The following is a 115,343-nucleotide window of genomic DNA, read 5'->3' as shown; positions in this document are numbered from 1 at the left end:
TTGCGGAAGCGGAAGGGCAGAGCATCCTAGGCAAACTTCACGCGCTGGGCCTCGCGACCGAGCCTACCTCGCCAGCGGCCCGCCTTCGCGCTTGTTCCGGCTCCAAAGGCTGCGCTTCTGCGCTCGCAGATACACAGGCAGACGGTGAAGCGCTTGCACGCCAATTAAAAAGCGATACCGCGCAGATTCACATCACCGGCTGTGCCAAATCCTGTGCCGCGCTTTCACCCTTGCCTCACACACTTCTTGCGCTCTCCCCAACTCATTACGACCTATTTTTGCAAGACAAGGCTGGACCAGCACGCTTCGGGCGGCTATTGGCGTCAAACATCACCATTGATGAAGCAGCAAAGCTGCTGAACAAATAAAAAAAGCGGGCGCCATGACAGATTATATCCGCGACGGGCAAGCCATTTATGACCGCTCCTTCGCCATCATCCGCGCTGAAGCCGATTTGAGCCGCATAACTGCGGATCTCGAAAAGCTTGCCGTGCGCGTGGCACACGCATCTGGCATGGTCGATATCGTTGAAGACATCGTCTTCTCAGAAGGTGCAGGACAGGCCGGACGCGAAGCTCTAGCGAAAGGTGCGCCGATCCTCTGCGATGCGCGCATGGTTGCAGAAGGGATCACCCGTTCACGTCTGCCAGCCAATAATGAAGTGATCTGCACGCTGAACGATCCATCCGTTCCGGAACTCGCAAAGAAGATCGGCAACACACGCTCCGCCGCAGCCCTTGATCTCTGGCTCCCGCACCTTGAGGGCAGCGTTGTTGCTATCGGCAACGCGCCAACCGCCCTCTTCCGCCTGTTTGAAATGCTGGACAGTGGTGCGCCCAAGCCCGCTCTTATCATCGGCATGCCGGTTGGCTTTGTCGGTGCAGCTGAATCCAAAGACGAACTGGCTGAAAACAGCCGTGGTGTCCCTTTCGTGATCGTACGCGGACGGCGCGGCGGCAGCGCCATGACCGCAGCCGCCGTTAATGCACTTGCTTCGGAGCACGAATAATGGCCCCAAAAGGCAAGCTCTATGGTCTGGGCGTCGGCCCCGGCGATCCTGAACTCATCACGCTCAAAGCGCTGCGACTGCTCAAATCCGCTCCTGTCGTCGCCTATCACGCAGCCAAGGGCAAAAAGGGCAATGCACTGACGATTGTCGAAACCTATCTGTCATCCGAGCAGACTTTGGTTCCGCTCATCTATCCGGTGACGACCGAAAAACTGCCGGCGCACATGGATTATGAGCAGATCGTGAGCGATTTCTATGTCGAGATCACAACGACGATTGCAAGCCATCTTGATGCAGGCCGTGACGTGGCCGTGATCGCGGAAGGCGATCCGTTCTTCTATGGATCGTTCATGTATATCCATGACCGACTGGCCGAAAAATACGAAACGGAAGTCGTGCCTGGCGTTTGCTCTGTTTTGGGCGCTGCTGCCGTGCTCGGCGCGCCTTTGGTCTATCGCAACCAGACCTTGTCGATCCTTTCGGGCGTTATGAGTGCGGAAGAGCTGAAAAACCGCCTCGCAGCTACAGAGGCCGCAGCCATCATGAAACTCGGCAAAAATCTCGACAAGGTACGCGCTGTACTGACCGAACTTGGGTTGATGGATCGTGCGCTTTATATCGAGCGCGCAACCATGCAGAACCAGCGGATTGCCCCCTTAACCGAGGTCAGCGGCAGCGATTGCCCATATTTTTCGATCATTCTCGTTCCGGGCAGCAAATGGAACGGTGCATGAAGCCTGCAATTTTGATCTTGAGCGAAGCAGCAATCGCCACAGCACGCAACGTGCAGTCAGCACTTGAAAATGCGGAAGTCCTGGGACTTGAAAACCGCGTTACGAGCGCAGACAAGCATTTCACGCATTTTGGCGATACAGTCCGCGCACTTTATGAAGCAGGCCGCCCCGTTATCGCTTTGTGCGCTTCCGGCATCATCATTCGCGCGCTTGCATCCCTTCTGCAAAACAAGCGCATAGAGCCTCCGGTTCTGGCCGTTGCAGAAGATGGCAGCGCGGTCGTGCCATTGCTTGGCGGGCTGTCAGGCGTCAACGATCTGGCACGCACTATCGCTGATGCGCTGAAGGTCGCCCCCGCCATAACAACGACGGGCGAGTTGCGCTTCGGCATCAACCTGCTTCATCCTCCGGCAGAACTAACACTCGCCAATCCTGACAATGCCAAGACGTTCATGTCCGACCTGCTGGCAGGTCAAAAGCTACAAATCAATGTCAAATCCCGCTGGCTTGCGGCATCAAAGCTGCCGCTTGCTGGCGATGGGCAACTGATAATCAGCATCACGCCTGAAATCCGCACGCCACAGGCCAATGAGCTGATCTATCATCCACGAACGGTTGCGATCGCTATCGAAAAGCCGACCGAAGACCTGACGAGCCTCATCAAGCAAGCCTTCGACAATTCTGACTTGTCTATAGACTCACTGGCTTTGCTTCTCGCTCACGAGAAAGATTGCGCATCGTTACATATTCATCAGGCAGCAAAAACACTGAAAGCGCCATTGCGCTTTGTTGCAAGCGATGCCGATCTCGTGACGGCCTCTATCGAAAACCCTGTTCACCACACAGTGACTGAAACCCTGACGCTGGCCGTTGCATCTACTCCTGCCGATGTTCTGTTTATCGGGCGTAAGCGCGGCAAGCTTACTGTTATTGGTCTTGGACCCGGCTCCCGTGATCTGATGACACCAGCGGTCCAGCGTGATCTGGAACAAGCCGAAGACGTGCTCGGTTATGAAACCTATGTCCGCATGGCGGGCCCTTTCCGCGACGATCAACTCATCCATATGACCGACAATCGCGAAGAAATGCAGCGTGCACGCCATGCATTTGAGCTCGCAGTTTCTGGTCGCAATGTGGTTATGGTATCTTCCGGCGATCCGGGCGTATTTGCCATGGCAGCAGCGGTTGTCGAGGCATTGCATGAATCAAACGATTCAGCATGGCATGGTGTTGAATTGGTCATTCAGCCGGGTATTTCCGCAGCAATGGCCGCAGCGTCCCGCATTGGTGCACCGCTCGGACACGATTTCTGCATCATTTCGCTTTCGGACAATCTCAAGCCTTGGGATGTGATTGAGAAGCGTCTGGAGCTAGCAGCGCAAGCCGATCTTGCCATGGCGTTCTACAATCCGATTTCCAAAGCTCGCCCGCATCAGCTGGGCCGCGCACTGGAGATTCTGCGCCAATATCGCGATGCAGAAACGCCGGTCGTGCTTGGTCGTGATATCGGCAGACCCGCAGAAACAACCCGTGTGGTCACTTTGGGAGAACTCACACCCGATGATGTTGACATGCGCACAGTGTTGATTATCGGTTCATCGCACACGGTGCGTTTTCCCCGCGCGGAAGGCGGAGAGTGGGTTTACACGCCACGCTGGTACGGCGAAAAACCGGACAAATGAAAAACAAAAAGGCAGGGAAATCCCCGCCTTTTTCGCAACTTACAATGATTTATTGAATCAATTCTTCTTCGATTTTTTCGGTGCTGGCGCAACCGATGCGGCCTTAGCAGCAGCAGCTTCCGCAGCCACCTGATCAGCGCTCTTTGGCGACGTATCAACAACAGAGCGAACGGAACCATTCGCAGAGACCTGGCAAACCGCCGTGCGCAGATCAACCTTAAGGTCAACGATTGTACCACCACCAGCAGCCGGACGTGAGTTAACAGCGCTGATAACGCGCTCAGGCAGGAAATACTTGTTCGCCGCAGCGGTAATGCAAGGCTGTGCCAGCGAAGAATCAACTGTCGATGTCGGAATAAAACGCGGCAGGGAAATGCTGGAAGCTGTTACCGGCGCTTCAGACTTGCCGGGAACCGTTGCGTTCTGCGTCGTTGTTGTACAAGCGGCAGCCAATGGAGCCAGCATCGCAATAAAAAACAAACGGGCTCCGTTGCGGGTGCATCCGTACATGATCAACCTCTTATGGTCTGCTGATTGGTTAAAAATTTAATTTTGATAACTATTCGCTTTTAGCCAATTGTCGAGTGGCAGGAAGGCCACAATGCCGGTTTTTCGTTGAGCATCCCCAACGACCTCATCATTGTTTCGTGAATATCCAGTTCAGCATCTCGCGCCAGTCGCTCATGCGGATGGGCGTGCCATGATTGCCGCTCTCAAAGCGACGGAACTGTACCGGATAACCCGGTGAGCGTTTGCCGATATCCCGGTAAAATGCTTCCTGCTTATCGATGGCGAAAACCGGATCGCGACTGCCATGGCCGAAAAACACCGGCACCCGCTTTTTGAAAGCTGGCGACTTGAAAAAGCCATCGTCCCACAGCGATCCCAACAGGATAAGGCCTGAGAGCTGATTACCGGCTTTTTCGTTAGACGCTATGCGCCAGCAAAGCGCCCCGCCCTGCGATCCGCAAGCCAAAACAAGTGGCGCAGATGGCGAAGTCGCTTTCGCGGCTTCGATAAGCCCAGCAATCTGTGCCTCCCCCATTGCCCCAAAGTCCTTGAAGTCTGGCGTCAGATAAAGCCCACCATTCAGAGCTGCCAGATTTTTAATGCGGTTGAAATTGCCGCCAAAGGTAAAATCATTCACGCCCTGCAAACGATTTCCGCCACGCCCGTGCAGGTAGATGACGATAAAGGATGCGCCTTCGCGCTTGCCCACAGCCATGGCCTTAACCGGACCTATGGCCGTTTGAAATGTGACGTCCTTTTGATAGGCACGCGCCTTTAGCGAAACATAGGCATCTTTCACGCGTTTTTCAGGCACGGCATCACGACCGTTGATGTCGCGCATTTCATTGTAATCAATGACTTTGTAATTGCCATTATCCGCACTGCTAAGCACAGAAGGGTAGGCAAAATAATTATCTTTAAACGGCGGAAGCGGCCCTTGCGCGAAGGCAGACGTGTTGAAGGCCAGCAGAAGCCCTGCACATAATCCAACGCGTTTGCGCATTATACCTCCCAAAGAACCGTTCAAAGTTCCAGCCTGTGATAACGGCGATTGAGATAGATCAGCGCTTCTTCATCACCATTGGAGCGCAATCCCACCACTTCGCCGAACAGCACATGGTGGGTCGAATGATCCTGCACGCTCAAAACCCGGCAATCGAAAATCGCCAATGCGCCTTTCAGCGTCGGCGCGCCTGTTGCAATGACGTCCCACTCGGCAAGCTGAAAGCGTTCATCCTGCGTAAGACCGATACGGCCTGAAAATGCGTCAGCAAGCTGCTGGTGTGTTCCAGCCAGCGTATTGACCGCAAAAACACCATTTTCCATGAAAATCTGGTTTTCTGGATGGGATTTTTGCAAGCAAACCAGAACCGTGGGTGGATTATCCGAAACCGAGCAGGCAGCGGTCAGTGTAAGCCCACGACGGCCAGCCGAGCCAGCAGTCGTAACAAGCTGAACAGCTCCAGCATAATGGCTCATCGCATCGCGATAAGTCTTTGGTTCGACCGATACAATAGTTGAGGTAGTGTCTTTATCCGTTTGCACGTCAGCAAGCATCCGTATTATCTGTCAGGCTTCCTGAAATTATTGTCTCTTTGCCTGTATACCTATACGGGCATTGCACAAAGGCGAGGAAACCGCTACCCACTTTTCGTTGAATTATCCATGAAATATTTAAAGAAGATAAAGCGCGTGATGAAGTTAAAGCCATTGCCGGAAAAAATAACAGCGGTTTTCCGCCTGCAATTGCGTATGCTCAGCCGGAAAAAAATCGTCACTCTGTCTCTATTGGCTTTTACACTGTTTTGCTTGCCAGTCTCAGCGCAGGAAAATGCAACTGACATGCGCATTGGCATTGCAGCCCCTTTGAGCGGTAGCTTTGCCCCGCTCGGAAACCAACTCGTGGAGGGCGCGCGCGTGGCAGCAGCTGCAAAACACGCCGAGCTTGTTGTTGCAGATGACCGGTGCGATGCAGAAGGTGGCAAAGCAGCAGCAGAAACTTTTCTCAAGGAAAAGGTGACGATTGCGACGGGCTTTCTTTGTTCTGAGGCGCTGGAGGCAGCCCTTCCCATTTTGCAAGAGCGAGATATTCCCGTTATCACCTCTGGTATAAGCGACCCAACGCTGACTGAAAAACGTGCCTCAATCCCGTTTGCTGTTTTCCGGCTTACAACGGGGCTGGATAAGGAAACGCGTGCAACCGGCAGTTTTCTGGGAAGCCTCTGGCGCGCACAACCCTTTGCCGTGATCGACGATGGCACGATTGAAGGTCGTGAACGTGCCGGACAGGTTCTGGCACATCTGAAAGACCAGCAACTCCAGCCTGTTTTCACGGATACCTACCGACCCGGCCTCGAAAATCAGAACGCGCTTGTTGCGCGGCTGCGTCGCGCAGGCGCAACACATGTCTATGTTGGGGGCGAGCGCGATGACATTGCAGCCATCGGCAAAAGCGCTGCAGCGCTCAAATATCCACTGGTCATCGCAGGCGGCAGCGTGCTCAATGCGGCGCCCGGCGCTCAACCACTGAGCACTGAAACGCTGATGATTGCACCTTTAAAGCCGCAGGATCTCGCGACAGCAAAATCGGCCGTCGATGCAATCACTCAGGCAGGCAAGCTGGCAGAAGCTTATTCCGTCACGGGCTTTGCCACCATTGAACTTGCAGCTTCCGCGCTCAACAAAGCCGCAGAACAAAAGCAACCGCTCATGGATATCTTGCGCGACAGTTCATTTGAAACCGCACTTGGCACAATCAAATTCGATGGCAACGGTATGCGCAGCGATAATCCCAATCGCCTGCAGCGATACAATGGTCAGCATTTTATACTATCCGACCAATAAGCCCTATCAGACTGGCGGCGATAATAAGCCCGGTCATGATGCTCATCATGGACCAATACAGCGAAATTGCTGCGTCTATATCGGCTGCATCAGCGTCGCGCTTACCCTCACCGTAAAACAGCGGCGCTTCAACCTTTTCCGATCCATATTGGCGCGGTCCGGCAAGTGCCAGTTGAAGCGCACCGGCAAAAGCCGATTCCGGCCATCCTGCATTGGGTGAACGATGCAGTCGCGCATCGCGCCACATAATGGCAAGTGTTCTTTTTCCGGCTTGTTTATCGACAATAAATGCAGCAGCCACTGCGGCCAGCAATCCCGTCAAACGTGCCGGAATATAGTTTGCGACATCATCCAAACGGGCAGCGAAGCGCCCGAAATGACGATAACTGTCACTGCGATGACCAATCATCGAATCGGCTGTATTGATGAGTTTATAGGCAAACAGCCCCGGTAGTCCGCCCACCAGAAACCAGAAAGCAGGGGCAACAATGCCATCCGACGCATTTTCCGAAAGGCTTTCAATCGCCGCGCGACTGACGCCCCCTTCATCCAGCTGCTCCGGGTTGCGCCCAACAATCATCGAAACAGCTTTGCGACCACCCTCGATGCCATCTTCACGCAAGCCAGCGGCCACCGCTTTCACGTGATCAGCAAGGCTTTTCTGAGCCAGAAACACCGCGACGATGACGATCTCGACCAGCGCGCCTGCGGTGCCGAGAAAAGGCAGCAGGTAGCCCAGCGCCAGCCCCACAAGGATACAGGAAATCACCAGACCAATGATCAGCCACATACCATTGCTGCGCAGTGCATTAACGGAAAGACTGTGATCATTGAGGCGTTTTTCGCCCCAACTGATTGCCTTGCCGAACAGAACCACCGGATGCGGAATTCTCTGCCAGAGTTGCGGGGGATCGCCCACAACCCGATCCAGAACAAGCGCTAAAGCAAGAATAATCAGCTTTATTTCCATGGACTTGATGCGCTTTCCTGAATCATTTTCTTATGCGGAGAATATCCCGCAATGCCTGTTCCAATCGCATAAGACCAGCTTGATCAGGCGCCAGTCCGATGCGCAACCAGTCAGGTGCATAGGCAAACTTTCGGACAAGAATATGCCGCTCACAAAGCGCATCGTAAATTCCATGTGCTTTTTCATGGGCAACGAGCGCAAAAAGCGCCGTGCCACCGACTTCTGTGAGCTGACAATGAGCGAGCGTCGCAGCCAACTCAGCTCGTCTTTTATCAACGCGTTGGTGAAATGCTTCAAGCTCAACACCACCCTCAAAAGCGTTGAGCGCAATGGCAAGCGTCGGACCCGCCACGGCCCATGGACCGAGCCTGTCTGCAACGCGCTTCACAAACTCATCATTGGCCAGCAGAAACCCAAGTCGAACGCCTGCAAGGCCAAAGAACTTGCCAAAGGATTTGAGCACGACCAGCGGCGCATGCGCCGCATGTCGCGCAATACTCACCTCCGGATGTGGATCGGCAAAAGCTTCATCCACGACCAGAAAACCACCGCGCTCGCCCAGCTTTCGCGCAAGCCCCAGCAAATCAGGCCGCGCAACAATGCGCCCATCCGGGTTATTCGGGTTGACGATTGTGACCACCCGAGCATCTTCTGGAATGTCGTCAAGGGTCGCACATTCGACCACATTCCAGTCAGCCGCTGAAAAAGCTGCTGCATGTTCCTGATAGGTCGGTCCCAAAATAGCGACCGTTGAAGGCGCGCACAATGTTGGAATAAGCTGAATGAGCGCCTGCGTTCCGGGGCTGGCAACGATTGGCGCATTCTGATCTGCTTCGTAATAGACACGCGCCGCATTAAGAACCCGCTCTAAAAGCCCCTCATCCGGCAAGCGGTTCCACAAGGGGGCTGTCAATTCCGGCAACGGAAAATGTTCGGGATTGATGCCCGTTGAAAGATCAAGCCAGTCTTTCGCCGCGCCGCCAAAACGCGCAATAGCCCTATCTAGCGCTCCACCATGCTCAATAGTCATCTTCAGGCATTGTCTCCAGAAAAATCAATCACATGCATGAAGGACCCCGCAACTGACCCTACGCGCAACCCCGCCTCTCCCAGCTCTTCCCCCAACGCATCGCGCACGCGGAACAGCCGTTCAGCCTCACCTTCTCGCACGATGCTTGCATAGTGAAACTCATGCGCCGAAAGTGGCACCTGCCATGGCGAACCCGCCAGAGGCTCCAGCTTGCGATAACCGAGGTGCATTTTGCGTTTGGCAAAGCTTGTTTCAAGCGGCAGCAGTCCAAGCATCGGATGCCTCACGCGAGAGGAATCTTCCAGCGTCTCACCCAGCACCATATAGCCACCACATTCGCCATAAATGCGCACGCGACGATCCGCAGCATCTCTCATGCACTGCTGAAAACGCTTCGCCTGGCTCAGTTTTCCGGCATAAAGCTCAGGATAGCCACCGGGCAGATAGATAGCGTCAGCGCTCTCATCGGGCGCTTCATCGCCAAGTGGTGAAAAGAAAGAAAGCTCTGCACCGCGCCTGCGCCAACCTTCAAAAAGATGCGCATAGGCAAAGGCAAAAGCATCGTCGCGTGCCACTGCAATGCGGCTTCCAAGCGGCGTGAGGCGCAGAACATTGGCCATTGCGGCATGCTGCATCGGCCCAGACCAGATATGCTCTAACGCCGAAAAATCAATACGCGCATCAACCACATCCGCTGCATGCTCAAGGAAACGTTCCAGATCACCATGCTCACCCGCCTGAACAAGACCAAGATGACGCGATGGCAGAACCAGCGCTTCATCGCGCGGGATTGCACCAAGAGCGCTAATACCAAGCGGCTTGATGGCTTCGCGCAGCATAGCCTCATGCCTGCCGCTGCCAACCCGGTTAAGGATTACACCCGCAATCAGCACATCTTTGCGAAACTGACTGAAACCCGAAATGAGTGCCGCAATCGAATGAGATTGGCGCGCGCAATCGACCACCAGCACCACCGCCAAATCAAGCGTTCGCGCCAGATCGGCCGATGAACCCTTCCCGTCAAGCGCCCCGTCGAAAAGCCCCATCATACCTTCGACAACAAGCAGCTTGTTGCCCTCGGTCATGCGCGACGAGAGCGCACTGATCAGCTCTGGCCGCATGGCCCATGGGTCAAGATTAAAGCAATCCACACCGCTCGCAGCCTTATGGTAGGCAGGATCAATGTAATCAGGACCGGCTTTTGCCGGTGCCAACGCCTCACCGCGCCGCTTGAGCGCACGCAACAATCCAAGCGTCAAAGTGGTTTTGCCTGATCCAGAAGCAGGGGCTGCAATCAGAAAACCTTTCATGCGCTCTCCTCCTCGTTAAGATGAAGCGGATCATTGGTCAGCTTTCGTCCCTGAGACGCACCAAGCCAGTCAAGTCCGGAACGAAGTTTAACAACCTCGCCCACAACCACGATTGCCGGAGGCTTGAGACCTGACTTTTCCACATCTGCAACCGCACGCGACAATGTTGTCTCCAGAACAACCTGCTCAGGCAAGCTGGCATTACAGACGAAGGCCATCGGCTCATCCGGTGAGCGCCCTGCTGCCATCAATCGGCCGGTGATAAGGTCGATATGCTTCATCGCCATATACATTACGATAACCGGAGAAGACTGCGCGACACCTTCCCAATTGATACGATCCGGCATCAGTCCCGTTGCATCATGGCCGGTGAGAAACGTCACCGACTGGTTGATGTCGCGATGCGTGGCCGCAATTCCCGCATAGGCAAGACCACCAATACCCGCAGTAATGCCCGGCACGATGCGAAATGGCACGCCGTGTTCAACAAGTGTCAGCGCTTCCTCGGCACCGCGCCCAAAAACAAACGGATCACCACCTTTCAAGCGCAGAACCTTCTTGCCTTGTTTAGCCAACTCAACCAATCGCAACGAAATATCGCGCTGTTTTGGCGAAGGCTTGCCGCCGCGTTTGCCTGCATATTCAACACATGCCTCATCCCGCTTCAAGGAAAGGCAGGCTTCATCGACCAGCGCATCATAGACGATCACATCCGCCTCCCGCAGCGCATTGACTGCGTGCAGTGTCAGCAAACCCGGATCACCCGGCCCGGCACCAACAAGCCAGACATGCCCCGGCTGCATCGAAGGCAAGCGCACTTTGCTCTTCGCAACAATACATTCCGGCGTATGTTCGGGCTTATTCATCGTCATCAACCATAATTCTATCTGGCGGCACAGCTATCAGATACATTATAAGGCGTCCATGAACGATGAAACCGCCCCTTCGAATAAAAGCCCGGAAAAAACAGAGCTGCGTCGCGGCTGGACGACGGGCGCCTGCGCCACAGCCGCAACAAAGGCCGCACTGACTGCGCTGATTACCGGCGAATTCCCCGATCCTGTCGGCATCATACTGCCAAAAGGCGAGGTCCCCTATTTCCAGCTTGAATATGAAGGGCTGGGCGAAGGCTATGCCATGGCAGGTATCGTCAAGGATGCAGGCGACGACCCGGACGTCACACACGGCGCGACAATCATCTCAACGGTTTTCCCTGCCCCTCCCGGCACTGGCATTGTGTTTCAGGCAGGCGAAGGCGTCGGCACAGTCACGCGTCCCGGTCTGCAAATCCCGCCCGGTGAAGCAGCGATCAATCCAGTTCCGCGCCGTATGATGACCGAAATTTGTGAACAGATTTGCGCTGAATATGGTCTGCCTGCCGATCTGGTGATTACGATCTCTGTTCCGGGCGGCGAGGAAATCGCGCAAAAAACGTGGAACCCGCGCCTTGGTATCGTTGGCGGCATTTCGATCCTGGGCACAACAGGTGTTGTGCATCCCTTTTCCTGCTCGGCTTGGATTCATTCGATCCATCGCGGCATCGATGTGGCGCGTGCTGAAAAGCAAAAGCATGTGCTCGCTGCGACAGGCTCAACGTCCGAAGACGCAGCACAAGCCATCTATGATTTGCCGGATTTTGCCATTCTCGATATGGGCGACTTTGCGGGTGGTGTGCTCAAGTATTTGCGCGAACACCCCATCGACAAGCTCACCATTGCAGGCGGCTTTGCGAAGCTGACAAAGCTTGCTCAGGGCGAACTTGATCTTCACTCCTCGCGCTCACAAGTCGATAAAAATTTTCTCTGGACCATTGCCGAAAAGGCCGGTGCGCCAAACGACATGAAGGACCGGATTCTTTTTGCCAACACTGCACTGGAAGTGCTTGAAATGACTCAAGGCATTGGCATCGACATGGCGACGCCGATCGCCGAAAAAGCGAAGCAAGTCGCGCTTGAAACCCTGCGCGGCGCGCCTGTTGAAGTCGAAATCATCGTGACGGATCGCAAAGGCAATATCCTTGCCCGCCTCTAAAATACTCATTCTTGGCGGCACAGCGGAAGCAGCAAAGCTTGCTTCCGCACTCAATGTCCTGCCCGTCGAAGCCATCACGTCCCTTGCAGGCCGAACAGCCAATCCAGCTGCAATCAACGGCAAAGTGCGCACAGGCGGCTTTGGCGGCGCAGACGGTCTGGCCACTTATCTGGCAACAGAGAAAATCAATCTTCTGATCGACGCAACCCATCCCTATGCAACGCGCATTTCACACAATGCTGTTGTGGCGTCCAGTATGGCAAAAATTCCGCTATTGCGGCTCGAACGCCCGGCATGGGAAAGGGAAAACGGCGATAACTGGATTGACGTCGCAAATGAAGCGCAGGCCGCAACGATAATCCCCACTGGCGAACGTGTTCTGCTCGCACTGGGCCGACAACATATTGCGCCCTTTGCAGAGCGAAGCGATGTTCACTTCATCATGCGGATGATCGACCCGCCGGAAGTAACATTGCCTCGCGATTGTGAAATCGTTCTGGCAAAGCCAGAAAACTATGAATCCGAGAAACAACTCCTGAGCGACCGAAAGATCGGCCTGATTGTCAGCCGCAATTCCGGCGGCAGCATTTCTTACGCAAAAATCAAAGCAGCGCGTGATCTTGCCATACCCGTCATGATGATCGCTCGCCCCCCCGTGGAAGCCAAAACCGTTGTCGCTACCGTAGAAGAAGCAATTGAATTTACACGTTCCGTTTTAAGGTTTTGAGCGCGCAATATGGCTGTGGGCTTCATGATAAAGCGCTGAATCACGGAAGTTTTGGGGATCAAGTCCGCGCCCGACAAACACCATTGCCGTTCTTTTCACGCCTGAAACTGCAACTTTCTCAACAATATCCGACAGTGTTCCGCGCAAGATCTGCTCATCTGGCCAACCCACGCGATAAGCAACGACCACCGGGCAATCTGCCCCATAAAGTGGCGCCAGCTCCGCCTCAATCTTCGCAAGATTGCGGATCGACAGATGAATCACCAAAGTCGCACCGGATTTACCCAATGTGGCGAGATCTTCACCTTCCGGCATGGCGGATGATTTTACCGAAGTGCGCGTGAGGATAATGCTCTGATTGACTTCGGGAATCGTCAGTTCCTGCTTCATGGCAGCCGCAGCCGCAACAAAAGCCGGGACGCCCGGCGTCACATCATAAGGAATGCCTAACGCATCAAGCCTGCGCATCTGTTCAGCCATCGCACCGTAAATCGATGGATCGCCTGAATGGACGCGTGCAACATCATGCCCTTTGGCATGAGCGGCCTCAATTGCTGCAATGATTTCATCCAGCGTCAGCGAGGAACTATCAATCAGCAACGCGTCTTCTGGTGCAGATGCAACAACCTCTTTGGGCACCAGCGAGCCTGCATAGATGCAGACCGGACAGTTTTCTATCAGTCGCAGACCACGCACGGTGATGAGATCTGCGGCACCGGGACCGGCTCCAATGAAATGAACTGTCACGTTTTCTTCCTCTGTTCAGGCATTCCGAATGCCTGGCAGGCAGCAGAAAAGTCAATCTTTTTCAGGCAAAAGCCCTTGAATATCATTAAAGATCGACTGCCACTCTTCCGGCGTCAACTCGAAGAAGTTGAAGCTTCTGAGCAGAAATGCACCCTCATTGGCAATAAACGCCAGTCGCGCGCGCCTGCCTTCTGGCGTTGAAACATCAAGACCATCCCACTGTTTGCGATACCATGTCCGGGTTTCATCAAGATACTGGGAGTTGGGAATAAGGCTCGCGATCATAGCGGCAAACCGAGAATCGTCCTCAGCATCGCTTTCGCGTGTCACCGCGATATGGGCTGCGATGTGCGAAATCGCGTCTTGCTTATGCTGCTTGCGCGCTGTCACCAGATCGTCGAACCGGCCGCCCCACCGCTCGATCATGGCTTTCATCAACCCGTCTTTGTTACCAAAGCAATATTGCACGCCGCCTTTTGTGACGCCGGAAGCTTGCGCCACCGCATCCATGGTCAGAGCAACGATGCCACCTTCGGCAACCAGCTTCTCGGCCATATCAAGCACATGATCACGGTCGATTGAGCGCGGACGGCCAGTTTTTTGCAATTCCTTACTTTCCATACAGGTGGATTTATATTATGTCAGCCACCCTGACAAGTTTGAATACGTTCGTATTGAAAAGGTATAATCCAATGTTGCCGCAAAATCGCTGGCTCGTTCTCGCAATAGTTTCCAGCGCACTTTTCCTCATCGTTGTGGATATGACAGTGCTTTACACAGCATTGCCACGCCTCACCCATGATCTCGCGGCAAGTGCTTCCGAAAAGCTCTGGATCATGAATATCTACCCGCTGGTGGTGGCAGGACTGTTGCCGGGCCTTGGCACACTGGGCGACAAGCTCGGCCATAAGCGCATGTTCATGAATGGTCTGGCCGTGTTTGGCCTTGCATCGCTTTGCGCGGCTTATTCTCCAAACCCGGAAGTGCTGATTGCAGCCCGTGCATTCCTTGCTTGTGGTGCGGCGATGATGATGCCTGCCACACTGTCGATTATCCGGCTGACCTTCACCGATGAAAAAGAACGCTCGCTTGCCATTGGTATCTGGGCGGCAATTGCTTCGGGTGGCGCTGCCATCGGTCCTGTCGCAGGCGGTATCCTGCTCGAATATTTCTGGTGGGGTTCCGTATTTCTAATCAACGTGCCCGTTGTTCTGGTGGCGCTTGCTCTTTCGGCCTTCAACCTCGAAAATCGCCCACTTGGCTCCCAGCGCAAATGGGATCTCATCGGCTCGATCCAGATCATGATCGGCCTGATCGCGCTGACCTACTCCATCAAGGAGCTCGCCAAGCGCGATGCATCAATGGCTGTCTTTGCGAGCGCTTTGATCATCGGTCTCATCGCTACGACCATTTTTGTGCGCCGTCAGTTTTCAAGCAGCGAACCGTTGATTGACTTCTCGCTGTTCAAAAACCGGCTTTTCGCTACAGGTGTGTTTGCAGCGCTTGTTGCATCGGGTTCGATGACCGGCATGGAGCTGGTTTTTAGCCAGCGTATGCAGTTGATCGAAGGCATGACGCCGTTGCAGGCTGGCCTGATGATCCTGCCAATTCCGCTTGCAGCTTTCGTCGCAGGGCCGCTGGCTGGCATGATGTTGCCACGTCTTGGTGCAGGCAAAGTGCTCTGGGCGTCGCTCGGCATCACCGCTCTTGGCGTAGTGATCTATATCCTCACCTACAAGCTCTCAGCGCATTTCTATCTGGCAGGGCTTGCAGTCTTAGGTTTTGGCGTTGGCTGTGCAATGACAGGCGCATCGTCATCAATCATGAGCAACGCTCCAGCCGAGAAGGCTGGTATGGCGGCCTCTGTCGAGGAAGTGTCGTTTGAACTTGGCAATGCGCTGGGCGTGACAATTTTCGGTAGCATTCTGTCGGCCTTCTATACCGCCAGCCTTATTTTGCCGGTCGGCGCGGATATTCCGTCTGTTGCACGCGATAGCCTTGATGAAGCGCTTATCGTCGCACAATCAATGCCTGCTACCGATGCAGATAGCTTGATTGCGCTTGCATCGCAGGCATTCGAAAATGCCTATGTGGCCGTCATTATGACGACCGCTGCTTTGCTGATCGTTGCAACCGTTGCGACTTACATCGCGCAACGCCGCAAATTGCTCTGATTAGGAATGTGCCATCGCCAGCGCGGCGGTGGCACGACCTTCCACCGTCTTCTCGATAATAAGAGCGGCATTCGTCCCTGCGGCAGCAAGTGCTGCAGATTCCGCAACGCCATGGCACCCCACCGACGCAAACACCACGTCCGACGGATTTTTCAACCTTGGTGTTTCTTGCTCAAGTTGCCCGGCATCAAAAAATCGCAGCTCACAGCCATAATGCGCAGCAAGCTCCAGCCAGACCGGATCACCCTGCTTGGTGGCAAGCGTTGCAATGACTGTCGGTCGATTCAAACCTGCTTTGCTCAGAACCCTGTCTGCCAACGAAACGAGTTCTTCCAAGCGCACGCCTGACGAACAGCCCATCCCAAGAGCGGCGCGTTTTTCCTTAGACCGCACGGGGGGCCGGATTATGCGCTTCTCTGATATCTTCAGCTGTAATGCCGAGAATATCAGCAATGCGCTTGATCATTGCTGTTTCCGACTGATCAACATGATCATCCGCACGCGCAATCCGCACCAGGTCACGAAGCAGTGACGAACGGCGCTCAGGCGCCATTTCAGCCAACATCGAAGCCGCCTGCTTTGTAGTCGTCTCATAGCCAAAGTCTTTGAGATATTCTGTCACTTCCGGCAGTTCTTCTGCTGAAATGCCAAAGTTCTCGGAGACAATCTGCCTGAAAGCCGCAATTTCTGCCGGGTGACGATCACCATCGGCAAAAACCACATGAAGCAGAAGAAGCAGTTCCGAAGCGAGTGCCGGATCTTCGGCAACACGCTGCACAGCACTTTTTTTGCTGAGAAACGCAGTAATACGTTCGAAAATGCTTTCGCTCATGGATGATCGTCTCCTGATATTAAATAGACTTGCATTGATAATGCTGCGCGAACCGAAAAACAACGCTGGCCTTCATTGGTTCCCTAAAATAGCTGTCTGGCGCAATGAGACCGTCTGCACTATGTTGCATCAACTTTTGCCGGATCCTCTCCATGCTTGAATTTTTCGATACCTTGACGCTCCTTTTGACCATGGCCGCTTTCATTGCGGGCATCATCGATTCTATTGCTGGCGGAGGCGGCATGATCACGATACCCGCGCTGCTGCTCGCTGGCATCCCACCTGTCGAAGCACTCGGCACAAACAAGCTGCAAGGCCTGTTCGGCTCTTCCTCGGCAACCATCGCCTACGCGCGCAAAGGGCATGTGAACATCAAGGAACAATGGCCGGAAGCCATTGCATCGCTAATCGGTTCTGTTCTGGGCGCGCTTTTAGCAACCGTCCTGCCCGTCGATATCATGCGGGCAGCATTGCCAATTCTGCTGATAGCGATTGCCATTTATTTTGCAGTGAAACCAAGCCTTGGCGACGTGGATCGCGCACGCCGTATGGGACCATTCCTGTTTGGCGTTACGCTGGTGCCACTGATCGGCTTCTACGACGGACTGTTCGGACCCGGCACCGGCTCATTCTTCATGTTAGCGTTCGTAGCCCTTGCGGGTTATGGCGTGCTGAAAGCCACCGCTCATACCAAGCTGCTTAACTGCGCATCCAATATCGGCGGCTTTGCCACCTTCGCGCTTGTTGGCACAATCAACTGGAAAATTGGCATCTGCATGGGCATTGCGCAGTTCATTGGCGCACAGATTGGCGCGAGCCTCGCTATGAAGATCGGCTCGCGCATTATCAAGCCACTGCTCATCGTGGTGAGCCTAGCACTCGCCGTGCGGCTTCTGATGGAACCAAGCAATCCACTCCGGCAATGGCTGGGCTTCTGAATGCGCGAAGCGATAATGTCAGAATTCAATTCCCTTCTGTGCCTTCACACCTGAACGGAAAGGATGCTTGATCAATTCCATCTCGGTAACGAGATCGGCAGCGTCAATCAGCTCGTCCTTGGCATTACGGCCCGTAATGATGACATGCTTCATCTCAGGTTTAGCGGCAAGCACTTCGATTACCTCTTCAACAGGCAGGTAATCATAGCGCAGCACGATGTTGAGTTCGTCGCAGAGCACCATATCGTAGCTTTCATCAAGGATCATGGCTTTGGCTTGCTCCCAAGCGTCACGGGCCATGGCAATATCGCGGGCGCGATCCTGTGTTTCCCACGTAAAGCCCTCGCCAAGTGCGGAAATCGTCACCTGTTCAGGGAATTTCTCCAGCACCCACCGCTCGCCAGTATCCCATGAGCCTTTAACGAACTGCACGACGCCAACCTTCATGCCGTGACCAAGGGCGCGGAAAACCATGCCGAAACCAGCCGTTGATTTGCCTTTTCCCTTGCCTGTATGAACAATCACAAGGCCTTTTTCGTCGGTCTTGGTGGCTTGAATCTTGTCGCGCGCCGCTTTCTTCTTGCGCATCTTATCTGCATGGCGGGCATTCAATTCCTCTTCCGTCATTGAAAGAAGTTTTGCAGATTTCTCAGCCATTTAATGCCCTTTCCGGAATCATTTTCATAAGATTTTCGAGCTCAAACCGCGCTGAATTGGAACGCGGCACCCAGAAGCCGCGTTCAATCGCATCGTTGAGTTTGGATGCTGTTTCGGCGAGTGCCGCCGGATTTTTATCAAGCATGAAATCATGCACTGCTCTATCGGCAATATAGGCCTGATAGACTGCTTCGAAGTGATGGTTACCGACTTTGCCGGTGGTCGCCGCGAAAGCGAAAAGATAATCAACCGTGGCTGCAATTTCCGCAGCGCCCTTGTAGCCGTGGCGCATAACGCCAGCGATCCACTTGGGATTGGCCGCACGACCGCGCACAACGCGCGCAAGCTCTTCTTCAAGTGTGCGGATCACCGGCTTTTCAGGCTTCGAATGATCGTTGTGATAGACGGTCGGCATCGCGCCCGTCAGTTTTTCAACCGTTGCAGCCATGCCACCTTCAAACTGATAATAATCATCGCTGTCGAGCAGATCGTGCTCGCGGTTATCCTGATTTTGCACCACCGCCTGCACAGAGCGAAGCCGTTCTTCAAGAAGCCCGCGCTCCGCTTGGCCCTCTTCGCCTGCACCATAGGCATAGCCGCCCCAGACAAGCCAGGCTTCCGCCAGATCATTGCGCCCAGCCCAACCATTCTCATCCATCAGTGCCTGCAAGCCAGCGCCATAAGCACCCGGTTTTGAACCGAAGACGCGATAGCCCGCGCGACGTTCGGCGGTCTTTTCATCCGCACCCGTTGCGATAAGACGCGCCTGTTCGGTCTTTATGCGGCTAGCAATCGGATTATCTTCCGTCTCTTCATCAAGCGCACCCACAGCTCGCACGGCCTTGTCAAACAGTGCAATCTGTTCCGGGAAAGCATCACGGAAAAAGCCGGAAATGCGCAGCGTCACATCCACGCGCGGACGACCAAGCTTGGCAATCGGCACGATCTCGTACCCGGTGACTCGACGCGAAGCCATATCCCATAAGGGTTTTACACCGATCAGCGCCAACGCCTGCGCAATATCATCACCGCCAGTGCGCATGTTGGATGTGCCCCATGCGGTCAGACCAAATGAGGTCGGCCACTCGCCATGATCCTGCGTGTAACGGGTGATCAGCAGTTCCGCTGATTTGCGGCCCAGCTCCCACGCCGCTGGTGTTGGCACGGCACGGCTATCGGTCGAAAAGAAATTGCGCCCGGTCGGCAAGACATCTGGACGCCCACGCGTTGGCGCACCCGACGGACCCGGCGGCACAAACTGTCCTGAAATAGCGGATAGAAAACCTTCAATCTCCGAAGGTCCACACGCGCTCACCATGGGGCGCAAATGATCATTAATCGACTGCAGCACGGCATTGGTCTGTGTCCAATCTGCCGGACACTCGACTTCGCCCTCAACAAACTGCGCAGCCAGCAATTCGATACGCTCGACCGTATCACCAGCAATACGCCAACTTGCAGGACTTGCACCTACCAGCAATTCAGGCTTCGCCCCAGTCCAGGGTTCGGCCATTGCACAATCGAGCGGATCAAACTCTTCGCCAAGGCCTGCGTCTCTGGCGATAGCGCGCTGCAGGCTCTGCTCGCCCGGCAAGCCACCCAGCGCAACGGGAATACCGCGTGGAACACGCGCCAGTGCCACCAGCAAATCGGTGAGCAAGCGCCCTTGAGGGGCCAGACCAAAAATATGCAACCCATCGCGGATCTGCATTTCCTTGAGATCACAAAGATAGGCATCAAGCTTTTGCAACGCCATATCTTCATCATCATGGTCATGAATACCCGCATCGCGGTCGAGACCAATATCGCGTACCAGATCAAGGATCTGCACTTTCAACCGCAACAGGCGACGCGGATCAACGCCCGAAGCCTCGTAATATTCATCGACCAATGCTTCGAGATCCTTGAGCGGACCGTAGCTTTCAGCGCGCGTTAACGGCGGTGTCAGGTGATCGATGATCACAGCACCCGCACGGCGCTTTGCCTGCGTGCCTTCACCCGGGTCATTGACGATGAACGGATAGACATGCGGCGTTGGACCGAAAACAGCTTCAGGATAACAGTTTTCCGACAGCGCTAAGGCTTTACCCGGCAGCCATTCCAGATTGCCATGCTTGCCCATATGCACGATAGCATCGATCTTCGCCACATCGCGCAGATAAGCATAGAACGCGATATACCCATGCGGCGGCACCAAATCAGGCGAGTGATAGGTCTCTTTCGGATCTATGTTATAACCACGTGCAGGCTGAATACCGGCTATTGTTTCGCCAAAGCGCATCAGCGGCAGCGCAAAACCTTCAAGCCTCTTATCAAAGAACGGATCATTTTCCGGCCCACCCCAACGGGTTTCAATTTCCTCCTGAATCATATTCGGAAGCTTTGCAAAGAAAGCCTTGTATTGATTCAAAGAAATGACTTCACGGATGACACGCCCATCACGCGCCGCATTGGTTGGGCCAGCCATCAAAAGCCGAATGAAAGCATCGCCATCGGCAGGAACGTCACCAACCGGATACCCCTCGCCCGCCATGGCGCGCAGCACTTCCACTGTTCCGGCAGGCGTATCAAGCCCGACGCCATTGCCCAGCCTGCCATCACGGTTCGGATAATTGGCAAGGATCAGCGCCACACGGCGCTCTTCTGGCTTTTTACGCTTAAGGCGCACCCAGTTTGCCGCCAATTCAGCGACAAAAGCCACGCGACCCAAATCCGGCTCGTGGGTAACGATATTGGCTTCAACAGTGCTATCGAATTGCTTTGCCGATTTGAAAGACACTGCACGCGACAGCACGCGGCCATCAATTTCAGGCAGCGCGACATTCATCGCAAGATCGCGCGCCAGCAAACCCTGCTGCGATGCTTCCCATGTGGCTTTTGGCGTACCGGAAAAAATCACCTGCAAAACCATATTGCCGCGCTTATCCAGCACGGTCGGTTTACGCTCCGCACCCGGTGACGAAATCGCAAAGCCGGTTGCATTGAGCACAATGTCCGGCTGGCAATCGTCAAACAGGCCATCAACCACTGCTGCTGAAAGCCTGTCCTTGAGGCTGGAAACAAAGATCGGAACCGGATTTAGTCCCTTTGCCTGCAATGCACTGATCAGTGCTTCAACCGGCTGCGTCTGTCCGCTTTGCACAAGCGCCCGATAAAAAATGATTGCCGCAGCAGGTGCATCAGCGTCCTGCCATTGCTTACGGATGAGATCGAGCGATGGCGTTGCCATATTTGGCCACCACAGCCCGGCTTTGAGAAGCGGTGCCGCCTCTTCCGGTTTCTCGCTCTCATCAATCAATGCTGTGCAATAATTGAGAAAGCGCGATGTATTGGCAGCCCCGCCCTCAATTAAATATTGCCAGAGCGCATCGCGCTCCGGTGCGGAAATGGTGGAGAACCGTTCAAGCCCATAATCAGGCTTATCATCACCTGGCAACACCGCAATTTTAATGCCGAGCGAAACAGCACAGGCATGAAGCGCCTCAAGCCCATAAGGCCAATAGGTCTCGCCACCAATAATCCGTACAACAATAAGCTTCGCATGTTGTGCCGTGCGCTCAATATAAGCATCGACCGACATGGGATGTGTCAGGCTCAGGAAATTGGCGAGCCGCAGACTTGGCCCTTCTTTCACAAGCTTGTAGGCGTGAGAAAGACTGGCCAATTCCGTATCGGCGGCGGAAAGGAACAAGATATCGCCCGGCGTCTGACCGAGGTCGACGGCCTCATTGCCGTCGCTGATCGTTCCCTTCTGGGCAAGTAAGAGATGCATTACGAGGTCGCATCTTTCACGGCTTTGGTGATCGCCTGTTCATCGATCTCATGCAGACCAATGACGACAAGACGCGTATTGCGCACTTCATCCTTACCCCATGGGCGGTCGAAATAATGCTCAATACGCGGGCCAACGGCCTGCACAACCAGACGCATCGGCTTGCCCGGCACATCGACAAAGCCTTTGAGACGCAGAACATCGTGTGCAGCAATCACCGCCTTGAGCTTCTCGGTAAATGCCTTCGGATCGGTAACCGAGCCTGCTTCAACGACAAAGCTTTCAAACTCATCGTGATCATGCTCATGGCCATCGGCATGATGGATTTCATGATGCGACTTGCGGTTGGCAATATCGTCTTCCGTCCCCACTCCAAGGCCGAGCAATACGTCTGCACCAAGCTTGCCAAAGCTTGCGGGCACCATGTTGACGCGACGCGTTGAGCGTTCAGCCACATCGGCCTTCACGCTATCGAGTTTCGACGGATCAACGAGATCGGCCTTATTGAGAACAATCAGGTCAGCTGCATGAATCTGATCCTCAAAAAGTTCCTCTAAAGGGCTTTCATGATCAAGAGATTCGTCCGCTGCGCGCTGTGCATCAACCTTATCGTGGTCATCCGCAAAACGACCTTCGGCAACGGCAGCGGCATCGATAACCGTCACCACGCCATCGACTGTTACCTGCGTCTTGATTTCAGGCCAGTTGAAAGCTGCGACCAGCGGCTGCGGCAGTGCCAAACCGGATGTCTCAATCACAATATGATCGGGGCGGTCCGCACGGTCCAAAAGCTTGGTCATGGTCGGAATGAAATCATCAGCAACGGTGCAGCAGATGCAGCCATTGTTGAGTTCGATCACGTCTTCCTCACGGCAGCTTTCAATGCCGCAGCCTTTGAGAATTCCACCATCGACGCCCAGATCGCCAAACTCATTGATGATAAGCGCAATACGCTTGCCATTGGCATTTTCCAGCAGATTACGGATCAGTGTCGTCTTGCCGGAACCTAAGAATCCGGTGATCACCGTTGCTGGAATTTTCTGTCCCTGCATCAAATTAACCCTTCATTTTGAGCGACAGACCTGCCGCCATGAAATAAACTTCATCTGCCACTGATGCCACAGCCTGATGCAAAAACCCGGCTGAATCGCGAAACGCGCGCGCCATCCGATTTTCCGGCACAATGCCTAAACCAACTTCGTTGGAAACGAAAACAACCGGCCCTGAAAGCTCAGGCAATGCCGCTATCAGCGTCTCAGTTTCAGAAGCAATATTCTGCTCTGCCATCATCAGATTGGTGACCCAGAGCGTCAAGCAATCGACCAGCACAAAGCGGTCATGCCGCACGCATTTTTCAAGCGCGCCCACAAGGTCGAGCGGCTCCTCCACCGTCTGCCATTCACGCCCGCGACGATCGCGGTGAATGGAGATGCGGCTTTCCATTTCTTTGTCGAATGCGCGCCCTGTCGCAAGATAGACGGGTTGAAGACCTGAGCCTTCAACCAGTTTCTCCGCATAAGACGACTTACCGGATCGGGCTCCGCCAAGAACGAACGTGATTTTTGCATTTTCATTTCGTGGCAGAGCCATGCCTATCAGCCTTCAATATCCGACTTTGCATAGGCCTGAATAAACCAGCCCAGCGCAAGACCAATCACTGCCCACATGAACAGGTTTGTTGCGAGCGATGCGACGGCATATTGCGAAGCAAGCAGCGCTGGAATTGGTGAGGCAATATCGTGCGGATGCGGTGCACCATAAAGATGTGGGGCGATAATCAGCACCAGTCCAAGGATTTTAGAAACAATCTCAGCACGCAAAACCAGCAGATAGATGCCGACACCACTCAACACCACGGTCAAGATCCACCAGAGCTGACGCTGCGCCAGGTCGGCGGCAGGCATCGCAGGCAATTCCGGCGAAAGCCCTAAAGCTGGCAGGAAAGCGACCGCAAAAAAGCCGGCTATCCCCCAGAGGATACCATTCTGCGGTGTAATACGGCGACCGAGAAGAAGCGCAACCCCACCCAGAAGCAGGGCAAAACCTGCACCGGCCACGAGATTGGCAAGCAATGTGTTGCCAAGACGACCAAACGGCAGTTCAGCGCCCTCTTCTTCTTCGCCATCACTGGCAGCCACCGCAGCATGGTCGTGTGGCGCAGCCGCTTCGGCGTCACCATGGCTATGACCGCCACCGGCGTCTTCATAAGTTTCCGCCTGAATGATCAACGGAACGGTTTTCAAATACATGGCAGGCGTCACGAGAAGCCCTGCCAGAAGGCCAGCAGCAAGCGTGGCCAGAAGATAACGGATCAACATTTCATTCCCTCAACAGCAATCCCGCTTCGATGATTGTCCCCCATCGAGCGCTGCTTATTTCCTGTTTTAAAAGCTAAAGGCTTAGTGGCAGGGAAAACCGTATGAATGACGCGTGTCATGCGCCGAATCATGCAGCATATCAGAATGGGCTATCCCAACGCCGTAAATCAGAAATGCGCCGAGCATGAGCGACACCACTGCCGTTCCAAGACGAGCAGCAAGGGAGAGAGGGAGTGTATTGGAAAGTGAATTTTCGTTACGCGCAGCCATGACAACCTCCGTGCAGGCAGCAGGGAAAACCTCCCAGGGGGTGCGGACATAATGTCCTTCACGCAACAGGCAGGTCTCCTGGCTCACGGGTCGTGGGGAGTGATGCACCTTCCCAGAAACGCTGATGTTTCCAGTGGTTGCCGGTTGCCCGGCTTGCCTCATCCCTCTCCGCTCTACAGTCGCGGGGTCGGCTGCGATAAAGACGCCCGGATTGGGTCCGTCGGTCGCATTCCCTTTTTGGTATCGCCGGGATTCGTTCCGGCAAAGACCTATTGCATAAAGTGACATTAGGCGTTCACTGTTGCGGCGTCAATCGAGTGCAAACAACCCGTCAATATCAAGGCAGGACTCAAGGCCATCAGCCAGTTCATCAAGCGCGGTTTCAATGCTTTCGCGATAGTTCCCACCTGAACCGCACACACCGAGCCCCGCCAGAAATCTATGCCGGAACGCATCTGCACTGAAAGCACCATGCAGATAAGTCCCCATGATACGTCCGCTCGCAGAAACGGCACCATCATCATGATCACCGATCCGCGAAAATGGCCGGATCACATCAGGGCCAGTGGTACGCCCGATATGAATCTCATAGCCATCAAGCTTAGCATCATAAAGCTGTGAGTGCGCCACAACATTGCGCACGACTTTCTCAGGCTCCATCACGGTTTCGACGTCCAGCAGTCCCAACCCGTCTATGTTGCGCACCTGTCCCTCGATACCGTCCGGGTCGCTGATCCGTTTGCCGAGCATCTGAAACCCGCCGCAAATGCCAAGCACATGCCCGCCGCGCCGCACATGAAGCTGCAAATCGCGCTCCCAGCCGTTTTCACGAAAGGCAATCAGATCGGCAATCGTCGATTTCGTCCCCGGCAAAACCACAAGCCCTGCATCATGCGGCAGTGGCTGGCCGGGCGGAACCATGACAACTTCAACCTCACACTCCGCTTTCAGCGGATCAAGATCATCGAAATTCGCAATGCGCGGCAACATGGGAACTGCCACTTTCAACGCCTTGGCATCACCCCGCGTTGCGCGTTCCAGCACCACCGAATCCTCCGCAGGCAAACGCGACACGGCTTTAAGCCACGGCACGACACCAAACGATCGCCAGCCCGTAAAACGGGTAATTGCCTCAAGACCATCATCAAACAGCGAAACATCGCCACGAAACTTGTTGATCAGAAAGCCACGCACCATGGCACGGTCTTCTTCGGCCAGAATTGTATGCGTTCCGACCAGCGATGCAATCACTCCGCCCCGATCAATATCTCCCACCAGCACCACCGGCACATTTGCACGTGTGGCAAAGCCCATATTGGCAATATCACCGGCGCGCAGATTAATTTCGGCAGGCGACCCCGCCCCTTCAATCAACACCAGATCAGCACCTTCACTGATAAGATCAAAGGATTCCATCACCGCGGCCATCAGCTGCGGCTTCAATTGTTGATAATAACGCCCGCGCGCCTCGCCACGCACTTTTCCCTGCACAACGACCTGACTGCCCATATCGGTCTGTGGTTTCAGCAGAACCGGGTTCATATGCACCGATGACGGCACACCGCACGCCAGAGCCTGAAGCCATTGCGCGCGACCAATCTCACCGCCATCCTCGCTAACGGCTGCATTGTTTGACATATTTTGCGGCTTGAATGGCCGGACTTTCAGCCCCCGATTGCGTGCCACACGGCAAAGACCGGCAACAAGCACGCTTTTGCCGACATCCGAACCCGTTCCCTGAAACATGATTGCGCGTGTCATGCGAGCTTGCCTATCCCAAGTTTATGCCACTGGCAATCACCAGCGATTGCGGCAAGCTTATATGCAAAAATGCGCATCAGTTTATTACAAAAGTGAGCAACATTATTCCAAAGCAGCGTTGGCAGCCGCGCGCCATTGTGATCTAGTCGCTTCAGGAGGATGCGGTGCTCATAGGGAGGAAACCATGGATACTGCCGACCAGAACCAGTTTGAACTCAACGAGGATCAGCGCGCCATTCAGGATATGGCCCGCGGCTTTGCATCCGATTGCGTTGCGCCTTATGCACTGCAATGGGATCGCGAGAGACATTTCCCGATTGACGTCATAAAAGAAACCGGCCCACTCGGCATGGGCGGCATCTACGTTCGCGAAGACGTAGGCGGATCAGCACTCAAGCGCTCAGACGCGGTCCTTATTTTCGAGGCAATCGCCGAGGCCTGCCCCGCTTTTTCAGCCTTTATCTCCATCCACAACATGGCTGCATGGATGATCGATACGTTTGGCGATGAAAGCCAGCGCCAGACATTCCTGCCCAAGCTCACATCAATGGACTGGCTTGCGAGCTATTGCCTGACAGAACCCGGATCCGGTTCCGACGCAGCCGCACTTTCCACCCGCGCGCAGCGCGATGGCGATCATTATGTGCTTAATGGCACCAAGCAGTTTATTTCCGGTGCAGGCGCCACTGACCTGTATGTCACAATGGTGCGTACCGGCGAGGACGGCCCGAAGGGCATTTCTGCCATTGTTGTGCCGAAAGATGCGCCCGGCCTGTCATTTGGTGCCAATGAGCACAAGATGGGCTGGAACATGCAACCCACCCGAACGGTGATTTTCGACAATTGCCGCGTGCCAGTTGCAAATCGTCTGGGTGACGAGGGCACCGGTTTTAAGATCGCTATGGCAGGCCTTGATGGCGGACGCTTGAACATCGCCGCATGCTCGCTGGGCGGCGCACAATCGGCACTGAACAAGGCACTGGAATACTCAAGCCAGCGCAAGGCTTTCGGCCAGACAATTGATCGCTTTCAGGCATTGCAGTTCCGCCTGGCGGATATGGAGACCGAGCTCTCGGCAGCACGACAGCTTCTTTACTCGGCTGCAAGCAAGCTTGATCGCAAAACCCATGATGCCGGCAGATGGTCAGCCATGGCCAAACGCTTTGTTACTGACACTGGTTTTGATGTGGCCAATGACGCGCTGCAAATTCTGGGCGGCTATGGCTACCTTCATGATTACGGCATCGAAAAACTTGTCCGCGATCTGCGCGTTCACCAGATTCTTGAAGGCACAAACGAGATCATGCGCGTCATTGTTGCACGCCATATGATTGGACGCTGATACATATCTATATGGGAGAAAATCATGGCCACTATCGCTTTTATCGGCCTTGGCAACATGGGCGGACCGATGGCCGCCAATCTGGTGAAAGCCGGGCATAAGGTCATTGGTTTTGATCTGCTGCCTGCTCATCTTGAAGAAGCGAAAGCCAATGGCCTTGAGATCGCAACCAGTGCTGCGGGCGCCGTTCAAACCGCAGATGCAGTGATCACCATGCTGCCCGCAGGCAGACATGTTCTTTCGGTTTATGAAGACATCATGCCTTATGCCCGAAAAGATTCAGTTTTTATCGACTGCTCGACAATTGATGTCGATTCTGCACGCAAGGCCCACCAGATTGCAGCAAGAAACGGCCAGCTTTCTGTTGATGCGCCTGTATCAGGCGGCACAGGCGGCGCTTCTGCCGGCACGCTGACTTTCATGGCAGGCGGCAGCGACGATGCCTTTGGCAAGGCCGAACCGCTGCTTCAGCCTATGGCCGGTAAAATCGTTCATTGCGGCGGTGATGGTGCAGGACAGGCTGCAAAGATCTGCAACAATATGATCCTGGGCATTTCGATGATCGGCGTCAGTGAAGCCTTCGTACTCGCTGAAAAGCTGGGGCTCTCGCATCAGGCGCTGTTTGATGTGGCTTCAACCTCATCAGGCCAGTGCTGGTCACTGACAACTTACTGTCCTGTACCGGGACCGGTCCCGGCATCGCCCGCCAATCGCGAATATAAGCCCGGATTTGCAGCAGCCCTGATGCTCAAGGACCTCAAGCTTTCACAGGAAGCGGCAAAAAGTTCGGGTGCTGCAACACCATTGGGCGCACATGCAGAAGCGCTTTACAGCCGTTTCGACAATGAAGGCCATGGAGGGGAAGATTTTTCAAGCATCATCAACTTCCTTCGCGCAACAAAGACGGTTGATGAAAACAAAGCCTGATGCATTTTCTCTGAAGAAAGTTGAAAAAACTTCACTTGTTTAGATTTGCTTAAGTGTCTGATAACGGTCCGGTAACAATGTTGCGCTAGAAAGGAGCAAGAGACGGTTTACACCTTCTCGACGCTCCGGATCTGGTACTGCGTACCGGAGCTTCAGTCTCTTCCGCCTGTGTATTGTTTGGTGGAAGCGCCATGCGTATTTGGCAAGACCGTGCACCTGACGAGGCAGCGCGGTTTTCTGCCGTTGCTGATAATTCATAAATTATACGTGATGATATTGTAAGTTTTTACTTCCGTGATTGAAATCAGGCCATAATCCTGTGAGAGGTATTTCAATTGGAGTACCGTTCGGTCTATTTTGCCAGCTAGACTCCAAGATCTATCGAATTTAAGCATCGTATTTCTTGAAATGCGATTCAGATTTTGGGCAACAGCATTTTGACCACCCTCAAAGCAACCACAGCGCACACTGCAAATAAGTCACTCTTTGGCCTGCCTTTGGCAGTGGTCTTTGTGCTTTGCTATTTTGCTTTTCAGGCAATTCTTGTAACTCTTGTTTCCAATGGCGCTGGCCTTGATGATGCCGAACAGCTGGCCAATATCGGCTATCTGGACTGGGGATATGGCGGATCGCAGCCGCCTCTCTACACATGGATAACCAATATTGCAGCCTCCGTGCTTGGCACATCGATGCTCACGCTGCAAATCGTCAAATTCAGCATGCTTGCCAGCCTGTTTCTGAGCGTCTTTGGCGGAATGCGACTTTTGGGCTTCTCCCGTATGGTCGCTTCAGCATCCATGCTGGGACTGTTCCTCATTCCGCAAATCGGCTGGGAATCACAGCGCGCGCTGACCCATTCCATTGCAGGCACTGCGGGTTGCGGCTGGGCATTTCTGGCTTTTGCATGGCATATGCGTGACCGACATGCCGTTTCCGCAGCAGCACTCGGCATTGCAATGGCAGCGGCCATTCTCGGCAAGTTCAACGCATCGCTGTTTGTGATTATGCTGATCGTCACCGGATTATCGGTTGCAGACTATCGCAAGGTCCTGCTTTCAAGGCTCTCTTTTATAACGATCACTGCATTTGCAATTTGCTTCACGCCAACAGCGAACTGGATGCTTGCACACAAGTCGAGTGTGATTGCGCGTTCCGAAAAGCTTCAGATCGGTGCATCCGGCAGTCTGATCTTCGATCGCCTGAATGGTGTGGGAAGCTTCATCGAAGCAGCTTTTCTCTTCGCTGTCGTGGTACTTGCAATCGCGGGCATCATATCTCTTGTTCATCGCTCCAAACGCACCGCGCCAAGCAGACCATTCACCAATGGTGAAGCGTTCATGCGGCGTCTTCTCGTAGTGGGAATGCTGATCGTTTTGGTGGGCGTGGTCGTTGCTGGCGTCAGCAACATAAAGGATCGCTGGCTGCAACCGGTGCTCTTCCTTACGCCAGCGGTCATGGCATGTCTTTTTGAACAATATCGCCGGAACACGCGCGCGCTTACCGAATTCGCGGCCATTAGCATTGCGCTATCGCTCGTTGTACCGCCTGTTCTTGGCTATTATCTGACCTATGGCTCTAGCACTCCGCCCTATGGTCAACTGGATTATCAAAGCCTTTATCAAGAGATACGCAAAGATGGTGATTTTAAAACAATCCTGACAGACAACGCGCAGATTGGCGGGAATTTCAGGCTCTTCGATCCATCAATCGAAGTGATCCACCCCGAAACACCTTATGGTGCATCACGCGCCTCAAAACCTGTACTGGTGATGTGGTTTGGTGATACTGCCCCAAATGCACGTGTATCCACGCTTATGCGTGAAGCAAATATCATGGCACCCGATACTGGCATCAAGACTGCAAACATCATCTACCTAACGCGTCCCGATCAGCATATGACGGTGAGCTACTTCTTGCAGAAGTAAAAAGGTTCGGGAGAACCCGAACCTTTTTTATCACTCAACGGTTTCCTGAACAGCGTGAGCCGTGCTCTTAACATCGCGCCCCACGCCGCGAACCGTATTGGCGCAGGATGCAAGTGTGAAAGCACAAAGAACGATAGCAACTGGAACAATACGAGATAGCTTCATAGGTGTCTCTCCATTTAGATGCAGTTCTAACAAGATGCCCCCAAACAATAGTCCCGCCTTGGCCAACGTCCTGATGGCGAGGCCATATTTTGGCTCTCACATTGGTCATTTAGCGTAGCTTTTCCTCCCGGCAAGAGCAGCGATTTAGCCGCACGCAACAACACTGCCCCACCCCGAACGTAACGTCTCAAACCGGCCGCTACGGCGATACGATTCAAAGACGTTACGCAGATGATCAGCAACCACCTGAATATGTTGCCTTGCATCGGGTTTAATGATCATGCCAAGCTGATAACGGCCAAGCTGCGGCAAATTATGTTCAGGGCCAAGAGGCACGATGCCTTCCCCCAATAAGGTTTTGCCAAAAGGAGCGATCGCAAGATCCGCCTGTATCGCGGCGCGCTGGCCCGTAGAATGCGAACTCATATAGGCAATGCGGTAGGCCCGCCCCGATTTCTCAAGCGCCTCAAGTGCATTTCCGCGCCAAGCGCAGCCCTCTTCCCATATGGAAAGCGGCAAGGGATCACGGCGATAAGCAGTGCCGCATCTGGCACCCGCCCAAACCAGCTCCTCATCGAGCAATATCTCAACATCACCTTTGCTTGGGACTGTGTGTGAGAGATTGACCAGCGTAACATCAAGCCGTCTTTCATCAAGACGCTTGCGCAGATTAGCGCTCTGATCGATCACGACATCGACCGTAACACCCGGATGCGTTTCTGCAAAACGCTTCAAAACGAGCGGCAACACACATTCACCAATGTCATCAGGCGATCCGAGCCGAACAACCCCAGTCACTGTCGGCGCGACAAATTTCGCCACAGCCTCACGATTGAGCGCCAGCAGTCGCCGCGCATAACCAAGCAGCACTTCGCCATCGCTGGTCAGCTTCACAGAACGCGCATCCCGTTCAAAGACCGCAGCGCCCAGTTGCTCTTCAAGCTTCTTGATCTGCATGGAAACAGCCGAAGGTGTGCGAAACACCACATTGGCAGCCGCCGAAAAACTACCCGTATCGGCAATGGCTGCAAATGTCCGCAGCACATCTATATCAAGCATTGGCAGAGGATGCTGTACGGGCGCTGTCATCGTGGGCTCCACATGAAGTTAGTTCAATTTTTCTGACTTTATACCTTTCTATATTTCGTTTGATTGAACGTCAAGATCGCGGCAAGCTTCAAACATAGAGGTCAAGACACGTCAGAAAACACTTGATCTCAATTCTGCCTGGAGAACAAAAATGAGCATTCAGTGTGAACCCCTGCAAAGAGAATGTATCGCGCGCCCGTTCATCATCACGCACTGGCTACAAGCGAGCATGGCATCGGTCAGCGCATTTTACACCAACTGGACATATCAGCGGCGCATAAAGAAGAGCCGCAGAATTCTCGAAAGCCTGCCCGAGCACATTCGGCACGACATCGGCTGGCCTTGCGTGGATGACCGCCTTCCCGCCCCCGCGAGGAGAGGCCAAATGCAGTAAGGCATATTCGAATTGCGAGTTGGAATTTTCCGCCTTCAATTTAGCGACATATAGGGACCAATATACGGCAGGCATTTAGCCGCACTATTCAACCCGAAAGTTCTATGTCTCAATACGCCTATCCTGTTTGCGCCATGACCTATCCCCTGTAAAATAGGGCAGGAGCAATGGGACTACCGGTCAAAAAGCGACCGGATGACTGGGCCTTCTATAGTCCCGGTGTCATGACGGAGGCACAAAGCCGGAAACTGCGTCGGGAACCGCAGTTCGGGCTTTTGAGAATGGGAACGATCAGGCTATGAATCCAGCTTCATCGATTAAGCGGTCTATTGTTTTTTTTCTTGTCCCTGACTTCTCGATGATCGCATTTGCGACAGCGATAGAGCCACTGCGCATTGCCAATCGAATGCTGGGTTATGAAGCCTATCACTGGCGTTTGACGTCCACCGATGGCAAGCCGGTCAAGGCTTCAAATGGCGTGGAATGCGCGGTCAATGCGTCACTGGAGGATGAACGCCGCTATCTTCAAAGCGAACAACGCCCATCCATGGTCTTTGTCTGCTCAGGCGTCTATGTCGAGGATTTCCGCAACAAATCTGTCTTTGCCTGGCTGCGTGAAGAATATAACCGCGGCGTCGCGGTTGGCGGGCTCTGCACCGGTGCGCATATTCTGGCGGCTGCGGGCCTTCTCTCGGGCAAACGCTGCGCCATTCATTGGGAAAACCTGCCAGGCTTTTCGGAAGCTTTTCCGAAAGCTGAAGTCTATGCCGATCTTTTTGAAGTGGATAGCAATATCTTTACATGCGCAGGCGGGACCGCTTCGCTCGACATGATGCTGAAGCTCATCGGCGATGACTTCGATGATAATCTGGTCAACCGCATTTGCGAACAAGCCCTCACCGACCGGGTACGCAACCCGCACGACCGCCAACGCCTGCCACTTCGCGCCCGCCTTGGCATCCAGAATTCAAAGATTCTGACCATCATCGAAATGATGGAAGCCAACCTTTCCGAACCGGAAGCACTCATTAACGTAGCCCATAATATCGGGCTTTCGCGCCGTCAGGTCGAACGCCTGTTCCGTCAGGAAATGGGCCGTTCTCCGGCACGATATTATCTGGAAATACGCCTCGACCGGGCCCGGCATTTGCTGTTGCAATCCTCCTTGCCGGTGGTTGAAGTTGCCGTCGCCTGCGGGTTCGTTTCCGCGTCGCATTTTTCCAAGTGTTATCGCGAGCTTTATGGTCGCTCACCCCAGCAGGAACGGGCTGACCGGAAAATGCTGATTGCGGCATAATCCCGAGGATCATAACAAAACCCGCGCACTCAGAACGCGGGTTTTTCTTTTAAATCATAGTGATAGCCCTGCGTGATGAATCAAATCATCAACATGGAGCCACGATCTGCCCTTCACGCACCAGCGCCATTTTGCAACGAAGATGTTTCGGTCGTCTCGTGCCGTGATTATGTCGTAGAATGACAATTGTGGGCCGGGCGCAGCCACTATGATTCCATCAAATACAAAATGGGATCGCATGAAATGGCAGAGTTTCCTAAAAAGGCAAAAGTGGTCATTGTCGGGCTTGGTGGAATTGTCGGAGCATCCGTCGTCCACCACCTGATCGAACGAGGATGGGACGACATTGTCGGCATCGACAAATCCGGCATCCCCACGGACATTGGTTCCACCGCACACGCATCTGATTTCTGCTATGCGACAAGCCATGATTTCCTGTCATGCTGGACGACGCTCTATTCCATCGATTTCTATGAGAAAATGGGCCATTACGCCCGCGTCGGCGGTATTGAAGTTGCCCGCGTCGGCGACGATGCCCGAATGGAAGAGCTCAAGCGCAAGGTCGCATCCGGCAAAGCCTTTGGTACGCGGGCTCGCCTGATGGAGCCATCCGAAGTCAAAGAAAAATTTCCACTGATCGAAGAGAGCCTTGTTCAGGGCGGTTTGTGGGACCCGGATGCAGGCCTTGTTATTCCACGCTCGCAAACAGTTGCAGGCAGATTGATTGATCAGGCGGAAAATGCGGGAAAGCTTAAAAGCTTTGCAAACACACCCGCTCAGTCGCTCATCGTTGAAAATGGACGCATCAAGGGCGTTGTCACCCATCGTGGTACAATCGAAGCCGACTATGTGGTGGTTTGCGCCGGTCTCTGGGGCCGGCTGATTGCCGAAATGGTTGGCGAAGACCTGCCCGTCATGCCCATTGATCATCCGTTGACCTTCTTCGGCCCCTATAATGCGTTTGCCGGAACCGGCAAGGAAATTGGCTGGCCACTTTTGCGCGACCAGGGCAATTCGGCCTATATGCGTGACACCGGCGACCCAAAGACTGCCGAAGGTGGTCAAATTGAGTGGGGCTACTACGAGGAAACCAATCCGCGCCTCTGCCACCCGCGTGACCTTCTTGAAAAACATGAAGCCCGTTTGTCGCCATCACAGCGTGATCTCGACATGGAGCAGGTTCTTGAACCACTCGAACGCGCCATCGAACTAACCCCCATTCTCGGCGAGCTGGGCTATAATGAAAGCCATTCCTTCAATGGTTTCCTACAGGTAACAACCGATGGCGGACCTTCAATCGGCGAAAGCCAGAAAGTCCGTGGCCTCTGGTATGCGGTTGCAATCTGGGTCAAGGACGGCCCCGGCATGGGTAAACTCATTGCCGACTGGATGACCGATGGTCGTACAAAAATCGATCATCACGCCATCGACTATTCGCGCTTCTATCCGCACCAGATGACCGAGCAATTCATCTGGGATCGCTGCACCGAAACCGCAATGAAGGTTTACAATCCGGCGGTGCATCCGCGTGAGCCCTTTTCCAAAGGCCGCAATATTCGCCGTTCACCGTTCTATGAACGGGAAAAGGAACTGGGTGGCCACTTCATGGAGCTGGGTGGCTGGGAGCGTGCGCACGGCTATGCAGCCAATGAGCATCTGCTGGAAAAATATGGCGACCGTATTCCGGTGCGGGAAAATGAGTGGGACAACCGCCATTTCTGGCGCGTTTCCAATGCCGAGCACCTGGCATTGAGTGAAGATTGCGGCATCATCAATCTCTCGCATTTTGCGATGTACGACATAGAAGGCCCGGATCATGTCGCGCTGATGGAGTGGCTGTGTGCTGCAAAAATCGGCGGTGACGCCAATATCGGAAAGGGCATTTACACCCACTTTCTCGATGATGAAGGCATGGTGCGCGCCGATTTCACCGTAATGCGCATGGCTGACAGTATGCGTATGATCAACGGCGCCGATGCCGGCCCCCGCGACTTCCATTACATGCGCCGCGTTGCTGAAGATAAGGGTTTTGATGTCACCATCACCGATGTTACAGAAAAATACGCCACCATCGGCATCTGGGGACCAAACGCCCGCGATAATCTCAAGAAGGTTGTCGAAAATCCGGAAGGTCTTGATCTTGAGAACTTTGCCTTCGCCGCCATCAAGCCGATCCGTATTGCGGGCAAGGATGTAACCGCCTTCCGCATTTCCTATGTCGGTGAACAGGGTTGGGAATTGCACATGCGCTATGAAGACGGCCTCGCCATATGGGATGCGCTGCGTTCAACCGGCGCAATTGCGGTTGGTGTTGAAACCTATGCCAATAGCCGCCGGATGGAAAAAAGCCTGCGTCTCCAAAATGCGGATCTGCTCACCGAATATAATCTTCTTGAAGCGGATCTCGCTCGCCCAAAGGTCAAGGAGGCAGACTTCCGCGGCAAGGCAAAGCATCTGGAGTATAAGGCCCGCGATCATCAACCAGCCATGCTCTGCACGCTGGTTATAACAGAAAATGTCGATTCCAAAGGCGTCAAACGCTATCCGGTCGGCATTCTACCGGTCCTTGATCCTGAAACGGGAGAAACGCTGATCGATGAACTCGGTCGCCGGTCCTTCACCTCGTCCATCGCCTACGGCCCGAGCATCGGCAAGAACATCGCGCTTGCTTATCTGCCTTGGTCCTATTGTCAGCAAGGGCGAAAGCTGAATGTCGAATATTTCGGCGAAACGTATCCGGTGGAGGTTGTATCGATTGGCTATAAGCCACTCTACGATCCAGAAAATCTCAAGCCGCGAAGCTGATATAATCATTTAAAAGGTGCAAAAAGCCGGGGCAAACCCCGGCTTTTTATCAACGTAATCTGAACTTATTGAAACGATGCCTTGCCGCCAGAAATAACGATCTTTTCATCGCCCTTCAGCGCCTCACGGTCACCGTTCGGGAAGGTCACAAAGCAACCACCATCGCAAAAATCGACTGTTTCGGCTGGTGCTATCAGCATTTCACGCTTTGACGCGCCTTCAGTGACGACGATGGTCTGAGCGGCGCTATCATTGTTCGATACGGTTGCAGCATAAAGGCCTGGCATGGAAAACGAAAGTGCGAGCACCGCACCAAGCGCAACCTTGCCAGCATAATTGACCTGAGTTCTGTTCATATCGTTTCAGCGCTTCCGCTGCTCCCGCTATAAGCCGAAAATTCGGCCCCCTTGCTCTGAGACAGTTCAACTGCCTCTTTTCATGACCACTTATAAGACTTCAAAGCTGAACTGCAACTGAACGCACCTTCATACCTTGTCGTCATGCTGCGGCTTATCACCCTCGACCGGCTTGTCCTTGCGCAATTTTGCGCCGCGTGATCTGTCCTTCTCGACAATCTCGGAAACTCTTTCGATTTCAGAAACGCCAAGCACCAGATTGGTTGCAGACGACGAAAATGGAATTCCTTCAGCATGAAAACGTTCGACAATCTGGAATCGCAACTCGTTCTTGATGGAACCCGTAGACGTAATATCTGCGACATGCGCATAAACGTCGAAAATCATTAATGAATCCGTCACACTCTGAAAGGCCACAAACGGCTCCGGATTTTTCAAAATGGAGGGATGACCGCGAATAATTTCAGACAGAAGTGCGTGAACACGGCGAGGATCGTCAGTGTAAGCGGCCTGCACATTGATATCAATGCGACCAAGCTTGTTGCGTAGCGTCCAGTTTCCAACATTACCGTTGATGAGCGTAGAGTTTGGAACAACAATCGACTGCTTCTGGAAAGTTTCCACTTCCGTTGCGCGAACGCTGATTTTCTTGACAATACCGCTGACTGTACCCGCCTCGACCCAGTCACCAACCTTAAAAGGGCGCTCTGCAAGAAGAATAAGGCCGGAAACAAAATTCTGCACGATGTTCTGAAGGCCAAAACCGATACCAAGCGAGAGACCGCCGGCGATCAGGGCAAGGCTTGAAAGATTAAAACCCGCAGCCGACACTGCAATCAGCGCCGCCAACACCAACCCGACATATCCGACAACAGTACGGATCGAGTTACGGACACCCGAGTCAACACGTCCACGCGCGAGAACTTTGCTATCCAGCCAGTTCTGAAACCAGTGGGTCATCAGATAGACGATGAAGAACAAGGAAATCCCGGTCAAAATCCCCATAAGTGATATGGAAATGCTGCCAATCTGGAATCCCGTCATCCAATGATAGAACGTGTTCTTAAGCTCGGACCACTGAAATCCGAACTGCATCAACACCAGCGGAATGCCAATCAGCGCCACCGCGAGATTGATGAGGATACCAACAACAAGACCGAGTTGGTCAAGCTTTGCCTCATCAAAATGAAACCGTTCACGCAAAACCCGCCCAATGGGGCTGGATGCGAAAGCCTGCTCTTCGGAAATGGCGCGCCCCGTGAGAAAACCAAGATACATCGTCACAAGAAATGCGCCGGTAACCACAATCTGTTGCGCCATAAACCGGGCCAGGCCGATAAAGCCAAGTCCGGCCGCAACAATTGGTACAAGACCAAGAAGCAACAGAAATATCCTGAATGCTTTAGGCCAGGGACGAACAGCTTCTCCGGGGATCTTCTCAATCGGTTTGAGAAACGCAATAACCAGTATCAATACGCCAATAACAACAGTCGAAAGCAGGCTTTTCGCCATCGTCAGTGACAAGGGTGACGACAGCACCTGATTAACTTTGCTGAAAAATGAATCCAGCCCATTGATCAGTGCTATGCCGGTAATCAGCCAGACCAATGCCCGGCCCGGACGCGGAGCGATAGGCACCAAACGCCATGCAGGCGTATAAGGACTGATACACGCAAATGCCAACCGGCTGATAAAGAAGACAATGCCCAAGACGATAAACAGCGATTGCAGGAGTGCACCAATATCAGGTCTGAGCACATTAAAATAATCGAGACAAAAATAGGTCGTTGCAAGAAAAACAGCGACCGCCCCCGAAGGGATAGCGGTAGACCAGAAGGCAACCGATAAGCGGCTCAGATAAGAAGGGGCTTCATTGTTGACGTCACGTTCATAAAGCGAACCCAGAGCCCGCCGCGCGCCAAGCTGAATAATCAACGCCGCGATGAGCGCAAAGAACGCGGCAGCCAGAAATGAATTCAGCTTGAAGGTAAAAACGAAACGCCACCATGATTTCACGATGCTCCACAGCGAAATCATCTGATTCCCGGCAGCGGAAGACACTTCGGAGCCGAGTGTAAGATCAAGGTTGACACGCTGGGACAATGTTTGCGTGAAAAGATCACGCCGCATATTGCTGATTTTTGCCGACATCTGATTGACGGCCAGCGATGCATCTTCGGTTTCACCGATAACCGCGTTGATTTCGGCCTTTTCTGCAACCAGTCGCGCCCGCTCTTCAGCAACGATTGCAGGCTCTGCCGGTTGATCGCCGGAAGGTGCGGCACCCAGTTGCTCAAGACGTGTGTTGATTTCCGTCAGGCGAGGACGAAAAGCGACACCGGCATCAAGCAACTTCTTCGAAAGCGCATCGAGCTGAAGCTTAAAATTCGCAAGCGATTCATCGTTGGTTGCAGATTTCTGCAACTGATCACTGATCGTCTTCGTCTGCTGTTTCAGATCATTGATAACCGGCTTTTGCTGCTGAACGACACTGGATACAGGTGCGCCACTATCCACCGTAGGGGCGGATGCGGGTGCGGACGATGGTGCCGTTTCGGCCTGCTCCGCTTGCGGCTGTTGCACCTTGCTATCCTGAGCAAGAGCGTTATCGAACGCCCCAAGCAGAAAGGCAACACCAGTCACGGCAAAGGCAAAAGCACGGAACGTCGATAAATATGCCAATTTAGAACTCTGCTGTTTTACAAACACGGGGGAACAAAAAGCGTGCGATCGTTGAAGCGATACTAATGCATAATCCGACCGAAGTGAAACAAGGATCGATAAGATTATGCATCAAATAAAAGGGTTTAGAGCGCCGATTTGATTCAATCCGGCCAAAACGCGCTCTCAAGCATGCATGCCCAAAGTGAGAACCGTTTTGGAACAAAGATATGCAAAAAACAAAAGCCAAACCGTGTCATCTTATCACCATAAAATACGGCGCGGATTGGGCCTTATAAAGGGTATGGCATTGGGTAGAAACAGAAAAGGATTCCAATTTGTGAAACGATGCTGTAGTTGTCTGGGCGAAGTCCCCAAAAGTCGACAGACTTTTCAGGGGTGAGATTTACGGTAAAGCCGCTCCGGCACCAGGTCATTTTTGCGGAAAGACTTAAAGGGAAAGTCCAGGCATTTTGATAAAGGGCATGAAGAACAGGATTGAGCATATTGATCGTTACAAGCAGCATGGCTTCATGCTGTTTGTAACGTGTGTCCTGTCATTTACTGCCTTTATTTTTGCTGTGGACCTCTCAGCGCTCGCCGATGACGCGGGGCAGAATACGCCAAAAAGCATGGCAGCACAGCAGGTTGCAGACGCACCTGCCATACCCACGCGCCAGCAATCGACGCCGGCGCCGCAGCCGATGCGTGCTGTCCTTGCTCAAGCAGCCGCGGCAAAAATTAAAGCAGCCCATTCCAGCGGCAAAAGCGCAGCTCTGGCGGCTCAGCCAAACCAGCTGGCCTTTTTTGACGCAAAACCCGTCGAAGCTGCAAGCGCCTCCAAGTTTTTAAGACTTTCACGAAGCACATATTCCCAAGTGCGCGCGCCACCACAAAGCGCCTGAAAACCATCATGGCGATTGGCAATATCCAATCCTGAATCATTTACGAAGAAATGCGCGCTAGGCTTTTGTATTCTATACGAAATTTACACGTGCTCAATATCTGGAATTTCAACTCATGCGTACTTCTAAATGGGTCGCTGTGCTTTATGGCCTGATCGTTTTGATCGGCGTCATCATCGCCTTGCCCAATTTCTTCACAAAGCCACAACTTGAGGCGTTGCCGTCGTGGTTCCCAAAGCGGCAGGTGACGCTTGGTCTCGATCTGAGTGGTGGCTCCTATCTCGTCCTTGAAGTGGATGCGGCCAGCCTCAAAAAAGATCGTATGCGGGCGCTGCTCGACGATGCACGCAGCAAGCTGCGCGCTGAACGCATTCAACCACAATCGATCCGTGCCGTTGGTGATGCGGTTATTGTCACAATCCCTGATGCCGATCAGCGTGCAAAAGCCGATACAGCGCTTAAAACACTGATTTCACAGGTCAACACCACAGGCTTCGGAACTGCGATCAACGATATTGATGTTACCACCAGTGACAATCAAATCCGCCTGACGCTGACAGAGGCCGGCTTCACCTATCGTCTTGATGCGGCATTGCAGCAGAGCCTTGAAATCATTCGTCAGCGTGTGGATCAGGTCGGTGTTGCCGAACCTTCAATCCAGCGCGTTGGCTCTGACCGTATCGTTGTTCAGCTTCCGGGCCTGCAGGACCCGGCCCATCTTCGTCAGCTTCTTGGAAGCACTGCGAAGATGAGCTTCCATATGGTCGCGGACGTCAATCCGAATGATCCGCCACCACCCGGTGTCACCATTCTGCCGGATTCCAAAGACCCGAACATCAAATACCCGATCGAAGATCAGATCGCACTTTCTGGCGAACGTCTGACCGATGCGCGTGCAGGCTTTGATCCGCGCACCAATGAGCCAATCGTGTCGTTCCGCTTCGACAGCCTTGGCGCACGCCAGTTTGCGGACATCACGACCAAGAATGTGGGCCGTCCATTCGCCATCGTTCTTGACGACAAGGTCCTGACCGCACCGCGTATCAATGAGCCGATCACCGGCGGTTCAGGCCAGATTACCGGCAATTTCACGGTTCAGGACAGTGTCGTTCTGTCGGCGCTGCTGCGTGCAGGTGCTTTGCCTGCTCCGCTGACCGTGATTGAAGAACGCACCGTTGGTCCTGACCTTGGCGGCGACGCCATCAAGATGGGGCTTGTTACGGGCATCATCGGCTTCGTCCTCGTAGCCGTCTTCATTCAGCTCCTCTATGGCGTCTGGGGCACCATCGCCAACGTAGCACTGCTGCTCCATACCTTGTTGACGTTCTCGGCATTGAGCCTGATCGGAGCGACGCTGACACTGCCGGGTATCGCAGGTATCATTCTGGGTATCGGCATAGCGGTCGACGCGAACATTCTGATTAACGAACGCATACGAGAAGAAACACGCAGAGGTCTGGGCGCTATGGCGGCCCTCGACAAGGGCTTCCATGCGGCTTTCTCAACCATTGTGGACGCGAATGTCACCTCGCTGATCTCTACCGTGCTTCTCTTTACATTCGGCACAGGTCCGGTACGCGGTTTCGCGGTTACCATGATGCTGGGTATTGCGATTTCCATGTTCACCGATGTGACGCTCGTTCGCATGGCGATGGCCTGGTACGTTCGCAAACGTAAGCTCAAGACCCTTGTCATCGAACCATTCCTGAAATTCGTTCCTGAAAAGACGAATATCAGCTTCATGAATGCGCGTTTTATCGGTATCGCAGTCTCTATCGTGCTTTCGATTGCTTCCATTGGCCTGTTTTTCAAGCCGGGGCTCAATTACGGCATCGACTTCAAGGGCGGTATTCAGGCCGAAATCGTAACCTCTCAACCAGCCAATCTGGCACAGTTGCGTGAAAAGCTCAGCGCTCTCGGATTGGGCGAAGTTGCCCTTCAGTCTGCGGGAACTCCGAATGATGTCCTGATCCGCATCCAGCGTCAGGATGGTGGCGAAGAAGCGCAAACCGTTGCAGTCAACAAAATGCGCGATGCTGTGATGGAACTGGACCCTGGCACAAAGATCGAACGCAGTGAGGTTGTCGGACCGAAAGTTTCCGGTGAACTGGCACGTTCCGGCTTTATTGCCGTGATCTTGTCAGCGCTTGGAATGCTCGTCTATCTTTGGTGGCGCTTCGAGTGGTTTTTTGCGATGGGTGCGATCATCACGCTTATCCTCGACACCACAAAAATGGTCGGTTTCTTCGCGCTGTTCCAGCTCGATTTCAACCTGACGGCCATTGCAGCGCTTCTGACAGCGATCGGTTACTCGGTAAACGATAAGGTCGTGGTTTATGACCGCATGCGTGAAAACATGCGTCTTTATAAGTCAAAGCCTCTGCGCGAAATCGTTGACATGAGTATCAATCAGGTGCTGGTGCGCTGTGTTTATACCTCGATGACAACATTCCTGTGTATGCTCCCGATGGCAATCTGGGGCGGCAGCGCCGTGCATAATTTTGCCGTGCCTATGCTGTTCGGTATCTTTATTGCGACTTCATCGTCGATCTTCATCGCAGCACCAATCCTGCTGTTGCTCGGCAACTGGTGGCAGCATCGTCAGCACGCCCATCAGGCGATTGAAGACAGCGCCACAGCGCAGAAATAAACAACGTGCCGGGCATGGTCTCAATCATGCCCGGCATCTTGCAAAGCTTAATCACACTGAAACCGCAAAGACATTCCTATGCCCCATGACACGCCTTTGATTGCAGCAATTGTCATCGGGTTATGTCTGGCATTTCTTTTCGGCGCGATTGCCACGCGTCTTAAAATTTCTCCTCTCGTCGGTTATCTGCTGGCCGGTATTATTGCCGGACCCCATACGCCCGGCTTCGTCGTCGATCAGGATCTCATTCTTCAACTGGCCGAAATCGGCGTTATTCTGCTGATGTTCGGCGTGGGCCTGCATTTTTCCCTCAAAGATCTGCTTTCGATAAAGGCCATAGCGGTGCCCGGTGCGCTGGCACAAATCGCGACAGCCGCAGCCCTTGGGACCGCTCTTGGTTTAGCACTTGGCTGGGATGTAAAAGCCGGACTGGTTTTTGGCCTGGCCCTTTCCACTGCCAGCACTGTGGTGCTTTTACGCGCCATGCAGGACATGCGCCTTATCGATACAGACAGGGGCCGCATCGCAGTCGGCTGGCTGATTGTTGAAGACCTCGCCATGGTTCTGGCGCTGGTGCTGCTGCCAGCACTTGCCAGCTTAAGCAGTGAACAAGGTCACGCAGTCGCCAGCGATCCCATCGCCCAATGGCTGGGGCTCGGCATCACCGGCATCATTGTCTTCACCATTGCCAAGGTCGCGGTGTTTGTCGCTCTCATGCTGGTGGTTGGCCGCAAGGTCATTCCATGGCTGCTGAATGTCATTGTGCAGACCGGATCACGCGAATTATTTCGCCTTGGTGTTCTTGCAATAGCCCTCGGCGTTGCTTTTGGTGCGGCACATCTGTTCGGTGTGTCTTTTGCACTTGGCGCATTTTTCGCTGGCATGGTGATGAGCGAATCCGAACTCAGCCATCGCGCTGCCGAAGAATCCCTGCCTTTGCGCGATGCGTTCGCCGTTCTGTTCTTCATTTCAGTGGGTATGCTGTTTGATCCAATGAGCCTCATTCGCGATCCCCTGCCCCTGATCGCGACTCTTGCCATCATTCTGGTGGGTAAATCGGTTGCAGCTTTCTTTATCGTACGCGCGTTTCGCCGGCCAATCGGAACCGCCTTGACCATTTCTGCAAGCCTCGCCCAGATCGGTGAATTTTCTTTCATTCTGGCCGGATTGGGTGTCAGCCTCAATCTGCTGCCGCCCGATGCCCGTGACCTGATCCTTGCCGGTGCAATGCTTTCGATCTTTCTCAACCCATTGATGTTCATTGCTGCGGAGCGTATGCGGCCATGGCTTGAAAAGCGGCTGGGTGGAGAAATAGCTCATGACGAAAGCGTCCCATCCAGCGGCGATACGGATCGCTCCGAACCCCGGCCAATAAGCCCCCTCAAAGGGCATACGATCATCGTCGGCTATGGCCAGATCGGCAAACACATCGCTTCAAGTTTACAGGAAAGGCAGATACCTTTCCTCGTTGTCGAAAATTCGCCCAAGATTTATTACAAATTGAAAGAAATCGGCATTGAAGCTATTGCGGGAAATGCCTCGGATGCTGAAATATGGGAAACGACGAATCCGGAATTCGCTCAACATATTGTCATTGCAATAGCCAATGCCTTTGAGGCAGGACGCATAACAAGTCTTGCCCGATCCGCGAATCCCGGCATCCGTATCATTGTGCACGTCTGCTCACCAGCAGAAGCGAAATATCTGGAGGACCTGGGTGCAGATGAGGTTATTCTAGGGGCTGCAGAAATTGCCAGCGCCATGGAACGCGCGATAAGCAGCGAGGCCAGCGCCACGCAGAAGCAATCGGTTAGGACACAGTCCGACGCCACGACAGGTTTGAATGGGAATGCACCGGAACTGTCCTGAAAGGTACAACCGATGCGCCAAAAGGGGATGACATGCGAAATAAAGGTGCGGTGGCCAATTAATGAAGTTTAAGGATTATATCTGGCCAATAATAGGCATTTGTGCAGTCGCTATTTCAGCATGGCTTCTCTATCGTGAATTGCGCAGTATCTCGCTTGATGACGTTCTGGACAGCCTTTACGCGATCCGCGCTCACCATTGGCTTCTTGCAGCCGCCGCAGCACTCCTCGCCTATAGCTCGCTCGCTGGCTATGACCGCATCGCACTTCTTCATCTGCACAGAAAAATATCCTGGCTCTTCATCGCGCTGTGCTCGTTCACAACTTACGCCTTATCGCACAATATCGGAGCCTCCGTTGTGTCTGGCGCTGTCGTGCGCTACCGCGCCTATTCCTCGCAGGGCATGCCCGGCAGTGAAATCGCCGTCCTCATCGCTTTCTGCTCTTTCACATTCGTGCTGGGCGTCATCATCACATCAAGCATCGTGCTTCTGCTCGAACCGCATATTCTCATGCGTTTCAACGAAGACCTGACGCCGACCGTTTCCACCATCATTGCTTTGCTGATGCTGGCATTCGTGTTGCTCTATATTTTTGGTAGCTGGCTCCAGCTTCGCCCATTGCAGATCGGTAAATTCCGTCTGGAATATCCGCGCCTTCCCGTGGTCACACAGCAGCTTATAGTGGCGCCACTCGAACTCATCGGCGCTGCAGGCATCATCTATTTTGCACTCCCAGAAGCGGGCAATCCCGGCTTTCTGATCATCCTTGGCATCTTTCTGGTATCGTTCTCGGCGGCGCTTATTTCGCATGCACCCGGTGGGCTTGGTGTGCTGGAACTGGTGTTTCTCACCGGCTTGCCGGACATGAATCAGGCTGATGTTCTCGCCGCACTGATTGTTTTCCGTCTCCTCTATCTGCTGATCCCTTTTGCCATCTCGCTCTTTGTGGTTCTGATTTTCGAAAAATCACAATTCGTATTGCGGTGGAACGAAAAGCAGAAGAAGTGAGACAGCGAGGCGGGTATAATTTTTACATATCCGCCTCAAATTGAATTCATTTTTCTTAAAAATAGGCATAATCACCCCTATCTTGGAAATTGCTTCGCATAACCTCCCAATGCAAAAGCAGAAACAGCCTTATCCCAAGGCACTTCCAAGAGGAACTTACGCATGCCTGCGACATTGATCATCCCCGGTTACAAGGGATCGGAAGCAGGCCACTGGCAGCGCCAATGGTTGCATGACGATCCGTCAGCAGTGCTTGTCGAACAGGACGACTGGCACTATCCGGTGCTATCCGACTGGATGCACGCGCTCGAAGCCAAACTCGCCGAGAATCCCGGTGCGGTTCTGGTTGCCCATAGTTTAGGTTGCATTCTTGTTTCGCATCTCGCAAGCCGTCCGGCTGCATCTCACGTTGCTGGCGCACTTTTAGTCGCCCCGGCAGACGTTGAAACCATGTCCCGCCGCGACAGCCGCTTTGAAAGCTTTGCGCCGCTGCCGCGTCATGAACTGACTTTCCCGTCCATCGTCGTTGCCAGCCGCACTGACGACTATATGAGCTTTGCCAAGGCGGAAGCCATCGCCAATGTCTGGGGTGCAGGCTTTGTCGACATGGGTGACGCCGGACATATCAATGTGGAAAGCGGCTTCAGCCGCTGGCCGGAAGGCGCGATCCTCGCCTCGTCCCTGCATCGGGAACCCATAACACACACGCTCTCCCAAGCAGCGTGACCGCAAACCGCCCGCTTTTTTATAAGTCGGGCGGTTTCTTTTAACTATGCTGTCTGCGTTCCAGCCAGACTTTAAGAACGAGCGTCAACAACGCAATGCCCGCCAATGTCGAAGCCGCAGCAAAAGCCCCGGCAACATTATAATCGTTGAACAGAAGTTCAACCTGCAAAGGCAGCGTATTCGTCTTACCGCGAATGGCACCCGATACAACGGACACAGCGCCGAATTCACCCATCACGCGTGCATTGCAAAGGACTGCGCCATAAAGCAGCGCCCATTTGATATTGGGAAGCGTGACATAAAAAAATGTCTGCCACGCATTGGCTCCAAGCGTCAGAGCCGCTTCTTCCTCATCACTGCCCTGCACTTGCATCAATGGAATGAGTTCGCGCGCCACAAAGGGCGATGTCACAAACAGGCTTACCAGAAAGATGGCTGGAACGGTGAACATGATCTTGATGTCATACGTTTCAAGCAGCGGCCCGAGCAGCCCTTGCGAGCCATACAAAAACAGATAGGTCACACCCGCAACGATAGGCGACACGGAAAACGGGATCTCGACGAAGGTAATCAGCAGCCTGCGCCCGGGAAAGCGGAATTTCGTGACCAGCCATGCAACACAAATGCCGAATGCCATATTGATCGGCACAACGACAATTGCGGTCAAGACCGTCAACCACACTGCATGCAGCGTATCAGGCTTGAGGATTTCTCCAAAGAAGACATCCACGCCCTTGCTGAAAGCATAGGAGAAGATGACGGCCAGCGGCGCGCCAATGCAAATTGCCGACAGAATTGCAGCAAGCCCGATCAACAGGCTGCGCACAGGACCGGGCGCATTGCGCGCCTGTAAACTCGCACTACCGCTCTGCATAACGAAGCTGCCTTGCCTGAATGAGGTTGGTTATGAGCAGCATGAAAAACGCCATCACCAGCATAACAAAAGCAAGTGCGGCGGCTGCCGGATAGTCATATTCATCCAGCCTGATAAAAACGAGAAGCGACGTCACTTCCGTTTCAAAAGGCAGATTGCCGGAAATGAAGACGATAGAGCCAAATTCTCCAAGACTACGCGCAAAGGACAATGATGCGCCGGCCAGAAAAGCGGGAAAGATCGTCGGCCAGATAATAAGCGAAAAAATCTGCCAGGGTGTAGCGCCAAGACTGCGCGCGGCCTCCTCCACATCCGCACTCATCTCCTCAAGCACCGGCTGCACCGTACGAATGACAAACGGAATACTAGTAAAAAACATGGCAATCATGATACCAAGCGGCGCGTAAGCAACTTTAATACCGATGGGTTCGAGAAAACGTCCAAACCAGCCATTTGGGGCAAACAATGTCACCAGTGCCAGACCGGCAATCGCCGTTGGCAGCGCAAAAGGCAAATCAACTGCCGCATCAATCAACCGCTTACCCGGAAACTGATAACGCGACAAAACCCACGCCAGCAGCAAGCCGAAAAGACCATTCAACACGGTGGCCACCGCTGCGGCACTGATTGTGATGCGAAACGTCGCCAGCGCACGATCGGAGGTAACAATTCTCCAGAAATCGCTCCAGCCGAGGCTGGCAGTTTTCAGAATCATAGCCAGAAGCGGCAAAGCGACAATGACCGCCAGATACAGCAAAGCGCAGCCGAGGGTCAGCCCGAACCCCGGCAGCACCGAATTGCGTTTCATGCTCAGAAGCGACACTGGATTTTCCAAATGAAAGGCGAGAGCTGACTGCTCTCGCCGGATAATTGTTTTTACTTGGCAGTAAAGAGCTTATCGAGCACACCACCTTCGGCGAAATGATCTTTCTGAACCTTCTCCCAACCGCCAAAAGCATCTTCAACCGTTACAAGACGCACATCTGGATAAATATCCTTGTGCTTTGCAATCACGTCCTTGTCATGCACACGATTAAAGTTCTGCGCAAGAATTTCCTGCCCTTCCGGCGAGTAAAGGTAGTTCAGATACGCTTCGGCAATCTTGCGTGAACCGCGCTTATCGACGACCTTATCAATCACTGTCACCGGAAACTCAGCAAGCAGGCTGACTTCTGGCACAACCACATCATATTTATCTGCACCCAGAACCTTCTCAGTGCCGCGGGTTTCCGCTTCAAACGTCACCAGAACATCGCCAATGCCGCGTTCGGCAAAGGTCGTCGTTGCACCACGACCGCCCGTATCAAACACTGGAACATTCTTGAAGATTTTACCGATGAATGCGTGAACCTTTTCCTGATCACCCTTGAACGCTTCATTGGCATAGGCGGTGGCTGCGAGATAAGTGTAGCGCGCATTGCCGGAGGTCTTAGGGTTAGGGAAGACTACCTTCACATCGTCGCGAGCCAGATCATCCCAGTTCTTGATGCCCTTTGGATTGCCTTCACGCACCAGAAACGCCGGGAATGAATAATAAGGCGAGGAATTATTCGGCAAACGCTTCTGCCAGTCAGCGGGGATCAAACCACCCTTGTCATGGAGAACCTGCACATCGGTCACCTGATTAAAGGTCGCAACGTCCGCTTCAAGGCCTTCCAGAATGGAGCGTGCCTGCTTGGATGAACCGGCATGAGACTGATTAACGGTGAGATCTTCCCCCGTCTTGGTTTTCCAGTCAGCCACAAAGGCCTTGTTTACCTGCTCATAAAGCTCGCGCGCAATGTCATAAGAAACATTGAGAATATCATGAGGCTGCTCTTGTGCCTGAACCGGGGCAGCGCCCAAACCAAGCGCAACCGCCGCATATAGAATAATTTTCTTCATAATCCGCACCCTTCTCCCTTTGCGCACACAAAGGACCCATAACTCGGTCTTTATTGGGAAATAAATCTACATGGAGAAGAGCAATAAGCAACCTAAATCATTGATTTAAATATATAAACTACTTTTAAAACCATTCTTGGAAATCTTGCCTCTATGCAAAAAACGCATGAGAAAAATTTTCCATAAAAGCAACAAGAGGCGAAACAAAAATAGAGAAGCCGGAAGCTTTCGCCTCCGGCCTTCGAAATTTTTTCTTGGTTGAGAGTGCATCTGAGCCAAGGACTGTTTCACACTTTTCGGGATCTGCTCTCAATCTCACCAAAAACCGCGATGCTGCCAGCACCACAGAAAACTTTGCTCCCCGCGGTCAAGGCGATGGCGACGGCGTTCAGCAATTTCCTCAGCATTCAACTTCATCTTACCCCAGGGCTGTGCGAGACCCGCCGCCACGCCCAGCACAGCATTTTCTAAGCTTTGAGCCAGCAAGTTTAATTTGCGCTTCATAAAATCCTCCAGTTCGCGCCCATTTCGCGAGCAGCTATTCAAAGCAGCGACTTGGAGCTTACGTCCTATCCGAACGAAGCGAAGATCTGATTCAATCAGATCAAATCGCGCTCAAGCCGCAACAATGAACAATGTGTTAATTTTGAAGGCTTGTGCATTAAAGTCAATATCATACTGATTTTATCGGAGTTTACAGAACGAAATATTTTGCGAGCATCGCGAGGATGCCCGCAAAATTATTCCGGCTTACAGCGTATAATCGTCAACCGGCCTGATCCGTACTTTCTCGATGTGCCGCCCCGTCATGGCTTCAATAGAGAACTCATATCCATCTGCCACAAAATGTTCACCGCCAAGCGGCAAATGACCAAGGTGCCAGAGAATATAGCCGGCAAGCGTGGTGTAACGATCGCTGTCATCAACGAGATCACGCTGAAGTATGCTGCTAAGGCGGCGAATATCGGTAAAGCCATCAACAAGATAGCCGCCCATTCCGTCCGATTCCGCCACCGCGGCTTCCTCGTCCTCATCAGGGAATTCACCCGCAATGGCTTCTAGCACATCGGTTGGTGTCACCACGCCTTCGAACGAACCGTGCTCGTCGACCACCACGGCCAACTGGACCGGCGAAACACGAAGCTGCTCCATAACCCGAAGCACATTGGCATTTTCATGCACAACAAGCGGCTGCTTGACCACATTGTCCCAATTGATTGGCTTGCGATCACTCATGTCGAGCAGCAAATCTTTCACCAGCACCACACCAACAAATTCATCGACCTGTCGGCGCGCCACCACAACACGCGAATGCGAAAGTCCACGGATCGCCTGATGCAGTTCATTTTCGTCTTCATCCAGATCAAGCCATTCGACTTCATTGCGCGGCGACATGATCGAGCGCACAGGACGATCAGCAAGATCGAGAACACCACGGATCATTTCCTTCTCTTCGGGCAGGAAAACGTCACTGGCAGCCGTTTGCTGGGCGATGACATCGACCGTATCCGAGAGCGGATTGTCATCGCGCTGACCCCCGAGCAGACGAAGCACAGCACCAGCGGTTCTCTCGCGCAAATCGTTGGTTGTCACCAGCTTCTCGCGGTTCTTGCGTGCCATCTGGTTGGCGGCCTCAATCAGCACCGAGAAGCCAATAGCGGCATAGAGATAGCCCTTTGGAATATGGAAGCCAAAACCTTCGACAACGAGGCTGAAACCGATCATCATCAAAAAGCCGAGACAGAGGATGACAACGGTCGGATGCTTGTTAACGAAATCCATAAGCGGCCGCGAAGCCAGCATCATCACACCAATAGCGATAACAACGGCAATCATCATCACCGGCAAATGCTGCACCATACCAACAGCAGTGATCACGCTATCAAGCGAGAAGACGGCATCAAGCACGACGATCTGAACGATAACCTGCCAGAAGATCGCATGCGCAACACGCGTGTTCTTCGGACCATGCGCGCCCTCAAGCCGCTCATGCAGTTCCATTGTGCCCTTGGCGAGCAGGAAAAGACCACCAATAAGCATGATAATATCGCGACCGGAGAAAGAAAGCTCCATTACGGTAATCAATGGCTCGCGCAGCGTCACGATCCAGGAAATGGATGCAAGCAGCACAAGGCGCATCACAAGCGCCAGCGTGAGGCCGACGATACGCGCACGATTGCGCTGATGCGGCGGAAGTTTATCGGCCAGAATTGCGATAAAGACGAGATTGTCGATGCCAAGAACAATTTCAAGCACCACCAATGTCACCAGACCTATCCAGGCATTGGGGTCGGCAATCCAGTCCATGGACCAGTCCATGATGTGTCGGCTCCTATAAAATCAACGAAAAGAAAAAAGAGAAAAAACGCCGCATGCATTTCCCTTCCGAACCGCTGAAAAGCAGAACGGTATAAGGAGATTGCAAACGGCGTGAATAAGTTCAAAGCCTTTTAGGTCCGATGCTCCCGGAATGGGAGCGGGACTTCGTGAAGACGAATCGTCAGGACTGTCGCCGGGCATAAAGCGCGATGAACCTTTTAAAAAGACATGAACCGGACACGTTGCGTGCCCCTCAATGCCATGTTGTCATTTGAACGTATGAGCGCTGTATTATGCAGACACAAAGCGCGCACGCAAGACCATATCTATTCAGCAGGAGAAACCTGCACGCCACGCTTACGTTCACGGCGTGGACGCGCCTTGAAGAATCGCATCCCGATCACCGTCGCGACAATCGTAACGGCGGTGATGCCAATAACGAACCAGAACATATGGTCACGGTCCATTTTGGCAAAAATTCCCATTCCACGACCAGCCAGCCAGCCCGGCAGGAACATGAGCGGAGCCCAAACCATCGCAGAAAGCACATTCGCCGTCTGAAAACGTTTCTGATCCATCGACATCATGCCCGCCACCATCGGAACGGTACAACGCACGGGGCCAAAGAAGCGCCCAAGGAACACGGCAGAGAAACCATAGCGGCGGAACAGCAAACGCGCACGCGCAACACCGCTGCGGTGTTTATTCAATGGCCACTTATGAATAACACTGCGACCAAGCCACCAGCCAAGAAAATAGGAAACAATATCACCAATTACGGCACCGATGATTGCACCGATGATGATTGGCCAGGGTTCGACGATACCAGCGCCAACCAGACCGCCAATCGCGAGCATGATTGGCGTGGCCGGAATGAACATTCCAATAATAGCGAGAGACTCGCCGAAGGCTATCACGCCCACGATCGGACCCGCCCATACCCGATGATCGGAAATGAACTGTCCGAGATCGCTAATTATGCTTTCCATTCCGTCCTCAAAATGCCGCGAACCGGATTTTGAAGCACGCCCCGATCTTGGGGCCACTTCGAGTTTTCTGAAACGAGGATAACCCGGTGCATGAACCCCTCGCCTGCCTGCGCGTCACAAACGCTTTCGGCATTTTGCTCAATGATAAAAATCATATCAGTCAATCAAGTCTTTTATATCCTTAAGCATCCAGACAAGCATCAAAAATTGATGACATACGTGCGACATTTGCAGCGAAAATCATGCCTGTTCTGCTTTTGAATAGCCAGATTGAGCCTTGTGGATATGGAAACTCCGCAGCGACGTTACAACGCCCGATCAAAAAAATGTTTCAAAACAGAATCATAACCAAATTGATTCCGCATAAAAGTCCGCTTTCAGCAATCAAAGCGATTGTTTATCATCTATACGCGAAATACGTGTAAGCCTAACCGATCACAAAACCGCGCATTTCCGGGCTTTCTAAAACCAAACCAATTTTTTTTCGATTTTTTTCGATTGAAGGCTAGACACAGACAAAAGCGGCCTTTATAGAACCGCTCACCTCACCGGGGCCGCTGCCTCGGAGAAGCGAGTGGGTGATTAGCTCAGTTGGTAGAGCAGCTGACTCTTAATCAGCGGGTCGTAGGTTCGATCCCTACATCACCCACCATTTTCTCCTCTTCTTTCAAAGAGTTACCGCTGATTACTTAAGTCACGAAAGTGTCTGAAGGTCATACTGTCGGAGCGCTACTCCCCTTTATATTTCTCATTCTATATTCGTTATCCAGCGCCCCCTGAACCACGACCTCAGCCAGCCCTGCTTCCACAGCCATGGCAACAAGATCGCCAGAAATTCGAGTTGATGGTTGAAACACGTCATTACCCAAAGCTCGCATGGAACCAGATCTGCCCGCAATCTTTTGCTTCCAATGAACAATTATAGGGCATGCACCTTTCGGCGCGATGCTATCAAGGAATACAGACGCGCCGGACACGAGCAGTCGTATCGACACTTTTCAACGCCTCACGCAATCCGCCAGCGAACAGTCCGCTGTGGTCGAAAGGTGGATTACAACAATTAGCCAGCTCGCCACCAAACGTATAAATTGAGCATTTCAAATAATTCAAAAATAATAAAACGTACTTACTTAAAACATAAACTTATCGCCCCCCATTTCACTCTGGCAAGACTTATGTTTTAAAACTGCACGTCCACTGTTTTCATCCCAAAAATGCGCTTTAGCGCCACACAAGCAGAGTCCACATGGAGCAGCAAAACTCAGCCCCTTGCGATGATCGGCATCCGAACCAGCCGGCCAGTTTTCTGCGCGTTTTGGGGCCGGGACTGGTAACAGGGGCAGCAGATGATGACCCAAGCGGGATCGCAACCTATAGCCAGGTAGGGGCACAGTTTGGCTATTCACTCGGATGGACCATGTTGTTCAGCTATCCTTTAATGGTTGCAATGCAAGGTGTGAGTGCAGGTATTGGCGTTGTCACCGGACAAGGCGTTGCGCAAAACTTGCGCCGACATTATTCGCCCTGGCTATTACGTGGCGCAGTTATGTTATTGTTCGTCGCAAATTTCATCAACATTGGGGTGGACCTTGCAGCGATGGGAGCCGCTGTCCGGCTGTTTGCCGATGGCCCCGAGATCCTCTACACTTTGGCTTTCGCAATTCTATGTGTAACGCTCGAAGTATTTGTGAGTTACAGGCACTACGCGTCCGTTCTCAAGTGGCTGACGCTATCACTGTTTACATACGCCGCTGTCGTAATGACGGTGAATGTACCGTGGACCACTGCCCTTCAAGGTGTACTCATTCCCCGATTTGTTTTCGACAAGGAGCATGCGATGGCTCTTGTCGCGATATTTGGTACAACGATCAGCCCTTACCTGTTTTTCTGGCAGGCGGGGGAAGAAGTTGAGGAATTGCATCGCAGACATGTCCGGCGGTTGATTGTTTCTCCCGACACTGCTCGCACCGAACTTACCAGAATCAAAACCGACACTTTGATCGGAATGGCGATCTCCAATATCGTTGCGTTACTCATTATTGTAGCCACGGCATCCACACTCAATGCCAGCGGTATCACCAAGATAGAAACGTCTGCCCAAGCTGCGGAGGCCCTGCGACCCATCGCGGGAGAGCTCGCATTTGTCGCCTTCGCGATTGGTATTATCGGCACCGGATTGCTCGCAGTTCCCGTACTGGCTGGCTCCGCCGCCTATGCCGTTGCGGAGATGTTTCGATGGCCGGAGGGGCTGGATCGTCGGCCTCGCGAGGCAAAGGCATTTTACAGCACGATCGCGGTTGCAACGATCGGCGGTGTCGTTCTCAGTTTTAGTGCAATCGATCCGATACGCGCTTTATATTGGGCTGCATTTATCAACGGAGTACTGGCTACGCCACTGATGATAATTCTGCTGGCAATGGCTACCAACCGACGCATTATGGGACGGCTGACAGCCCCCTTATGGATGGTTAGTCTGGGATGGCTGGCGGTTGTGGTTATGTCATTGGCGACAATCGGATTTCTGCTGCTATGATCCGGCTTACCATTTCTGTCTTGAAGACGGCCGGTTTTTCATTGAGCAGGCACAAATTGCCACAACCGTGGGGCAGCCGCGAATAGGTGTTCATTCCGGCGTCGCCTGCCCCACCATGAAAAACTGCCAGTTCCAGAGTTAGCCGATACCAGTCCAGTTACGATATAGGATATATGCGGCGACGATGAAGATTACCGCGGCGAATATGCGATTCAAGATGTTCCTGTATGCACTCAATCGCGTGGCAAGCATCATCCCAAACACCCCTCCTATAACGCCACCTCCAATAAACTCGGCGGCAAGCCACCAGTCCACCAGACCGGAACTGGCATAGTTCAAAGCCGTGGCCAGTCCGAAAGCACCTACCGAGAGAAGCGATGTTCCGATTGCATTGATCATCGGCATACCCGTTGCCAGCATCAGACCGGGCACAATCAAAAAGCCGCCGCCGATACCAAAGAAGCCGGATGCCGCACCGGAAGCGAGCGCTATGGCTGCCGTGACGAGGCACATTCTTAAGTCTATCGGACGGCTTTCAACGTTTGCTTTCTTTTTGGGCTTCAGCATGAATAGCCCAACAACGATCATGAGGATGCCGAACAGAAAGATCAGACGATCGCCATCCAGCGCCTTGCCAAGGCTGGAACCTATCAGTGCACCGATGACGCCGAGCATGGAAAAGACGAGGCCGCAACGCCACCAGACATGCCCTTTTAACGCATGGCTCACAAAATTCGCGAATGCGTTGACGGAGACAGCAAGGGCACCGGTGCCAATGGCCACATGCGGCTGGCTTACACCAACAACATACAGGAGCAACGGCGTTGCAAGGATAGAGCCGCCGCCACCGAGCAACCCCAACATGAAGCCGACAACGCCACCGGAGCCTACTGCCGCAAAGATAGAATTACTCAACATATGCGCTCCCGATTCTGTCACGCATGATCAGGTCTGCTTTTTCTTGTCTGCGCAGAAGATTTCAAAAAGGGAGACGACCAATTGCGCTGCCTTTTCTTCTGTGAGCCGATAGCTTCCCGGATATTGCGGTGATCGACATTTTTTCTACAATATATCATTATATAAAATATAATAATTTATAATATTGGACTTTTCAACCCCACCCTAAAAGATTGTTCCATGCCCTTCCCCGAAACGTTATCGAGAAGAATGAGGCGCTAGGTCATGATAAAGAATTAACTATTTGATTCAAACAACGATAACAGCGAGTCTGTCACGCAGAAGCGTCTATATCATAACCCCTGCCTGCCAACACAGCATTGGCCTCAATACCGCCCGCCGATAAGCGCGTGAGCGAAGGCAACATCATTACACTGGCCGGAACCTGCGATCAGGCGGATGGGAAGGCCTGGCGCTTCGGTGGTGAGACGTAGGTTTTGGTGCTCAAGCCTCCGCGAGACCGCCCCAGACCCCGCGCATCCGTCCCCGACTTTTGATCTTGCATGAGCCGCCGCGTGCAGGTGAGTGCACACGATAGTGCTACTGATCATCGGCCATTCATTCCAGATCGGTTTCTTGGGCAAGGGCTGAGAGCATATTGTCCAGAACAACCATCTAAATCCAGCGATAATAGCGCCGCTTTGCCGAACGCTATCCTCACCCAAACACGCCATCCCATAAAGAGCGTCTAGAAACGTCCGATTGTCAGTGCGGGAGCCACGCCTACCTTTTGTTCTGCCCGGCACAAAACCTTTGATCCGGTCCCATTGGGCACCACGATGCACGCAATTCCATCTTTAAAATGTAAACCAAAATAGAAGCAGCCGCGCGTAAATAGACATGGCGAAAACTGCGCTGTGGTATTATGAGTGCCGCATGACATCCAAAAGCCTCGGCTACACATTCACGCTTCTCGCGGTCACCATCTTTGCGACGCAGGATGGTATCTCGAAATATCTTGGAACACACTACTCGCCCATTTTCATAACGATGGTGCGGTATTGGGTGTTTGCGGCTTTTGTGATTCTGATTGCTATGCGCTCCGGAGGCATCGCGCGCGCGACATCAACCAGACACCCATTCCTGCAAATCCTTCGTGGGGTTTTGCTCGCGGCCGAAATTGTTATCCTTGTCTATGGCCTCAGCCGCGTCGGCATGGCCATGACGCAGTCCATCTTTCAGGCAGCCCCTCTGTTAATCACAATGCTCTCTGTGCCGCTGCTTGGTGAAAAGGTTGGCTGGCGCCGCTGGGTCGCCATCTTCGTCGGCCTCTTTGGCGTTATGCTGATTATCGACCCGACCCATGTCGAGTTTGGGTGGGAACTCATGCTCCCGATAACCGCTACGATCATGTTTGCGTTTTATGCCATCGCGACGCGTGCCGTAAGCAAAACGGACAGCTCGATGACCAGCTTCTTTTACACAGGCGTAGGCGGAGCGACTGTTCTGACCATGGTCGGTATCTTTCATATGGAGCCGCTTGCACCGCACGACTGGCCATGGATGGCTGCCCTCTGCGCCTGCGGTATGGCGAGCCATTACTGCCTCATTCGCGCCTATGACATTCTGGAAGCGGTTGAAGTACAACCGCTCACCTATTTGCAGCTCGTTATAGGTGCTTTGATTGCTGTCGTCGTCTTTCATGAGAAGCTGAGCTGGAACATCATCGTAGGCGCGAGCATCGTCGTGGCAGCAGGCCTCTTTTCCATGTTCAGGGAAAGACTGCGTTCAAAGCGAGCATCATAACATTACGAATTATTAATTGGCCTGTTCACATCCAGTTCACCTAATATACCTCACATTACTCACACGCCAATCAATGGTGTTAAGTATAGAGTAATGGAGTTAAAAAAAATGAAATCGAAGACATTGTATATCGCAGTAATTGCTTCTGCATTGCTTTCCACAGCTGCCTTCGCTCAGGAAAAAGCAACAGAGGCGACAGACACGTCCGCGATGGATACTTCCATTACACAGAATGATGGACCTAAAGGCAAGCGCGAGCCTATCGACTTTGAAAAATTCTCCCGCATGGACGAACTGAAAGCTGCCGACACCAATGGCGACGGCGTGCTCTCGCGTGATGAAATCGAAGCGCTTGCGCTCAAGCGTATGGTCAGCCGTGCAGCTGATCGTATGGAGCGCCGTCTCGACGTCAATGGTGATGGAAAGATAACGCTCGAAGCCGTTGAAAAGCAGCGCCAGAAGGAATTTGCCGCTTTGGACCGCAACGAAGATGGCAAGCTGGATCGCAAAGAATTGCGCGCGGCCAAGAAGTTCAATCATCATGGCCCCAAAGGACCGCATCATCACGACAAGGGCAAGATGGAGCACCATCAGCCCAAGCCACAGCAGTAAAATAGCCATTAACAAAAGCCCCGCATTGCGGGGCTTATTTATTTTCAGTTACGAGCGAATAACGCCCTTCTTGAAAATGATATTGCCGTACAGGCGCTTTTCACCGGAACGAATGACGGCATAAGCACTGCTCGCACGGTCGTAAAAAGCAAAACGTTCAATCGGATCGACTGCAATCTTACGACCTTCAGCCTTTTCAAGGATGGACTCAAACTCGCTAAAGATCGCAGGTGTTTCGTCCGGCGCCTGCATCACGGCTGCTGGCTTATCAACAAAATCATCAAGCGGCAGAAGCGAAAGCACAGCCTCCGCCACATCGGTAGCGCTGATACCTGGAAGGTCGATCACCTGCACGCCGGAAGCCTGAGCAGGGTAATTGGCGTCAACAATCACCAGATCGTCGCCATGGCCCATATCCGCGAGCACTTCAAGAAGCGATCCGGTCAGCAATGGATTTATGTTTTTAAGCATTGAATGAATTCCGAATGATGGAGTTTTAAGAACTTTACCCTATCTGAAAACATTCTGAAAATGCAAACGCCGGCTGAATTCAGCCGGCGCTTTGTTTCCATCAAATCCAAAAGACTGTTAGTCAGCCTTAGCTTCGATATCGATCTTGTCGAGGATTGAAAATGGGTCTTGAGAAATCGCGACCATTTCCAGCGCACCAATTCCTCTCTCAGACTTTGACTTCGCGCTCATTTCAAAGACATTCGGTTTCGCAATGAATGCGTTAAGCGCTGTGACCACCGCATCCAGCTTGGGTTGATCAGCGGCCAATTCCTGCAAAACCGCACTCGCGATCAAAGTCAGCGTGCTACGTGCTTCTTCAACAGTCATGTTGTTTTCATCAGCGTAGAATTTAAGGCTCTTTTCAGCGAGGCCTTCATTTTCAATCTTGAGCTTCACTTCACGTGCCTTGAGACCAAGAAGTGCAACCTGGGCCAGCACCTTGTCACCGGAGAAAAACTCTTTGGTAAAGCCCCCCATCAACCCGGACATAGTAACCTTGCCCATATCTTTGCCACTCAGGGAGAGATCCTTGATAATGAGGCTCTGACTCGCCTCGTCCCAATTGGCTTCAAGGTTGGATGAAAGCGTCACACGATCATAACCAAGCTTGCGCAGCTTCTGATAGGCCTCTTCGTTGCTGTCCGTAGGAACAGGCAAGGATACGTCTTCATAGGCAATGCGTATATCGGTTGGAATGCCGTTATAGGGATTTTTGAGCGCAAGCTCATAGCTCTTCAGACCAAACTTCAAGCGATGCGGCAACCCATCAGGCTTAGGCGCAGGATTGCCATCCTCGTCGGTGATGTCGATGTCATCATTGACATTGTTGTCATAGGGAAGGTCGGCATCAATGCCTTTCAAGACCATTGTGCCGAATTCAGGCAACATGGTCGTGAATGGAAAGCTTTCCATTTCTTCCCTGCTAAGGCTGGCAAACTTTTTAAAGGCTTCAGCGGAGGGCGCCCAGTTGAAGCCTTTGAGTGAAAACTCGTCCAGCTTCACATAATCAGTGCCATTGCCCGCAGAAAATCCGTTCAAAGTCATATCGAACGTCTTATTATCGAACAGCATCGACATCTTTTCGATGTTGCTTTCACCCTTCTCAGGATCGCTCGGTTGAATCTTCATGCCGAGTAGTTCGACATCGCCCTTGCCGATCATATCAAAGATGCCGATCAGACTTGCAAAAAACTCTTTCCGCTCTTCAAGCGGAAGGGCATCGAGATCCTGTGTCGTCTCCAGCTTGCGCAATGTTTCCGTAAACGATTGCGCAGGCAGGCGCATCGTAAAGCCATTGCTGCGAACCTCATCATAGCTAAAGCTCGAATTGGTTCCCTTCACGACGATGTCTTTGGCAAAAAACGGCCCGTAAACCGGCTTCGCTTCGGTATCATTTGAACCTGCGGCCTCGGTATAAAGGCGGGCCATGAAAACGCCGTCAATATCCTTGCCTTCTGAAGTGCCTATGGTTCCCACCATACGCTCTTCCTTTATTTCCCCATTTTCACCGGGCAGCGAAAGATCGAGATCAAAGGTTGCGCCGCTCGAAGCATAGCGGGAAACATGACCATTCACGATATCTTCCAGTGTGACATCCTTATAAGACGTCTTCTGTTCCTTATCGTTCAATGTCTGAACAACATTGATTTCAGGAACTGAAACGCGCTTTGCGGAAAAACGGCCAACGCGCTCTGCAAGGGTCACCTCACTATTACCAAACGTATCGCGCAGCATGCCAATATCGAAATTTGCATCCTCAATGCGCACACTTGGAAGCGCAATTTTGAACTGTGCAATCTCGGTCTTGACGTCCTTGGCATTCAACATACCACTCAGGAACAAAATTTTCGGGCGACCTTCAATCGAGCCAATTGTAATATTGGTGCCATCTTTCAACGGCAGAACAACGTCGGTCAGTTGAATATGGCCAAGAAAATCAGCATTAACAGAAGCCGCCTTTCCGCCACGTCTTTCAAGCTGAGCATTAACCGTCTTCTCGAGTGTGATCTTATATCCAACTGCACCTGCAGCGGCGATGGCGATGAGCGCTACAGCTGCCCAAAGCGCTTTACGTCCGCCTTTGCGTTTTCCGCTCGTTGCTTGCTCCACGATTTCTCACCCTTTCAGCGCAATTTCAACAGTATCTGATCGCTGATTGGTTAATCACAAGAAATTGTAAGAGCAAGCAGGTTTGATTAAAATTTGAGCTTTTTGGCTGTTCGGTGGAAAAACCCCACCGTTCCAAAAAGTTTTTGGAAAAAAATAGAGAGAACTAACGCATACGCTTGCGTGTATGCAGCACAAATTCATCGTCTATCTTCATCAGTTGCGCATCGATTCCATAAACATCTTTCAGAAGTGAGCGATTGAGAACCTCTTCCGGCGCACCATCGGCAACAAGCTTGCCCTGATTAAGCACGATCAACCTTGTGCAATATTGCGCAGCCAAACCAAGATCATGCAACGAGGCGATCACTGTCTTCTTCTCGTTGGCCAATCCGGCAAACAGTTCCATCAATTCCAGCTGATGGGCTGGGTCCAGACCGGCGACCGGCTCATCGGCAAAGATGACGGGCGTGTTTTGCGCCAATACTCGCGCAATCAAAGCGCGCGCTCTTTCACCACCCGATAATTCATTGGCAGGACGCGACGCGAGCTCAACCAAGCCCATGCGCTGCATCGCGGTCTCAACCGCAGCTTCATCATCATGATCCAGCGCTACAAACACGGGCTTCAGTGCTGAGCGTCCAAGCGACACCAGCATTCTAACCGTTACCGGCCACGCCACATCGCGTTCCTGCGGCAGATAAGAGATTGTTTTGGCGCGATGCGCGACATGCATTCTTCTGAGGTCAGAGCCATCCAACAAAACATTGCCTGTTGAAGACGTCAGCCCCAAAAGCGCGCGCAGCAGTGTTGTTTTGCCTGCACCGTTCGGACCGATCAGACCAATAAATGCGCCCTCACCTGCCTCAAAACCAACGGCTTCAAGAATGGTTTTTCGCCCCAACGACACATCAAGATTGTGGACTGAAAGTGTGCTCATACCAGCCGCCTCCGATATTTGAAGACCAGCCCCAGGAAGAAGGGAGCCCCGATAATGGCCGTGAGAACACCCAGCTTCAACTCGCGCCCCGGCATCAATATCCTGACAAAAACATCGGCTGCGAGCAAAAGAGCTGCCCCGCCAAAGCCACTTGCAATCAGCAATCGCGATGGTCGCGCACCGACCAGCGGACGCAGAAGATGCGGCACCACAAGCCCAACAAAACCGATAGCACCCGCCACAGCCGTTGATGCGCCAACGCAAGCCGCAGTTCCCAGCACCGCCAGCATCTGCACGCGTGAAAGATTAACCCCCATACTGGCCGCGGCATCAGCCCCCAGTGTCAGGCTATCAAGCGCACGGCCGAGCGCCAACAGCATGACCCAGCCAATCAGAATGAAGGGGGCCGCAAGCCACACATGCGTCATCGAGCGATCCGCAAGCGAACCAAGCATCCAGAAAACAATTTCCATCGCGGCAAAAGGATTGGGTGAGAGATTAAGCGCCAATGCCGTCAGTGCTCCCGCAAGACTGGTAACGGCAACACCGGCCAGAATGACCGTCAAGGTTCCGGCATGGCGTCCGGCAAGTGTCTTCACCAGGAACACCGAGATAAAAGCACCTATCAACGCCAGCAACGGCAACGCCAAGGGAAAAACCTGCGAAAATCCGGTATAGATCGCAATCACAGCGCCCAGCGATGCCGAAGAACTCACGCCAAGCAAACCCGGTTCGGCCAGCGGATTGCGCAGATATCCCTGAAGAGCAGCCCCTGAAAGCCCCAGTGACGCACCGATCAGCAATGCGAGAATTGCACGTGGCAAGCGGATTTCAAGCATCACCAGCACGATCACATCGCCCTGCCCCGTTAACAGCGCCTTGATGCTCTCGCCCACACCGATGGATGCTGGACCAATCAGCAACGACACGACAAACAATGCTGCCACCAACAAGCCAAGCAAAAGCAGCAGGAGATAAAAGCGAGCATTTTCAGTCACGCGCAGCCTCCGAAAGCTCTGTCACCGCATCAACGCTGAATGGCCCACCGCAGACTGTCAGATTATCGTTCAATGTTACGATTCTCGTCTCTTTCTCCAGAGCCCGCAAAGCCGGATGTTCAAAATTCTCAAAGGCCAGAGCGGGTGGTCGCCCGCGTGATCCCCGGACCAGAATATCTGGCTTATTCATGATCAGCATTTCCAAAGGCAGCATGCCAGAACCACGAATACCAGCTTTGTCTGCAAGATTATCAAGACCCGCAAGGCGTATAGCTTCGTCGATCAACGTGCCACGCCCCGACGTATAGCTATTGGCATAATAGAGCGCGACCGTTTGCCGATGCGCAGGCTTTGGAACTTCTGCCAAAGCAGCATTCATGGCCGCAATCTGCCTATCCGCCTGCTCTTCCCGGCCCAACAATGCCCCCATCCGCTTCATATGCGCGCGAATATCTTCAAAAGACCGTGCAGGCGCAAATTCCTCAACCCGAACACCCAGCTCGCGCAACAGTCCAACAGTCGCGCGCGAGGAAAATGTGCCTGCCAGCACCAGATCGGGTTTCGCTAGAAAAACCTCTTCCGCCTGTCCGTGATTGACCGGCAATTGCTGCGCTTTCGCGGTCATCACCGACAGAAGCGGATCACGCGAAAGATAGGATACCGATTGCAACTGCCCATCATCCGCCAGCAACATGGCGAGCTGATCTGTGCAAACATTGATCGACACCACGCGCTTGGGCTTCTCCTGTGCCAACGCCGGATGAAGGCCAGCCAGAAACAGGCCGGTCAACAGACCGAGCCTGATTTTCGATGCCAATAGCCGTTTATTCGCCCACATGTTCCGCAATCAGAAATTCCGCGTCAGGCCAATAGTAAAGCTGCGCCCCGGTGCATTGTAACCCGACGTCGTCTGATAATCCTTGTTAAAGATATTTTCGACCGAAACTTTAAGCTGAGACTGGGTATCGATGTCATAGAGTGCGATGAAATCTGCCGTCACATAAGGATCAAGCTTTTTAGTATTCGCGGCAGTTGTGTAGCGCGAGCCACCATAAAGCAACCGAGCCGTTAGATCGAGCTTGTCGATGGGCTTGAAATTCACTTCGGCTGTTGCTTTGACACGCTCACGATATGGCAGATCGTTGTCGGTATCCTCATCAATTGGCTTCTTGAGGTCGAGCGAGCCTTTCACCGCCCAAACCTCGTTAAAACGATGAGACAGTGCCGCTTCAAAACCCGTCACTTCTGCACGCGCGATGTTGTAGGGCAGATAAGACGGTGCCGTGCTCATAATCGCATCGCGCAGCCATGTTTGATAAAACGCCATATCAACGCTTGTTTTGTCTGTGACCTGCCAGTTCAGACCAACCTCGTAAGAGCGGGATTTTTCCGGTTGCAAATCAGGATTGGCATAGCCGGGATAATAAAGCTCATTAAATGTCGGCGCACGGAAACCCGTACCGAATGATGAGCGCAGCACCAGATCAGGCACAATTTCGTAGCTCGCGCCAAGATTATAAGTGACGACATCACCGAACTGCTCATTGTGATCGTAGCGAACACCACCATCAAACCGCAGCGCATCATATTCCAGCGAATATTGCCCAAAGACTGCCGCCAGGTCTCGGCTGGTTTCAGCATAAGACACGGTTGCATTGACATCCTCGCGATAAGCTTCAACGCCGCCCGTCAGGGTATGGCTAAAATCACCCGTTTCAAACTGCTTTTCCGTCGAGACGTAAACACCGTAGCGCGTGGTTTCAAACCGATCAGAACCACTCACACCTTTGCGAAAATTCCGGCTGTGATCGAGCCCGGAACTGACTTCAATCGTTGATGACCAGTCATCCGTATGATCAATGCGCACTCCGATCTTGCCATTGAAAGCCGTGGTATAGGCTTCGTTGAAAGACGGCGCTTTTCCATCATATTGATTGCGCCCGCGGCTCAACAAACCATCTGTATAAATCCTGCCCCAATCGAAATCTTTGGAGAGCGCGAAATTAAACGCGCCCTGCAGAAAACCATCGCGGTCCGGCTCATAGCCAAAAGCTTCAGGCGTCGTGAAATTATATCCCTGTGTACCGGTCACAGCGGCACCAAAAGCATAGTCGATACCGTCTTGGCTGCGTCCCTGCAGCGATGCAGATGCATATCCACCCCATGGATGGGTAACGCCCGTGCTCACACTCCCACAGAAGGAACGTTCGCCACAGGCGCCGCCCTGTTTGGTGATGATATTGATAACGCCGCCCATCGCATCCGCGCCATATTGCGAAGAATGCACACCTTTGGCAATCTCAATGCGATCAATAGACATCAATGGAATATTGGCCAGCGCTGTTGCGCCAGTTGTGGCGGAGGCCGTGCGTACACCATTGACCAGCACCACCGTCTGCTTGGACGACATGCCGCGTATATAGAGGCTGGATGACGAACCCTGCCCGCCATTGGTGGTAATCGAAATACCCGGATAATATTGCAAAAGGGATTGCAGATCAGGGGCTGCGGATCGTTCGATATCAGCTTTATCGATCACCGTCACAGAGGAGGTTGAGCGTTGCAGCGATGTCGCCCTGCGAAGCGGTGTAACCACAATCGTATCGAGCACAATCCCGTCTTCATTGTCTTGTGCTCTTGCATCAAGTGGCATGGCAAACAGAAGACCCGATGCGAGAAACGCCGATAATTTGAGAGTTTGCATATATTTATTCTTCCTGCACGCAAGCTTTGACTCACCGCAAGCGCCAGAAATCAGGATGCCCCCCTTGTCTGTGTCCCACGGCAACATTTCACAATGTCACCGCTACGGACGGCCGCGACTGAACACCCCTCGTGTCAGCCATGGGTGACTGGATATGGCAGGTCTCCTGACTTCCGGGTCTTCATCGAACCTCCACCTTCCCAAAGCCTGAAACTTCAGTGGCTGTATCATGATACAAATCATGAGAGGACGACTCTCCGGTCACAGTTGCGGGGGCAGTCACGGCATTGATCGCAAGATCTCACCGTGTTCCCTTTTCATCCGCCGTGAAGGCGGAACCATGTCCTTTAAGAGCGATAGCAAGGCCGCAGTAAATTATCAACTGCAACAATGTGCCCCTTCTGAATCACATTCGGAGCAAAGCGATTGAGATGGTTGAATTATATAGATTTTTATCTCAGAAAATCGCGGAAACGACGAAGCGCAAAGAAGAAAAGAACGCTTCCGATGACAATCATAGCCAGCAATTGCGGCCATACGACACTCAGTCCCGCACCGCGGAACAGCACCGATTGCGCTAACATCACGAAATACGTATTGGGCGCTGCCAGCATGATATTCTGGATAATTTCCGGCATGCTTTCGCGCGGCGTTGTACCACCGGAAAGCACCTGAAGAGGCAACAAAACCAGCATAAGCAAAAGCCCGAACTGCGGCATGGAACCGGCAATCGTTGCAAGAAAAATGCCAAGGCTGGTGGTTGCAAAAAGCTGCAACGCAGCACCCGCTAAAAACAGCGTCAGCGAGCCATTAATCGGCACGGCCAGAATACCCTGCACAACCACAATAAGCGAAAAAGCCGTTGCCACCAGCACCACCATCCCCATCGACCATATCTTGGAGATCATGATCTCAAGTGGCGTCACCGGCATAACCAGCAGATGTTCGATTGTGCCATGCTCGCGTTCCCGGATAAGAGCTGCACCAGTCAGGATGATCGAAAGCATGGTCACAGATGAGATGACATTGGTGATCGCACCAAACCAGCCTTTGTTCAGATCCTGATTGAAGCGCGCACGTAAGTTAAGTCCAACCGGCGTTTGCGTGTCCCCACGATAGCGATTGAGAAACTCGTTCACTTCACTTGAGACAATGGACTGAACATAACCGCCGCCGGTGAAGGCCTGACTCATGCGCGTTGCATCGATATTCAGCTGGATTGTCGGCGAACGCCCGGCAAGCAGATCGCGCTGAAAATTTGGCGGAATATTGAGCGCGAACGTATCAAGCCCTGTGTCCATCCGCTTATCCATCTCATGCGATGAGATGAGCTTTGGAGGCACAAAATACGGCGGATAAAATGCAGTCGTAATACGTCCCGAAATCGGCGATTGATCCTCATCAACAATTGCGATCGCTGCATTGTTGAGATTTTCCGGCATGGCTTTTGCAGCCGTGTAAATCGCAAGCGTGAAAGCATAGACAATGAGCAGCAGAAGCATAGGATCGCGCGCCAATCCGCGCAGTTCTTTGATGCCAAGCTGGAATATATTGGAAATTCGCATCTCAGCCCGCCTGCTTCTTGAGAAGTACAATACCGAGAACGGTCAGAACCGGTATGGCGATCAGCAGCGGCAGGAACGATCCGGCAAGATCAGAGAAGCCGAGCGCTTTTGAGAAAGTCCCGCGCGAAATCGTCACGAAATACGTTGTCGGATATATCTTGCCGATGAAGGCGCCTGCTCCCTGAAGAGATGACACCGGATCGATAATGCCGGAATATTGCACTGCCGGAATGAGCGTCAACAATGCTGTACCGAAGATTGCCGCAATCTGGCTATTGATAAAGGTCGAAATCACCAGCCCCATACCGGTGGTGATGATGACATAAAGAAGCGCTGCCGTGGCATAGGTCAGGAAACTGCCCGTGAATGGCACGCGGAAGATGAAAACCGCAAACGCCGTCAGCATCAGGAAGTTAATAAAGGCAAGCGCGATATAAGGCAGCTGTTTGCCCAGCAGAAACTCGAACTTGGTCACCGGCGTCACATAGAAATTAATGATCGAGCCAAGTTCCTTCTCGCGCACGACACTGAGAACCGCCAGCATGGCCGGGATCATCAGCAAAAGCAGCGGAATAACCGCTGGCACCATGGCCACTAGGCTCTGCACGTCGGGATTATAGCGATATCGAATTTCCAGATTGAAATTCCCGACAGCGGCAGCATTTCCATAAAGCTCGCGCGCCTTTTGCGTCAGCCAATTGACATGCATACCCTGGACATAACCACGCACAGTTTCCGCACGCATCGGCATGGCACCATCGATCCAGGCACCAATTTCTACAGAACGACCATGCGCGACATTGCTGCCGAAATTCGGTGGGATTTCAATCGCCAGACTGATTTCACCTTCACGCATACGCCGATCAAGATCATCATAATCAGTAATGGGTGTTTTTTCGATAAAATAACGGGAACCGGCAAGTTGCTGCGTGTAATCCCGGCTGATTGTCGTATCGTCACGATCCAGAACCGCGAATGTCAGATCCTCGACATCAAGATTGATACCATAACCGATCACGAACATCAGGATGACAGTACCCAGAATAGCGAGTGTCGCGCGGATCGGATCGCGCTTGAGCTCCAACGCCTCGCGCCGCGAGAACGCCAGCATCCGCCGCGGATTTGGTAACCAGCTGGAGCTTGACCTTTTGTCATTCTCAACCTTTTCAGGCTGAACCTTCGCCGCCTCCTGAACGTCTTTCTTAGGCGCTGTTTCGCCAATTGCTTCTTCGAGATATGCGATGAAAGCGTCTTCAAGTGTCGCTGCGTTGCGGCTTTCGGTGATGGCTTTTGGCGTGTCGCTGATCAACACCTTACCGGCATGCATCAAAGAGATCCGGTCACACAGTTCCGCCTCATTCATAAAATGGGTCGACACGAAAATCGTGACATTGTCGTTGCGTGAAAGATCGGCAAGGATTTGCCAGAATGCATCGCGCGCAACCGGGTCAACGCCTGAAGTAGGCTCATCGAGAATGAGAATATCCGGCGCGTGGATCAGCGCCACAGCCAGCGACAGGCGCTGGCGGATACCGAGCGGCATCGAGTCGGGTAAAACATCCAGAACTTCAGCCAAATCAAACCTTTGGGCCAGTTCCTTGATTCTGCTTTTGGTCTTGTCCTCGGACATGCCAAACAGCTTGGCGTGAAGCTCCAGATTTTGATGAACTGTGAGTTCGGAATAGAGCGAAAACGCCTGCGACATATAACCAACATGACGGCGTATATCGATATCCTTTGGGTCGACCTCACGCCCAAACAGCCTTGCCGTGCCTTCACTTGCAGGCAAAAGCCCGGTCAAAACCTTCATCGTCGTCGATTTGCCGCAGCCATTGGAACCGAGAAATCCAAAAATCTCGCCGCGCGGAATGCGAAAACTCACATCGTCGACAGCCGTGAAATTGCCAAATCGCACCGTGACATGCCCGGCTTCGATAGCGATGTCACTATCTGACTGCATATTGCGCGGCGGCATCACAACTTCGCTGTGCCCCTGTCGAAGCTCCTCAGGCAAAAGCGCTATGAAAGCCGCATCAAGATTGGGTGTCTGGGTTTTCTCAAGCAACTCCTGAGGCGAACCAGTTGCCAGAATCTGGCCGTCATTCATCGCAACCAGCCAGTCAAAGCGTTGCGCTTCTTCCATATACGCTGTCGAAACAATAACACTCATCCCCGGACGATCCTTGCGGATATCGTTAATCAGTTCCCAGAACTGACGTCGCGACAAAGGATCGACGCCCGTTGTCGGCTCATCAAGGATCAGCAGATCAGGATCATGGATCAGCGAGCAGCAAAGGCTCGTCTTCTGTTTCATGCCGCCGGAAAGCTTACCCGCCGGACGATCTGCAAAAGGCGACATGCCCGTTCGCGCCAGAAGGTCTGCAATGCGGCGTTCGCGCTCGTGCTTGTCATGGCCAAACAGCCGTCCGAAGAATTCGATGTTCTCGAAGACAGAGAGCGTTGGATAAAGGTTTTTTCCCAACCCTTGGGGCATAAAAGCAATACGTGGAAAAGCCGCCTGACGATGACGCTTGTCAGCAATGTCGCCACCCAGCACTTCGATTCTGCCCTTCTGCATAACGCGAGCGCCAGCGATCAGTGACAGAAGACTGGACTTGCCCACACCATCAGGCCCAATCAGTCCGACCATACAACCGGCAGGCACGTTGAGCGAAATATCGCGCAAGGCTTCCGTCGATCCATAAGAAAGCTTCACACTGTCAGCGCGGACGACAAAACTGTCGCCGCTGAGGCCAGTCTGTATCGAAGCCATACTCATTTTACGGTTTCCGCAAGGTTCTTCGGCCACTCCACATTTGGATCAAGCTTGACATAAGCCATACCCGGAAGCCCGGTTTTGACCTGCTGAATATATTTCTGAAGCAATTCCTGCGGAATTTTGGCTTTAACGCGGAACATGAGCTTCTGACGCTCTTCTTCAGTTTCAACTGATTTTGGCGTGAATTGCGCGACATCGGCCACGAAGCTGATTTTGGCAGGGATCACATATTGCGGTGCGGCATCAAGAACGATGCGCGCGTCTGCGCCAATGGCCACCCGTCCGGCCTGCGAGGTCGGCAGGAAAAAAGTCATATAGACATCGCTGACATCAACCAGATTAAGCACGCGTCCGCCAGCGGAGAGCACTTCGCCCGGTTGTGCAACGCGATATTGCACTCGGCCCGGCTTTGGCGAACGCAAGGTGGCATCGTTGATATCCGTATCGATGGTGGCAATCGCAGCCTTTGCCGCCTCAACGGCCGCTTCAGCATCAATAACTTGCGCCTTAGCCGCACTGATCGCCGCAGCGGTCGCGGCCAATTGCGCTTTGGCAGCGCCGACGGCTGCTTCAGCGCCCTGAGCAGTTGCACGATCGTCATCCAGCACCTGCTGGGAAACTGTGCGTGATTCTGTCAGCTGTTGCGAGCGAGCCAGACGGCGATTGGCGGCATCCAGCTGCGCTTCGCGTTGCGCGACAGTAGCCGCAGCCGCAGTTTGCTCGGCTTCACGCTGAGCGACCAGACTTTTGGCTGTTTCAATGCTGATTTCAGCGCGTCGAAGCTGCGCTTCAGCTTGCCTGCGCTGGCTTTCGAGCTGGTCCGTATCCATGCGCGCTAAAACGGCATTGGCTTCAACAAACTGCCCCTCATCAGCCAGAATTTCGCGGATACGCCCCGGGCTTTTGGTGGATACGTCGATTTCGACGGCTTCGATGCGGCCATTTCCACCAGCAATGCCTTCCGGCAATCCCGGGTTGCTTAGCGCTTTCCAGGCATAGTAGCCTCCGACTGCCAGAGCCACGACAACACCAGTCACAATCCACTGCTTGCGATCAAACCCCATACCCAACAATCCTCTGCGTCATCATTTCTCTGGCCGCACAGTAAGCTCATACTCAACCAATCACTTTCAGATAGAAATATCTGTATTTTGCTTGAGAGTACGTACCTTGATTAAAATCAACTATACGCAAATGCCCCACGATTCCATGCGATAAATCACATCAGAGCATAATTCCTGAAGCTTGGGTTTGTTGCGGTTAAATTATGCTCTGATTTTAAAGCGTTAGAGCGACCTTTGCGCATCCAGGAGGATGCGCAGCGCTCCAAAGCATGAGAAAATTCGCGGGTGCCGATTTTGAGAGATGGAGGGCAACGTTGACAGCACCCGCTGGCTGTCGACCGTACAACATTGCAAAAAGATCGCGCTACTGCGCTCGACAGATTCCTGAATGGGAAAAACTTAGCCGGGACGTTGCTTTGTTTGGGCCACAACGCCCCGGATCGCCGGATCTGGTGGACCCCGGCAACGCGCGATCAATAGCACCGGTTAGCGGGCGCTTTCTTTGATTTAAATCAATTAGATAATAATTACATGCGATTATGCGCATTATTTTTTAGAGCGGCACTTGCTTCGGCTCTGGCCCCAATTCTTTTTGAGATAATCAGACACTCTTTTGAGTTTGGGATCAGATAAAAATCCCTGCCGAAAAAGAATACTGCCCTTCACCTCCGGCAGCGCAGTGTTCAACTCAAGCTGGCGCCTGATTTCATCGACCCCATTGCCGGAAAGCCATTCCGGTTCAGACCTGCTTGCCGATCCTGCCCGATAAAGCGCCATACCAATATAGAGGTCAGTTTTTGTGCCGCGCACCGTATCCGCCCACCATCTGACGATTGGACCATAGGGCACATCCTTTTGCCCTGAAGACCAGTAAACCTGTGGCGCGATATAGTCGATCAGGCCATCCTTGACCCAAGCGCGCGTATCGGCAAAATCGCCATCATAATTGGTCTTGCCAGCCCGCGTCGGCGAGCCACGCGGATCGTCAAGCTGGTTACGCCACACACCACCGGGACTAATCCCAAAGCGGACATGAGGCTTGATCGCTTTGATCCTGTCGGAAATTTCTTGCACCAGCGCGTACGTATTATAGCGTCGCCAGTCATATTTATTGGAAAATTTTGTCCCGAAACGCTTGTAGGTCTTGTCGTCCTTGAGCGGCGAGCCTTGCGTTTCATAATAAAAATAATCGTCGAACTGGATGCCATCGACATCATATTTCTGGACCACTTCAGCGGTGATATTTGTCACCCACTGGCGCACCGCCGGAATGCCCGGATCAAGAACATAACGCTCTGCGGAAATCCCCACCCATTCCGGCTTCGTTTTATAAACACTTGCCGGAGAATCGCTGGACGCGTTTTTCAATTCTTTTTGCGTTGCCGGTCGCACGTCCATCGAAACACGATAAGGGTTGAGCCATGCATGAAGCTCAATCCCGCGCTTATGCGCTTCAGCAATCGCAAAACGCAGCGGATCAAAGCCCGGATCTTTTCCAAGCGTCCCCGTCAGATAAGATGACCACGGCAGATATTCTGATTTGTAAAAAGCATCGGCAGCAGGCGAAACCTGAAAGATCACGGCATTGATACCGTGTTGCGATGCTTCGTCAAACATGCGCACCAGTTCCTGTTTCTGGCGCTTTACCCGTTCTGAATCATTTTCAATCTGTGTCGATGCTTTGGACGGCCAGTCCAGATTAAGAACGGTTGCAACCCAGCTTGCATGAAACATATCGCAATCAAATGCCATGGATTACACAATTCCCATTGTATACTTATAGTGAGGCTATATTAGGTCTAGTATGACCAACTCACGACCTCTTTTAAAAGCGTATAAAGTCAAAGCGAGGGCACATGTATAAAAATATCCTGATCACCACCGATGGTTCAGAGTTTGCAGAACGCGGTCTTGTTCATGGCTTTGATACAGCCAAGGCCATGGGCAGCAAAGTTACTGTCCTCACCGTAACCGCGCCCTATTCGCTTTCCGGCCTGCCCGGTGGCTTTACCGACAGTCCGACCTTTATCGAGCGTTATGAAGAAGAATGGAATGAGTACGCCGATGCAGCCCTGGCGCGCGCGCGTGAACTGGCAAGCGAAGCGGGCGTTGAAATCCACACATTGCACGTCGTGGCGCAGCACCCGGCCGCATCGATTATCGATACGGCAAAAGAACTGCAAAATGACCTGATCGTCATGGCATCTCACGGTCGGCGTGGACTGAAAGGCATGTTACTCGGCAGCCAGACCTATGAAGTGGTTACGCGCAGCACGATTCCTGTTCTGGTCGTTCGCTAGCCATCAACCCCGGCCTGATGCCCAGTGGCGCTTTCAATATCAACGCGGAAGAAAACAGGTTCGAGTTTGCGTTGCGCACCGCCACTGGTGATGGTCTTGGTATAGGCAGGTTCCCACCAGGTCGGCTCATTGGCCAACATATTGACGATTGCTGCCTTTTCGTCTTCCCGGTCAATTTCACGATAATGGCCATTCACAACCACACTGCGCCACTTTGTTTTCGAAACGATGTCGTCAAAGAGCACGCAGACGGCATCGTTCTTGCGCATGGCCTCGGTCTTCTGGCCGTCCGTTGTGAAAGAATAAAGTGACCCGCCGTTAAACCGGAACCCAAGCGGAACAACATAAGGACGGTTATTCAGAACATAACCCAACCGTCCGATCTGCGTATGCTGGCTCATATCGCGAATGTCATATTCCGACATTTCCTTGATTATCATGGCAACCGTCCTTCGTTCTTTATATCCGTTAAGCTTCGGTCAGACGAACAGGCGTCCTTCGGCAATCTTGACTGCCGTGCCGCCGATGCGCGCACTGGTCAGCATCTGCTTGGAAACATCCAGTTCAAGCCGGATACGTGATGGGCGCCCCATTTCCATACCCTGCTCTATCCACCACTGCGAACTGCCGTCCACCGGCTTATCCTTGGCAAGGATCATACCAGCAAAAGCCGCCGCGGCGGAACCGGTTGCCGGGTCCTCGTAAACATTGGAGCCCGTCACAAACATGCGCGCATGATAATTGCTGTCGAACAGAATGGTTTCGCGGCAATAAACATAAATCGGCAAAGGCCGGTCAGCGACATGCGGCAGGGTCTCGCTTACATACACCGGATCGATCGATACTTTGGCGGCAGCAATGAGATTATGCACCGGAACAAGAAGATAAGGCGTTCCAGCACTCCAGACAGCGGGCACGTGATTCTCAAAGCCGATTTCATGCGTACCAAGCCCGATGGCTGCGGCCGCTTCTTCTTTCTCGATCTTGATATCAAGTTTTTCCGGCAGGCGCGGCAGATCAAATTCTGCAAAGGCGCTGTTGTCGCCAAGAATAACGCCGCAGCGAACAACACCGACTTTCTCTTCCAGCGTTACAAGCCGGTCCGACTCATCACCCGTCCTGCGATGACGCGCCAACGACACAGCCGCGCCCACTGTTGGATGTCCAGCAAAGGGAAGTTCATAATCCGGCGTAAAAATCCGAACAGCAGCCTCGTGCACCGGGTTTTCAGGCGGAAAGATGAAAACCGTCTCGGACAGATTAAACTCGCGCGCAATGGCTTGCATGCGCGCATCCGTCAGCCCCTCACTGTCGTGGACAACAGCCAACGGATTCCCAGCCAGAGCCTTATCGGCGAAAACGTCGAAAATCTCATAATATCGGCCGGAACCGGCAGCTTCGGTCATCTTTACCCTCTCCCTCACAACACTCAGCAAACAGCACCAAAACACAATGCGCTCAATGCGGCGCATTGAATATTTGTCCGTGCGAGCATAGTCAATTTCGCGCCGCTGTCATCTGTAAGAAACAACTCTTAATGTTGATTTTGAAAATGCCAGTCTGCAAAGGCCCGAACATAGGACGGCGTTGCCTGTCCCATCATACCGGCCTTTGTGATGGGAATGATTTCACTCAGCTCCGGTTGCTTCTGTGCGGCAAGGTTGGCTTCGATCTGCTCAAGAATCTCTGCGGTCGAAAGATCAAAATAATAACGGCGGAAAAGCGCAATGCTACCATCAGCTGTCACGAGATGGAATTTCGGCTCTGCTTTCGCCTTGCCAAGATCGATCCCGGTCTCTTCGCGCACTTCGCGGGCCATATTGGCTTCATAATCGGCACGGTCCCCGACAATATCATTGTCATCAATGGAACCGGCTGGAAAATAAACGCGACCCGCAACGGCGTTATGCGCGCCCATACGCGCTGCAATCAGATGGCCTTCAGCCGACACGATCACCCCAACACCAAAGATGTGCCATGGCCTTTGCGATGCCCGGTCATGCCGCCAATACATCAGCGTTGCAAAACTCGTGCGTCTGAAACCAGCCTCCAATACGCCTTCATCAAGATGCGCCTGCGGTGCAAGATAAATCTCACCATCAAAAAGCATCGGATTGGCAGCCACCGCCCGATGCCAGTTGGCAGCAATCGCTTGTCTGTTTGCCTCGCTATAGGAAAGCGCCCCCGGCAAAACCCGGACATCAACGCGGTCCATCACGTAGACCGTGTTTTCTTTCACATTTCGCATCAGCAGCCTCTATTTCAGACGATATTCAACGTGACGGCCACAGGGCAGTGATCGCTGGCTTTTGGTCGGTCCCATCCCGTGCGCGGATAACGATCAACATCCTGCCCCGGCGGGAAAATGGTCCGCCACGGCTGGCCGCGCCGAATAATCTGCGGAATGGCGCGCTCATTTTTATGCGCCAGCGATGGCGAGGCCAGAATGTAATCAAGCTGGCAAAGATGGCGTTCCTGTGGACCACGCGTGTGATAAAGCGTCCAGCGATCCATGACAGGGCGGCGCTCAACCAGATTGACGGCAAAACCATCACCCAGCAGCACATCCAGCGCGCTTGTCTCTTCCGAAGTCGGCGTAAACTGATAGCCATTCCATTCATCGCCCTCAATGACGATCCGCTCGCGATAATCATTGAAATCCCCGCAAATAAGCCAGCGCTTGTCTGCCGTACGACCGATGCCGAATTTTTCTTCGATAATGTGCCGAATGGCCCGCGTTTCCGCCTGCCGCACCGGCAGAGAAGCAGTCCGCCCGTCAAAACCATTGCGGGCACCGCTCATCGATTTGAGATGAACCACAAACAAAGACAAAGGCTTGCCATCGATGCGCAAATCGAGATTGAGGCAATCACGCTTAAAAATACGATCATGCGGCTCAAGTCCCAGTTCAGCCAGCACGGGCTGATAAAGGTCCAATTCCTTGTAGGTGAGATGCGCATGGCTTGTGACTTGCATCACTTCAATGCGTTGACCATGGCGCGTCGCATCTCGTGCCATAACAGCCACATCAATGCCGCGGCTGTCATTGCCATCAATCAAATATTTGTTGCGATAGCCCTGCCCGACCATCTTGAACAGATAGCCATATTCAAACGCATTCAGCGCAGCGAGATTATCGACCTCTTGCAGGCAAAGCACATCGGCCCGTGTTTCTGCGATAGCAAGAGCAGTCAACTGACGTGTGTCATCCGTATGGGCAATAGCACGCGACTGCTCCAACAAACGATATTGCGCTTCATCGCCAATCTCAAAAAGTTTAAGCGAACGATCCTGATGTAATTCATTGCGAAAGCCGGAAAAATCAAACCGGCGCATCAGATTTTCGACATTAAATGTGGCTATCGTAAACATGCCTGCGCAATCTCGCGGCTTGCGTCATGATTGGCAAGGGCTTCTTTTTAAAATTGCACAGCTGCGCTGGTTTTGATCGCAAATACCACCATATAATGTCTGCAAACCGGGATACCGAAAATGCTTGGAAAGATAAGATGCATCGCACTTTGCTCAGGTCTGTTCGCGGTAAGCCTTGCAGGCAGCGCTGCGGCGGTTGATCTGAACACGCCTTACGTGCCGTCTTTGCGCCCAAGCACGCCCCCTATCGCTGGCGGGTTGCCGCGAACTTATCAGCCGCAAGCAGGATCAGGTAAGTGTTATGGTGTGGGCTGCCGTGACAGCGGAAACTACATCTCGCCCGAAGGCATCCCGATCTACAAAAATGGCGACCCGCTTCAGGTCCGCCCATCGGATCGCACAGCTGTTAAAACTCTCGGTCCAAGCAGCAACCATATTTCATGGTGCTCAAACCGTTATCGCAGCTATCGCACTTCGGACGACACCTATCAACCTTTGGCGGGGCCACGCACAAACTGCAATTCACCGTTTCAATAATGAAAAAGCCGGACGTTGTCCGGCTTTTAAATATTTTATGCAGCTTCCGATTTGGAATGCGTGCGGATCAAACGTCCAAGACGCATGATACCTTCGTCAATCATTTCGTCATTGGCGCATGAATAGCTCAAACGCAGGGTATTCGCGCCCGTACCATCGGCAAAGAATGCTTTACCCGGAACAAAGGCCACCTTCTCGCTCTCAATTGAGGCTGCGAGCAATGCAGCACCGTCCATGCCCTTTGGCAACGTGACCCAGATGAACATGCCACCTTCCGGCTTTGTCCATTCCGTGCCTTCCGGCATATACTTGGCAAGCGCTTCCAGCATCTTATCGCGGCGATGCTTGTAAACGCCATGCAGTTTAGCGACCTGTTTGTCAAAACCGCTTGAGGCGACGCGATGAACAACAATCTGGTTGATTGTTGAAGAGTGCAGATCAGCAGCCTGCTTCATCAAAACCAGTTTGCGGATGACCGACTGCGCAGCAACGACGTAACCAACGCGCAGGCCCGGTGCGAGGGTCTTGGAGAAGGAGCCGCAATAGATGGTGCGGGTCTTTTCAATGTCGCCATCATGACGTGCGATATCCAGCGACAGGATCGGCGCAATCGCTTCGCCATTGTAACGCAGATACTGATAGGCCGCATCTTCGATGATCGGAATATCAAGCTCATCAGCTTCTGCGAGCAGTTTTTTCCGGCCGGCGAGACCAACCGTTTCTCCGGTCGGGTTGCTGAAGTCTGCCGAAAGATAAGCAAACTTGACCTGCCCGCCAGCGCTTTCCGCAGCCTGCTTATAGGAATCCGGTGTGCGGTTGCCGTTCAGCGAGAGCGTGTCGTAAGTCGGTTCATAGGCATTGAATGCCTGCAAGGCGCCGAGATAGGTCGGAGCCGTCACAAGAGCTGTGTCATTTGGCGAAATGAAAAGCTTGCCGAGATAATCGAGCGCCTGCTGCGAACCGGACGTAATGAACACATTGTCCTCGGTGCAGGGAATACCGATCTTGGCAAGCTCACCCACCAACCAGGTGCGCAGCGGCTTATATCCTTCCGACACGGAATATTGCAGAGCTGCATTGGCTTCAGGACCACCAAAAACGTCCTGATAGGCGCTCTGGAATTCGGCATGCGGAAACAGCGCCGGGTCGGGAATGCCGCCAGCAAAGGAAATAATATCCGGACGTTCCAGCAATTTCAGAAGTTCACGGATTTCCGAAGCGCGCATGCGTTTCGAACGCGTTGCAAATACAGTTTCCCAGTCCAGCACCGGAAATCTCCTCAATTCGTTTGAAGGCAAAGCCTCCTCAAACTTCACCATAGAAGGGTAAAGCGATAGCGCAAATTTCAGCCAACGAGAACACCTCTTTCCATGTTCACATGGAATAAAGATATTCCGAATTGTTTTGGCTCAACCACGCACAAAACATAAATTCAAAAGGCATTTGACGATCTTTTCGTGCGGGATAGCTTGCACTGAAAAACCAAATCATTGCCATGTATTAAAGGGGCGTAAGAAACGCCCCTCTTTTTCTCTGATCGAAAAGCACCTAAAATCTGATGAAGTTCAGACTTATCGCCTGGCGAAAATGGTGCTTTGCGAGAACCGGAACGGAGCATACATAAAGGACGTACGCACTCGAAACGGAACAAAGCGCCATTGGCAGACGGCCAGAGCCTGAATATCGCAGATTTTTAGTTGCGTGCCTTGTCCACGAGCTTGTTGGCTGCGATCCATGGCATCATGCCGCGGAGCTTTTCGCCAACTTCTTCGATCTGGTGGCTGTCGTTGTTGCGACGGATACCCTTGAAGCGCGCTGCACCCGCACGGTATTCCTGCATCCAATCGGAAGTGAACTTGCCGGTCTGAATGTCTTTCAGAACGCGCTTCATTTCTTCCTTGGTTTCAGCGGTGATGATGCGAGGGCCAGTGACATATTCGCCCCACTCAGCAGTGTTGGAGATCGAGTAGTTCATGTTGGCAATGCCGCCTTCGTAGATCAGATCCACGATAAGTTTCATTTCGTGCAGGCACTCGAAGTAAGCCATTTCTGGTGCATAACCAGCTTCAACCAGAACTTCAAAACCGGTGCGGATGAGTTCGACAACACCACCGCAAAGAACAGCCTGCTCACCGAACAGATCGGTTTCGCATTCTTCCTTGAAGGTGGTTTCGATAACGCCCGAACGGCCGCCACCAACGCCCGAAGCGTAGGAGAGAGCAAGGTCATGTGCGTTGCCCGAAGCATCCTGATGGATAGCGATAAGGCAAGGAACGCCGCCGCCCTTCTGGTATTCGCCGCGAACCGTGTGGCCCGGACCCTTTGGTGCGATCATGACAACGTCAACGGTCTTCTTTGGCTCGATCAGGCCAAAGTGAACATTGAGGCCGTGAGCGAAAGCAATCGCTGCGCCGTCACGGATGTTGTCCTGAATGTGATCCTTGTAGATGTCAGCCTGCAATTCGTCAGGCGTTGCCATCATCAGAAGGTCGGCCCACTTGGCTGCATCCGCAACATTCATCACTTCAAAGCCATCAGCTTCGGCCTTCTTGGCAGTCGCCGAACCTTCACGAAGAGCGATGCGCACATTGGCAGCGCCGGAGTCCTTGAGGTTGAGCGCATGAGCGCGCCCCTGGCTACCGTAACCGACGATAACAACCTTCTTCGACTTGATCAGATTAACGTCTGCATCACGATCGTAATAAACGCGCATTTCATATTCCCTTCATTCAGATTTCCCTGCGGCTTCCTCGTATCCGCAGACGATTATGCCCCGTAAAGAGCGAAAAACTGCTTTGTGGCGCGCCGGGCGTCCCGGATAACCACTTCGTCAGTCAGTTCCAGCCGATCGCCAAGCAGCAACCGGATCTGCATGTCCCGGACGACAAGTCCGAAAAATGCACGAAATGCTTCGTTAATGTCGTCAAAAGCCAGCAGCTTTGCTTCCTGACCAATTTCAAGAATGGGCTTGAGACGCTTTGCCATTGCAACCGGACCATTGGCAAGAACGATATCCCCCAAAGCCGACTTGCCTGATGCTGTATGACTGACCGCCAGACGGTTCAAAGCAATGGACGTCGGACCAGAGAGCACGAGCAGCCAATCGCGCGCAAAATGCTCAAGGCTGGAAAAGAGCGATTCCGCATCTAGCTTTTCGCGCGCAACAGGGACAACACGAACCTTCGACGCCTGCCAGCGAACCATTGCGGTGAGCAAACCGTCGCGATCGCCAAACCATTTATAGAGGCTTTCTTTGGAGCAATTGGCGGCGCGCGCAATGCTTGCCGTTGTCAAAGCGCGGTCACCGCCCTCAACAAGAAGACGCAACGCCTGCTCCAGAACTTCGTTCTGACGCGGCGAGAAAGACGGCTGCTTCTTAGCCTGCAATTCGTCGCTTTTATCAGTCACGGATCAATCCCTCCACTTTGTACCGTACGGTACGGTTCCGTTTATTAATCCCAGCTTGGATGACCGTCAAGCAGGATTTTTCACAACCAGGAAAGATTTTAGAATTGTCCCCCGGCCCATGTTTTGGGCAACAGGAAAGAAGCGAGCAAAATCAAAAACAAAGGGCGCATTCCAGAATCAAATTCTGAAATGCGCCCCGCAAATTGAAACCCGTAAAGATCAGATATTAACCTGTGTTCCGATCTCGACAACACGCCCCGTTGGTATCTGGAAATATTCTGTTGCATCCGATGCGGTACGCGCCAACAAAATAAACAGCTTATCCTGCCAAAGCGGCATGCCGGAATGCGCTGATGCTTTCAGCCAGCGGCGCGACAAAAAGAAAGACGTTGTCATAATATCGAACTTCCAGCCAAGTTTCCGGCATAAGCCCAACGCGCGCGGAATATTGGGTTGCTGCATATAGCCAAAAGTCAGCGTCACCAGCATGAAGCGCTCATTATATTGCGAAACGCGCGCGCGATCCGCACTGGAAACCCATGGCTTTGAGGCCGTAACCACCGTGAGGATCACGTTGTTCTCGTGCAGAACCTTATAATGCTTGAGACTGTGCATCAGCGCTGTCGGCGCACTTTTCGGATCACCGGTCAGAAACACCGCAGTACCCGGCACAATGGTTGGCGGACGCTTGTTCATTTGCTCGACGATCAGATCAAGCGGCACTTCTGCCTTACGCGTCTTCTGGAACAGGTGTCGGGTGCCGCGCACCCATGTCCACATGATGATCACCAGAATGGCGGCAAACAGAATAGAGGCCCAGCCGCCCTCATGTACTTTGATGATGTTCGCGCTAAAAAACAGAAGATCAACGATAAAAAACCCTGCGATAACCGGCAAGGCACGGCTGACACGCCAGTTCCAGATGCGTGTCATGACAAAATAAAGAAGACCAGTCGTGACCAACATATTGCCGGTAACAGCAATACCATATGCAGATGCCAGATTGTTGGATTTCTCAAAGCCAAGCACCAGAATAATAACCGTCAGACCGAGCAGCAGATTGACGCGCGGGATATAAATCTGTCCGTGCAGTTTTTCGGACGTATGCTGGATTTCCAGACGCGGCAGAATATTAAGCTGGACAGCCTGGCGTGCAACAGAAAACGCGCCACTGATAACCGCCTGACTGGCAATCACCGTCGCAGCCGTTGCGAGCAAGACCATCGGCCACAGTGCAAATTTCGGCATCATCTCGAAAAATGGCAGCGCCGCAGCTTCACCGTGCGAAAGCACGAATGCAGCTTGTCCGAAATAATTGAGCAGCAAGCTGGGGAAAACGATCCACAGCCAGGCCCGCACAATCGGCTTTCGTCCAAAATGCCCGAGATCGGCATAAAGTGCCTCTGCACCTGTCATGGCAAGAAACACGGCGCCAACAGTGATAAAGGCAACACCGGGGCTAACAGCCAAAAAGCGCACCGCATAATAAGGATTAAGGGCGGCCATAACTGTGGGATCATCAAAGATGTGCCAAAGCCCCAATGCACCAAGCGCCAGAAACCACACGGCCATAATCGGCCCGAAAACAATCGCAACCTTGCCTGTTCCGTATTTCTGGATTGAGAAGAGAACAACAAGAATGACGAGGGTAATCGGCACCACGAAGGGCGTCATGTGAGGTGCTACAATCTGAACCCCTTCAACAGCCGAAAGCACCGAAATGGCTGGCGTAATGACCGCATCACCAAAAAAAAGCGCCGCACCGCAAATCCCTGCCCCCAGAATAAGATCAGGCCGCCCTTTCAGGACAGACCGTACCAGTGCCATCAAAGAGAGAATGCCGCCTTCACCGTTATTGTCGGCGCGCAATACAAAGATCACATATTTAACCGTCACAACGAGCAGAAGCGCCCAGAAGATCAGCGAAACGACCCCGAGAATATCGGACCGCGAGAGAATACCATCCGAAGTTGCCGCATGCAGCGCCTCGCGAAAAGCATAGATCGGGCTGGTACCGATATCGCCGTAGACAACGCCCAGCGCTCCAAGCAGCAGCATTTTCATGCTGTCGTGTGAATGATCGTTTTCTTCCGAAACGGTGTTGTTCTCAGGAGAGATACTAACGGGCAGCGTATTCGTCTCTATCGCATCGCCTGAGGATGAAACGCTCTTATCTGTATTCTCGCTGCTCATATGCAGACACCTTCATAAATATCGAAATGGAATATCAGAGAGTGTAGAGGCGAATAAGCCGTCAACGGCCATGTGCCGCATGTATAAAAATCAAACTTTTCAAAGAAAAATATACTGAACCAACGCCATAGCACGGAACAAGGACAGTGGAAAACTTCATGTATGCTTCCCTCAAACGATCCTGTGCACGCAGCGCATGATCTGTGGCGCGCGGTTTATATCTTGTCGCGTCCGCGCACAAACGCGAAATTCGCACGGCTTGATTAGCAGCCATGCGTTTTAGGAGCCCCTTTTTATCCCGCAAGCGCAGCAATATAACGGCTGACGGTCACTGGCATACCATACATTAACGCATCTGCAGTCAAGCCGTGGCCAATCGACACTTCACTCAATTGCGGTACACGTTTGACCAGCGCGGGGAGATTTTCAACTGTCAGATCGTGCCCAGCATTGATTGCAAGCCCGAGCGCTGTTGCAGCATCCGCAGCTTTGCCAAGACGATTTATCTCATGCGATGCAGCCGCGGGATCGTCATAGGTCGCCCCATAAGGGCCGGTGTAAAGCTCAATCCGGTCAGCGCCGATAGCCTTGGCCTTTTCATAGCCAAGCGGATCGGGATCAGCAAAAAGCGATACACGCATACCGTTTGCCTTGAGCCGCTGAACAATAGGCTCCAGAAAATCCGACTTTGTTTCAAAGTCCCAACCATGATCGGATGTCGCCTGCATCGGATCATCAGGAACCAGCGTCACCTGTTGCGGCTGATGCTTTTCCACCAGTTCCAGAAAAGCTTCTGTCGGAAAGCCTTCGATATTGAACTCGGCCAGCGGGTATTCATCATCGATCAAAGCACGAATATCAGCAAGATCGGAAAAGCGGATATGGCGCTGATCGGGGCGCGGATGCACTGTCAAACCAGCGGCACCGGCTGCAAGCGCTGCACGTCCAAGGCCGGTAACACTTGGCCAGGGGAGATCACGCCTATTGCGCAACATGGCGATGGCATTAAGATTGACGGACAGTTTTGCAGGCATAGAGCGTGGCTCCCTCAAATAAGGATATGGCTTTATATCGTCCGTTGAGAAAAAATGTGAGTGTTTAAGACCGCATCTCACAAACAATTTCCAACAGCGGCCCGAATGGAAACTTTCATACGCTTTTTCGCAACTTTTGCCCCACCAGCAACGTTTTACCGAACAACAAAGCATTCAGAAACTGGAGGTCACCAATGCGCAATGAAGATATTCCGGTCATTCGACGCATTCCCACCAATCGCGAGGACGTCTTCGCTTTTGCAATCGAAGGGCATCTGGATGATGCAGCGCTGGAAAACCTCTATGGCCTGCTTGATGCGGCCTATGAAGGTCATGAAGAAATCGACCTGCTTATCCGGCTGACTGGCTATGAAGGCGTTGACTGGGGAGCTGCTTTTTCCGAAAGCATGCTCTCCATGCGCGCAAAATCACTGCGACATCTGCGTCGTTACGCGATTGTCGGCGGTCCTTTGTGGATACAGGCCAGCGTCACACTGATGCAGCCATTTCTCTCGATAGAAATGCGCACATTTGAATCGGATGATGAGCCGAAGGCGTGGGAATGGCTGGACGCCAAGCCACAAGAACACTGATCACTTGAGCAATCACTTTACAATCGTCAACTGCTCCGCAGCACGCGTGATGGCCGTATAAAGCCAGCGCTCGCGCGTGTCGCGGAATGCATAGCTTTCATCAAACAGCACGACATTATCCCACTGCGAACCCTGCGCCTTGTGCACAGTCAGCGCATATCCATAATCAAAATCATCAAAGCGTTTTTTGGTCTGCCACGGAATTTCAGCATCCGGGTCTTCAAACTGTGCCTTGAGCAATTTGATTTTGGCAACGCCACGATCTTCATCTTCCGGCGACACCAGAAGATTGATTCCGGGTTTCACGGTTTCCTTGGATGAGGTCATCACTTTCCAAAGAGATCCGTTCAGCAGCCCCTTGGCCGGATCATTGCGTAAACAAACCAGCTTATCGCCAGCCTGCGGATAATCTGCGCTGAAACCTTTCAGCTCACGCAGCCGCTGATTATAGCGCTTACGTGTGCGGTTTGTGCCGACAAGCACCTGATCAGCCGCCAGAACCAGATCCTGATTGACTTGCGACTTGGAGATGACCTTCGCCCGGCCCTCATCGCAATAGCTCAACTCCCTGCCCTCACGCACATCAAGCGCCATGCGGATAATGGGGTTATCACGTGCCTGCCGATGAATTTCAGTGAGCAGATAATCCGGCTCATGTTCGGTGAAGAACCCACCGCCGGAGATTGGCGGTAACTGGCCCGGATCGCCCAACACCAAAATCGGCGTACCAAATGTCATGAGATCGCGGCCGAGCTGCTCATCGACCATAGAACATTCATCCACAACGATCAGCGCCGCTTTGGCCACAGGGCTTTGACGATTAAGCGAAAAAGTCGGCGAAATAGACGTCTTGCCCGTCGTCTCGTCTTCAATCGCTTCTTCACCACGCGGGCGATAGATCAGCGAATGCAGCGTGCGGGCATTGTTCGCGCCCTTCGAGCGCAATACCTGCGCTGCCTTGCCGGTGAAGGCAGCAAACTGCACTTCGCCATCGACATGCTCGGCAAAATAACGCGCCAGCGTCGTTTTACCTGTACCGGCATAGCCAAACAGCCGAAAAATGGGCGAACGCCCTTCTTTCAGCCATTGTCCAACGGCCTTCAAGGCCTGATCCTGCTCTGGAGAAAACTGCATATGCTGTTCAGACAGGATTCGCCGCCCAAACACAAGATCAAACCGTGATCAAACCTTTTGGCTTACCAATGCCGCAAACTTATCAAGATCAACATTTCCGCCGCTCACAATCACGCCAACCCGCTTGCCCTTCAGGCTTGATGCGATCTGTCTTGCACCGGCAAACGCCAGACAGCCGGTCGGCTCAACCACCATTTTCATACGGCTTGCGAAAAACTTCATGCCCTGCACAAGTTCATCGTCGCTGACACTCAAAATATCGCGAACAGTCTTACGGATAATAGCAAAGGTGAGCTCACCCAAAGCTTGTGACTGCGCACCATCCGCCAAGGTCTGCGGAACGTCGATATGGACGATCTTGCCTGAGCGGAACGACTGCTGACCGTCATTGCCTGCTTCTGGCTCCACACCATAAACATCGCAGGAAGGGGAAAGTGCTTTGGCAGCCAAGGCTGAACCCGCCAGCAGTCCACCGCCGCCAAGGCAGACAAACAATGCATCCAGCGGGCCAACCTCTTCAATCAGTTCCTTTGCTGCCGTGCCCTGCCCTGCAATAATATCAGGATGATTAAACGGCGGAATAAGCGTCAGCCCACCCTCCTCGGCCAGCGTCTTCGAAAGAGCGTCGCGATCTTCGGTATAACGATTATAGGTAACGACTTTTGCGCCATAACCCCGCGTTGCGTCGAGCTTGGCCGCCGGCGCATCTTCGGGCATGATAATCGTCGCACCAATATTTAATAATTTCGCGGCCAGCGCGATCGCCTGCGCATGATTGCCGGAAGAAAAGGCAAGCACGCCGCGCTTCTTCTGCTCATCTGAAAACCGCGACAAAGCATTAAACGCCCCACGAAACTTGAACGCACCAATACGCTGAAAGTTTTCGCATTTGAAAAAGAACTCAGCCCCGGTTTCTCGATCAAGGATTGATGACGTGAAAACCGGTGTGTGATGCGCATGGCCTTCAATCTGTCTGGCAGCGGAGATCACATCGTCATAAGTGGGAAGTATGGACATCATTCACCTCTTCAACACGCTATTTCAGCATTGGCCAAAGGCTCAAAACCAGCAACAACGCCATGATTAAATTGAACCATTTCAATCGAACAGGATCGGAGAGCCAGTTGCGCAACAGCGTACCAAACCCCGCCCAGACGGAGACACTCGGCAGGTTAACCATCGCAAAAGCAGCACTCACCAGAAGAACGGCAACATAATAATTGTCGTGGTTTGCATAGGTCGCAATACCGGTGATTGCCATCACCCAGGCTTTGGGATTGACCCACTGGAAAGCCAGTGCCTGCAAAAACGACATGGGTTTTGTCTTGTCGCGTCTTTTAGACTCACCGATGGAACGCGATGTGGCAATTTTCCACGCAAGATAGAGCATGTAAGCGCCACCCGCGAACTTCAACGCCATATAGAACGACGGCACGGTTTCAATCAGCGCACCAAGGCCAAAACCCACGGCCAGCAACAGGATAAAAAACCCCACGCCAATGCCCAGCATATGCGGAATCGTGCGCCGGAAACCGAAATTCACACCGGATGCAAGCAGCATCAGATTGTTGGGACCGGGCGTGACCGACGAAACAAATGCAAAGACAACAAGCGCCAGAAATATTTCAAGAGACATAGTGATTTGACCTGAATTGTAGCTACAAATTAGCTCAATAAAAAACCGGCACAATCGAAACATTGTGCCGGTTTCAGCCGATATTGTCTCGATTAAGCTTGCTATTTACAGTCCCTGAGGCCCACGGTTCATGGCAGCCACACCCGTGCGACAGATTTCAACCAGACCAAGCGGCTTCATCAGCGAAATGAACTGGTCGATCTTGGCCGTCTTGCCGGTAATCTCCACAATGAAATGCTCGGTCGTTGCATCCACAATCTTGGCATTAAAGGCATCGGTCAGGCGCAGGGTTTCAGCACGCGCCTCGCCCTTTCCTGCAACCTTGATCAGCGCAAGCTCACGCTCAATCGGACGTTCATGGCCAAGTTCGACGGCGCGGTAGGTCATATCAACCACGCGGTGCACCGGCACGATGCGCTCCAACTGATGGCGGATCTGATCGAGAACATTTGGCGTGCCACGTGTCACAATCGTGATGCGCGACAGATGCTGCTCATGCTCGGTTTCAGAAACCGTCAGGCTTTCAATGTTGTAGCCGCGGCCTGAAAACAGGCCAATGACACGGGCGAGAACGCCCGGTTCGTTATCAACGAGAACCGAAAGCGTATGGGTTTCCGGTGTCTGGGTATCCGCTGCAATAAAATATGCCGAGCCGGATGCTAGATTTTGTGCGTTCATGTTCTTTACTCCGGATCAGACTAGGGAACGGCCCTTGGCGTCAATGGCATTGGCAACAGCTTCATCGGTCGCTTCATCAGGCAACAGCATTTCATTATGTGCCTTACCAGATGGAATCATCGGGAAGCAGTTGGCGAGATTGGCAACGCGGCAATCAAAGATAACCGGCTTTTTGACTTCAATCATTTCCATAATCGCATCATCAAGCTTCTCTGGTTTATCGCAGCGAATACCATGCGCGCCATAAGCTTCTGCCAGCTTCACGAAATCTGGCATTGCTTCCGTATAGGAATGTGACAAGCGATTGCCATGCAGCAACTGCTGCCACTGACGAACCATACCCATATATTGATTGTTCAGGATGAAAATCTTGATCGGCGCTTCATACTGGATGGCAGCCGACATTTCCTGAATGCACATCTGGATCGACGCATCACCAGCAATATCAATAACCAGCGCATCAGGATGCGCAATCTGAACACCCAGAGCCGCAGGCAAACCATAGCCCATGGTGCCGAGACCACCCGAAGTCATCCAGCGATTTGGTGCGTCAAAATCCATGAACTGTGCAGCCCACATCTGATGCTGGCCAACTTCGGTCGTGATATAAGTGTCACGATCCTTGGTCAGTTCATTCAAGCGCTGCAACGCATATTGCGGCATGATCACGTCTTTGTTCGGCGTATAGGCCAGTGACTTTCGAGCACGCCAGCGGTTGATCTGCTCCCACCAGGCAGCAATTGCGTTCTTTTCGGGCTTCTTTTCGGAAGCGCGGAACTGACGAACAATATCTTCGAGAACATGCGCCACGTCACCGATGATCGGCACATCAACGCGAACATTCTTGTTGATCGATGATGGATCAATATCGATGTGAATCTTGCGCGAATGCGGAGCAAAGGCATTGAGACGACCCGTGATACGGTCATCAAAACGCGCACCAACGCACAGCATGACATCGCAATCATGCATGGTCATATTGGCTTCGTATGTGCCGTGCATTCCGAGCATACCCAGCCAGTTCTTGCCCGATGCAGGATAGGCACCCAAGCCCATCAGGGTCGAAGTGATCGGGAAATCGCTGATTTCAACCAGCTCACGCAAAAGCTTCGTTGCAGCAGGACCGGAATTGATAACACCGCCGCCGGAATAAATGACAGGCTTTTTGGCGCTCAACAACATTTCAACAGCCTGCGCGATGGCCGACTTGTCACCCTCGATCGTTGGGCGATAGCTGGTGCGCGGTGCAGTCTGCGGCGGTGTATAAATACCGGTCGCAAACTGAATATCCTTCGGGATATCAACCAGAACCGGCCCCGGACGCCCTGTTGAGGCAATATGGAAAGCCTCATGCAAGACGCGCGAAAGATCGTTGACGTTGCGAACCAGCCAGTTGTGCTTGGTGCAAGGGCGGGTAATACCAACCGTATCGGCCTCCTGAAAACCATCAGAGCCAATGAGTGTGGTCGGAACCTGACCGGAAATGCAGACCAGCGGGATCGAATCCATAAGCGCGTCCTGCAAAGGCGTAACAGCATTGGTAGCACCCGGACCAGACGTAACCAGCATAACGCCAACCTTGCCCGTCGAACGCGCATAGCCTTCAGCCGCATGGCCTGCGCCTTGCTCGTGACGAACAAGAATATGCTGAACCTTGTCCTGCTGGAACAGTTCGTCATAGATCGGCAGCACGGCACCACCCGGATAACCGAAAAGATGTTCCACACCATGATCAATCATAGCCTGAACCACCATTTCCGCGCCGGTCATTTCGCGTTGCCCTGCGGAGATCGTCGCCGCCTCGCTTTTTGCTGCCGTCATCGTCTTCACTTCCCGTCTGCTTTACTTAATCAATTCGTTGATGTTCAGATAACAAAAAAGGCCCCCGAGGGAGCCTGTCTTTCGCGCATGGGAGCTTTCGCCGGATGGTTACACCATCCTGCCCATGCGCGTTCGTACCACAAGAATAAGAGCTGTTCTGTTCATGCCGGGGAGACTAATCAGCGAAAATCGCGGCGTCAACGCGAAAATGCACAAAACACGATATTTTCTTATATAAAAGAGGCCATCTTGATAAGATTATTGCCCTGACAAGGCTTCTTCAGCAGAGCCATACCTCTTCCAGCTCTCATCAAGCTGGTTTCTAAACCATGTTGATTGCCGTTTCGCATATTGGCGCGTGGCGATAACGGAAAGCTCTATGGCTTCTTCGCGCGGTATTTCGCCAGAAAAAAATGCTGAAATCTCACGCACGCCGATCGCTTTTAAAGCCGGCAGTGCAGGATCAAGATTCAGAGCCATTAATGCACGGACTTCATCGAGCGCGCCCTGATCCCACATGAGTTTGAAGCGCCGCTCAATCCGCTCGCCCAACCATTTGCGATCCGGCAACAACACGATTTTGCGCGCGCTCGCATTATCGATCAGTGCCGTTCCGGTATTCCTCTGCCAATGCAACAGAGACTTGCCTGTTCCCTCAAACACTTCCAGCGCACGCACAATACGCTGGCTGTCTGTGGGGCGCAACGTCGCTGCAATCTCCGGGTCGCGCTCTGCAAGCAATCTATGAAGGGCCTCTGCGCCCTCCTCGCTCATTTTGTTGCGCCAATGCTCACGCACATCAACAGCCACTTCCGGCATCTGCGAAAGCCCGCCCAACAGCGCGCGGAAATAAAGCCCTGTACCCCCGACAAAAATCGGTGTGCGCCCTTTCAGATCATCCCGCGCCAGCAAAATTTCAACATCGGCAAACCATTTGCCCGTCGAATAGGAAACGGATGGAGCCACATGGCCATACAGAAAATGATCAGCTTCACGCAGTTCGTCAGCCTGCGGACGTGCACTCAAAAGGTCGAGCACATCATAAACCTGCATGGAATCGGTGTTGACGATAAAGCCGCCTGTCTCCTTTGCCATATGAAGCGCAAGAGCCGACTTGCCGCTGGCCGTCGGTCCAGCTATCAGGATTGCACCCTTTACCGCTTCACTCATCGCAGGAAATGTTCCTCATGTCCCGATCCGCTTCCCTTATTGCTACACTGATTGCCAATCCGGCCAAAGCGTCGCTTATTCCATCTTTGGGGATTAAAGCCTCGGCGGCAGTCAATGCAACCGGACTTTACTGGCTGGCAGACGGTATTGCCTGCGACATACCGCTTCCATCCACAATCGGGCATGAAGAAGCAGATCAGGCATTGCGCGCCGCCCTTGATGGCGCCCCAGTCGATGTCGTGGTGCAGGAACAGGACAGCCGACGCAAGAAAATTCTGATTGCCGACATGGATTCCACAATGATCCAGCAGGAATGCATTGATGAACTGGCCGAAGAAGCTGGCCTGCGCGAGCATGTTGCGGCGATTACTGCCCGTGCCATGAACGGTGAAATCGAATTCGAACCAGCATTGCGTGAACGCGTTGCTCTGCTCAAAGGTCTGCCGCTTTCGGTGATCGACAAGGTTATCTCCACCCGCATTTCGCTGATGCCGGGCGGCGTTGAACTGGTCCGCACCATGCGCAAGCACGGCGCTTACACGGCACTTGTATCTGGTGGCTTCACATCATTCACAAAGCGCGTCGCAGAAATGATCGGCTTCAATGAAGACCGCGCCAACACCCTTCTTCATGACGGCGCGCATTTGAGCGGCACGGTTTCCGACCCTATTCTCGGCCGCGAAGCAAAAGTCGAAAAGCTTGTCGAAATTGCTGATCGCCTCGGCCTTACCCCGCAGCATGCAATCGCCGTCGGCGATGGCGCCAATGATCTCGGCATGATCCAACTTGCAGGCACAGGCGTAGCACTTCACGCCAAGCCAGCCGTCGCGGCACAGGCGAAGGTGCGCATTGATCATGGTGATCTCACCGCGCTCCTTTATATCCAGGGCTATCGAAAATCTGATTTTGTGGAATGAGGCCTTTCTGAATCATATTGAGAGCCAATGCCTGCAAGTGATTCAAACACCAAACAAAAAAGGCGTCGCAAATTCTGCGACGCCTTTTATTTTTATGTAAAATCAAAGCCTAATCGATGCGGATCGTGACAAAACGCAGCTCGCCCGAACGTGACGCCAACATCAAAAGCGCATTCTTACGTCCTTCACGACGAAGAGCATCGATACGCTTCTTCACATCCGCTGGCGTTTTGACCGTCACCTGCCCAACATCAACAATCACATCGCCAGTTTCGATACGTTTTTCGCTGGCAGCAGAACCCGGAGTTACGTAAAGCACGGCCACCCCTTCCACATCTTCCGCAATGCCGAACTCGCCACGCACATCATCATTGATCTCGGCAAGTTTCATGCCCATGACTGCCGTCGTAGCAGTCTGTTCCTTCTGTTCTTTTTTCTGGGTATCAGACTTTGGTGCATCAGGTGCTGCTTCCCCGTCTTCCATATCCGGTGGCGGTGCCTGATCTTCAGTGGCGTCCTCGGTACTCTTATCGTCTTCAACCAAACGACCGAGCTTGACCTTTACAGTCTTCTCTTCGCCGTCTCTGACCACAACGACTTCGACTTCATCACCGACAGCGCTTTCGGCCACAAGTCGCGGCAGATCGCGCGCGCGCTCAACTGGCTTGCCGTCATACCGAATAACAACGTCACCCGGTTTAATCTCTTTGTTATCAACACCAGAGTTTTCGACGAGACCGGCAATCAACGCGCCTTTAGATTCTTTCAAACCGAGGCTCTGCGCAACATCATCGGTTACAGGCTGGATACGAACACCGAGCCAGCCACGGCGCACTTCGCCAAACTCTTTGAGCTGATCGATAACGCCAACAGCCATTTCAGCCGGAATAGCAAACCCAATTCCAATCGAGCCACCCGATGGTGAATAGATTGCGGTATTGATGCCGATCACCTTGCCGTCCATATCGAACAGCGGACCACCGGAATTACCCCGGTTGATTGCAGCATCGGTCTGAATGAAATCATCATAGGGGCCGGACTGAATGTCGCGTTTGCGCGCGGAAATAATACCGGCTGTCACCGTACCACCAAGACCAAATGGATTGCCAATCGCCAGAACCCAATCGCCAATGCGTGCTTTTTCCGAGTTGCCAAACTCAACGGCCTTGAGCTTATGTTTCGTCGGATCAACTTTCAGCACCGCAAGATCGGTCTTTGTGTCCTTGCCAACCAGTTCCGCTTTCAGCTTGGAACCGTCAACGAAATTGACTTCGATCTCATCAGCATCGGCGATGACATGGTTGTTGGTGACGATGTAACCTTGTTTGGCATCAATCACAAAGCCGGAACCCAGCGACTGCACTTTGCGTGAATCGCTATTCTTGCCGCCATCCTTGTCATTGAAAAAATCTTTGAAGAGATCCTCAAATGGGGAGCCTTCCGGCACCTGCGGCATCGGCACGCCGCCGTCTTCCTCGCCATCGTCCTTGACGGTCTGCGATGTCGAAATATTTACCACCGCATCCAATAGCCCTTCGGCCAAATCAGCCACAGAGCCGGGGCCCTGCCGGATCGGTGCAGTTTGCTGGGCGAACGAAGGCGTGGCGCCAATTGCAACTGTCCCCGTAAAACTCATCGCTCCAAGAGCGGCGGTTGCCAGAAGAGTGCGAGTAAAACTCGCCTTGGGTGCAATTGCCATGAAGCTCTGCTCCGTTTCTGTCTGCGGTAAGAAATCGAATAGATTAGATCGCTGCAAATTACGGCCTGTTTACGGCCCCGCATAGGGTAGAGATCAGAAATATAGCGTTTGAACTGGCTTATCCCCTGACAAGCCAGACAATGAACACACCAATTGCAAGCGCGCAAAGCCCGGCAATGCGCAACATGCTTTCAGGCGCCTCAGACGCATCACGCGCAAGTCTTTTTGCAAAAAATGGAAAGCCGCCGTAGAGCAGCCCTTCGAAGACGAAGAGAAGTCCTACGGCGGCCAGAAAATCGCTCATATGCGATAGTCTCTCTTACTTTGACGGTGTCGGTAATTGACCACCGGCATCACGGAAGAACCTAAAGAACTCCGAATCCGGTGAAATGACCAGCGTTGTATCCGGTGTTTCGAGTGCTTTGCGATACGCCGCCATCGAACGATAGAAAGCGTAAAAGCCCGGATCTTTCTTGGCCGCTTCTGCGAAGATCGCACTGCGCTCAGCATCGCCTTCACCACGAAGGATTTCCGATTCCTTACGCGCTTCAGCAAGCGTTTCGACAACCTGACGATCTGCAATAGCACGGATACGCTGTGCCGCTTCACGACCACGCGCGCGCAAACGCTCAGCTTCAGCAAGACGCTCGGCTTTCATGCGCTCATAGGTCTGCTGCGATACTTCTGCTGTCAGATCCGTGCGGCGAATGCGAACGTCTTCAATGGTGATACCAAGCGAATTCGCATCAGAACGAAGCTGGTTGGCAACTTCACGCATCATTTCACCACGCTCTTCCGAAAGCGCTGCCTCGAAGCCACGCTGACCGTAGACGCCGCGCAATGCAGCATCAAGACGCGTGCGCAGACGCTGCTCAGCAAGGATCGTGGAACCGGAGACCGTTTCACGGAACTTGCTCGGATCAGTGATGCGATAAACGAGGAAAGCATCCACGTCGTAGAACTTACCGCCAGAAACCTGAACACGAATGTCATCAAGGTCAAAGCGCAAAAGGCGATCATCGATCAGCTGAACCGAGTCCGCATCCATGAAACCAAACGGCATTTTGAAATAGATACCCGGTTCGGTTTTCACGTCGACAATCTGACCAAAGCGCAGGACGATTGCCTGCTGACGTTCATTGACGATGAAAACCGAGGAATAAAGAACGAAAGCCAGTACGGCGATGATACCGACAATAAACGGAAGCCTGTTATTGGCCATGATCAGTTACCTCCGCTATTCGTCGTTGCATCGGCAGCACCTGAACGCGGCTGCTGGCGCATAAGTTCACTTAATGGAAGGTATGGAACAACATCCTTACCCGCTTCCACGATAACCTTCTTGGTGCCGGCCAGCACCTCTTCCATAGTTTCGAGGAACAAACGATTACGCGTTACTTCGGGCGCATTCTTATATTCAGCGACAACCGAATTGAAGCGCTGCGCTTCACCGGTGGCATCCTGAACAACGCGGTTTTTATATGCAGCGGCCTCTTCGCGAAGCTGCGCTGCCTGACCACGTGCCTGACCAAGCCGCTGGTTTGAGTATTGATTGGATTCTTCTACGAAGCGATCTTCATCCTGCTCGGCACGCTGCACTTCATCGAACGCATCAGCCACTTCACGCGGCGGAGCTGCATCCTCAATGGAAACGGCATTGATCTGAATACCGGCATTGTAACGATCAAGTGTGGACTGAATGATTTCACGAACGCTCTGCGCAATTTCGGCACGGTTGTCACGGAAAACATCCTGAGCCGGTCTGCGGCCGACGATTTCGCGGATCGCACTCTCGGAAACCTGCTGCACCATGGCATCCGGGTTTTCGACATTAAACAGATAATCACGTGGATTCGAAACACGATACAGCACGGAGAACTGAACATTGACGATGTTCTGATCGCCAGTCAGCATCAGGCCTTGCGTAGCAGTACGCGACCCCTGCCCACCAATATTGATCTGCTTTTCGACGATCTGCGCCTTTTCAACGGTTTCAACCGGCCAGAAAAGGAAATGCAGGCCCGGTTCGGAAACTTCTGCCTTTGGCTTACCAAAGACCAGTTCAACCGCAAGCTCATCCGGCTGGACGGTGTAAACAGACTGAAACAGCCAGAAACCAAGAACAGCCGCACCAATCAGATAATAGAACGGGCGATTGCTGTTGCCTTTTCCACCACCGCCACCGCTACCGGGGAAAACCTTTTTCAGGCGATCCTGGCCTTTGCGCAGAATATCCTCGAGATCAGGCGGTGTGTTGGGTCCGCCACCACGCGGGCCTTTGGGTCCTTGACCCCACGGGCCGCCATTATTGGAACCGTTATTATTATTGTTATCGCCGCCGCCACCCCATGGGCCACCGCCGCCGTTCTGATTACTCCAGGGCATCCTCACCTCTCGTCCGGGAGACTGAAAGTCTATTCAACTTCCTGTCATCAAATAATGTTACCGTTTTATAGGCATCGCGAGGGCCGCTTTCAACGTAAGGCAGCCAATTTCCTGCGTTATAATTTACGCATTATAGCGTTCGTACTGAATATAGCGCGTCGGATGGCTGTCTTTTTCTCCTTGAGGCACATCTTCGCTCGAAACGGCGCGCCAGATTTGCGAATCGATTTCAGGAAAATAAGTATCGCCATCAATGGTGGCGAGAACCTGTGTCAAATACACTTTGTCGGCGAACGGTAGCGCCTGCGCATAAATCTTGCCACCCCCAATAATGCAGACTTCACCCACGCCAAGCTCAGTCGCAAGCCTTTGCCCCAGAGCGATTGCATCCTCAAGCGAGCCGATAATCTGCGCACCTTCCGCATGAAAAGCTGCATCGCGCGTTATCACGATGTTGGGACGCCCCGGCAATGGGCGACCAATGGACTCCCATGTCCGGCGCCCCATAATCACAGGCTTTCCAAGCGTCAGCGCCTTAAAGCGTTTGAGATCGGTCGAAAGCTTCCACGGCATGTCATTGTCGCGGCCAATCACACCATTTTCGGATGCAGCCACGACAATCGATAAAAACGGCTTCTGATTATGCATATCTTACACCGCAATCGGCGCTTTGATCGTTGGATCGGCTTCATAACCGATAAGCTCAAAATCCTCGAAGCGGAAAGCAAACAGATCCTTCATATCGGGATTAATACGCATGGTCGGCAATGATTTTGGCGTGCGGGTCAGTTGCAGACGTGCCTGCTCAAAATGATTGGAGTAGAGATGCGCGTCCCCGAGCGTGTGCACAAAATCACCCGGCTCAAGCCCGGCAACCTGCGCAATCATCATCGTCAAAAGCGCATAAGAGGCGATATTGAATGGAACGCCCAGAAAAATATCCGCCGAGCGCTGATAGAGCTGACAGGAAAGTTTGCCATCTGAAACATAGAACTGAAACAGGCAATGGCATGGCGGCAAGGCCATTTCATCGACCAGCGCCGGATTCCACGCCGAAACAATCAAACGTCTTGAGTTAGGATTTTCACGCAACATTTTGAGAAGATTCGCGATCTGGTCAATATGGCGGCCATCTGGCGCAGGCCATGAACGCCACTGATAACCATAGACCGGACCAAGATCGCCCTTCTCATCCGCCCATTCATCCCAGATCGAAACGCCATTTTCCTTGAGATAGGCGATATTGGTATCACCTTTAAGGAACCACAGCAGCTCATGAATGATGGAGCGAAGATGCAGCTTTTTGGTGGTCAGAACCGGAAATCCCTCGGCCAGATTAAACCGCATCTGATAGCCAAACACTGAGCGCGTGCCTGTCCCGGTCCGATCGCCACGGTCAGCGCCATTATCAAGCACATGCTGGAGTAGGTCGAGATAGGTGCGCATAGGGGATACTTTCCGGGTCGATTCGTCAAAGCCCAATATAGGAAAAACCCCGGCGTTATGACACCGGGGTTTCGATTTGCCTGTGGACTGAAATTAAAGATCGCCAAGCTTACCCAGCTGTTTGGCAACCAGATAATAAAAGGTAACGCGATGCTTGTTACGATCGCCCTTCATGACTTCTGCGACATGATCGACGACTTCGACAGCTTTTGCCTCGTCAGCGACACCAAGCTTCTTGTGCACCCAGCTATCGCGAACACGCTTCATTTCTTCAGGGTCAGTTGCCGAAACGAGGGAGGAATCACGATTGCGCAGGGCAATGCCAAGATGCTTTACGATCTTCTCGACAACGGCTTCATCAGCGCCAGCATCATAGCGACGGACATCCGCGATATAGTCACTCATCTATCCACTCTCCTTCGATTGGTTTTAGCCCCGGTTAAACCTCCGCTACAGCCGGACGATCGCAATCCTATTTCCGGCATGCACCGATAGTGTGTTGAGGATTGACCAGCCTGCCCTGCCTGTCAATGAAAATGAACGCAAAAAGCGAAGTCGGAAGACGGGCAACAACCTGTTAAATAACAACTACCCTCTTTCAATCGGAGAAAAGGACGCCTATATACAGGATGTCAGCGCAAGCTGACTATGGTGATAAACGGACGATGTAATAAACCTATTGGACCCGGGGGCGGTACCCGGCGCCTCCACCACAACGCAAGAAGCATTAAAGGCGCGTTGCGCTGTGGCGGGGGCGAAATAGGATCGACAAGGGTGTAAAGATCGCTCTTTTGCTCGGCATGATACCACCGTTATCGGGTCAATTGAGTAGTTGCAAATGACAACAAAGCTCAGGGTTACGCTCTCGCTGCTTAATCGCGGTGCGGGAAACCCACTCTAAGTCCTTCTGGTTAGCACCTTGAGGCGGGGTTCGGAGGCACCTGGCAACAGAAGCCTCCACTTTCCCTTCACTGCTTGATTAGATAGCTGCGACTTGCGTGCCGGGCTCTGATTTGCGTGCAAACACAATCAGCGCAAGCAGGAATGCCATCAGCGCACATATCGCAATTCCACCGATCATCGGCCGTGCCGATCCGTCAAAAAACGCACCGGTGATCGCGATCGCAATACCGCCAATGACAAAATGCAGCGTGCCGAGAAGAGCAGATGCCGTTCCGGCAATGTCTCCGTGATCATCCAGCGCGAGCACCGCTGTGGTGGGAATCACCAACCCCAAAAAGCCATAGCCCACGAACAAGAAGCTCGCGATCAGCCACAGGGAATTATGCCCCATCAAAACAGCCAGAAACATGGTCAGCATGACAGCCGCAAAGCCCGATACAGCAACGCGCATTACGCGCCGCAACCCATACCGCGAACCAAGCCAGCCATTAAGCTGCGACACACTGAAGAACGACACCGCATTTATCGAAAACGCAATCGCATACTGGCTCGGGCTGAGGCCATAATGATCGATCATAATAAACGATGAATTCGCCAGATAAACGAAGAACGAAGCAACGCCGAAGCCGCCAATACAGGCAAGCCCCATAAAATAGCGATCCTTCAGCAACCGACCATAACCCGCCAGTGCACTGCTGATATTGCTTTCAAGCCGAGCCTCGCTGCACCGCGTCTCCTGAAGTGATGTTGCGATCAGCACAACACCGACAATTGCGGCCACCAGCACTGCCCAGAAAACACCACGCCAGCCAAAGAAATCGATCAGCACTGAACCGCTTAACGGTGCAAGAATCGGCGAAATCGAAAACACGAGCATCAAAAGCGACATAAGCCGCGCCGCATCCACACCAGTGTGAAGATCACGCACGATGGCCCGCGGAATCACACTGCTTGCCGCAGCACCCATCCCCTGAATAAAACGAAACAGCACCAGAATATCGATATCGGTTGCCAGTGCTGATCCGACACTGCCGATGGCAAAAAGGATAAGCCCACCATAAAGCGGCAGCTTCCGCCCGACCATATCTGACAGTGGCCCCACGAAAAGCTGTGCAAGCGCCAAAGCAATGAAAAATGCCAGCAGACTCATCTGCACAGCACTCGTCTCAGCATGCAGATCCGTTGCAATCATAGGCAAGGCAGGCAGATACATATCGATGGCAAACGGGCCGATCGCCGACAACAGACCAAGAATGAGCGCATTGCGAAAAAGACCGGAAGTCATCAAGCCGGAAGGAGAGCCTGAGCGGGAACCTGAACGCATCGGGGGAGCACTTTCATCAATGTTTCGTGAGCTATCTTCTGCGATTTTGAACCCCCTTGGCCCGCGGCACCGCTTGGGAGGATGGAAAGACCAGGGTCCAAATATCGCAAAAGAATCTCTATCCACATGTTAATGCTGCATAATCTCAATCATTCCCACGATAGTTCCGCCCCCAGGCGCCCTATCGTAGCCCTTGTAAATAGTGCAGCAGCCCTCATAATGGACAGAATGTCAAAACCGATTTGACACAACTGTAAAATTAGACACCATTGTCCAACGCGTCAAGTCATCTTATGTTATGAATATGAAACCTACTGACATGCTCGATATAGCAATTTTGTCCGACCGGCAGTCCGCCCTTTCAAAGGGTGGCAATCCTGCGTCCGTGAAACCGGGACAATGCATGAAGCGCGACTTCATTCTGTGTGCCGCAGCGCGCGTTTTTTATCGCGATGGCTTTCAGGGCGCGAGCATCGATCTGATTGCAAGCGAAGCAGGCGTTTCCCGCCAGACGATCTATAATCACTATCGCGACAAGGAAGCGCTGCTTGCCGCCGTTGTTGATGATGCTTTTGACAGAATGACGTCCAGCCTTTTCGCCGTGCTTGCAACATTTCCGCAGTCCAGCGAAAATCTTGAAGAAGACCTGATCGCCTTTTCTATCCGGATGAGCCGCAACTGCGTGCATGATTCGTCCACGGCCTTCCTGCGCAAGCTGTTCCAATCCGATGAAGATGCTCTTCCTCTGCACGCCAATGTCTGTAGCAACAAAGGCCCAGCACAGGCGGTCCCCGCTATTGCAGCGCATCTTGCACGCCTCGCCCTTGCTGGCGATTTGGAAATCCAGGACCCGGACCTTGCGGCCTGTCATTATCTGGCGCTGATCAATGCCGATATTCACTACCATCTTCTGACAGGACAAAGTGTCGACGATTCCATCATCGAGAAAAGCTCGATCAATGGCGTCAGGACATTTCTGATGGCCTTTGGCAAACGCGCATAATTTCCAGGCCGAACGTTTGAAATTCACGCTTTGATTGTTCTTGGTAGGGCGCCAGCGCAAAGGTTGAGCTTTTTCCTGAGATAATTTTAAATTCTCTCGAGAACAAACTTGACATCAACCTGCGAATCCGTGGGATAAGCAAACTATGGTACAGGACCTGATCCGTTACGATATTTTAGCTCAGGAAGCCCTCCGCGGCGTCATTCGCAAGGTTCTTGCGGAAGTGGCGACGACTGGCTTGCCGGGAAACCACCACTTCTTCATCACGTTCCTCACCGGAGCGCCTGGTGTACGAATTTCATCGCGCCTCAAGGAGAAATATCCTGAGCAGATGACGGTGGTATTGCAGCACCAATTCTGGGATATGCTGGTTACAGACCAGCTGTTCGAAATTGGCCTGTCCTTTGGCGACGTTCCTGAAAAGCTGACAATTCCCTTCTCTGCCATTCGCGGCTTCTACGATCCATCGGTCAATTTCGAACTGGAATTCGATGTGTCCGTTGTGCAGCCGACGAGTGACAATGACGAAGGCAGCAATATCTCTTCGATAGAACTGATTTCTGCCGAAGAGACACCGGCCAAAAAGCCTAAGTCAAAGCCGCGCAAAACGGCTGCTGAAAAGGCGGAATCGGCTGCAAAGAATAAAGAGGACGCCGATGGCGACGATACGGAACCAAAGCCGTCCGCCGATGTCGTGTCGCTTGATTCCTTCCGAAAAAAATAATGGTTCCCATCGTTTAAATCTTTTGCGCCGGTAGATGAAACATTTCTACCGGCATTTTGTTTTAGCCAAGTCAATTCAGCAAGATAGAGCATTTTCAATGGTGCAATCAAAACAGGAAATGCTCTAAACATCTCAGTTGACTTTGATCAATGCATGAAGAGTAATGTTTACCGTAATATTTTCTCGACGTGACACATCTGGATTGGCTCTATCATGCTACGTTTTGTTGCTCAGTTGGTCTTATGGTTTAGCGGAATTATCGCAGGCATATTTGTTGCAAAAGATGCACCAAATTTCCCGCTCTGGCAGATGACGTTCGGTCTGGTTCTGCTGATAATACTCTCGCTGATCATATGGTTTTTGACCAATCCCAAATCTCCAGACAAGTAGAGTTATCTAGACTTCGAAAGCTTGCAACACGGCAACCATTCATGAGCGAGATCGTCAACCTGCGTCAGTTCAGAAAGAACAAGGCACGCACATCCAAAGAAAAGCAGGCAGAGGAGAACCGCATCCTCTTTGGGCGCACCAAGGTCGAGAAGGACTTTGCGCGGCAAGAAGCCCGCAAGTCTGAGCATTTTCTCGTAAACAACAAGCTTGAGCAAAGCAACAAGCCGGACGATGAGACGTGAATCCGTCATCGCGTCTGCGGAAGCGTTCAGTGAACATTCGTGGCCATGCCACCAGCTACACGCTTGAAGAGCCATTCTTCGAAATTCTTGAAGAAATCGCGCAGCAACGAGAATTGTCCATGGCAGCATTGATTGCTGAAATCGATGGACAGCGTGACCGCACAATCAACCTTTCATCGGCCTTGCGTCTCAGCGTGCTCGACTGGCTGAAATCAAAACGAACCACCTAGGACGTGTGGACTGCTATATTTTGGTTCGTGACATCGATGAGAATAACCGAACCTTGCATCGCAAAACCGCTTCGCACTTTTTCTGGAAATGCTCTAAAGCTTGGGTCTTGCTGCGCGTGATTGTTCCAGATCTTTCAAAAACTCGTTCAGTGACTGGCCACCCTGCCCGTTCAAATTCGCAGGCGGCGCGCTTTCCACATCAGGCTTTTGCGCCTCTAGAGCCTCTCTGGCGGCCTGTTCCCGCGCCTGCGCTTCTGCCTTAAGCCGCGCTTCTTCCTGCAACCGCAAGCGCTCACGTTCCTGCGCGTCCGACAAAAAGAGGTCCAGTTGCCGCCGCAAACGCTGCTTTTCCATAATGCTGGCCTGCATCGCCTCGACCCGTTCCTGTTCACGCTCAAGCGCGCGCTGTGTCAGAAACTGCACGAGCGGCTGACGGTCAATGCTGACTGACGGATCATCGTAAGTTCCACCAACAACATATCGCAGACTGGCCGCACCGGCGGTATCCGTACCGTTGGCACCATCGAAAGCAAAGCTGCCATTGCCGCTTAGGCCCAATGTCGAAAGATCAATCTGCATATCGCCGGCAAAAAGCGTATCACCGCTTCTTAGATTGATGGGTCCCACCCGCACGATACCGCCTGCAATGGAGAAGTCGATCTTGCTGTTTCCTGCTGCAAAACGTCCCTTTCCAGATGCAGCCTCGGCAATGGAAACGAATTGCTTTGCATCCACCTGGGCGCCGCCTGATGGCTTGTCTGCAATCGTGTCAGCAGCCTTGAGCATTTCTGGAAAGGCTGTGGGATCAACGCCATTGATGACGAAATTCTCAACATCAACACTGCCAGATCCAGTCAGAGAGGCAACAAGTTCGGCCATGCTGGAACCGCTGCCGTTCAACGTCATGGCGGCCTTCATTCCGCCCGCAAAAGGAGCGCCGCTCTCAGGCCGATAAATATTGACGAGGTCCGCCCCGCTCCATTTGAGGTCAGAATTCAGCAATGCAGCCTTGTCATTGTTGCGCAATGAGACATTGCCCACCAGATAGCCGCCTGCCCAGTTTCCCGTCAGCTCATTGAGACTAAGCTGATCCATACCCTTCTGGAGCCGCGTGGAAAAATCAGAAATGGTACCGAAACTGCCCATTTCAGCCTGCGCAACATTTAACTTCATATCCAGAAGCAGCGGCAGCGACGGGCGCACCGAAAAACTACCCATTGGCCAGATGGACTTCTTGCTGTTCCGCGAAGGCTCCAATGCGTCCTGCCCAAGCATAATGGCAGCCAGACTGTCCAAATCGAGCGAAGCAAGCTTGGCCTCGCCCTTGATTTGCGGCAATCCGCTATCGGCAAAATTGGCTTCGAGCCGTGCGCTCACATCGTCTCCGCCGAGCTTACCGGCAAAGTTCGGAAACCGTAACAAGCCTTTGGCAAACTGGAAATCGCTGGACAGATCAGCAGACAAGCCTTCGCCAAATCCCGGCAATGTATAGCCTGCCGTCGCAATGAATGGCTGCAGATCGGCCGATTTTATACTGGCCTTGCCGCTTGCAGCAATATCTCCGCCAACCAGCGACAGAATACCATCGGCGAGCGCTGTTCCGTCGGGCGCAGTCAATTTGAGTTGCGTGCGCATGCCGGCACTTGGCGCGCCCTGCATCGTCAGATCAGCGGTGAGTTCGCCCGCCAGCCCAAGCGGCAATGATGGCACGCCAAGCAAAGCAAGAACGGTTTCGCCATTTTGCGATGAGGCCGTTCCGTTCAACTGCATCTGCATCGGATCGCTCTCGGAACTGCCGCCGCTCGTTGTACCGGAGAGATCAAGTTTCATCCCACCCGCTTTGCCGGTCACACTAAATGAGGCTTCACCGCCCTTCGCGGGTGCTTTCGTGGGCGTTTCTTTGGTGCGCGCGCCCTTATCCTTGCCTGTTGCAGGCACTGGCGCACCATCGCCGCTTGGAGCCGCAACGGCATTGGCGATGATATTTATCTGCGTATCATCAAACAGCCCCGGATAGTTGTCAGCACGTGCGGAAAGTGATCGTAAAAGTGGGATTTGCGGGTGACGATGCGCGGCCAATGTCAGAAAATGCGACAAATCAGCAGAAAGCAAAGTCGCATCAAGCGTACCTGAAGGTGCGGTGGCAAACGGTTCATAGGAGCCGGTGGCCGTCAGGGTTGTGCCCGCAACATCACTGATCAGCAGCCGGTCAAAATCAAAGCGACCATTATGAACACGAACCGCAAGATCGACGGCACCTGCCTCCATGTCCTCATACTGAACCGGACCTGCTTTAAACGTAATATCAAGCGCTTGGCCACGAAGGGAAGCCATGCCCTGTCCGCTTGAGAAAAACCCGATAAATGCACGTAATGCGTTGCTGTCTACCGCACCGCCATCAAGGCGAAGCGTAATCGCGGGATCTGCCGAGCCGATAACCTGCCGCAGGAAACTACCTTTAAGCGCGGTTTTTCCCATGCCGATCTCAAGATCGTCAATGCTCTGCACACCTTCGCGCAGATTGACCTTGCCGGAGAACCCGACGCTATCAAGTTTACGGATCGATTCATCAACCGTTTCGTTGAGCCAGGAAGCAAGCCCGGAGGGCTGACGCGATGCCACAAGCATATCACCCTCAAAACCGAAATCCCGCCCGACCGAGAGCTTGCCCTTGGCTTCAACCTTTGTCCGGCCCGGCAGATCAGCCGCAAACTGCCGAATATTCCAGCGATTGCCATCAGGCTCCGCACTGATCATGACCGAACGAATCGTGGTGCCGCCGGCAATCACTGCTGGCAGGCGCAAATCGACATTGCCCGGCATTCCGGGAATAGGCAGTTGCTCAAGCACGCGCCGCACCAGAGCCAGCCGTTCATTCACCGGAACAGGCGCAGCCAGCTGATCGACCGTCGTCTCAACCGGCCCCCAGAAAATCTGCTGCCCATCAGCGCTAATTTCAAAATGCGGCTTATCACCATAATCGATCAAAGCCTTGCCATTCACTACATATGGATTATCGGCAGGCCCCTGCTCCATACGAAATTCGCTGGCATCAAAACGGCTTCGATCAGCATCAAACTTACCGCTTACGCGCAGGTCACTGAAAAACGGCTTCTCAGTGGCAAGTTTCTGATTTTGACCAGTTGGAGAAACCGCATCGGCAGAACGCAACGAAAAATTGCCGGCATAGTTCAGCCGACCCTCATCAAGCGTGATGTCGCCATCCGTTTCAAACGATGCCGGCATGGCTTCAGGAGAAATCCGCGCACGCAGGCGCAAGGAACCCTCTGGCTTTGCTTCACCGCTGTTAAGATCAAGTGCGAACTTCTGACCTTCAATGAAAAGCGAACCCGTCGCCTGCCACGGCCCCGCGAGAGTATTGGCCGACAGCACAGCATTGATTGCAGTTGCCGCATAAGAACGACCGCTTGCTCTGTCAGTCAGCGTCGCAGTACCGTCAGCGACCGAAAGCCGCTCGATCTTGATTTTCGACGGATCAATCGGCGTTGAAGGACGGATCGCCCAGTCAACCTTACCGGCCTTATCCAGCGAAATGTTAACATTGGGGCGGTCAACCCGCATATCGAAAATCAAAAGCTCGCCGCGCAGAAACGGCATCAACTCCGCATCCATCGAAAACGTATCGACCGTCATGACCGGATGCGCGCTATCTGCACCCACACGCACATCAGAAAAAGCCACCGATGGAAAGGGCAGAAGCCGTGCACTGACATCGCCAGCCACATGAACCGGGCGACCGAGAATCTGGCTCGCCTCACGTTCAAATTCGGCACGATAGCCGCTCCAGTCGACAAATGGCGGCACGACCAGCGCTGCTGTCAAAAGCAGCACCAGCAGCCCACCAACGATGACGAATATGCGGCCCAAACGACGCTCCGATAAAATGCTTAATGCGCGCCGCATGAAACAAATGCTGAATCACGCGGTCTTTATCGGTGCAACATAACGGCATCGTTCCGGCGATAACAAGGCAAATTGCTTTTCACTGAAACGATTCATGAGCGATATTGAATCGCCTTCTCAAAAAGGCGGCTCAATTCACTGATTTGAATCATCAAATCAGAATTTTTCCGGGATTCATGATATTATCCGGATCAATCGCTTTCTTGATCATCCGCATGTAATCGATCGCTTCACCAAGCTCCATCGCGAGGTACTTCATCTTGCCCTGCCCGATGCCGTGTTCGCCCGAACACGTGCCTTCCATGGCGATTGCGCGCTTGACCAGACGATCCATGAAATCTTCGGCGCGCTCCATCTCCGCTGCATCATCCGTATCAAGCAGCAAAAGAAGATGGAAATTGCCGTCACCAACATGGCCAACGATAGGCGCGATAAGACCACTTTCAGCCAGATCTTTTTCCGTTTGCGCAATGCAATCCGCAAGCCGTGAAATCGGCACACACACATCCGTCGAAACACCCTTGGCGCCGGGACGCAGAAGGAAGGATGCAAGATAGGCATCGTGCCGCGCACGCCAGAGCCGGTCGCGCTCTTCCGCCTCATTGGTCCAGCGGAATTCGCCGCCACCATTTTCTGCGGCAATCTCACCAAAGATTTCGGCCTGTTCAGCGACGCCGGTTTCCGTGCCGTGAAACTCAACGAACAGATAAGGCTGCGCCTCATAAGGGAGTTTGGAATGCAAAATCAGCGCTTCCATCTGAAGCTTGTTGACGAGTTCAATACGTGCAACAGGAATGCCCATCTGGATGGTTTCAATCACCGCGCGGCAGGCCTTCTCAATATCCGGAAACGGGCAGATGCCGCCCGATACCGCCTGCGGTATCCCCTGAAGCTTCAGGGTTAGCTCGGTGATGATACCGAGTGTCCCTTCAGAGCCAATCAGAAGCCGCGTCAAATCATAGCCTGCAGCGGTCTTCTTCACGCGCTTGGAGGTTTCAATCAGGCGGCCATCGGGCATAACAGCTTTGAGCGCCAGCACGTTCTCACGCATAGTGCCATAACGCACCGCATTGGTGCCGGACGCGCGCGTCGAAGCCATGCCGCCAAGTGTGGCATTCGCACCCGGATCAATGGGAAAGAAAAGCCCGGTATCGCGCAAATATTCGTTGAGTTCGCGACGTGTGACCCCCGGCTCGATAACGCAATCTAGATCTTCCGCATGAACTTTCAAAACGCGGTTCATCTGTGTAAGATCAATTGACACACCACCCGCAGGCGCATTCACCTGACCTTCAAGCGAAGAACCGGCACCAAAGGCAATCACCGGCACCTTATGCTCCGCACAGATGCGGACAACATCCTGCACGTCCTGCGTATTCTGCGCAAAAATAACGATATCAGGTGCCTGTGTCGGCACATAGGTCGTCGTGTGGCCATGCTGTTGGCGGATTGCCTGCCCGGTCTGCGCGCGCTCACCAAATCGCTGTTTCAGGATTGCAACTGCGGCAGCAATGCCCTCCTCATTACGCTGAAGGGCAACCACATTCTGAAGCGACATTGTTCATTCTCCGTATTTCAAATTATGCAGCGCTCAAAGCCAGCGCGATGGGGTCCTGCCCCAGATGCTCGGCAATCGCCCGCACAACAAGATTGTGATCTTCACGCTGCGGCAGACCGGAAACAATCGCTGCTCCTATCACCCCTGCACCTGTCACATGGATCGGAAAACCACCGCCCGCCAGCGCATAATCGGCAACATCAAGTGCCTTGTGAGCAGCAAACATCTTGTCGTCGCGGTTCTGTTCCAGAACAAGGCGATAGCTCGACGCGTGAAACCTGCGCACGACATTGAACTTGCGGCGCAGCCACTCACTGTTGTCCACAGTTGTTCCAGCCGTTGCAGCAAAGAACAGGCGACGATCCCAGAGCGAAATATCAATGGCAACTGAAAGCTTCTGCTTAATGGCCAGATCACGGATGCGCTGGCCCAGCGAAAACGCGTCATTCTCGTTGAAAGATGTGAAAATCAGCGCCTGTTCCTGCCGGATGATCTGCTTGATATCGTCGCTCTGAGCCATGATCCTTTTTCTCCCGAAAACTCTCGTAGCGTTCTTTTGCGCCCTCAATCACGTGATTGCAACAGATGAACCCTGCCTTCAAACTTGATTGATCGCGCGCGAAGCGCTAGTGGAGCCTTATGGCTGAGAACCCCAACATCGACATACCCGCTCAAGACGACCGGATACCGGAGTTTATTGAAACTGCGGTCTTTAAACGTGATGTGTTTTCCGAAACCCGCGCGGGCTATTTTATCGGCGATCCTGAAACGCGCATCATCCGCCGCGTGGTCAGCGCAGCACCTTGGTGGTCAAAGCCGCTGGCCTGGATTTTGGCGCGACGCGAAATCCGTGGCCTGAAAACAGTACGCGGCATCGAAGGCGTTCCACAGCTTCTTTATACTGATCGCGACGGGCTTTATCGTTCCTGGACCGAAGGCACCCCGCTGCATCTTGCGCGGCCCTCCGATCCCAAATGGTATCGCACAGCGCATCGAATCCTACGCGACATGCGCCGCATGGGGGTCACCCATAACGATCTCGCCAAGCCGCAAAACTGGCTGATGACACCGGAAGGCGAAGCTGCGGTCATCGATTTCCAGCTTGCAAGTGTGCATCGTCGTCGCGGCGCTTTCTACCGGCTGCTCGCCTATGAGGATTTCCGCCATCTGATCAAGCAGAAGCGCGCCTTTGCTGCCGATCTGATGACGCCGACCGAAAAGCGCATTCTGGCGCGCCGTTCGCTGCCATCGCGCATCTGGCTCGCAACCGGCAAGAAGGTCTATAATTTCGTCACCCGTGGCATCTTCAATTGGTCAGACGGTGAAGGCACAGGCGACCGCATCGACAATGAAGGCCCAGCCATCATGGCAGCCCTCAAGTCTGATCCACGCGTGAAAGATGTGGCGCTGGCGCTTTATTCGCTGCCCGCCAAGGGCGTTGGCCTTTATGCTTTCGTTGAAACGCTCAATGCGGATGAAAAAAGTCTGCGTGCGCGGCTCAAAGGCACCAAGCTTGAACTCATCCAGCCGGCTGCACATTTGCCGCGCCGGGCCGATGGAACGATCCGCGACGATATTCTGCGGCTGATCGCCATGAACCAGATGACTGAGCTCGACGACCTTCTAAGCCGCGAGCCGGAAATGCGCGATCTTGTCGAGGCACTTGCTTCGCATCGGCTCAATTTCACGGATCGCCGCGTAACTCAACTCGAATAGTTTCACGCTTTCGCTGGTTTTTCATCGGCGAATCACTACATTCGGTAGCAATGTCCGATTTCCCTGATGATATGCCGTTCTTCGGCGATGAAACCCCAACTGACCGCGCCCCCGCGACAGGCAGCATTGCCGCACGCGCCATGGCAGCGCGCAACCAGCAGCGTGGCGAACCTGATTATTTAAAGGGTCTCAACCCTGAACAGCGTCAGGCCGTACTCACCACAGAGGGCCCGGTTCTGGTTCTCGCGGGTGCAGGCACTGGCAAAACCCGCGTTCTCACCACCCGCATTGCGCATATTCTGACAACCGGCCTCGCCTATCCGAGCCAGATTCTCGCCGTGACCTTCACCAACAAGGCTGCACGCGAGATGAAAGAGCGTATCGGCCATCTGGTTGGCGGCGCTGTGGAAGGTATGCCGTGGCTTGGCACGTTCCACTCCATCGGCGTAAAACTGCTGCGCCGCCACGCTGAACTGGTCAATCTCACATCTGATTTCACCATTCTTGATACGGATGATGTGATTCGCCTGATCAAACAGCTCATTCAGGCTGAAGGTCTGGATGACAAGCGCTGGCCTGCCCGCACCTTCGCCAATATGATCGATGGATGGAAAAACAAGGGCTTTGGTCCTGCCGATATTCCGGAAGGCGATGCGCGTTCGTTTGGCAACGGAAAAGGCCGTGAACTTTATCAAGCCTATCAGGAACGGCTACGCACGCTGAACGCCTGTGACTTTGGTGATCTGCTGCTGCATCCGATCCGCATCTTCCGCAATCACCCGGATATCCTGCGCGAATACCACGCGAAATTCCGTTATATTCTGGTCGACGAATATCAGGATACCAACACCGCGCAATATATGTGGCTGCGGCTTCTCGCCCAGCGACCGCAATCGCGAAACACAACACCTGTGCCGTTTGCGGCAGACGGCCCACAAGCGCCATCAGGCGCAAGCGAAAACAAAGTGAATCTGTGTTGCGTGGGCGATGACGATCAGTCGATCTATGGCTGGCGCGGTGCGGAAGTGGACAACATCCTCCGCTTTGACAAGGATTTCCCGGGTGCGGTCGTTATCAAGCTTGAACGTAACTATCGCTCGACGGCCCATATTCTGGGCGCCGCAGCACATCTGATTGCACACAATGAAGGTCGCCTCGGCAAGACGCTTTTCACGGAAGCGCCCAATCCAGACGATCCTCGGGTAAAAGTGCACGCGGCATGGGATTCCGAAGAAGAAGCCCGCGCCGTTGGCGAGGCCATCGAACAGGCGCAGCGTCAGGGCCATCTGCTCAACAATATGGCAATCCTCGTGCGTGCATCTTTCCAGATGCGCGAGTTCGAAGATCGCTTCGTCACGCTTGGCCTCAATTACCGGGTTATCGGCGGTCCGCGCTTCTATGAGCGCCTCGAAATCCGTGACGCCATGGCCTATATGCGCGTGGTTGCGCAGCCTGCCGACGATCTGGCACTTGAGCGCATCATCAACACACCAAAGCGTGGCCTTGGTGAAGCGGCAATCCGCCAGATTCACGATTATGCCCGTGCGCGCGACATCTCGATGTTTGCCGCTGCTTGTGATCTGGTTGAAACCGAAGAGTTAAAGCCAAAGCCACGTTCAGCGCTGCGCGAAGTGGTCGATAATTTCCGCCGCTGGCAGTCGCTTCTCGACAATACACCCCATACAGAACTTGCCGAAACCATTCTCGACGAGTCCGGCTACACCGCCATGTGGCAGAACGATAAGTCAGCAGAAGCGCCGGGGCGCCTCGAAAACCTCAAGGAACTGATCCGTTCCATGGAAGACTACGAGAGCCTGCGCGGTTTTCTTGAACACGTTGCGCTCGTCATGGATGCCGAGAAAAATGAGGACATGGATGCCGTCAATATCATGACGCTGCATTCGGCCAAGGGGTTGGAATTTGAAACCGTCTTCCTGCCCGGCTGGGAAGAAGGGCTGTTTCCACATCAGCGCGCACTGGACGAAGGGGGGCGCTCAGGTCTCGAAGAAGAGCGCCGCCTCGCTTATGTTGGCGTCACGCGTGCCAAGAAAAACCTGCATATCTGGTTTGTTTCCAACCGCCGTATTCATGGCATGTGGCAATCGACCATCCCGTCACGCTTTCTGGAAGAGCTTCCTGAAGCACATGTCGAAGTGGCTGAAATGGAAGGCAATTACGGCGGTTACGGCAATAGCGGTTACGGGCAATCGCGCTTCGACAAGGCCGATCCGTTCCAGAACTCCTATTCGACACCCGGCTGGCAGCGCGCGCAGCAGAACCGCTCGGAAGCGACACGCAACAACTGGGGCTCGCGCTCCGGTGCCAATGTTGAACGCATTGGCTATGGCGAAACGGATTCAGGTTTCGGTGCGGGGCGTGGTTCTGTCAAAGGCCGTATGATTGACGGTGAACTGGTTGCAAAGTCGGTGGCTGACAAGCCGTCAGCCTTCTTCGTCGGCGACCGCGTGTTTCATATCAAATTTGGCAACGGAACAGTCGCGACAATCGATGGCAATAAGCTGACCATCGACTTTGACAAAGCCGGACAAAAGCGCGTTCTCGACAGCTTTGTTCAGCGCGCTTAAGTTTGAATAGACAGGAAGCCGGAGATTACTCCGGCTTTCCTTTTTCCCAGGTCACATCCCCCTTGAACAGCGGAACGGTTGAGAGTGCAGTCTTGGCCGAACCATCCTGAACCTGTGTCGCATGCGCGAGATAGAGCAGTGTGTTGTTTTTCTGGTCATAAATGCGGGTGATGACCAGCTTTTTCCAGATCAGGCTGGTGCGCTCCGAAAAGACGCGCTCTCCGCCTTTACCAAGCTTGATGTCACCAATCGTAATCGGGCCAGACTGCTCGCAGGAAATCGAGGCATTGGATGGGTTTTCAAACCAGTTGCCCTTCTGCAAACGGTCGATAACGCCGCGTGAAAACGACGCCAGATAACAGGTTACGCCCTTTACTTTCGGGTCCTGAACCGCATCAATCACAACATCATTGCCCAGCCAGTCAACGCCGACCTGACCAACTTCCTCCGCCGATACGGCAGCAGAAGCGCCAAGCAGCAGCATTGGAGCAACAAACAACCCGGCAAGCTTATTCAATTTAGACATGAGAAATCTCCAGCAACTTCAACCTGGAAAGTGGAGAAGCGGACGAGTCATTGCAAGAGAGCAATGCCTAAACGCTCCATTTTTCAAGAAAAGCTTCGATGTCAAGCGTCTGAATATCAGGGACTGCCTCATAAAGCTTTTCCACCGGCCAGTCCCACCAGCAAAGCGCGAGCAATCTTTCAATAATCTTATCATCAAAACGCTTGCGAATGACGCGGGCTGGAACACCACCCACAACGTGATATGGTGCCACATCTTTCGTCACCACGGCATTCGCGCCAATCACCGCGCCATGGCCGATGCGCACGCCCGGCGTAATGACGGCACCATGGCCAATCCACACATCATTGCCAATGGTGACGCGCTTTGCCTGCCGTCTGGCGCGGAATTCACCATCGACACCCAGATAGCGAAAATATTCATTGGGCCGATAGCTCACCTTATGCGTGGTCAATCGTTCCATAGGATGCTCAAGCGCGTTAATCCGCACATTGGCAGCAATAGAGCAGAACTTGCCGATCTCGGCGTAAATGCCCTCACCGTTTCGCTCGAAATAGGTGAAGTCGCCAACCGTCACTTCACGCAAAATCACCCGCTCACCAATATCGGCATAACGACCGAGTTTTGACGATTTCAACTGGGCGGTCGAATGAATACGTGGTTCGCTATTCTGGAAGCGAAGGTCTTCACCCTGCGTCATTTCAAAACTTTCTGAAATCTTTGTACTCTGCTAGACTGACACGATCATTCCAACATAAGGTGCATCTGTTAAAGAAGCGCTGTCCTGTTGGAGATCGGCGTAGATCTACAAATAGCGCGCCTATGTGCGATAAATGCAAAACAAAATTCAAGGCTGACTGAATATGCAAAAATTCCTGCCCATCTTCATTGTTGCCTTCATCGTCGTGATCGTCGGCGCTGCTGGCTTCAACATGATCCGTGACAGAAATGCAGCAAACGAGCCATTTGGTGGCCCGTTCAACCTCGTCACCATGGACGGGAAGCCTTTTACCGAAAAAGACCTGCGCGCGACGCCGTCCGCCATTTTCTTTGGCTTCACCCATTGCCCGGATGTCTGCCCGACAACGCTTTACGAGCTGGATGGCTATTTGAAACAGCTTGGCCCGGAAGCCGCTGACATAAAAGCCTATTTCATTTCAGTTGACCCGGAGCGCGACACACAGGAAATCATGAAAACCTATGTGAGCAACGTGTCTGACCGTATTATCGGCATCACCGGCACACCTGAAAATGTTGCTGATGTGGTCAAGTCCTTCCACATCTATGCCAAGAAGGTTCCGACCGAAGACGGCGAATATACTGTCGATCACACGGCATCGGTGTTCCTTCTCGACAAGGGTGGGCGCTTCCGCGGAACCATCGCTTATCAGGAAAACCCGGATACGGCTCTGGAAAAATTGAAGAATCTGGCCAAAGGCCGCACAAACGAGTAAACAGGGCTTCCAATTCGATTTGAGAGCTTATTATCCATGCCCCAGTCACGACTCTTCTTTTCGGCCGACAAGACGGAAGCCGAACGAATCTACAACATCCTCGAAGTCGCATTCGAGGATGACGGTTTTCCGGTCGCAATCACCGAGATTGATGAGGACCGCCAGATATTCGAAGTTTCCGTCTATACCGAAGATGAAGCGGATGAGCTTGCAGCCCGCATCGGTTCACTCGTAGGAAACGACAAGTTCGAAACAGAAGAACTCCCGGACATTGATTGGGTCACCCATTCACTCGAAGGCCTCAAGCCTGTTCGCGCAGGTCGTTTTTTCGTTCATGGCTCGCATGATCGCGACAAACTGCAATCCGCTGACATCCCGATTTTGATTGACGCGGGCTTGGCTTTTGGTACGGGCCACCATGGCACCACATCCGGTTGCCTTGAAATGATCGAAGAAGTGGTTGAGCGGGAGCATCCAACCAACGCGCTTGATCTGGGCACTGGCAGCGCTGTGCTGGCAATTGCGATCGCCAAGCTTGCACCGATCCCGGTTCTTGCCACCGATATTGATCCCATTGCCGTCACCGTCGCCGCTGAAAATACAGTTCTCAATAACGTAAGCGAACATGTCATCACCGCGACTGCTGAAGGTTTCGACCACCCGATCTTCCGCTCCTACACGCCGTTTGATCTGATCGTCGCCAATATTCTGGCCAATCCGCTGATTGAACTTGCACCGTCGTTGAAATCGCATCTGGCTCCAAGCGGCTCTATCATCCTGTCAGGCATTCTCGACAGCCAGCACGATATGGTGCTCGCCGCCTATCAGGCGCAGGGCCTCACACATATCAAAACGCTGCATCGTTCAGGCTGGGTCACAATTCATCTGAAATAACGCAGTTTCCTTATTTTTTACGAGTTACGCTCATGGCTTTTCAGACTTTTGATGTAACGACCGATCCGGCCAATGGCGCGCCACGCGTGGCTATGCTGCGTGAAAAACTTGCCGAACAGGGTCTCGACGGCTTTCTCGTTCCGCGTGCCGATGAGCATCAGGGCGAATATGTGCCGCCCCGTGCGCAGCGTCTCGGCTGGCTCACAGGCTTTACCGGTTCGGCAGGGGCAGCCCTTATCCTGAAAGATGCCGCCTATATTTTCATCGATGGACGTTATGAGTTGCAGGTTCGCAATCAGACAGATGGCAAGGTGTTTTCTTATGAAAGCCTTGTCACCAATCCGCCTGCAAGCTGGCTTCTGGAGCACGGCAAAGGTCTGACGATTGGCTTTGATCCATGGTTGCACACGATTTCCGAAGCAACAGCTTTGCGTGAAGCACTCGAAAATCAAGGCGGCAAACTTGTGCCGGTTGCGCATAATCTGGTTGATCTCATCTGGGATAATCAGCCAGAAGCCCCTCTTGCGC

Annotated in this window: 101 protein-coding genes, 1 tRNA gene, 1 other RNA gene, 2 pseudogenes and 2 riboswitches (2 of these 107 cut by a window edge); of the genes and pseudogenes, 37 read left to right on the top strand and 68 right to left on the bottom strand. The window is 53.0% G+C overall.

The features are described 5' to 3' along the window. The 4 genes in view from cobG to cobJ are tightly spaced (at most 14 nt apart) and all read left to right on the top strand, a layout consistent with a single transcriptional unit that may run on beyond the window. Positions 1–368 carry the 3' portion of a precorrin-3B synthase gene (gene cobG / locus ABE530_RS10210; RefSeq protein ID WP_499694435.1) on the top strand. The gene continues 919 nt to the left of window position 1, outside the view, so only the last 368 of its 1,287 coding nucleotides appear in the window; its start codon lies off the left edge, out of view; the stop codon is at positions 366–368. A gap of 14 nt (positions 369–382) precedes the next feature. Beyond that, positions 383–1,009, top strand: coding sequence for a precorrin-8X methylmutase (locus ABE530_RS10205; protein WP_499694434.1), 627 nt, complete (start codon positions 383–385; stop codon positions 1,007–1,009). After that, positions 1,009–1,743, top strand: a complete 735-nt coding sequence (locus tag ABE530_RS10200) for a precorrin-2 C(20)-methyltransferase (RefSeq protein ID WP_265985292.1) — start codon at positions 1,009–1,011, stop codon at positions 1,741–1,743. The genes ABE530_RS10205 and ABE530_RS10200 overlap by 1 nt, the downstream gene beginning before the upstream one ends. Beyond that, positions 1,740–3,425: a precorrin-3B C(17)-methyltransferase gene (gene cobJ, locus ABE530_RS10195; RefSeq protein ID WP_499694433.1), complete on the top strand. Its 1,686-nt coding sequence runs from the start codon at positions 1,740–1,742 to the stop codon at positions 3,423–3,425. The genes ABE530_RS10200 and cobJ overlap by 4 nt, the downstream gene beginning before the upstream one ends. Positions 3,426–3,482: 57 nt before the next feature. On the opposite strand, the gene ABE530_RS10190 is transcribed toward cobJ, so the two are convergent. The 3 genes from ABE530_RS10190 to ABE530_RS10180 form a co-directional block, all read right to left on the bottom strand. Continuing rightward, entirely contained in the window at positions 3,483–3,935 is a 453-nt protein-coding gene (locus tag ABE530_RS10190; RefSeq protein WP_499694432.1) for a hypothetical protein, read from the bottom strand. Positions 3,936–4,062: 127 nt separating this feature from the next. Further along, a complete protein-coding gene (locus ABE530_RS10185) occupies positions 4,063–4,938 on the bottom strand; it encodes an alpha/beta hydrolase (protein WP_499694431.1) in 876 nt (291 codons plus the stop codon). A 20-nt stretch (positions 4,939–4,958) separates the two neighbouring features. Continuing rightward, positions 4,959–5,492, bottom strand: a complete 534-nt coding sequence (locus tag ABE530_RS10180; RefSeq protein ID WP_499694430.1) for a flavin reductase — start codon at positions 5,490–5,492, stop codon at positions 4,959–4,961. A gap of 195 nt (positions 5,493–5,687) precedes the next feature. On the opposite strand from ABE530_RS10180, the gene ABE530_RS10175 reads away from it, so the two are divergent. Continuing rightward, the gene (locus ABE530_RS10175; protein ID WP_499694465.1) at positions 5,688–6,779 is read left to right on the top strand and encodes a branched-chain amino acid ABC transporter substrate-binding protein; all 1,092 of its coding nucleotides are present in this window, start codon (positions 5,688–5,690) and stop codon (positions 6,777–6,779) included. On the opposite strand, the gene cbiB is transcribed toward ABE530_RS10175, so the two are convergent. From cbiB to cobA, 4 genes are read right to left on the bottom strand one after another with little or no spacing between them, the layout of a single operon-like run. Further along, a complete protein-coding gene (gene cbiB, locus ABE530_RS10170) occupies positions 6,760–7,749 on the bottom strand; it encodes an adenosylcobinamide-phosphate synthase CbiB (protein ID WP_499694429.1) in 990 nt (329 codons plus the stop codon). The genes ABE530_RS10175 and cbiB overlap by 20 nt on opposite strands. A 22-nt stretch (positions 7,750–7,771) precedes the next feature. After that, positions 7,772–8,785 (bottom strand): threonine-phosphate decarboxylase CobD, encoded by a 1,014-nt coding sequence (gene cobD, locus ABE530_RS10165; protein WP_499694464.1) that lies wholly within the window; start codon positions 8,783–8,785, stop codon positions 7,772–7,774. Then, complete coding sequence (locus ABE530_RS10160) at positions 8,782–10,089, bottom strand: cobyrinic acid a,c-diamide synthase CobB (RefSeq protein ID WP_499694428.1); 1,308 nt, start codon at positions 10,087–10,089, stop codon at positions 8,782–8,784. The genes cobD and ABE530_RS10160 overlap by 4 nt, the downstream gene beginning before the upstream one ends. Beyond that, entirely contained in the window at positions 10,086–10,955 is an 870-nt protein-coding gene (gene cobA, locus ABE530_RS10155; RefSeq protein WP_499694427.1) for a uroporphyrinogen-III C-methyltransferase, read from the bottom strand. The genes ABE530_RS10160 and cobA overlap by 4 nt, the downstream gene beginning before the upstream one ends. Positions 10,956–11,013: 58 nt before the next feature. On the opposite strand from cobA, the gene ABE530_RS10150 reads away from it, so the two are divergent. Continuing rightward, a complete protein-coding gene (locus tag ABE530_RS10150; RefSeq protein ID WP_499694426.1) occupies positions 11,014–12,120 on the top strand; it encodes a cobalt-precorrin-5B (C(1))-methyltransferase in 1,107 nt (368 codons plus the stop codon). After that, a complete protein-coding gene (locus ABE530_RS10145) occupies positions 12,107–12,847 on the top strand; it encodes a cobalt-precorrin-6A reductase (RefSeq protein ID WP_499694425.1) in 741 nt (246 codons plus the stop codon). The genes ABE530_RS10150 and ABE530_RS10145 overlap by 14 nt, the downstream gene beginning before the upstream one ends. On the opposite strand, the gene cobM is transcribed toward ABE530_RS10145, so the two are convergent. Then, positions 12,836–13,594: a precorrin-4 C(11)-methyltransferase gene (gene cobM, locus ABE530_RS10140; protein WP_499694424.1), complete on the bottom strand. Its 759-nt coding sequence runs from the start codon at positions 13,592–13,594 to the stop codon at positions 12,836–12,838. The genes ABE530_RS10145 and cobM overlap by 12 nt on opposite strands. 51 nt (positions 13,595–13,645) lie before the next feature. Then, complete coding sequence (locus ABE530_RS10135) at positions 13,646–14,200, bottom strand: TetR/AcrR family transcriptional regulator (RefSeq protein ID WP_499694423.1); 555 nt, start codon at positions 14,198–14,200, stop codon at positions 13,646–13,648. Between the two features lie 86 nt (positions 14,201–14,286). Here ABE530_RS10135 and ABE530_RS10130 point away from each other — a divergent pair, with 86 nt between their 5' ends. Further along, positions 14,287–15,768 (top strand): MFS transporter, encoded by a 1,482-nt coding sequence (locus tag ABE530_RS10130; RefSeq protein ID WP_499694422.1) that lies wholly within the window; start codon positions 14,287–14,289, stop codon positions 15,766–15,768. Here ABE530_RS10130 and ABE530_RS10125 read toward each other — a convergent pair whose 3' ends face one another. Both ABE530_RS10125 and ABE530_RS10120 read right to left on the bottom strand, forming a co-directional pair. After that, on the bottom strand, positions 15,769–16,128 hold the full coding sequence (locus ABE530_RS10125) for a cobalamin biosynthesis protein (protein WP_499694463.1): 360 nt from the start codon (positions 16,126–16,128) through the stop codon (positions 15,769–15,771). It lies immediately after the preceding gene. Between the two features lie 22 nt (positions 16,129–16,150). Continuing rightward, positions 16,151–16,600, bottom strand: a complete 450-nt coding sequence (locus tag ABE530_RS10120) for a tellurite resistance TerB family protein (RefSeq protein WP_265985320.1) — start codon at positions 16,598–16,600, stop codon at positions 16,151–16,153. A gap of 152 nt (positions 16,601–16,752) precedes the next feature. Between ABE530_RS10120 and ABE530_RS10115 the strand changes: the two genes are divergently transcribed. Then, entirely contained in the window at positions 16,753–17,538 is a 786-nt protein-coding gene (locus tag ABE530_RS10115) for a TSUP family transporter (RefSeq protein WP_499694421.1), read from the top strand. An 18-nt stretch (positions 17,539–17,556) separates the two neighbouring features. Here ABE530_RS10115 and cobO read toward each other — a convergent pair whose 3' ends face one another. From cobO to ABE530_RS10080, 7 genes are all read right to left on the bottom strand, one after another. Continuing rightward, positions 17,557–18,195, bottom strand: coding sequence for a cob(I)yrinic acid a,c-diamide adenosyltransferase (gene cobO, locus ABE530_RS10110; RefSeq protein WP_265985324.1), 639 nt, complete (start codon positions 18,193–18,195; stop codon positions 17,557–17,559). Continuing rightward, on the bottom strand, positions 18,188–21,967 hold the full coding sequence (cobN, locus tag ABE530_RS10105) for a cobaltochelatase subunit CobN (RefSeq protein ID WP_499694420.1): 3,780 nt from the start codon (positions 21,965–21,967) through the stop codon (positions 18,188–18,190). Before cobN ends, cobO begins: the two co-directional genes overlap by 8 nt. After that, a complete protein-coding gene (cobW, locus tag ABE530_RS10100) occupies positions 21,967–23,019 on the bottom strand; it encodes a cobalamin biosynthesis protein CobW (RefSeq protein WP_499694419.1) in 1,053 nt (350 codons plus the stop codon). The genes cobN and cobW overlap by 1 nt, the downstream gene beginning before the upstream one ends. Before the next feature lie 4 nt (positions 23,020–23,023). Further along, a complete protein-coding gene (gene cobU, locus ABE530_RS10095; protein WP_499694418.1) occupies positions 23,024–23,557 on the bottom strand; it encodes a bifunctional adenosylcobinamide kinase/adenosylcobinamide-phosphate guanylyltransferase in 534 nt (177 codons plus the stop codon). A 5-nt stretch (positions 23,558–23,562) separates the two neighbouring features. Then, on the bottom strand, positions 23,563–24,285 hold the full coding sequence (locus ABE530_RS10090) for a CbtA family protein (protein ID WP_499694417.1): 723 nt from the start codon (positions 24,283–24,285) through the stop codon (positions 23,563–23,565). 81 nt (positions 24,286–24,366) lie between these two features. Then, the gene (locus ABE530_RS10085) at positions 24,367–24,555 is read right to left on the bottom strand and encodes a CbtB domain-containing protein (protein WP_265985329.1); all 189 of its coding nucleotides are present in this window, start codon (positions 24,553–24,555) and stop codon (positions 24,367–24,369) included. 51 nt (positions 24,556–24,606) lie between these two features. Beyond that, positions 24,607–24,843, bottom strand: a riboswitch (cobalamin riboswitch). A 21-nt stretch (positions 24,844–24,864) separates the two neighbouring features. After that, positions 24,865–26,316: a cobyric acid synthase gene (locus ABE530_RS10080; RefSeq protein WP_499694416.1), complete on the bottom strand. Its 1,452-nt coding sequence runs from the start codon at positions 26,314–26,316 to the stop codon at positions 24,865–24,867. 184 nt (positions 26,317–26,500) lie between these two features. Between ABE530_RS10080 and ABE530_RS10075 the strand changes: the two genes are divergently transcribed. The 3 genes from ABE530_RS10075 (at position 26,501) to ABE530_RS10065 (ending at position 30,510) form a co-directional block, all read left to right on the top strand. Continuing rightward, positions 26,501–27,658, top strand: a complete 1,158-nt coding sequence (locus tag ABE530_RS10075) for an isobutyryl-CoA dehydrogenase (protein ID WP_499694415.1) — start codon at positions 26,501–26,503, stop codon at positions 27,656–27,658. A 24-nt stretch (positions 27,659–27,682) separates the two neighbouring features. Further along, positions 27,683–28,585, top strand: a complete 903-nt coding sequence (gene mmsB, locus ABE530_RS10070) for a 3-hydroxyisobutyrate dehydrogenase (RefSeq protein ID WP_499694414.1) — start codon at positions 27,683–27,685, stop codon at positions 28,583–28,585. A 437-nt stretch (positions 28,586–29,022) separates the two neighbouring features. Next, positions 29,023–30,510: a glycosyltransferase family protein gene (locus tag ABE530_RS10065; protein ID WP_265985334.1), complete on the top strand. Its 1,488-nt coding sequence runs from the start codon at positions 29,023–29,025 to the stop codon at positions 30,508–30,510. A 30-nt stretch (positions 30,511–30,540) separates the two neighbouring features. Here ABE530_RS10065 and ABE530_RS10060 read toward each other — a convergent pair whose 3' ends face one another. Then, positions 30,541–30,675 (bottom strand): entericidin A/B family lipoprotein, encoded by a 135-nt coding sequence (locus ABE530_RS10060; RefSeq protein ID WP_094539832.1) that lies wholly within the window; start codon positions 30,673–30,675, stop codon positions 30,541–30,543. A 144-nt stretch (positions 30,676–30,819) separates the two neighbouring features. After that, positions 30,820–31,764, bottom strand: a complete 945-nt coding sequence (locus ABE530_RS10055) for a LysR family transcriptional regulator (protein WP_499694413.1) — start codon at positions 31,762–31,764, stop codon at positions 30,820–30,822. A gap of 692 nt (positions 31,765–32,456) precedes the next feature. Here ABE530_RS10055 and ABE530_RS10050 point away from each other — a divergent pair. Together ABE530_RS10050 and ABE530_RS10045 are read left to right on the top strand one after the other, a co-directional pair. Continuing rightward, positions 32,457–33,455, top strand: coding sequence for a GlxA family transcriptional regulator (locus tag ABE530_RS10050; RefSeq protein WP_265985336.1), 999 nt, complete (start codon positions 32,457–32,459; stop codon positions 33,453–33,455). A gap of 243 nt (positions 33,456–33,698) precedes the next feature. After that, a complete protein-coding gene (locus ABE530_RS10045; RefSeq protein ID WP_499694412.1) occupies positions 33,699–36,260 on the top strand; it encodes a GcvT family protein in 2,562 nt (853 codons plus the stop codon). A 65-nt stretch (positions 36,261–36,325) separates the two neighbouring features. On the opposite strand, the gene ABE530_RS10040 is transcribed toward ABE530_RS10045, so the two are convergent. Further along, positions 36,326–36,616, bottom strand: a complete 291-nt coding sequence (locus ABE530_RS10040) for a hypothetical protein (RefSeq protein ID WP_265985338.1) — start codon at positions 36,614–36,616, stop codon at positions 36,326–36,328. 129 nt (positions 36,617–36,745) lie between these two features. Next, positions 36,746–39,298 carry a mechanosensitive ion channel domain-containing protein gene (locus ABE530_RS10035; protein WP_499694411.1) on the bottom strand — a complete coding sequence of 851 codons (2,553 nt, stop codon included), beginning with the start codon at positions 39,296–39,298 and terminating at the stop codon, positions 36,746–36,748. A gap of 464 nt (positions 39,299–39,762) precedes the next feature. Between ABE530_RS10035 and ABE530_RS10030 the strand changes: the two genes are divergently transcribed. From ABE530_RS10030 to ABE530_RS10010, 5 genes and pseudogenes are all read left to right on the top strand, one after another. Then, positions 39,763–40,182, top strand: coding sequence for a hypothetical protein (locus tag ABE530_RS10030; RefSeq protein WP_265985340.1), 420 nt, complete (start codon positions 39,763–39,765; stop codon positions 40,180–40,182). A gap of 115 nt (positions 40,183–40,297) precedes the next feature. Further along, the gene (gene secD, locus ABE530_RS10025) at positions 40,298–42,832 is read left to right on the top strand and encodes a protein translocase subunit SecD (RefSeq protein WP_265985341.1); all 2,535 of its coding nucleotides are present in this window, start codon (positions 40,298–40,300) and stop codon (positions 42,830–42,832) included. Positions 42,833–42,910: 78 nt separating this feature from the next. Next, positions 42,911–44,672 (top strand): annotated as a pseudogene (locus tag ABE530_RS10020) (cation:proton antiporter domain-containing protein); the annotation flags it as partial. Between the two features lie 90 nt (positions 44,673–44,762). After that, positions 44,763–45,710: a lysylphosphatidylglycerol synthase domain-containing protein gene (locus ABE530_RS10015; protein ID WP_499694410.1), complete on the top strand. Its 948-nt coding sequence runs from the start codon at positions 44,763–44,765 to the stop codon at positions 45,708–45,710. 162 nt (positions 45,711–45,872) lie between these two features. Beyond that, on the top strand, positions 45,873–46,436 hold the full coding sequence (locus tag ABE530_RS10010; RefSeq protein WP_499694409.1) for an alpha/beta hydrolase: 564 nt from the start codon (positions 45,873–45,875) through the stop codon (positions 46,434–46,436). Positions 46,437–46,476: 40 nt separating this feature from the next. Here the strand turns inward: ABE530_RS10010 and cysW are convergent, their stop codons facing one another. From cysW to ABE530_RS09980, 6 genes are all read right to left on the bottom strand, one after another. Then, positions 46,477–47,310: a sulfate ABC transporter permease subunit CysW gene (gene cysW / locus ABE530_RS10005; protein WP_265985346.1), complete on the bottom strand. Its 834-nt coding sequence runs from the start codon at positions 47,308–47,310 to the stop codon at positions 46,477–46,479. Then, entirely contained in the window at positions 47,297–48,118 is an 822-nt protein-coding gene (cysT, locus tag ABE530_RS10000; protein ID WP_499694462.1) for a sulfate ABC transporter permease subunit CysT, read from the bottom strand. The genes cysW and cysT overlap by 14 nt, the downstream gene beginning before the upstream one ends. A 68-nt stretch (positions 48,119–48,186) precedes the next feature. Next, complete coding sequence (gene cysP, locus ABE530_RS09995; RefSeq protein ID WP_265985348.1) at positions 48,187–49,194, bottom strand: thiosulfate ABC transporter substrate-binding protein CysP; 1,008 nt, start codon at positions 49,192–49,194, stop codon at positions 48,187–48,189. 315 nt (positions 49,195–49,509) lie between these two features. After that, a complete protein-coding gene (locus tag ABE530_RS09990) occupies positions 49,510–49,698 on the bottom strand; it encodes a hypothetical protein (RefSeq protein ID WP_265985350.1) in 189 nt (62 codons plus the stop codon). 246 nt (positions 49,699–49,944) lie between these two features. After that, positions 49,945–51,513: a TerC family protein gene (locus tag ABE530_RS09985; RefSeq protein ID WP_499694408.1), complete on the bottom strand. Its 1,569-nt coding sequence runs from the start codon at positions 51,511–51,513 to the stop codon at positions 49,945–49,947. Positions 51,514–51,839: 326 nt separating this feature from the next. Next, positions 51,840–52,502, bottom strand: a complete 663-nt coding sequence (locus ABE530_RS09980; protein ID WP_265985352.1) for a DedA family protein — start codon at positions 52,500–52,502, stop codon at positions 51,840–51,842. Between the two features lie 576 nt (positions 52,503–53,078). Here ABE530_RS09980 and ABE530_RS09975 point away from each other — a divergent pair. Further along, a tRNA-Lys gene (locus ABE530_RS09975) sits at positions 53,079–53,154 on the top strand. A gap of 594 nt (positions 53,155–53,748) precedes the next feature. Beyond that, positions 53,749–55,035, top strand: a complete 1,287-nt coding sequence (locus ABE530_RS09970) for an NRAMP family divalent metal transporter (protein WP_265985353.1) — start codon at positions 53,749–53,751, stop codon at positions 55,033–55,035. Positions 55,036–55,173: 138 nt separating this feature from the next. Here the strand turns inward: ABE530_RS09970 and ABE530_RS09965 are convergent, their stop codons facing one another. After that, on the bottom strand, positions 55,174–55,953 hold the full coding sequence (locus ABE530_RS09965) for a sulfite exporter TauE/SafE family protein (protein ID WP_265985354.1): 780 nt from the start codon (positions 55,951–55,953) through the stop codon (positions 55,174–55,176). A gap of 331 nt (positions 55,954–56,284) precedes the next feature. Next, positions 56,285–56,777 (bottom strand): annotated as a pseudogene (locus ABE530_RS09960) (transposase family protein); the annotation flags it as partial. A 91-nt stretch (positions 56,778–56,868) separates the two neighbouring features. On the opposite strand from ABE530_RS09960, the gene ABE530_RS09955 reads away from it, so the two are divergent. Together ABE530_RS09955 and ABE530_RS09950 are read left to right on the top strand one after the other, a co-directional pair. Next, positions 56,869–57,738: a DMT family transporter gene (locus ABE530_RS09955; protein WP_499694407.1), complete on the top strand. Its 870-nt coding sequence runs from the start codon at positions 56,869–56,871 to the stop codon at positions 57,736–57,738. A gap of 108 nt (positions 57,739–57,846) precedes the next feature. Continuing rightward, positions 57,847–58,350 carry an EF-hand domain-containing protein gene (locus tag ABE530_RS09950; protein WP_499694406.1) on the top strand — a complete coding sequence of 168 codons (504 nt, stop codon included), beginning with the start codon at positions 57,847–57,849 and terminating at the stop codon, positions 58,348–58,350. A gap of 48 nt (positions 58,351–58,398) precedes the next feature. Here the strand turns inward: ABE530_RS09950 and ABE530_RS09945 are convergent, their stop codons facing one another. The 10 genes from ABE530_RS09945 to ABE530_RS09900 all read right to left on the bottom strand — a co-directional run bounded on the left by ABE530_RS09945 (position 58,399) and on the right by ABE530_RS09900 (position 72,771). Continuing rightward, positions 58,399–58,821 carry an RbsD/FucU family protein gene (locus tag ABE530_RS09945; RefSeq protein ID WP_499694405.1) on the bottom strand — a complete coding sequence of 141 codons (423 nt, stop codon included), beginning with the start codon at positions 58,819–58,821 and terminating at the stop codon, positions 58,399–58,401. A 117-nt stretch (positions 58,822–58,938) separates the two neighbouring features. Further along, entirely contained in the window at positions 58,939–60,972 is a 2,034-nt protein-coding gene (locus ABE530_RS09940) for an aq_1923 C-terminal domain (protein ID WP_499694404.1), read from the bottom strand. A 163-nt stretch (positions 60,973–61,135) separates the two neighbouring features. After that, on the bottom strand, positions 61,136–61,909 hold the full coding sequence (locus ABE530_RS09935; RefSeq protein ID WP_265985360.1) for an ABC transporter ATP-binding protein: 774 nt from the start codon (positions 61,907–61,909) through the stop codon (positions 61,136–61,138). After that, complete coding sequence (locus ABE530_RS09930; RefSeq protein ID WP_499694403.1) at positions 61,906–62,907, bottom strand: FecCD family ABC transporter permease; 1,002 nt, start codon at positions 62,905–62,907, stop codon at positions 61,906–61,908. Before ABE530_RS09930 ends, ABE530_RS09935 begins: the two co-directional genes overlap by 4 nt. Continuing rightward, complete coding sequence (locus ABE530_RS09925; protein WP_499694402.1) at positions 62,900–63,745, bottom strand: ABC transporter substrate-binding protein; 846 nt, start codon at positions 63,743–63,745, stop codon at positions 62,900–62,902. The genes ABE530_RS09930 and ABE530_RS09925 overlap by 8 nt, the downstream gene beginning before the upstream one ends. Before the next feature lie 9 nt (positions 63,746–63,754). Further along, the gene (locus ABE530_RS09920; protein ID WP_499694401.1) at positions 63,755–65,611 is read right to left on the bottom strand and encodes a TonB-dependent receptor domain-containing protein; all 1,857 of its coding nucleotides are present in this window, start codon (positions 65,609–65,611) and stop codon (positions 63,755–63,757) included. A 139-nt stretch (positions 65,612–65,750) separates the two neighbouring features. Then, a riboswitch (cobalamin riboswitch) is annotated at positions 65,751–65,969 on the bottom strand. Between the two features lie 94 nt (positions 65,970–66,063). After that, positions 66,064–67,176 carry an ABC transporter permease gene (locus ABE530_RS09915; protein WP_265985365.1) on the bottom strand — a complete coding sequence of 371 codons (1,113 nt, stop codon included), beginning with the start codon at positions 67,174–67,176 and terminating at the stop codon, positions 66,064–66,066. A gap of 1 nt (position 67,177) precedes the next feature. Beyond that, positions 67,178–69,955 carry a ribosome-associated ATPase/putative transporter RbbA gene (gene rbbA / locus ABE530_RS09910; RefSeq protein WP_499694400.1) on the bottom strand — a complete coding sequence of 926 codons (2,778 nt, stop codon included), beginning with the start codon at positions 69,953–69,955 and terminating at the stop codon, positions 67,178–67,180. Beyond that, the gene (locus ABE530_RS09905; RefSeq protein WP_265985366.1) at positions 69,952–71,019 is read right to left on the bottom strand and encodes an HlyD family secretion protein; all 1,068 of its coding nucleotides are present in this window, start codon (positions 71,017–71,019) and stop codon (positions 69,952–69,954) included. Before ABE530_RS09905 ends, rbbA begins: the two co-directional genes overlap by 4 nt. Positions 71,020–71,565: 546 nt before the next feature. Beyond that, positions 71,566–72,771: a glycoside hydrolase family 10-like protein gene (locus ABE530_RS09900; protein ID WP_499694399.1), complete on the bottom strand. Its 1,206-nt coding sequence runs from the start codon at positions 72,769–72,771 to the stop codon at positions 71,566–71,568. 104 nt (positions 72,772–72,875) lie between these two features. Between ABE530_RS09900 and ABE530_RS09895 the strand changes: the two genes are divergently transcribed. Then, on the top strand, positions 72,876–73,319 hold the full coding sequence (locus ABE530_RS09895) for a universal stress protein (RefSeq protein ID WP_265985368.1): 444 nt from the start codon (positions 72,876–72,878) through the stop codon (positions 73,317–73,319). Here the strand turns inward: ABE530_RS09895 and ABE530_RS09890 are convergent. From ABE530_RS09890 to ABE530_RS09875, 4 genes are all read right to left on the bottom strand, one after another. After that, a complete protein-coding gene (locus tag ABE530_RS09890) occupies positions 73,316–73,759 on the bottom strand; it encodes a pyridoxamine 5'-phosphate oxidase family protein (protein ID WP_499694398.1) in 444 nt (147 codons plus the stop codon). The genes ABE530_RS09895 and ABE530_RS09890 overlap by 4 nt on opposite strands. Positions 73,760–73,798: 39 nt before the next feature. Next, the gene (locus ABE530_RS09885; RefSeq protein ID WP_265985370.1) at positions 73,799–74,725 is read right to left on the bottom strand and encodes a PhzF family phenazine biosynthesis protein; all 927 of its coding nucleotides are present in this window, start codon (positions 74,723–74,725) and stop codon (positions 73,799–73,801) included. A 128-nt stretch (positions 74,726–74,853) separates the two neighbouring features. Continuing rightward, positions 74,854–75,567 carry an NUDIX hydrolase gene (locus ABE530_RS09880; RefSeq protein WP_499694397.1) on the bottom strand — a complete coding sequence of 238 codons (714 nt, stop codon included), beginning with the start codon at positions 75,565–75,567 and terminating at the stop codon, positions 74,854–74,856. A gap of 14 nt (positions 75,568–75,581) precedes the next feature. After that, positions 75,582–76,691: an endonuclease/exonuclease/phosphatase family protein gene (locus ABE530_RS09875; RefSeq protein WP_499694396.1), complete on the bottom strand. Its 1,110-nt coding sequence runs from the start codon at positions 76,689–76,691 to the stop codon at positions 75,582–75,584. A 120-nt stretch (positions 76,692–76,811) separates the two neighbouring features. Between ABE530_RS09875 and ABE530_RS09870 the strand changes: the two genes are divergently transcribed. Further along, a complete protein-coding gene (locus ABE530_RS09870) occupies positions 76,812–77,228 on the top strand; it encodes a BA14K family protein (RefSeq protein ID WP_499694395.1) in 417 nt (138 codons plus the stop codon). A 35-nt stretch (positions 77,229–77,263) separates the two neighbouring features. Here ABE530_RS09870 and ABE530_RS09865 read toward each other — a convergent pair whose 3' ends face one another. The 5 genes from ABE530_RS09865 to ABE530_RS09845 all read right to left on the bottom strand — a co-directional run bounded on the left by ABE530_RS09865 (position 77,264) and on the right by ABE530_RS09845 (position 83,863). Continuing rightward, complete coding sequence (locus tag ABE530_RS09865; RefSeq protein ID WP_499694394.1) at positions 77,264–78,496, bottom strand: aminotransferase-like domain-containing protein; 1,233 nt, start codon at positions 78,494–78,496, stop codon at positions 77,264–77,266. Positions 78,497–78,921: 425 nt separating this feature from the next. Then, entirely contained in the window at positions 78,922–79,941 is a 1,020-nt protein-coding gene (gene ilvC, locus ABE530_RS09860; RefSeq protein ID WP_265985376.1) for a ketol-acid reductoisomerase, read from the bottom strand. 53 nt (positions 79,942–79,994) lie between these two features. After that, positions 79,995–80,636 carry a TetR/AcrR family transcriptional regulator gene (locus ABE530_RS09855; RefSeq protein ID WP_265985377.1) on the bottom strand — a complete coding sequence of 214 codons (642 nt, stop codon included), beginning with the start codon at positions 80,634–80,636 and terminating at the stop codon, positions 79,995–79,997. A gap of 219 nt (positions 80,637–80,855) precedes the next feature. Beyond that, entirely contained in the window at positions 80,856–82,700 is a 1,845-nt protein-coding gene (locus tag ABE530_RS09850; protein WP_265985483.1) for a potassium transporter Kup, read from the bottom strand. Positions 82,701–83,122: 422 nt separating this feature from the next. Then, complete coding sequence (locus tag ABE530_RS09845; RefSeq protein WP_499694393.1) at positions 83,123–83,863, bottom strand: pyridoxine 5'-phosphate synthase; 741 nt, start codon at positions 83,861–83,863, stop codon at positions 83,123–83,125. Between the two features lie 194 nt (positions 83,864–84,057). On the opposite strand from ABE530_RS09845, the gene ABE530_RS09840 reads away from it, so the two are divergent. Beyond that, positions 84,058–84,456: a SpoIIAA family protein gene (locus ABE530_RS09840; protein WP_499694392.1), complete on the top strand. Its 399-nt coding sequence runs from the start codon at positions 84,058–84,060 to the stop codon at positions 84,454–84,456. Positions 84,457–84,468: 12 nt separating this feature from the next. Here ABE530_RS09840 and ABE530_RS09835 read toward each other — a convergent pair whose 3' ends face one another. From ABE530_RS09835 to miaA, 6 genes are all read right to left on the bottom strand, one after another. Then, positions 84,469–85,590, bottom strand: coding sequence for an ATP-dependent DNA helicase (locus tag ABE530_RS09835; protein WP_265985381.1), 1,122 nt, complete (start codon positions 85,588–85,590; stop codon positions 84,469–84,471). Positions 85,591–85,638: 48 nt separating this feature from the next. Continuing rightward, on the bottom strand, positions 85,639–86,607 hold the full coding sequence (locus tag ABE530_RS09830) for a threo-3-hydroxy-L-aspartate ammonia-lyase (RefSeq protein WP_265985382.1): 969 nt from the start codon (positions 86,605–86,607) through the stop codon (positions 85,639–85,641). A gap of 19 nt (positions 86,608–86,626) precedes the next feature. Beyond that, entirely contained in the window at positions 86,627–87,226 is a 600-nt protein-coding gene (locus ABE530_RS09825; protein ID WP_265985383.1) for a LysE family translocator, read from the bottom strand. 105 nt (positions 87,227–87,331) lie between these two features. Continuing rightward, a complete protein-coding gene (gene ilvN / locus ABE530_RS09820) occupies positions 87,332–87,904 on the bottom strand; it encodes an acetolactate synthase small subunit (RefSeq protein WP_265985384.1) in 573 nt (190 codons plus the stop codon). Positions 87,905–87,919: 15 nt separating this feature from the next. Further along, a complete protein-coding gene (locus tag ABE530_RS09815; protein WP_499694391.1) occupies positions 87,920–89,725 on the bottom strand; it encodes an acetolactate synthase 3 large subunit in 1,806 nt (601 codons plus the stop codon). Between the two features lie 258 nt (positions 89,726–89,983). Then, a complete protein-coding gene (miaA, locus tag ABE530_RS09810) occupies positions 89,984–90,895 on the bottom strand; it encodes a tRNA (adenosine(37)-N6)-dimethylallyltransferase MiaA (protein WP_499694390.1) in 912 nt (303 codons plus the stop codon). A gap of 17 nt (positions 90,896–90,912) precedes the next feature. Between miaA and serB the strand changes: the two genes are divergently transcribed. Continuing rightward, on the top strand, positions 90,913–91,812 hold the full coding sequence (serB, locus tag ABE530_RS09805; protein WP_499694389.1) for a phosphoserine phosphatase SerB: 900 nt from the start codon (positions 90,913–90,915) through the stop codon (positions 91,810–91,812). A 109-nt stretch (positions 91,813–91,921) separates the two neighbouring features. Here serB and ABE530_RS09800 read toward each other — a convergent pair whose 3' ends face one another. The 7 genes from ABE530_RS09800 to ABE530_RS09770 form a co-directional block, all read right to left on the bottom strand. Then, the gene (locus ABE530_RS09800; RefSeq protein WP_499694388.1) at positions 91,922–93,511 is read right to left on the bottom strand and encodes a Do family serine endopeptidase; all 1,590 of its coding nucleotides are present in this window, start codon (positions 93,509–93,511) and stop codon (positions 91,922–91,924) included. Positions 93,512–93,629: 118 nt separating this feature from the next. Then, positions 93,630–93,815: a DUF2065 domain-containing protein gene (locus ABE530_RS09795; protein WP_265985389.1), complete on the bottom strand. Its 186-nt coding sequence runs from the start codon at positions 93,813–93,815 to the stop codon at positions 93,630–93,632. Positions 93,816–93,830: 15 nt separating this feature from the next. After that, a complete protein-coding gene (hflC, locus tag ABE530_RS09790) occupies positions 93,831–94,733 on the bottom strand; it encodes a protease modulator HflC (protein ID WP_265985390.1) in 903 nt (300 codons plus the stop codon). 2 nt (positions 94,734–94,735) lie between these two features. Then, on the bottom strand, positions 94,736–95,896 hold the full coding sequence (gene hflK / locus ABE530_RS09785) for an FtsH protease activity modulator HflK (protein WP_265985391.1): 1,161 nt from the start codon (positions 95,894–95,896) through the stop codon (positions 94,736–94,738). A gap of 123 nt (positions 95,897–96,019) precedes the next feature. Continuing rightward, positions 96,020–96,544, bottom strand: a complete 525-nt coding sequence (locus ABE530_RS09780) for a dihydrofolate reductase (RefSeq protein WP_499694387.1) — start codon at positions 96,542–96,544, stop codon at positions 96,020–96,022. A 3-nt stretch (positions 96,545–96,547) separates the two neighbouring features. After that, positions 96,548–97,342: a thymidylate synthase gene (locus tag ABE530_RS09775; RefSeq protein WP_499694386.1), complete on the bottom strand. Its 795-nt coding sequence runs from the start codon at positions 97,340–97,342 to the stop codon at positions 96,548–96,550. A gap of 93 nt (positions 97,343–97,435) precedes the next feature. After that, positions 97,436–97,747, bottom strand: coding sequence for a DUF2853 family protein (locus ABE530_RS09770; protein WP_265985394.1), 312 nt, complete (start codon positions 97,745–97,747; stop codon positions 97,436–97,438). A 187-nt stretch (positions 97,748–97,934) separates the two neighbouring features. Between ABE530_RS09770 and ssrA the strand changes: the two genes are divergently transcribed. Then, positions 97,935–98,304: a transfer-messenger RNA gene (ssrA, locus tag ABE530_RS09765) on the top strand. Between the two features lie 17 nt (positions 98,305–98,321). On the opposite strand, the gene ABE530_RS09760 is transcribed toward ssrA, so the two are convergent. Further along, positions 98,322–99,530 (bottom strand): multidrug effflux MFS transporter, encoded by a 1,209-nt coding sequence (locus ABE530_RS09760; RefSeq protein ID WP_499694461.1) that lies wholly within the window; start codon positions 99,528–99,530, stop codon positions 98,322–98,324. Between the two features lie 337 nt (positions 99,531–99,867). Here ABE530_RS09760 and ABE530_RS09755 point away from each other — a divergent pair, with 337 nt between their 5' ends. From ABE530_RS09755 to ABE530_RS09740, 4 genes are all read left to right on the top strand, one after another. Next, complete coding sequence (locus tag ABE530_RS09755) at positions 99,868–100,572, top strand: TetR/AcrR family transcriptional regulator (protein WP_265985395.1); 705 nt, start codon at positions 99,868–99,870, stop codon at positions 100,570–100,572. 145 nt (positions 100,573–100,717) lie between these two features. After that, positions 100,718–101,296: an SspB family protein gene (locus ABE530_RS09750; RefSeq protein WP_499694385.1), complete on the top strand. Its 579-nt coding sequence runs from the start codon at positions 100,718–100,720 to the stop codon at positions 101,294–101,296. A gap of 431 nt (positions 101,297–101,727) precedes the next feature. After that, positions 101,728–101,928 carry a DUF4169 family protein gene (locus ABE530_RS09745; protein WP_499694384.1) on the top strand — a complete coding sequence of 67 codons (201 nt, stop codon included), beginning with the start codon at positions 101,728–101,730 and terminating at the stop codon, positions 101,926–101,928. Next, entirely contained in the window at positions 101,925–102,158 is a 234-nt protein-coding gene (locus ABE530_RS09740) for a ribbon-helix-helix domain-containing protein (protein WP_265985399.1), read from the top strand. Before ABE530_RS09745 ends, ABE530_RS09740 begins: the two co-directional genes overlap by 4 nt. A gap of 93 nt (positions 102,159–102,251) precedes the next feature. Here ABE530_RS09740 and ABE530_RS09735 read toward each other — a convergent pair whose 3' ends face one another. From ABE530_RS09735 to ABE530_RS09725, 3 genes are all read right to left on the bottom strand, one after another. Beyond that, a complete protein-coding gene (locus ABE530_RS09735) occupies positions 102,252–106,046 on the bottom strand; it encodes an AsmA family protein (RefSeq protein WP_499694460.1) in 3,795 nt (1,264 codons plus the stop codon). Positions 106,047–106,233: 187 nt separating this feature from the next. Then, on the bottom strand, positions 106,234–107,640 hold the full coding sequence (locus ABE530_RS09730; protein ID WP_499694383.1) for an FAD-binding oxidoreductase: 1,407 nt from the start codon (positions 107,638–107,640) through the stop codon (positions 106,234–106,236). 22 nt (positions 107,641–107,662) lie between these two features. Further along, positions 107,663–108,160, bottom strand: a complete 498-nt coding sequence (locus ABE530_RS09725; protein WP_499694382.1) for a heme-degrading domain-containing protein — start codon at positions 108,158–108,160, stop codon at positions 107,663–107,665. 119 nt (positions 108,161–108,279) lie between these two features. On the opposite strand from ABE530_RS09725, the gene ABE530_RS09720 reads away from it, so the two are divergent. After that, positions 108,280–109,356 carry a serine/threonine protein kinase gene (locus ABE530_RS09720; protein ID WP_499694381.1) on the top strand — a complete coding sequence of 359 codons (1,077 nt, stop codon included), beginning with the start codon at positions 108,280–108,282 and terminating at the stop codon, positions 109,354–109,356. 50 nt (positions 109,357–109,406) lie between these two features. Further along, positions 109,407–111,941 (top strand): ATP-dependent helicase, encoded by a 2,535-nt coding sequence (locus ABE530_RS09715; RefSeq protein WP_499694380.1) that lies wholly within the window; start codon positions 109,407–109,409, stop codon positions 111,939–111,941. Between the two features lie 25 nt (positions 111,942–111,966). On the opposite strand, the gene ABE530_RS09710 is transcribed toward ABE530_RS09715, so the two are convergent. Both ABE530_RS09710 and ABE530_RS09705 read right to left on the bottom strand, forming a co-directional pair. Next, complete coding sequence (locus ABE530_RS09710) at positions 111,967–112,467, bottom strand: CreA family protein (protein WP_396997541.1); 501 nt, start codon at positions 112,465–112,467, stop codon at positions 111,967–111,969. 67 nt (positions 112,468–112,534) lie between these two features. Then, a complete protein-coding gene (locus ABE530_RS09705; RefSeq protein ID WP_396997543.1) occupies positions 112,535–113,167 on the bottom strand; it encodes a DapH/DapD/GlmU-related protein in 633 nt (210 codons plus the stop codon). A 163-nt stretch (positions 113,168–113,330) separates the two neighbouring features. On the opposite strand from ABE530_RS09705, the gene ABE530_RS09700 reads away from it, so the two are divergent. The 3 genes in view from ABE530_RS09700 to ABE530_RS09690 are tightly spaced (at most 36 nt apart) and all read left to right on the top strand, a layout consistent with a single transcriptional unit that may run on beyond the window. Continuing rightward, the gene (locus tag ABE530_RS09700) at positions 113,331–113,921 is read left to right on the top strand and encodes an SCO family protein (protein ID WP_265985407.1); all 591 of its coding nucleotides are present in this window, start codon (positions 113,331–113,333) and stop codon (positions 113,919–113,921) included. A 36-nt stretch (positions 113,922–113,957) separates the two neighbouring features. Continuing rightward, positions 113,958–114,815 carry a 50S ribosomal protein L11 methyltransferase gene (locus tag ABE530_RS09695; RefSeq protein ID WP_265985408.1) on the top strand — a complete coding sequence of 286 codons (858 nt, stop codon included), beginning with the start codon at positions 113,958–113,960 and terminating at the stop codon, positions 114,813–114,815. A gap of 32 nt (positions 114,816–114,847) precedes the next feature. Beyond that, on the top strand, positions 114,848–115,343 hold the 5' end (the start) of the coding sequence (locus ABE530_RS09690; protein WP_499694379.1) for an aminopeptidase P family protein. 1,331 nt of this gene lie beyond the right edge of the window; only the first 496 of its 1,827 coding nucleotides appear in the window; the start codon lies at positions 114,848–114,850; its stop codon lies off the right edge, out of view.

Source organism: Brucella sp. TWI559 (assembly GCF_039674265.1).
GTDB lineage: Bacteria > Pseudomonadota > Alphaproteobacteria > Rhizobiales > Rhizobiaceae > Brucella > Brucella chromiisoli.
This window is presented reverse-complemented; position numbering and strand designations above follow the sequence as displayed.

Excerpts from the sequence above, each read along its gene's own strand:
- ABE530_RS10205 (WP_499694434.1), top strand. The coding sequence starts at position 383 with ATGACAGATTATATCCGCGACGGGCAAGCCATTTATGACCGCTCCTTC.
- ABE530_RS10200 (WP_265985292.1), top strand. The coding sequence starts at position 1,009 with ATGGCCCCAAAAGGCAAGCTCTATGGTCTGGGCGTCGGCCCCGGCGAT.
- cobJ (WP_499694433.1), top strand. The coding sequence starts at position 1,740 with ATGAAGCCTGCAATTTTGATCTTGAGCGAAGCAGCAATCGCCACAGCA.
- ABE530_RS10190 (WP_499694432.1), bottom strand. The coding sequence starts at position 3,935 with ATGTACGGATGCACCCGCAACGGAGCCCGTTTGTTTTTTATTGCGATG.
- ABE530_RS10185 (WP_499694431.1), bottom strand. The coding sequence starts at position 4,938 with ATGCGCAAACGCGTTGGATTATGTGCAGGGCTTCTGCTGGCCTTCAAC.
- ABE530_RS10180 (WP_499694430.1), bottom strand. The coding sequence starts at position 5,492 with ATGCTTGCTGACGTGCAAACGGATAAAGACACTACCTCAACTATTGTA.
- ABE530_RS10175 (WP_499694465.1), top strand. The coding sequence starts at position 5,688 with ATGCTCAGCCGGAAAAAAATCGTCACTCTGTCTCTATTGGCTTTTACA.
- cbiB (WP_499694429.1), bottom strand. The coding sequence starts at position 7,749 with ATGGAAATAAAGCTGATTATTCTTGCTTTAGCGCTTGTTCTGGATCGG.
- ABE530_RS10160 (WP_499694428.1), bottom strand. The coding sequence starts at position 10,089 with ATGAAAGGTTTTCTGATTGCAGCCCCTGCTTCTGGATCAGGCAAAACC.
- cobA (WP_499694427.1), bottom strand. The coding sequence starts at position 10,955 with ATGAATAAGCCCGAACATACGCCGGAATGTATTGTTGCGAAGAGCAAA.
- ABE530_RS10150 (WP_499694426.1), top strand. The coding sequence starts at position 11,014 with ATGAACGATGAAACCGCCCCTTCGAATAAAAGCCCGGAAAAAACAGAG.
- ABE530_RS10130 (WP_499694422.1), top strand. The coding sequence starts at position 14,287 with ATGTTGCCGCAAAATCGCTGGCTCGTTCTCGCAATAGTTTCCAGCGCA.
- ABE530_RS10125 (WP_499694463.1), bottom strand. The coding sequence starts at position 16,128 with ATGGGCTGTTCGTCAGGCGTGCGCTTGGAAGAACTCGTTTCGTTGGCA.
- ABE530_RS10120 (WP_265985320.1), bottom strand. The coding sequence starts at position 16,600 with ATGAGCGAAAGCATTTTCGAACGTATTACTGCGTTTCTCAGCAAAAAA.
- ABE530_RS10115 (WP_499694421.1), top strand. The coding sequence starts at position 16,753 with ATGCTTGAATTTTTCGATACCTTGACGCTCCTTTTGACCATGGCCGCT.
- cobO (WP_265985324.1), bottom strand. The coding sequence starts at position 18,195 with ATGGCTGAGAAATCTGCAAAACTTCTTTCAATGACGGAAGAGGAATTG.
- cobN (WP_499694420.1), bottom strand. The coding sequence starts at position 21,967 with ATGCATCTCTTACTTGCCCAGAAGGGAACGATCAGCGACGGCAATGAG.
- cobW (WP_499694419.1), bottom strand. The coding sequence starts at position 23,019 with ATGCAGGGACAGAAAATTCCAGCAACGGTGATCACCGGATTCTTAGGT.
- cobU (WP_499694418.1), bottom strand. The coding sequence starts at position 23,557 with ATGGCTCTGCCACGAAATGAAAATGCAAAAATCACGTTCGTTCTTGGC.
- ABE530_RS10090 (WP_499694417.1), bottom strand. The coding sequence starts at position 24,285 with ATGTTGATCCGTTATCTTCTGGCCACGCTTGCTGCTGGCCTTCTGGCA.
- ABE530_RS10085 (WP_265985329.1), bottom strand. The coding sequence starts at position 24,555 with ATGGCTGCGCGTAACGAAAATTCACTTTCCAATACACTCCCTCTCTCC.
- ABE530_RS10080 (WP_499694416.1), bottom strand. The coding sequence starts at position 26,316 with ATGACACGCGCAATCATGTTTCAGGGAACGGGTTCGGATGTCGGCAAA.
- ABE530_RS10075 (WP_499694415.1), top strand. The coding sequence starts at position 26,501 with ATGGATACTGCCGACCAGAACCAGTTTGAACTCAACGAGGATCAGCGC.
- mmsB (WP_499694414.1), top strand. The coding sequence starts at position 27,683 with ATGGCCACTATCGCTTTTATCGGCCTTGGCAACATGGGCGGACCGATG.
- ABE530_RS10060 (WP_094539832.1), bottom strand. The coding sequence starts at position 30,675 with ATGAAGCTATCTCGTATTGTTCCAGTTGCTATCGTTCTTTGTGCTTTC.
- ABE530_RS10055 (WP_499694413.1), bottom strand. The coding sequence starts at position 31,764 with ATGACAGCGCCCGTACAGCATCCTCTGCCAATGCTTGATATAGATGTG.
- ABE530_RS10050 (WP_265985336.1), top strand. The coding sequence starts at position 32,457 with ATGAATCCAGCTTCATCGATTAAGCGGTCTATTGTTTTTTTTCTTGTC.
- ABE530_RS10045 (WP_499694412.1), top strand. The coding sequence starts at position 33,699 with ATGGCAGAGTTTCCTAAAAAGGCAAAAGTGGTCATTGTCGGGCTTGGT.
- ABE530_RS10040 (WP_265985338.1), bottom strand. The coding sequence starts at position 36,616 with ATGAACAGAACTCAGGTCAATTATGCTGGCAAGGTTGCGCTTGGTGCG.
- ABE530_RS10030 (WP_265985340.1), top strand. The coding sequence starts at position 39,763 with ATGAAGAACAGGATTGAGCATATTGATCGTTACAAGCAGCATGGCTTC.
- secD (WP_265985341.1), top strand. The coding sequence starts at position 40,298 with ATGCGTACTTCTAAATGGGTCGCTGTGCTTTATGGCCTGATCGTTTTG.
- ABE530_RS10015 (WP_499694410.1), top strand. The coding sequence starts at position 44,763 with ATGAAGTTTAAGGATTATATCTGGCCAATAATAGGCATTTGTGCAGTC.
- ABE530_RS10010 (WP_499694409.1), top strand. The coding sequence starts at position 45,873 with ATGCCTGCGACATTGATCATCCCCGGTTACAAGGGATCGGAAGCAGGC.
- cysW (WP_265985346.1), bottom strand. The coding sequence starts at position 47,310 with ATGCAGAGCGGTAGTGCGAGTTTACAGGCGCGCAATGCGCCCGGTCCT.
- cysT (WP_499694462.1), bottom strand. The coding sequence starts at position 48,118 with ATGAAACGCAATTCGGTGCTGCCGGGGTTCGGGCTGACCCTCGGCTGC.
- cysP (WP_265985348.1), bottom strand. The coding sequence starts at position 49,194 with ATGAAGAAAATTATTCTATATGCGGCGGTTGCGCTTGGTTTGGGCGCT.
- ABE530_RS09990 (WP_265985350.1), bottom strand. The coding sequence starts at position 49,698 with ATGAAGCGCAAATTAAACTTGCTGGCTCAAAGCTTAGAAAATGCTGTG.
- ABE530_RS09985 (WP_499694408.1), bottom strand. The coding sequence starts at position 51,513 with ATGGACTGGTCCATGGACTGGATTGCCGACCCCAATGCCTGGATAGGT.
- ABE530_RS09980 (WP_265985352.1), bottom strand. The coding sequence starts at position 52,502 with ATGGAAAGCATAATTAGCGATCTCGGACAGTTCATTTCCGATCATCGG.
- ABE530_RS09970 (WP_265985353.1), top strand. The coding sequence starts at position 53,749 with ATGGAGCAGCAAAACTCAGCCCCTTGCGATGATCGGCATCCGAACCAG.
- ABE530_RS09965 (WP_265985354.1), bottom strand. The coding sequence starts at position 55,953 with ATGTTGAGTAATTCTATCTTTGCGGCAGTAGGCTCCGGTGGCGTTGTC.
- ABE530_RS09955 (WP_499694407.1), top strand. The coding sequence starts at position 56,869 with ATGACATCCAAAAGCCTCGGCTACACATTCACGCTTCTCGCGGTCACC.
- ABE530_RS09950 (WP_499694406.1), top strand. The coding sequence starts at position 57,847 with ATGAAATCGAAGACATTGTATATCGCAGTAATTGCTTCTGCATTGCTT.
- ABE530_RS09945 (WP_499694405.1), bottom strand. The coding sequence starts at position 58,821 with ATGCTTAAAAACATAAATCCATTGCTGACCGGATCGCTTCTTGAAGTG.
- ABE530_RS09935 (WP_265985360.1), bottom strand. The coding sequence starts at position 61,909 with ATGAGCACACTTTCAGTCCACAATCTTGATGTGTCGTTGGGGCGAAAA.
- ABE530_RS09925 (WP_499694402.1), bottom strand. The coding sequence starts at position 63,745 with ATGTGGGCGAATAAACGGCTATTGGCATCGAAAATCAGGCTCGGTCTG.
- ABE530_RS09920 (WP_499694401.1), bottom strand. The coding sequence starts at position 65,611 with ATGCAAACTCTCAAATTATCGGCGTTTCTCGCATCGGGTCTTCTGTTT.
- ABE530_RS09915 (WP_265985365.1), bottom strand. The coding sequence starts at position 67,176 with ATGCGAATTTCCAATATATTCCAGCTTGGCATCAAAGAACTGCGCGGA.
- rbbA (WP_499694400.1), bottom strand. The coding sequence starts at position 69,955 with ATGAGTATGGCTTCGATACAGACTGGCCTCAGCGGCGACAGTTTTGTC.
- ABE530_RS09905 (WP_265985366.1), bottom strand. The coding sequence starts at position 71,019 with ATGGGGTTTGATCGCAAGCAGTGGATTGTGACTGGTGTTGTCGTGGCT.
- ABE530_RS09900 (WP_499694399.1), bottom strand. The coding sequence starts at position 72,771 with ATGGCATTTGATTGCGATATGTTTCATGCAAGCTGGGTTGCAACCGTT.
- ABE530_RS09895 (WP_265985368.1), top strand. The coding sequence starts at position 72,876 with ATGTATAAAAATATCCTGATCACCACCGATGGTTCAGAGTTTGCAGAA.
- ABE530_RS09890 (WP_499694398.1), bottom strand. The coding sequence starts at position 73,759 with ATGATAATCAAGGAAATGTCGGAATATGACATTCGCGATATGAGCCAG.
- ABE530_RS09885 (WP_265985370.1), bottom strand. The coding sequence starts at position 74,725 with ATGACCGAAGCTGCCGGTTCCGGCCGATATTATGAGATTTTCGACGTT.
- ABE530_RS09880 (WP_499694397.1), bottom strand. The coding sequence starts at position 75,567 with ATGCGAAATGTGAAAGAAAACACGGTCTACGTGATGGACCGCGTTGAT.
- ABE530_RS09875 (WP_499694396.1), bottom strand. The coding sequence starts at position 76,691 with ATGTTTACGATAGCCACATTTAATGTCGAAAATCTGATGCGCCGGTTT.
- ABE530_RS09870 (WP_499694395.1), top strand. The coding sequence starts at position 76,812 with ATGCTTGGAAAGATAAGATGCATCGCACTTTGCTCAGGTCTGTTCGCG.
- ilvC (WP_265985376.1), bottom strand. The coding sequence starts at position 79,941 with ATGCGCGTTTATTACGATCGTGATGCAGACGTTAATCTGATCAAGTCG.
- ABE530_RS09850 (WP_265985483.1), bottom strand. The coding sequence starts at position 82,700 with ATGAAAATGCTGCTGCTTGGAGCGCTGGGCGTTGTCTACGGCGATATC.
- ABE530_RS09845 (WP_499694393.1), bottom strand. The coding sequence starts at position 83,863 with ATGCCTGCAAAACTGTCCGTCAATCTTAATGCCATCGCCATGTTGCGC.
- ABE530_RS09840 (WP_499694392.1), top strand. The coding sequence starts at position 84,058 with ATGCGCAATGAAGATATTCCGGTCATTCGACGCATTCCCACCAATCGC.
- ABE530_RS09835 (WP_265985381.1), bottom strand. The coding sequence starts at position 85,590 with ATGCAGTTTTCTCCAGAGCAGGATCAGGCCTTGAAGGCCGTTGGACAA.
- ABE530_RS09830 (WP_265985382.1), bottom strand. The coding sequence starts at position 86,607 with ATGTCCATACTTCCCACTTATGACGATGTGATCTCCGCTGCCAGACAG.
- ABE530_RS09825 (WP_265985383.1), bottom strand. The coding sequence starts at position 87,226 with ATGTCTCTTGAAATATTTCTGGCGCTTGTTGTCTTTGCATTTGTTTCG.
- ilvN (WP_265985384.1), bottom strand. The coding sequence starts at position 87,904 with ATGAACGCACAAAATCTAGCATCCGGCTCGGCATATTTTATTGCAGCG.
- ABE530_RS09815 (WP_499694391.1), bottom strand. The coding sequence starts at position 89,725 with ATGACGGCAGCAAAAAGCGAGGCGGCGACGATCTCCGCAGGGCAACGC.
- miaA (WP_499694390.1), bottom strand. The coding sequence starts at position 90,895 with ATGAGTGAAGCGGTAAAGGGTGCAATCCTGATAGCTGGACCGACGGCC.
- serB (WP_499694389.1), top strand. The coding sequence starts at position 90,913 with ATGTCCCGATCCGCTTCCCTTATTGCTACACTGATTGCCAATCCGGCC.
- ABE530_RS09800 (WP_499694388.1), bottom strand. The coding sequence starts at position 93,511 with ATGGCAATTGCACCCAAGGCGAGTTTTACTCGCACTCTTCTGGCAACC.
- ABE530_RS09795 (WP_265985389.1), bottom strand. The coding sequence starts at position 93,815 with ATGAGCGATTTTCTGGCCGCCGTAGGACTTCTCTTCGTCTTCGAAGGG.
- hflC (WP_265985390.1), bottom strand. The coding sequence starts at position 94,733 with ATGGCCAATAACAGGCTTCCGTTTATTGTCGGTATCATCGCCGTACTG.
- hflK (WP_265985391.1), bottom strand. The coding sequence starts at position 95,896 with ATGCCCTGGAGTAATCAGAACGGCGGCGGTGGCCCATGGGGTGGCGGC.
- ABE530_RS09780 (WP_499694387.1), bottom strand. The coding sequence starts at position 96,544 with ATGCATAATCAGAAGCCGTTTTTATCGATTGTCGTGGCTGCATCCGAA.
- ABE530_RS09775 (WP_499694386.1), bottom strand. The coding sequence starts at position 97,342 with ATGCGCACCTATCTCGACCTACTCCAGCATGTGCTTGATAATGGCGCT.
- ABE530_RS09770 (WP_265985394.1), bottom strand. The coding sequence starts at position 97,747 with ATGAGTGACTATATCGCGGATGTCCGTCGCTATGATGCTGGCGCTGAT.
- ABE530_RS09760 (WP_499694461.1), bottom strand. The coding sequence starts at position 99,530 with ATGACTTCCGGTCTTTTTCGCAATGCGCTCATTCTTGGTCTGTTGTCG.
- ABE530_RS09755 (WP_265985395.1), top strand. The coding sequence starts at position 99,868 with ATGAATATGAAACCTACTGACATGCTCGATATAGCAATTTTGTCCGAC.
- ABE530_RS09750 (WP_499694385.1), top strand. The coding sequence starts at position 100,718 with ATGGTACAGGACCTGATCCGTTACGATATTTTAGCTCAGGAAGCCCTC.
- ABE530_RS09745 (WP_499694384.1), top strand. The coding sequence starts at position 101,728 with ATGAGCGAGATCGTCAACCTGCGTCAGTTCAGAAAGAACAAGGCACGC.
- ABE530_RS09730 (WP_499694383.1), bottom strand. The coding sequence starts at position 107,640 with ATGTCGCTTCAGAATGTGGTTGCCCTTCAGCGTAATGAGGAGGGCATT.
- ABE530_RS09725 (WP_499694382.1), bottom strand. The coding sequence starts at position 108,160 with ATGGCTCAGAGCGACGATATCAAGCAGATCATCCGGCAGGAACAGGCG.
- ABE530_RS09720 (WP_499694381.1), top strand. The coding sequence starts at position 108,280 with ATGGCTGAGAACCCCAACATCGACATACCCGCTCAAGACGACCGGATA.
- ABE530_RS09715 (WP_499694380.1), top strand. The coding sequence starts at position 109,407 with ATGTCCGATTTCCCTGATGATATGCCGTTCTTCGGCGATGAAACCCCA.
- ABE530_RS09710 (WP_396997541.1), bottom strand. The coding sequence starts at position 112,467 with ATGTCTAAATTGAATAAGCTTGCCGGGTTGTTTGTTGCTCCAATGCTG.
- ABE530_RS09705 (WP_396997543.1), bottom strand. The coding sequence starts at position 113,167 with ATGACGCAGGGTGAAGACCTTCGCTTCCAGAATAGCGAACCACGTATT.
- ABE530_RS09700 (WP_265985407.1), top strand. The coding sequence starts at position 113,331 with ATGCAAAAATTCCTGCCCATCTTCATTGTTGCCTTCATCGTCGTGATC.
- ABE530_RS09695 (WP_265985408.1), top strand. The coding sequence starts at position 113,958 with ATGCCCCAGTCACGACTCTTCTTTTCGGCCGACAAGACGGAAGCCGAA.